Raw genomic sequence first — 85050 nt, 5'->3', positions numbered from 1 at the left:
GCTGCCACACCGAGGATTTCCCGTCGGGGGCTAGATATATGCTTCCGGAGCATATACTTTCCGGAAACCTACAGGTCAATCCGTGAAAATCCGCGATTCCGGACACACTTTTTGACCCTTAACCCGCCGGAACTACCGTAGCCTCCGTGATCAGCTACGACACCCACTACGATGCCAACGACCTCACCTGGGATTCCTCCTCCGAAGTCACCATCGACCTCTCCAACCCCACCGCCACCGACGGCGTCATCGCCATCACCGCCGCCGGCAACTACCGCCTCACCGGCGCCCTGGCCGACGGTCAAGTTGTGGTCACCGCCGGTGAAGAGGACGTCGTGCGCCTGATCCTTGACAACGCCTCCATCACCAACAAGGACGGGGCCGCCATCGACGCCGAAAGCGCCAACGAAACCATCATCTACACCGAAGCTGGCACCACCAACACCATCACCGACGGCTCCACCTACGCCGCCACCGGCACCGAAGACCCCGACGCCGCCCTCTACGCCCGCACCGACCTCACCCTCGCCGGTGAAGGCACCCTGAAGGTCACCGGCAACTACGGCGACGGTATCGCCAGCGGCGACGGCCTCACCATCGCCGACGGCACCATCGAAGTCACCGCCACCGACGACGGCATCAAGGGCAAGGACTACGTCGACATCCTGGGCGGCACCATCAACGTGACCGCCACCAGCGACGGTATCAAGTCCACCAACGACACCGACGCCGAACGCGGCTGGGTCCGCCTACTCGACGGCACCGTCACCATCAGCTCAGGCGACGACGGCTTCAAGTCAGAACGTGAACTTGAAATCGCCGGCGGTACCCTCACCATCGAAGATTCGGTCGAAGCCATCGAGGGCCAGTACCTGACCATCAGCGGCGGCACCACTAACGCCACCAGCTCCGACGACGGCATCAACGCCACTATCCCCTCCACCACCACAACTACCACCTCCGGCGGCTTTGGCGGCGGCATGGACCAGGTCGTTGACGCCTCCATCGCCATCACCGGCGGCGAACTCACCCTGAACGTTGAGGGCGACGGAATTGACTCCAACGGCACCGCAGAAATCTCAGGCGGCACCGTCATCGTCAACGGCCCCTCCACCGGCGGCAACGGCGCAACCGACGCCACGGGCGGCCTGACCGTCACCGGCGGCACCCTGATCCAGGGCGACTCCGGCGACATGTTCGAAGGTATGGAAGGCGCCTACGCCCGCTTCACCGCCAGCGTCTCAGCAGGCGATACCGTCACCGTCACCAACGCCAGCGGCGAGATCGTAGCAGAGTACAACTCCACCAAGACCATCTCAGCGGTTGTCGTTGCAGGTAGCTCCATCACCGAGGGTGAAACCTACACCATCAGCGTCAACGGCTCAGAGGCCGGTACCGCTACCGCAACCTCCGGTGCTGCTGCAGGGGGCATGGGTGGTATGGCACCCGGCGGTCGCCCCTAAGACCCCATAGACTCAACCGGACGGCCTGGCACTCGTACCCCTTTCTTCAGCCGCCGGTTGCCCCACAGCTTCCGCGTCACCACTTCTGGTCAGGTGACGCGGAAGCGTCTTTTAAGGACGGTAAGAGGAGGCAAACCACCAGACGACCCTAGTTTTTGTGTTTTTAGCAGTTTCTTACATCTCAAGTGGCGAACAGGCAGGCAAAGACTCACAAAAACATGTACCCTTAGATACAGAAAAGACTGAAAGTTTTTCTGGTACACCCCTGCCCGCAGGCGGGTGGCCAGATACGAGCGATAAAGAGGGGGTCTCGCCATGGGGCGCGGCCGTCAGAAGGCTAAAGCAACTCGGCAGGCACGGGAGATGAAGTATTTCAGCCCCGACACCGACTACACTGCACTTGAGCGAGAGCTCAGCAAGAATGCTGGCTCTCAGTCTAAGTCGTCCGGTTATCAGTACGATGACGAGGACGACTACTCGGAATACGCAGACAAGTACGCCGACGATTATCAAGAGAAGTAAGAGAATCTAGCTGGCTGTCAGCCCAGTTTTTCTCTGTTCTTGAGGGCCCGTCACCTGACCAGGTGGCGGGCTCTTTGTCTATCTGGGCCAGGTTCGCTCTGCCCTGTTCCCGGCACAGGGGCGGTGCTAGCTGGATCGCTGGGCAGGAAAGTTCTGGGTGAGGGCAAAGAGGGCGTCGGTGACGTCGGTGCGCCAGAGGTAGGTGGCGCGGGCGTCGGCCCGGCCCGGGCCCTGGTTGATGACGGCGATGGGCTTGCCCGCGCGGGCAAAATCGAGGGCGATTTTGTAGGAGCTCATCACAGCCAGGGAGGAGCCGAGCACCAGCAGGGAACGGGCCTGCTCCCCCAGTTCTTTGACGGCCTGCTTGCGGGCCGACGGCACGGGCTCACCGAAGTAGACGACGGCGGGTTTGAGTTTGGTGGAGCCGCAGGCCAGGCAGCCGACCATCTGAAAATCCTGGATGAATCGGGCGTCGATCTCGGCGTCGCCGTCGGGGTTAACCTGCAGGGTGGTGCTGGATAGGCGTTCGAGGTAGCCGGGGTTGGCGGCCTCAATGCGGGCGTCCAGGGAGGTGCGGCCCTCGTCCGCCCCGCAGTCTAGACATTCGATACGGGAGAGGTCCCCGTGCAGGGTGATAACTGTGCGGGAGCCAGCTGCGGTGTGCAGGCCGTCCACGTTTTGGGTAATGAGCCCGGTAAGGCGCCCCTGGGATTCGAGGTCTGCGAGCAGGTAGTGGGCGGTGTTGGGGCGGGCCCGGTTCATCTGCCGCCAGCCCACAAAGGAGCGGGCCCAGTAACGTTGCCGGGCCACCTCGTCGAAGCGGAACTCCTGGTAGGTCATGGGCCGGTGGTTGCGTAGGGACCCGGCGGGGCCGCGGTAGTCGGGGATCCCTGAGCCGGTGGAGATCCCGGCCCCGGTGAGCACCAATACCTGCCCCTGGTCAAGAAGCTGCCGGACGCCGTCCGCTGCTACCTGCGGGTCGGTTGGCTGGGCTGTTTCGGCGACGACCCGGTCGATGGAGCGCAGGGCGGCCGCGTGGGTGGCGGCAATCTCGGCGTGCGCGGTGATGGACGCGGACGCCCCGGCAAAGCGGGTATCGAGCGTGTTGGGTGCGGGGCGGGGCTGGGTCTGGTTCACCCTTCTAGTGTATAAAGCCGATGACCCCCTCACTTCTCTCTTCACCCCCGTGAAAATCTAGGGGATGAAGAGAGAAGCGAGGGGGTCATGCCGGGCACCTTTTACTCGGCGGTGACGGCCAGCCCGTCGACGGCGACGTCGGGGTTGACGTCCACACGCACGGTGTCGCCGTCCTTGATGGTACCGGCCAGGATTCCCTTGGCGAGGCGGTCGCCGATTTCGCGCTGCACGAGGCGGCGGAGCGGACGGGCGCCGTAGGCCGGGTCGTAGCCGGCAAGGCCCAGCCACTCGGTGGCGGCGTCGGTGACGTCCAGGGTCAGGCGGCGGTCTTCCAGTCGGCGGGCCATGGAGGCGATTTGCAGACCCACGATGGAGGCCAGGTCATCGGCTGAGAGGGGCTCGAACATGATGACCTCGTCCAGGCGGTTGAGGAATTCCGGCTTGAAGCTGGCGTTGACGGTGGTCATGACGGCGCTCTTGCGGGCTTCGTCATCGAGGTTCTGGTCAATCAGGAACTGGGAGCCCAGGTTAGAGGTCAGAATCAGGATGACGTTGCGGAAGTCCACGGTGCGGCCCTGACCGTCGGTCAGGCGGCCGTCGTCGAGCACCTGGAGCAGGATGTCGAAGACCTCAGGGTGGGCCTTTTCGACCTCGTCGAGCAGCACGACCGAGTAGGGGCGGCGGCGCACAGCTTCGGTGAGCTGGCCACCCTCTTCGTAGCCGACGTAGCCGGGAGGGGCACCGACCAGGCGGGCAACGGCGTGCTTTTCGGCGTATTCGCTCATGTCGATACGCACCAGGGCGCGTTCGTCGTCGAACTGGAACTCAGCCAGGGCCTTGGCCAGCTCGGTTTTACCGACGCCGGTGGGGCCCAGGAAGAGGAAGGAGCCGATGGGGCGGTCGGGGTCTGAGATTCCGGCGCGGGAGCGGCGCACAGCGTCAGCCACGGCGGTGACTGCCTTCTTCTGGCCGATCAGACGCTTGCCCAGTTCGTCTTCCATGTGCAGCAGCTTTTCGGATTCACCCTGGAGCATGCGCCCGGCGGGAATACCCGTCCAGGAAGAGATGACCTCGGCGATATCGTCGGCGGTGACTTCTTCAGAGACCATGGACTCTTCGGACGCGGTGTTCTCGGCCTGCTGGGCTGCAGCCAGTTCAGCTTCAAGGGCGGGAATCTCACCGTAGAGCACGCGGGAGGCCTCGGCCAGGTTTCCTTCGCGTTGGGCAACTTCTGCCTTGGAGCGCAGCTCGTCAATTTGGGTTTTGAGGTCGCCGACGCGGTTGAGCCCGGCCTTTTCAGCTTCCCAGCGGGCGTTGAGGGCGTCCAGCTCTTCCTTCTTGTCGGCCATATCTGCCCGCAGGGCTTCAAGGCGCTCGACGGAGGCGGGGTCGGTTTCGTTGGCCAGGGCCAGTTCTTCCATGGTGAGGCGGTCAACGGCGCGGCGCAGGGCGTCAATCTCTTCGGGGGCCGAGTCGATTTCCATGCGCAGGCGTGAGGCTGCCTCGTCGATCAGGTCGATGGCCTTGTCGGGCAGCTGACGCGAGGGGATGTAGCGGTTCGACAGGTTGGCGGCAGCCACCAGGGCGGAGTCTGCAATGGCAACCTTGTGGTGGGCCTCGTAGCGTTCCTTGAGGCCGCGCAGAATACCAATGGTGTCATCGACGCTGGGTTCACCCACGTAGACCTGCTGGAAGCGGCGTTCGAGGGCGGCGTCCTTTTCAATGTTTTCGCGGTATTCGTCGAGGGTGGTGGCACCGATCAGGCGCAGTTCGCCACGGGCCAGCATGGGCTTGAGCATGTTACCGGCGTCCATGGAGCCTTCGGAGGCACCGGCACCCACGACGGTGTGGATCTCGTCGATGAAGGTAACGATTTGCCCCTCGGACTTCTTGATGTCTTCCAGCACGGCCTTGAGGCGCTCTTCGAACTCGCCGCGGTACTTGGCACCGGCGACCATGGCACCCAGGTCGAGGGAAATCAGGGTCTTGCCGCGCAGGGATTCGGGCACGTCACCCGAGACCATGCGCTGGGCCAGGCCCTCAACGACGGCGGTTTTACCGACGCCAGGTTCGCCGATGAGCACGGGGTTGTTCTTGGTACGGCGGGAGAGCACCTGGATGACGCGGCGGATTTCGCTATCGCGCCCAATGACGGGGTCAAGCTTGCCTTCACGGGCAACGGCGGTCAGGTCGGTGCCGTACTGTTCTAGGGCGCCGAAGGTACCTTCGGGGTCGGGGGTGGTCACGGTGCGGTCTCCTCTCACGGTCGGAATGGTGTCTTCAATAGTCTTTTCGGTGGCCCCGGCCTGCTGCAGGGCACGGGCGGTGGCGTCGTCCCCCGCTGCGAGCGCCAGCAGCAGGATTTCGGTGGAGATGTAGGTGTCCCCGAACTGGGCTGCCTTGGCTTGGGCGGTTTGAATGGCGGTCAGGACGGCGCGGCTCGGCTGGGCCTGGGCGGCTGAGGTGCCCTGGACCTTGGGGAGTTTAGAAATCTCGGTGGAGGCTGCCAGGGAGATGGCGTCGACGTCGAGGCCTGCGGCTTTGAGGACGGCGACGGCTACGCCCTGGCGCTGGTCCATGAGGGCTTTGAGCAGGTGGGGAGTGTCGAGGGTGGGGTTGCCTGCGGTTTGGGCGTTCATATTGGCAGCCGAGAGGGCTTCTTGGCTTTTTGTCGTGAGTTGGGGGGTCATGTTTGCTCTTTCTGTGAGTAGGTTTTCTTTAATACTTGAGTGTACTCCACTCAGCTTTACCTTGAGTCTACCTCACTCAACTTAAATGCGCTACCCCCTTTAAGGTTTTTCTTAAAGCCGCCCACCGCCGTCCGCACCGGGCATGGCGGGCTTTTCCAAACACACTCGCAAAACCCCTCACCCATCAGTAAACTGAGTGCATTCACTCACCTCAAGGAGAACCATGTCCCGCACCGCCTACGCTATCCGCCACGTCGCCTTTGAAGACCTGGGTATTTTTGAAGACCTGCTTGCCGAACGCGGCTTCACTGTTGAATACCGGGACGCTGGCATTGACATTCTGAACGCCAAAGAGGTCCGGGAGGCTGATCTGCTGGTGATCCTTGGTGCTCCTATCAGCGTGAACGACACCCACGACTACCCCTTCCTCTTTGAAGAAGTAGAGCTGATTAAGGCCCGCATCGAAAACCAGAAGCCGGTGCTGGGAATCTGCCTGGGGGCCCAGCAGATTGCTGTTGCTGCCGGGGCCAAGGTTGAGCCAACCGGGTCCATTGAGCTGGGCTACTCCCCTGTTGAGCTCACCGCAGCGGGCCTGGATTCAGTCCTGGCCCCTCTGGCTAAAACCCCGGTCTTGCACTGGCATGGGGACGCTTTCACCCTGCCCGAGGGCAGCCCGGCGTTGGCCCGCACCAAGCAGTGTGAGAATCAGGCTTTCGCTATTCAGGACGCCCAGGGCCGCCCCTTTGCCCTGGGCCTGCAGTTTCATCTTGAGGTTAACCCCCGGCATATTGAGCAGTGGCTGATTGCCTACGCTGACTACATTATTGCCGCTGAGCAGGACGTCGCTGTGATCCGCCGGGAGGCTTCCCTCTACGCTGAGAAGCTGACTGCCGCCGCGTCCGCCGTCCTCACCGGCTGGCTCCAGGCCGTGAGCCTCTAAGCGCCAAGGTTCCCCACGGAAACCACATACACGCCGTCCGGCCTCTGGTAGCTGACTGGCCCGCCCGTAACAACCAGCAGAGCAGGGGGCTCCCCAAAGTCAAACCGGCTAGCGAATTTCTTGAGAGAATGCACCGCTGAATCTACTGTTTCCTGAGAACTGCCCAATTTAATCTCAGTTAGGCAGGTCCGCCCCTCATGGGTAAGAATTGCGTCTACTTCAAGACCGTCCTTATCCCTGCCATGATAGACAGGACCACCAGAAAGAGCCTGCAGGTCATGAACAATCTGAGACTCAAAGAGCTGCCCTGCATAAGGAAGATTCCTCAACAGGGTTTGTGGCTGAATGTGCAAGGCAGCCACCGCTAAGGCCGGATCAGCCAAATGACGCTTGGGAGCCTTACGCAGAGACGCCCGGGACCTAACATGCGACGACCATGCCGGTTGATCGCACGAAATAAAAATGCGTGTCAAGCTAGCCAGATACTCCCCGACTGTCTCCCTATTGATACCAGCGTCAGTTGCTATTTCAGTAATAGCCATTTCTGTCCCTACGCCGCGGGCAAGAGAGTGAAGGACCCTCATGGCTCGGGCAGGGTCACGCCGCACCCCATCAGCCACCCCCAGGTCCACATGCGCTACCGTTTGCAGGTAATCTCGATTGTTAAGCATTGCAGCAGCTAGTGGCAACTCTAGGTTCGCTGGCCAGCCTCCCCTACAGATTCTTTCGATAATTTCTTCCACCGAAAGTTTGCTCTGCAGATACGGAGCTTGCGTCTCCCCTCGTATAAATCCTTTCAGAGAAAAGGTGCCGTCTGAGTGGCCAGATTCAAAAAAACTAAAGGTTTGCATGCGTAGGCGTGCAAAGCGTCCCGCCCCAGAGTGTCGAGCCTCGTTCTCACCTGGCGCGGTAGATCCTGTGAGGATAAACTGCCCTGTTTGCCCCCTACGATCAACTTCATGGCGCACCAGATTCCATAGGGAAGGGTAAACCTGCCACTCGTCAAAGACTCGTGGAACTTCCCCGTCAAGAGCTAGATGAGGTGCCAATTCAAGCTGTAAACCTATCTGCGGATCAGTATCTACCTGCACAAAGGACTGCGCGACCTGACGTACCGTTTCGCTCTTTCCACAGCCCTTGGGGCCTTCAAGAAGCACAGCACCACTGCGGTCAAGAGCCTCAGTGAGTTGCTGGTCAACCAGACGCTCAAAATATTCCCTAGCCATCAATGAATCTCCCTCCAACACAGCAACTATCCGTCACTTTGGATATATTCTATCCAGCATTTTGGTGGCTTTCTATCCAGCAAATAATCCCGAAATTATCCGGCATATTATCGGTTCTAGCTGGCTTTCCCTCTAATCCAGGAAGTCGTACATCGACTCTTCGCGTTCGAGCTGTTCGCGGGTGGTGTCGTCGAGCCCTTGGGTGAGGGCGCGGGCCCGGCGGTAGTCGCTGATAGCCAGCAGGAGGGTGGCTATGGCGAACGAAAAAGTCAGGATTCCGCTGGTGTTCCCGAAGGCTGCTGATAGGCCGATGACGTCCGGGCCCAGGAGGGCAGCGGCGGCTGAGATATTGCGTCCGTCCAGGCGGTCGGGGGCTACCAGGCCAAAGAATCCCGCCAGAATCCAGGTTGAGGCCGCCACCAGGGCCGTTACCGACGGCAACCCGGCCTGCCTGCCTGCTTCTTGTAATTTCATTTCCCGGTAGGAGAAGAGGGCCGCCACCAGCAGGATCCCCAGCAAGGCGGGTCCGAACGAGATTGCGTAAATAGGCACCAGCTCTCCTCCAGCGCCCAAAAGAGCCCGCCCTGCCGTAATCCAGGCAGCCGACGCGCAGGCCATGGGCACCAGCAGGTAGGTGAGCAGGCGCAGGACGGTCCCGCCCCGCCGACGTAGGCGCGGGTGGGTAGTCGGAGATTCAGGGGCTGATGAGGGGTACTGTTGCTTCACCCACCTATCGTAACCAGGCGGCAGCCACCGAAGAGGGGTAGGGTGGTGTCTATGAGCAAACTTGAAGCAATTTTCTTCGACCATGACGGCACCCTCGTAGATACCGAGCCCCTGTGGGCAGAAGCCAAAACCGCCTTGACCGCCGAATTTGGGGCCACATGGACTGAACAAGATACGCTCATGGCCCTGGGCAAGCCCGCTGCGGTCACCTTTGCCCGCATGCAGGAGATTGGCGCCGATGCCCCTGCCGACGAACTCTATGAGCGACTTAAGGCCAAAATGTCGGCGCTCCTGAAGGACGCCCGGGTGGAGCTCCTGCCGGGCATTGAGGCGCTCCTGCTTCAGGTAGCCGAGGCGGGCGTCCCCGCAGGAATTGTCACGAATGCAACAACCGAGGTAGCTGCCAACACCGCCAAGCTGGCGCCGGAGGGACTCTTCAAGACCCTGGTTACCGACGAGCAGGTAACCCACGCTAAGCCAGACCCTGAACCCTATCTGACAGCCGCCCACAACCTGGGGGTCAACCCCAAGAATTGTGTGGCGGTAGAAGATTCAGCCTCAGGAGCCCAAAGCGCCATGGCAGCAGGCATGAAGGTTGTGGTAGTTCCCGGCCTGACGGAGGTGCCTGCCCACCTGGGCCATGCCCGCTATGCTCATACGGAGCTGACCCTGGCAAAAATTCGTGCCTTGGTCGAGGGTTCGAGCCCCGAGAAGTAGACAAGACCCCCGAGAAGGCCGGGCCCCAGCAACCAGGGCCCTAAAGGACGAGGCGGCCCCTCCCAGTCTGGGAGGGGCCGCCTTGCCTGTGGTTCAGTGTGGTTCAGACCGGTGAACGAAAATTAGTTCAGGTTGCCCTGGCCGTCTTCCAGGTGACCGCGCAGGAACCACTGGAAGAGTTCCAGTTCAGCGGTCTGGCCGATCAGCAGGTCTTCGGTGATGGGGTCGATGTCGCCCACCTTGGCGATGGCTGCGCGGTGGTCTTCAACGACGACGTTGTAGACCTCGTTGAGGGCACGGATGTGGGTCATGGCATCGCCGCGGTCAACGGCGTACTCAGCCCAGGTGCGCTTTTCGACCAAGTCGCCGGAGAGGCCATTGGGGGCTACGCCCATGGTGGCCATGCGCTCGGCGATAGCGTCGACGAAGCCGCGCACCAGGTCAACCTGGGGGTCGAGCATTTCGTGGACGGCGATGAAGTTGGGGCCGACGACGTTCCAGTGGGCGTGCTTGAGCACCAGGTGCAGGTCGTTCAGGGCGTGCAGGCGCATCTGCAGGATATCGGCAACGTGGTGGCCTGATTCTTCGGTGAGGCCGGGGACGGTGAATGAAGCGTACTTGCTCATGGGGAAATTTCCTTTCAGTGACTTCCAGCCAGAATGTGGGTTCTGGTGGTTTCGTTACTTCTACCTTACGGGTTCCCCAAACCACTTTCAAGCCTTATTTTGAATAAATCATAATAAGGAAAACCTGCCCTGACAGGCCAATATACCTACTATCGAGCTTATGTAAGCCTAACCTGACCGCATCTGACCAGCCCGAACACACGCCGTCCAGCCCCACACAAGCAATAGCAAACACAAGCCTTACCTAAATAAAACCCCAAAAAATTTTTTGCACAGGACGACACAGTGTCGGTAAAGTAGAGCCCAGCGAAGGGGAGTAGTTCCCACCGGCGCCCCACGGTGCCCAAGCGGTTTATCGACATACTGGCCCGCCCAGCAGTAGCTGAGGCACCCGGTAAACCACCGCCAGCCAACTGCACAAGCAGGTAGGGCAGGCGGCGAGCGAGACCTTCGGCTAAGAACGCAAAGACATTCTTAAGCCGAAGTGTACACCCAACTAGCCCCCGCTTCGGCTCCTGACCAAAGGTAAAACACCATGACAGCAGCCGCCCCTGAAGCCCCCCACTCCCCCCAGCCCAGCCGCGCCCAGATTCGGCGCTGGCGCCGCTACCTGGCCGAGGAAATCTCAGAAGCCCGTATCTACGCGGCCCTCGCCGAACGTGCCGAGGGGAAAGAAGCAGAAATCCTGCGCGAGGTAGCAGCGGCAGAACTGCGCCACCAAAACCACTGGCGAACCCTCTTGGGCGAGCATGCCTCCCCGGAGCCGCGTCCGGCCCTCTCCGCCCGCTTCCTTGAACTGCTAGCCAAGAACTTCGGGTCTGTTTTCGTTTTGGCCCTGGCCCAACGTGCCGAAGGCCGCTCACCGTACGCCGAAGACCCGGACGCCACCGAAGCCATGGCAGCAGATGAAGCAATCCACGAAGAAATCATCCGTGCCCTCTCAACCCAGGGCCGCGAAAAACTCTCAGGAAACTTCCGCGCCGCCGTCTTCGGCGCTAACGACGGCCTGGTCTCCAACGCCGCCCTCATTATGGGTATCGGGGCCTCAGGGGCCAGCACCTCAATGGTCCTGCTCTCCGGTATTGCCGGCCTGCTGGCCGGGGCCCTCTCCATGGCAGCCGGTGAGTTCGTGTCCGTCCGCTCCCAGCGGGAACTATTGGACGCCTCCCGCCCCACCCAGGTCACCCTGGACGTCGCCCACCACCTGGATATCAACCAGAACGAGCTAGAGCTCATCTACAAGGCCCGCGGTATGAGTGAAGAGGCTGCCCGCCACCGCGCCATGGAACGCTTCGGCTACTTCACCTGCGACTGCGACCCCTCCCTGTCCTACCGGGAAGAGCAGGACGGCGACGGGGCCAGCGAAGAGCACGGGGCTCTGGGCAGCGACGTGGGGGCGGCAGCTTCCTCCTTCTGCTTCTTTGCCTCTGGCGCCCTGATTCCGATTCTCCCTTACATTTTCGGGCTGGGTGGGGCCACCGCCATGGTAGTCGCTATGGTTCTGGTGGGTCTGGCCCTGATGATCACCGGTGGCGTCGTTGGTCTGCTCTCTGGTGCTTCGCCCTTCAAGCGGGGTATGCGCCAGTTGGCTATCGGCTACGGGGCCGCCCTGGCCACCTACCTGCTCGGCCTGCTCTTCAATACGGCGGTGCTCTAGGCGGCGCGAAAGGACGCTACCCAGCCAGGGGCGCGTAAGGACGCCCTTGAAGCCGACTGGCTGGGTCTGGCATGAATTGCTTGCGAGCCCTGCGAGCCAGCAAGAAGGTTAGTCGGCAAAAGGGCGTCCGCCAGCGCCCCTCCCCGGCATCCAGCGCCCCTCCCCGGCATCCAGCGGCCCTCCCCGGCATCCAGCGGCCCTCCCCGGCATCCAGCGGCCTAACAAGAGCCCGCCCAGACCGAGGTTCCCGGTTAAAAATTCAGCCCACCACAGAACCTGTGGTGGGCTGATTTTAGTGCTGCTTACTTGTTGGCGAAGATTTCGCGCATAAGCTGGGCAGCTTCTGAGGGGGTCTTGCCGACCTTGACGCCTGCGGCTTCCAGGGCTTCCTTCTTTGCCTGGGCGGTGCCGGAGGAGCCTGAGACGATAGCGCCTGCGTGGCCCATGGTCTTACCCTCGGGGGCGGTGAAGCCTGCAACGTAGCCAACAACGGGCTTGGTGACGTTGGCCTTGATGAACTCAGCAGCCCGCTCTTCGGCGTCGCCACCGATTTCACCGATCATAACGATGGCTTCGGTTTCGGGGTCAGCTTCGAAGGCTTCGAGGGCGTCGATGTGGGTGGTGCCGATGATGGGGTCACCGCCGATACCGATGGCGGTGGTGAAGCCGATGTCGCGCAGTTCGAACATCATCTGGTAGGTCAGGGTGCCGGACTTGGAGACCAGGCCGATCTTGCCCTTGCCAGTGATGTTGGCGGGGGTGATGCCGACGAGGGACTCGCCGGGGGTGATGATGCCGGGGCAGTTGGGGCCGATGATGCGGGTGATCTGCTTGCCGTTGGCGTCGACCTTGCTCTTGGCGTAGGCCCAGAATTCGGCGGTGTCGCCGACAGGTACGCCCTCGGTGATGACGACGACGAGGGGGACCTCAGCGTCGATGGCTTCGATGACGGCGTCCTTGGTGAAGGCCGGGGGGACGAAGACGATGGAGACGTCAGCGCCGGTTTCCTTGACAGCTTCAGCGACGGAGCCGTAGACGTTCAGCTCAACGTCGTTGCCGGAGGCGTCCTTGTGAGTGACGGTGGTGCCGGCCTTGCGGGCGTTGACGCCGCCGACGATTTGGGTGCCGGCTGCGAGCATGCGGGCGGTGTGCTTGGTGCCTTCACCGCCGGTGATGCCCTGAACGATGACCTTGGAGTCCTTGTTCAAAAAGATAGACATTGTATTAACCTTCTACGTTTTAATCAGCGGTGATTTAGGCGGTGTGGGCCAGTTCAGCGGCCTTGTCGGCACCGGAGTCCATGGTTTCGGCCTGGTGGACCAGGGGGTGGTTGGCTTCGGTGAGGATGCGGCGGCCTTCGTCGACGTTGTTGCCGTCGAGGCGGACGACGAGGGGCTTGGTTGCCTTGTCGCCTAGGATTTCGAGGGCCTTGACGATGCCGTTGGCGACGGCGTCGCAGGAGGTGATGCCGCCGAAGACGTTGACGAAGACGGACTTGACCTGTTCGTCGTTGAGGATGATGTCGAGGCCTGCTGCCATGACTTCTGCGGAGGCGCCGCCGCCGATGTCGAGGAAGTTGGCGGGCTTGACGTTGCCGTGGTTTTCGCCGGCGTAGGCGACGACGTCGAGGGTGGACATGACCAGGCCTGCGCCGTTACCGATGATGCCGACTTCGCCGTCGAGCTTGACGTAGTTGAGGTCGTTTTCCTTGGCCTTGGCTTCGAGGGGGTTCTCGGCTGACTTGTCAATCAGGGCCTCATGTTCGGGCTGGCGGAATTCGGCGTTGTCGTCGAGGGAGACCTTGCCGTCCAGGGCCAGGATCTTGCCGTCGCCGGTCTTGACGAGCGGGTTGACCTCAACCAGGGTGGCGTCTTCCTTCTTGTAGACCTCGCCTAGCTTGACGAGGACGGCGGCGACGTCCTCGCGCACGTCCTCAGCGAAGCCAGCGGCCTCAACGATTTCAGCGGCCTTTTCGGCGGTGATGCCGTCCATGGGGTTGACCTCGACCTTGGCCAGGGCTTCGGGGCGCTCGGCGGCCAGGGTTTCGATGTCCATGCCGCCTTCTACGGAGCACATGGCCAGGTAGGAGCGGTTGGCGCGGTCGAGCAGCATGGAGAAGTAGTATTCTTCTGCGATGTCTGCGCCCTGGGCGATCATGACGCGGTGGACGGTGTGGCCCTTGATGTCCATGCCCAGAATCTGCTGGGCGTATTCGTAGGCTTCGTCTGCGGTCTTGGCGACCTTGACGCCGCCAGCCTTACCGCGGCCGCCTACCTTAACCTGGGCCTTGACGACGGTGACGCCGCCAATCTTTTCAGCTGCTGCCTTTGCTTCTTCGGGGGTGGTAGCTACGATGCCCTGAAGCACGGGGACGCCGTGCTTCTCGAAGAGATCGCGTGCCTGGTATTCAAACAGGTCCACAGGAGTGTCCTTCTTCGTCGAAGTCATGCCGGGCCGCAGGTTGCGTCCCAGCGATTACAGTTATGAAGATTTGCTCAGCTTTCCCTGAAACGAGACAAAGCGCACAAAACTTCCTAGGTGTCACTTTAGCGCACTTGGCTTGTTTGCGGTTAACCGGTTGTGCGTTGGGTGAAACTTAGAGAAAGTATTACATTCACGCTGGGGGTGCTTGCCTTATTTGACCCTTTCGCAGGCGTCAAGGATATTGACGAGGAAGGGGGCGGTGTCGCTTGCCCGGGGGACCATGAGGTATTCGAGGTCGTCGATCCGCCAGAGCATGATGCGGGCGTCGGCGACGGTGCAGGAGAGGGCTTTGCCGGGGTTGAAGAAGTCGGGTGGGAAGTCGAAGTGGACGACTTCGTCGATGACGTCGGCGGCGGCCCTGCCGCTGAGGTTGAGGACGGTTCGGTTGACGGACACATCCAAAACGAGCCCTTCGTCGCGACCTAGGGCTGCGGTGAGGGCCCGGCCGAGTTTGACGGCGTCTACCCTAGTCACTACGAGGTAGACGCCTTCTTCGACGTAGAGGCAGGCGACGACTTGGCGGGTTCCGTAGAGCAGGTGGGTGGCGGTTGAGTCGCCGGTGACCTGGCCCCGACTGGTGGGTAGTTGGGCTCCCAGGATTTTTTCGAGACGGCGGGCGGCGGTGCTGGCCGGGTCGATTTCGAGGCGGAAGAGGGAGAGGTCTGAGATTTCTTGGAGTTGGACGCGGGTGTCGGTGACTTCGTCCATGGCCTCGGCAAACTCTTCTGCGACAGAGGGCACGCTGATGTCATGTTCCATGAGATTCCTCGGGTGGTGTTGTCGTTGTAGGCAACCGACCGGCGGTGAACTGTTTCACATAACCAGTCGGTATTTATACTAACGGTTTGATTAGCTAACCCGCATTTTTGGCGGCGCTTAGCTCCCCTCCCCCGCAGGTTATCTCAGGGGTAGCTAGTCTTTCTTGGTCAGCGGGGCGTAGCGCAGCAGGAGGCGCTTTTCTTCAGTGGCGAAGCGGACCTTCACCACGGTCTTGTCCCCTGCCCCTTCAACGGCGACAACGCGCCCGTCCCCAAAGGTCTTGTGTTCGACCGTGTCGCCGACGGCCAGGGCCGGGATTTCTTTCTTGGGCTGGACCCGGTTGACGTTACGGGCAGCTGCTGCCAGCCCGTAGGTGGGTGAGCCGTTGATGTCGCTGGTTGAGGGGCCGGACGCCCGCTCCCGGCTTGGTTCGTCAAAGCGGGAGGAGTAGGTGGAGGAACCGTAGGAACTGCCCCCGTAACTGCTGTAGGAGCTTGAGCCGGCGCGTCCGCGTCCGTACCCGCCTGAGCCGTAGCCACCTGAGCCGTACCCGCCGTAGCTACCATAGCCACCGGCGGGAGAGCCGGTGCGCTTCCATTCGATGAGCTCTTCGGGGATTTCTTCGAGGAAGGGGGAGGGCGGGTTGAACTGGCTTTGGCCCCACATGGAGCGGTTTTCGGCGCGGGTGAGATAGAGGCGTTCCATGGCGCGGGTCAGCCCGACGTAGGCTAGGCGGCGTTCCTCGCTCATTTCGGAGCTGTCGGTGAGGGCCCGCTGGTGGGGGAAGAGGCCGTGTTCCATGCCGGTCAAGAAGACTACCGGGAACTCCAGGCCCTTGGCTGTGTGCAGGGTCATGAGGGTGACAACCCCCTGGGAGCGGGCCTCGGCGACTTCGGCGGCGATCTGAGCGGCGGACGGCCCGCCCTCCTGCTCGGCCTTGGGCTTGTTGGGGATCTGGTCGGCGTCCGCCACCAGGGCGACGTGCTCTAGGAAGTCCTCCAGGGTCGAGCCGGGGTTATCCGTTTCGAACTCGCGCACGGCGTCTACTAGCTCTGAGAGGTTTTCGACGCGGGATTCGTCCTGAATGTCCTTGGATTCGCGCAGAACAGCCAGGTAGCCGGTTTGTTCCAGGACGGCTTCCAGGCAAGTCGCTGTTGATTCAGTGGCGGCGATTTGGGCGAGGTCGTCAATCAGCTGGGCAAACTCACCCATTTTTTTGACGGCGGCAGCGCCCAGGCCGGGCACCTCGCTGCCCTGCCGCAGGGCAGCCATGAAGGAGATCCCGGCGGCGCGGGCGTAATCGGCAACGACGCTCTCGGATTTGGCCCCGATACCCCGCTTGGGTTCGTTGAGGATCCGGCGTAGGTTGATGTCGTCGTCTGGGTTGGAGAGGACGCGCAGGTAGGCTAGGGCGTCCTTGATTTCCTTGCGTTCGTAGAAGCGGGTACCGCCGACGACGCGGTAGGGCAGGCCCACGCGCATGAGCATTTCTTCGAGGGTGCGGGACTGGGCGTTGGTGCGGTAGAAAATCGCCACGTCGCCGGGGGCGGTGCCGTAGTCGTCGCGGAGGCGGTCGATTTCCTGGGCGATGTAGCGGGCCTCGGCGTGCTCGGATTCTGCCACATAGCCGGTGATTTTGGCGCCGTCGCCGCTGGCTGTCCAGAGTTTCTTGGGGCGGCGGTCGGTGTTGCGTTCGATGACGGCATTGGCTGCGGACAGGATGTTCTGGGTAGACCGGTAGTTTTGTTCGAGCAGGATGGTGCGGGCGTCGGGGTAGTCTTCCTCGAAGTCTGTGATGTTGCGAATATCAGCCCCGCGGAAGGCGTAGATGGACTGGTCTGAGTCGCCCACCACCGTCAGTTCGGCAGGCGGGTAGGCGTCGGGGTAGGGGCTTGCCTCTTGTGTGCCCGGGGCGGACGCCGCCACCCCCACGAGGGCCCGCACCAGCTGGTACTGGGCGTGGTTGGTGTCCTGGTATTCGTCCACCAGGATATGGCGGAAGCGGCGACGGTAGTAGTCAGCTACCTGGGGGTGGTTCTTCAGTAGGTTGACGGTTTCGAAGATGAGGTCGTCAAAGTCAAGGGAGTTAGCGGCCCGCAGGCGCTCAGTGTAGGCCGTGTAGACCTTGGAAATGACGCCCTCCCAGGGGTCAGTGGGGCTGGTTTCAGCCGCGAACTGTTGGGCGCTGACTAGCTCATTTTTGAGGTTAGAGATCCGGTTGCCTACCACCTTGGCGGTGAACTTCTTAGTATCGAGGTTCATCTGTTTGATGATGAGGGTTAGTAGGCGCTGGGAGTCAGCTGAGTCGTAAATGGTGAAGGTTGATTTCAGGCCCAGGGCCTTGGCCTCCCTGCGGAGCACCCGCACACAGAAGGAGTGGAAGGTCGAAATCCACATGCTCTGGGCCCGGGGGCCTACGAGGGAGGTAATACGCTCCCGCATTTCAGCGGCAGCCTTATTAGTAAAGGTAATCGCCAGGATCTGCCCCTGGTGGGCCCGGCCGGTTGCGAGCAGGTAGGCGATCCGGTGGGTCAGCACCCGGGTCTTGCCGGAGCCTGCCCCAGCCACGATCAGGAGGGGGCATCCAGCGTGTTTGACGGCCTCAGCCTGAGGCTCGTTCAGCCCCGCTACCAGCTGCTCCGGATCGACCCGGGCCGGGGCGGGGGCGTCCTCAAACTCCGGCATAAACCCGCCAACCTGGTAGGCCGGGGGAATAAAGTCATCGAAGGGGGCGTATTCGTCTGCTGGGGGTGCATCGTAAAAGGGGTCAAACGGGGGTTCCTCCGCCACGGCAGGTTCAGGCCCTGCCTCGCCCTGCTTCTGCGGGGCAGGCATGAAATCGTCGTCGAACATGTCATCAAACACGGGGCACCTCTCGTCGATTAACCGTCAACTACCCATTTTATGCGAACACATTTTCGAAGCCTACTTTGGGGCTTTACGCCCTCAGAGAGAGCCTGTGTACCCTGCAGATACCCCGGCTCTCCGCTGGCCCCTACAATGGGAATCATGGGTCTTTCAAACGGTCAGAAAAAACGTCTTTATGGGAGCAACACGCAGGCTTCCGCCCCGTCTTCTCCTAGTCGGCCTGCCCCGGCCGCTGCGGGGCGTCCGGCGAGTCCGCGTATTGTCACCGATTTCAGCCGGGCTGAGCTCGCTGCTGAACCTGAGAAGGGTGGCGGCTCCCGAATTTTCCTGGGTGTTGCTTTTGTAGTGACGGCTCTTTTTATGCTCTACTACTACCTGCTTTTGTTGCCGGGGGTGTCGGCTGTGGCTGGGGCGACGGCCCCTGAGCTGATGGCGGGTTTTTCTGCCCAGCACCTTCAGGAAGTTGCTGCCGGTTTGGGTGTTGATGGGCTCCGAGAGTACCAGGTTCTGCACCGGTCTACCGGCCTAATTGTGCCCCTAATTTTTGCTTTTACCTGGTGGCACCTGATTCGGGGGGCCCAGTTTGAGCTATTGGTAGGCCGTCTCATGCTAGCCCTGCCGCTTGCTTATGCCCTGGTTTTCATTGCTGGGGGTTTCGCTCTTGATATGGCTTTAGCTGATCCTTTGAGTACGAACACCCCGGTCGCCTCTTTCTTGATGTCCGCCCGGTGGGCTCTTCTGGTTCTTTGTTTACTCCAGCTAGGTTATATGGCTGTGCGTCTTGTGCGTAGCAAGGTGGACGCCTTTGCTCGGGGTGAATTGCCCGGCCAACGATAACCCCAACCCACCCCACCGGTGGTGTAGACTGATAAGGTTGCCTCAGGCAGCGCCAGCCCTCGTAGCTCAGGGGATAGAGCACCGCTCTCCTAAAGCGGGTGTCGATGGTTCGAATCCATTCGAGGGCACACAACACACCCCTGGGATAGAGCACCAGCCTCACAGGCTCGGCTGATTCCAGGGGATTTTTATTCCCTCGCACGCTCGGAAAATCCCCTTCCATCTCCTAAAGCGGGTGTCGATGGTTCGAATCCATTCGAGGGCACAAAAAGAGAAGGTATGCCAGCACTTCGCGCATTTTGGCATACCTTCTCTTTTTGTGCTTCCTCCATGGCATATGCGGAACATGTTCCGCTGACCTTCATGTGTGTGGGCTTTGCCGTTACATTTGAAGTTTTCCGGCACATATGTTGTCGGGGTTAGGGTTGGCGGTGTTTGCGGGTGTAGAGCGTTTTGGCGGCGATGAGGCCGAGGACGATTCCGATGCCGCCGGTGATGGATACCCACATGGCTGCGTGGCCGATGAAGAGGGAGATGATGAGGCCCAGTGCGATTCCGGGGATGGCTCCTGCGACCATTCCTACTGCCATGTAGGTGAATTCTTGGTCTGAGGCGCTGGTGGGGCTTTCGAAGTGGGGGCTGTCATTTTTTTGGGGCATGGTTCTTATCCTATCGGGGCTGGGTGGGTGCCCTCAAAATGGGTAAAAAAATGCCCCCCAGCTGGTCGCCTGGGGTGCATTCACAAGCCGTGTGGCTTGTTGTGGTGATCCATACCGTGTTGTGTGTGGTAGGAATTCTTGTTTCTCGCGCTCTGCCGATAAGTGACCAGGGCAGAGGGAGTTGTTGCTCGCTAGGAGCGGTAAGTTTTAGATGCCAGCGGTGTAGTAGCCGTCGACGGGCATGAAGCCGCCGCCGTCAACTGCGGTGAGCTGGGTGCCCTGTGAGGGGTTGAGGGCTGAGATCATCTGGCCGTTGCCAACGTAGATGCCAACGTGGGCGTAGCCGTTGGTGAAGACGATGTCGCCGGGCTGGGGGTTTGAGGTGGGGGTCAGCTCGGTGGCCATGGTGTAGGTGTAGGCGGTCAGGTTGATGCCGGCCTGGGCGTAGACGTAGGAGACGAAGCCTGAGCAGTCCCATGCCTTGTAGGACTTGCCGCCCCAAACGTAGGAGCCGCCGATGCCGTCGTAGGCGGCAGCCAGAACGGCTTCGCGGGCGTTGGAGTTAGTTGCGGGTGCAACGGGGGCAACTTCAGTTGCCTGGGGGGCTACGTAGGTGGTTTCAGCTACGGGCGCAGCTTCGGTGGTCCAGGTGGTGTAGTTGGTGGACTGGGCTGCCAGGACGGGAGCGGTGTAGGCGGGTGCTGAGACTTCAGCAACTGCGAATGCGTTTGCGGGAACGACTGATGCGGCCAGAAGGGCGCCTGATGCTGCGACTACTGCTGCGTTACGTGCGGCTGAGTTTGCCATGTTAGTTTTCCTCCATTGCCTGACGAGGTGAGCTGTCGGGTTCGAGCATGAAGTTCGCTCGGCCACTTTCGTGACTTAACCCCGAGGGTTCTGTGTGAGAGAACCCGGAAGGTGGGTCCCCCGCTTCTGCCAAGATATGTTGTTTTGTTGAACCTTTGAACAGTGGCAGAACTAGGCGGTTCTGTTCGTAGGGTGCTGATCCGACCAGAGATGAGCACGGAATAGAACATTACACACCTCTGAACCGATTGTCACGTTTTGATTACAAAAATCCGGTTTTTTCAGGCGCCAGGTTAGCCTTTGTCGGCTTGAAGATAACTCGATTCCACAGCAAACTCCCCCCACCCTCCTTCACAAAACACAGCCTGACAAGGAGTTTTATTTAACTGCCACCCTGCGGCCCACCCAGTCTCGCTTTAGTCAACATTCAGGTTTTTCTGAGGATTAAATTTTAAGAGAACCGCGCCACTTAAGCCCCAGGGGGCAGGAAGACCCCCTTCGACGCCGTCCTGAGAGGCCTAAAAATACCCCAAAGGTCACGTTTTGATAACAAAAAAAGAGGCCCCAGTGGCACTGGAACCTCTTTTTGTTATCAAACCGTTATCTCTTGACGACGATAGAGTCAGCGACATCCGTATCCAGGATCAAAGCGCCCTCTTCACCGTCCGCATGTATCTTCACCGATCCATCCGGCAGGCCAACAATCGAAACTGTTGCCCCGTAGACAATGCCGGCATCGCCCAGGCTCTTGAGCAACTCAACATCAGTCTGCAAGTACTCGGGTAGGCGGCTCACGGTAAAACGGTCAGTTTCTTCAGAATCGCGGGCAGCAATAGACATGGTCACGGTACGCATATCGTTTGATTCGCTTTCACCGCCAATTTCTTCCAGGCCGGGAATAGCATTACCGTAGGGCGAAAACTTAGGATCGTTCAGCAGTTCAAGGAGTCGACGCTCAACGCGCTCACTCATTACATGCTCCCAGCGGCAGGCCTCTTCATGAATGTACTCAAGGTCCAAGCCAATAATGTCAGCAAGCAGACGCTCAGCCAGGCGGTGCTTACGCATCACCTCAACCGCTTTCTGACGGCCCTCTTCAGTCAGCTGCAGGGAACGGTCAGATGCAACAGCCAACAGGCCATGACGTTCCATTCGGGCAACGGTCTGGGACACAGTAGGGCCGGAGTGGTCAAGACGCTCAGCGATGCGGGCCCGCATCGGAGTGATACCTTCTTCTTCCAGCTCAAGGACGGTTCGCAGATACATTTCAGTGGTATCAATGAGGTCGGTCATGACTTCTCGTAACTCCCTATAGCTCTAGCCCGGTTGGCGGTAAATGCACTTGCCTTCAATTGTATGATGCCATAGCACTTTTCACGGGGCTTGCTCATTACGAGCTGAAATATTCTCCCCGTCCCTGAGAAGAACCAGCGTACCCCGCCCCTAGGGACGTCTCACTATATAAATTCTTCCCCGTAATTTAGGCCGTTCACCAGACAAAGCCCAGGGCTAGGACAGCCCCACCTGCACAATGGTTAAGGCAGGGCCCCGGCGCCCCTCATCCCTCCCATCACGCCTTCTGCGCCGGGAGCTGGCACCTGCCATTCACCTAGGAGATACAGTGACTAACTTCCCCGTCATTCCCACCGACATGCTACCTACCGATGGCCGTTTCGGTGCTGGCCCGTCCAAGGTACGCCCTGAACAGGTATCAGCTGTTCAGGCTGCGGCAACCTCCCTCATGGGCACCTCCCACCGTCAGGCCCCCGTGAAGAACCTGGTGGGTGAGATTCGTGAGGGTCTAGCCTCCTTCTACTCAGCGCCTGAGGGCTACGAGGTAGTGCTGGGCAACGGTGGCGCTACCGCCTTCTGGGACGCCGCTACCTTCGGCCTGGTTGAGAACAAGGCCCAGCATCTGACCTTCGGTGAGTTCGGCTCAAAATTCGCTTCAGCAACCAAGGCAGCCCCCTTCCTGGCTGACTCAACCGTCATCTCCTCCGAGCCTGGCACCCGCCCTGAGGCACAAGCTGAGGAAGGCGTAGACGTCTATGCCTGGCCCCACAATGAAACCTCAACCGGCGTGTTTGCCCCCGTGGCCCGCCCTGCCGGGATTGCCGACGACGCGCTCGTCCTGATCGACGCCACCAGCGCTGCCGGTGGCCTGGATGTTAACGTCGCCGAATCCGATGTCTACTACTTCTCCCCCCAGAAGAACTTCGCCTCTGACGGCGGCCTGTGGCTGGGTCTCTGGTCACCGGCAGCCGTCGAACGTGCCGAGCGCATCGCGGCCTCTGGCCGCTGGATCCCCGACTCCTTGAACCTGGTAACCGCGATCAGCAACTCCCGACTCAACCAGACCTACAACACCCCGGCCCTGGCCACCTTGATCATGCTCAATGAGCAGGTCAAGTGGATGAATGAGCAGGGCGGCCTGGCTTTCGCCGCAGCCCGTACCGCTGATTCTGCCGGCCGTGTCTACGCCTGGGCAGAAGCCAGCGAGTACGCTACCCCCTTCGTTGCCAACCCGGCGGAGCGTTCCAATGTGATTGCCACCGTTGATTTTGATGAGAGCGTCGATGCCTCCGCCGTCGCCAAGGCCCTGCGTGCCAACGGCATTGTTGACACCGAGCCCTACCGCAAGCTGGGCCGTAACCAGCTGCGTATCGCCACCTTCACCGCTATCGACCCCGAAGATGTCTCAGCCCTGCTGGCCTGCATCGACTTCGTCGTTGAGAAGATAAAGTAGGGTCTACCCCCTATAGGCCAGGACGCTGCCCCCACTCCCCTGCTGTGTGGCAGGAAGCGGGAGGCGGCGTCCTCGTTTTAATGCCGTCTAGCGCGGCTCTTGCAGATCGATAGCGGCTGTCACCGGTGGGGGCTCCTCGTCGGGGGCTGGTGCCGGGTCAGGACGGGGCCGCAGCACCAGGCGGGTGCGGGTGGTTTTGTCGTACCCCAGCTTCAAGTGCTTATATTTCATCACCCAGATGAGGCCAATGAGGGCGGCAATAAAACCGGAAGCTGAAGCAACGCCCAGGCCCCAGCGGGCACCGAAGTAGTCGTTCACAAGCCCAACGAGTGGCGACCCCACCGGGGTTCCGCCAATGAACACAGCCATATAGATGCTCATGATGCGGCCGCGCATCTCGGGTTCGGTTGTCACCTGCACGTAGGCGTTTGCGCTGGTGATGATGGTCAAGGCCATCAGACCCAGTGGGATCAGGGCAAGAGCGAAGAGCCAGAGATTGGGGGCTAGGGCCGCCAGCAAGGTTGTGATACCGAATCCGAGGCAGGAGGCGAACATGAACCGCATACGAGGGGTGTCTCGGCGAGCCGCTAGGAGGGTACCCGCAACAGAGCCGATAGCAACCACTGAGTTCAACACCCCGAATTCACCGGCGCCCTGGCCAAATTCTGTGGTGGCCATGGCCGCGATATTCATTGCGGTGTTGAGCCCGAAGGTACCGATAAGGAAGGCGGCCACCATGACAACGATGATATCGGGGCGGGTTTTGAGGTAGGTTACGCCGTCCCTCACCCGGCTCTGTGACTTGGACGATCGGGGAAGTTCACGAAGTTCCTGTGAACGGACGAGCAGCACAGAAGCGATCATCGCCAGGAAGGTAACAGTGTTGATCAGGAAGACCGGGCCCGTCCCTACCCAGACCACCATGAGACCGGCAAGGGCCGGGCCAATCATGCGGGCCACGTTGAAGGACATGGAGTTCAGGGCTACCGCGTTGGGTAAGTCGACGTCGCCGACGAGTTCGGAGACGAAGGTGGACCGGACGGGCGCGTCCAGGGCCGAGACAACTCCGAGGGCTAGGGCAAAGAGGTAGACCTGCCAGATAGTGACGTGCCCTGAGATAACCAGGGCCCCCAACCCTAGGGCCAGGGCGCCCATGCTGCCCTGGGTCCAGAGCAGGATCTTTCGGCGGTTCCCCCTGTCGGCGAGCGTCCCGGCGTAGGGGGCGAGCAGGAGGGGCGGGGCGAATTGTAGGGCTATGACGATGCCCATTTGGGTGGAGTCGTGCTGGGAGAGGTCGTTGAAGACGAGCCAGTCCTGGGCGGTGCGTTGCATCCAGGTGCCGATGTTGGAGATCAGGGCGCCGATAAACCAGATGCGGTAGTTGAAGATCCAGAGGGATCTGAAGGTTTTTGGTTTGCCGGTTACTGGTGGAGGGCCTGATCTCTGCACGGGGTTTTACTCCTGGGGTTCGGTGTCGTCCTCGGCCAGGGGTGCTTGAGGTTCTTCGTTTTCGGGGTCTTCGGGGGTGTCGAAGTCGTCGGGGTTGTTTTCGGGGTCTTCGTGGTCTTCGGGGAGGACGCGGTCGGCCCAGGGGACCCAGGCTGGGGCGAGGAGGGCGTCGTCGCCGGGCAGGAGGCCAATTTCGCAGACGGTTGCGACCTTTGATCGGGGAGCGCGTGAGAGGGTGGCGAACCAGAACCAGCCGCGGTAGCCGGGCAGGGTGCATTCGAAGAGGTGGGTGGTGAGGCGGTCTTCTTCACCGCGGATGTGGTGCACGGGGCCGATGGCGTGCTCTGGGGCGATGTCGGCGAGTCCAGCCAGGGCGACGTCCTTAGCTTCGGCGAGGACGGTGTCTACCTTGGTGGTGCGGCGACGGCGGGTGGGCACGCCCAGGGTGGGCTCGGGCTGGTTGCCTTCTGCTGTGGCGGGGCCTTCATGTACCTGATCAGTCATACTCTCTATTAAAGCAGGAGCTGAGGGTTTGTGGTGGCCTGGAGCTTGTTGGTGCTGTGTTACGGGGCAGGGTGTGAGGGTGGGATGGAGTTTGGTAGGTTGAGGGGTATGGATTCTGATTTCTCTGATGAACTGCCGTACAGTGCCAGTATTCGGGTATTGGGTTGGGTAGCTGGTGCCCTGATGGCTCTTGGTGTGGTGTCTGGACTTGTGATGCTCATAATGAAGTGGGCCAGTGGGGAGGCTCCTGAAATTTTGAGCCAGATTCCTTTGGTGTCTATGCCTCTTGCTTTTATGGCCTTGATGCTGGTGATGTTTTTGTCCTTATTGCGGCGGCGGGCCAGCTAGAGACGTGAACTTCTTCAGGCTGCATCCAGCGTGTATCCAGAGTTTGGTGAGAAATTTCAGGCAGACACTAAGGAGTACACAGCCAGCGCACAGGTAAAAGGAGCACAATTATTACTGTGAACACAAAAGCACCTGAAGCAAAACTACTTGTAGTTGATGATGAGCCTAATATCCTAGAGCTCCTGGCAACTTCCCTGCGTTTTGCAGGTTTTGAGGTTGTTACCGCCTCAAATGGCCGGGAGGCCCTGGAGAAGGCGGAGACTGAGTCCCCCGACCTGGCGGTACTCGATGTCATGCTGCCTGATATGGACGGTTTCACCGTCACCCGTAAGCTACGCAGTTCTGGCCGCCTCTTCCCCGTCCTTTTCTTGACCGCTAAGGACGACACTGAAGACAAGGTAACTGGCCTGACGGTCGGTGGCGATGACTACGTCACGAAGCCCTTCAGCCTGGATGAGGTGGTGGCCCGTATTCGCGCCGTCTTGCGCCGCACCCAGCCCCATATTGAGGAAGACTCCCGCCTGCGCGTCGATGACCTTGTACTGGATGACGACGCCCACGAGGTTTTCCGTGGCGACCGCGAGATTGACCTCTCCCCCACCGAGTTCAAGCTGCTGCGCTACCTTATGCTCAACCCCAACCGCGTCCTCTCCAAGGCCCAGATCCTGGATCACGTATGGGAGTATGACTTCAACGGCGACGCCTCCATTGTGGAGTCTTACATTTCTTACCTGCGCCGTAAGATCGATAACGATCCTGAGCTTCCTCCGCTGATTCATACCAAGCGCGGTGTCGGCTACCTGCTTCGCACCGCCAACAAGCACTAAGGAGCTAGGAGCTTGCGTTCTCGCCTCTCGGTGCAACGACTGGGTTCGCTCTCCCTGCGGACCCAGTTGGTGCTTTTAACCTCCATGTTGCTGGCCCTGGCTATTTCGGTGATGTCGCTGGTGGCGATTTCAGCGATTCGGGCCAAGATGATTGACCAGCTCGACGATGAAATTAGCGCCAGTTACAGCTACCTGGTTAATGCTGTGTACGCAGACCAGCAGCTGTCGCAAACGCAGGGAACCTTTATTCCGTATGAGGCCTACCTGTTAGATAGCGACGGTAAGACGATCCGACCGGTAGCAACCCTGGCAGACGAGAGTTCCTCCCCCGAAATTTCTGGATTGACAAGTGAAAACGTCCAGAAGCTCAATAAGGCTGCGCTAACGGTTCGTTCAGCTAGCGGCCATATTGAGTGGCGCATGATTGCCTTCCCGGTGGAGGGCACCACCATGACCCTGGTGATTGCTGCCCCTCTGACTCAAATCAATCAGACGGTGGCCCTCGTTGGTGGGCTCACCCTGCTCTTTGGTGTAGCTACCCTCCTAGCCTCGATAGCCCTGACCTGGGTGATTGTCACCCGGGCTTTTGAGCCCCTGGCGCGGGTAGAGCAGACCGCTGCCCAGATTGCGGCCGGGGACCTCTCCCAGCGTATTGAGAACTACAGCCCCTATAACGAGATTGGCCACCTGACCACCTCCTTGAACACCATGCTGTCGCATATTGAAGAGGCCTTTGACGCGCAGAAACGTTCTGAGGTGAAGATGCGCAGGTTCGTGGGCGACGCCTCCCACGAGCTTCGCACCCCCCTGGTCTCTATTCGGGGCTACTCTGAGCTGTACCGGATGGGGGGTCTTCCCACCGACGAGGCCGTCGCCATGGCGATGGACCGGATCGAGTCAGAGTCCAAGCGCATGGGCCAGCTGGTTGAGGACCTCCTGACCCTGGCCCGGTTGGACGAGCGGCGCGTCGCCGAGAACCGGGAGGTTGACCTGCTGAAGCTGGCCACCGACGCAGCCAATGACGCTTTTGCCTCTGCCCCGGATCGCTCCATTGAGGTGGTGGGTTTGGACGCTGGTACCGAGCCTCTTGCCGCCCGCGTTTGGGGCGACGAGCAGCGCCTGCGTCAGGTTCTAGCCAACCTGATGACCAATGCCCTACGCTATACCCCTGAGGGCTCCCCCATTGAGCTGGCGGTGGGCCTGCAGCCGACCTCTGAGGGCGGCTGGTCTTCCGTGGTACAGGTCCGTGACCACGGCCCCGGTATTCATGGCGAGGACGCTGAGCGCGTCTTTGAACGCTTCTACCGGGCAGATACCTCCCGTACCCGAGAAACCGGCGGCACCGGCCTGGGGCTGGCTATTGTGGCAGCTATTATCAGCCAGCATGAAGGCACGGTCCAGGTGGACGAAACCGAAGGCGGCGGCGCTACCTTCACGATTCGCCTGCCCCAGTACATGGGCCAGGCCTAGCTCCCCCCCTCCCCCTGCCCGGGTAGGCAGCCTGCTGAGCGGATGAAACCCTGTCTCCACCAGCGTCATAGGGCTGTCACAGAAGGGTGCCGCTTCACCAGTTCAGCCCAAAGGCAAGGTGGCCTCCGGGCCCCTTTTGCCCGTCATATCAAGAATCAGCCCCCGTGAAGCCTTATCCACAGGCCTACCGGGGGCTGGTCTGTGCCTGGGGCCGGGACTAGGCTCTGGAAGTATCAAGAACCGGCCAGTTCGAGACTTACTCATCCAGACATATTCCCTTTGACTGATAAGGAGAGCCACCATGGCACAGTTCGTTGTTGATTCCGATCTCATTGCAAGCAAATCCGCCCAGGCCCGGGCCCAGGTTGAAACAATCGTCGCTGAGGTCAATGCCCTCACCGTCTCCCTCCAGGACCTGCAGGGATCCTGGACGGGGTCTGCCTCCGCCAACTTCCAGGGGGTCCTCATGAACTGGCGTAATACCCAGCGTCAGGTTGAAGAATCAATCGCCCAGATCAACGAGGCCCTGTCACGAGCCGGTATCAACTACTCAGAGACCGAAATGGCCAATGCTTCAATGTTCATGGGTTAGTTGCGCGTTGCGGTGTCCTGGCGGTAGCGGAGTTTCCAGCTGCCGCCAGTTGCCGTCCACACGCTGGAGCGCAGAAGCTGGCCGCGCGGGGTATCGAGTCGGCTCACGACCAGGGCTGCGTCGGGGCCAAGGACGGTTGCGGTAAGTTCCTGGGGCTGGCCGGTAGAGGCGCAGGCCTTCTCGCGGTACTGCAGGACGGTTGCGCGTCCGGTGGTTTGGCCGGTGGGAACCACCCACTGGAGGTCGGGGTGGAGCAGGGCCCCAAGAAGTTTCTCAGATCCGTATATAGAGGGGGTAAGAAGCTGTTGCTCGCAGGCCCGCACCTCCGCGAGGATCTGGTCTGGGCTCGCCCCGAGAGCCGTGTGGGGGGATCTTGACGGCTCAGAAGCGTCCTGAGCGTCAAAGATAGAATCAAGCAGGCTACGATCGCTGGTGGCCAGTTGGCCGGGGGTAGCGTCGGTCTTGGTTCCGGACGGCCCTGCAGCCAGTTCGCCGGCAATGGCCCGGGCGGCTGAGTCGTGGGGGCCACCAAAACCGGGGCCATAGTTAGGAGCTTCGCCGTCCCGGAAGGCCTGGGCTGCCTCATTAGCCCGGCGGTCAGCAGCCTCATTGAGGGGGTGGCCGGTATGGCCCTTGACCCACTCAAAGGTATAGTTACGGCCGGTGATAGCAGCATCAAGGGCCTTCATGAGGTCGACGTTGAGCACCGGCTTGCCGTCAGACTTCTTCCACCCCTTTTTCTTCCACCCGGGCATCCACTTCGTGATGGAGTTGATAGTGTATTGGCTATCGCAAAAGATGTGGAGATGGGTACCCGGCAGGTGGGCGGTGGCTTCGAAGAGATCGAGCACGGCTTTGAGTTCGCCCATATTGTTGGTTCCGTGGTCCCAGCCGCCAGCTGCCCAGCGGTCGTCGTCAATATACCAGGCCCATCCGGCGGGGCCGGGGTTGCCCAAAGCTGATCCGTCGGCTGCTGCAATGATGGTCTCGGTCATGATCTCTCAAACTGTTGGTGGGTACCGGCGCCCTCAATTCTACGCGGTACCGCACTACGGGGAGGACTGACCTCAGGTGTAGCCGGGGCTAGAATGGATTCATGTCGTATCCTGCAGCTGATTCTGCCCAGCCGGTTGCCCCGCTCACCGTGCTGGCCCTTCCGGCCCTAGCCCTTCGCACGGGGCACGGGGTGAGCTGGTTGGCTTATGTTGGGTTGGCAGAACAGATGCGGGCAGCTGAATTTAGCAACCCGGATGACGCCCTGGCTTTTGCTGCCCAGCACACCCTCATGCGGTGCATGGCGGCAACCCTGTTGGAGGTCAAGCCAACTGCAGCATCAGATATCCCGGTAGACCGCAGCTGCCCCCTGTGTTCCAGCGGCCAGCCCCACGGCAAGCCCCGCATCAAGGGAACTAATCTGTCGATGGCCCGCTCCTTAGGCCTGGCGGTAGGGCTCTCCGCCCCCGTCGGAGTTACGGCGGGTGTAGATGTAGTGCGCCTGCGCGGTAGCTACTATGACAGCTTTGACGGGCTTTCCCTCACTCCAGCGGAGAAACAGAAGGTAGCCGCCCTAACCGGCGAGGTTGCCGACCTAGCCCGTCATCTCCTCTGGAGCGCAAAAGAAGCCGTCCTCAAGGCTACAGGCTTTGGCTTGGGCATCCCGCCCCGGTCCGTTGACGTCGCCCTAGACTACTTCCCGCAGTCAGCCCCCGCCATGGGCCATGACCTGCTCACAGCCCGCGCCCGGCTCACCCCACCGGCGTCCTCAACGGTGCAACTCCCCCAGGAATTCTGGGTGAGCTGGACAGTCTATGACGGTGACTACCTGCTGGCGGTAGCCAGTAGCAGCCCGCACGTCCTCACCCTACACACCGTACAGACCCCACTTGCCGTCAAAAGGGCCTTTGGCCGTTAGAAGCTAAGGTTCAGGGCCCGGCCGAAGGTGCCGAGCTTGGTCGCAGTTTCAGCGTGTTCACCGGCGGGGGTGGAATCTTTGACAATTCCTGCCCCAGCAAACAGGGTGGCCGAATATTCAGTGACTTCAGCGCAGCGGAGCACCAGGTACCAGCGGCCGTACCCAGAAGCGTCCATATAGCCGACAAGGCCACCAAAAAAGCCTCGCTCAAAGGGCTCTAGTTCTGAAATAAGCCCCAGCGCCCGGTCGGTGGGGGTGCCGCAGATAGCCGGGGTGGGGTGGATCGCCCGAGCCGCTTGAAGGGCGTTGATGCCCGCCCGCAGACGCCCAGTGATGGGAGAGGCCAAGTGCCACAGCTGAGGGGTGGAAATAAGGGACGGCACCGGGGGCACGGTCATGGAGGTTGTCAGCGGGGCAAGTCTCCCCTGAATGTCTTGGACGACCGTCGCGTGTTCGGCTCGATCTTTTGCAGAGCGTAAGAGAGCCTCACCGATTTGGGCGTCGTCGGTGCTTCCTGCTTCCTCCGTGCGGGCAGCTGACCCTGCGAGGGGCACGGTTCTAAAACCGGTCTCGTCAGCCTTGAGCACCAGCTCGGGGGAGGCACCCATGAGATAGCTCCCACCGGGAAGCTGGGCGCTAAAAACAGTGGCTCGGGGTTGCTGGGACCTCAGGGTCTCATACAGGGCACCGAGGTTGAGGGGCTCTTCGTAGCGAAGCTCAAGCAGGCGGGAAAGCACCACCTTATCGAGTTCGCCCCTGTTCATAAGGGCCACGGCCTCAGAGACGGCGTGACGGTAGGTGGGATTGTCCACGCCACTTGCCCTCGCTGGCTCTGGGGCCTGCCAGCTGTTGGGCTGAGGGGGCCGCTGTTCACGCACCACGGCGTCGGGGACAGCCAGGTAGGCGGGGGCGTCCGGGTCGAAGGGAATAAGCCCCATAACAGCCGAGTTTTTAGCTGCCGCCACCTCAAGCGCCCGGTCTTCAGTGACAGGGGTGAGGGTGCCTTCTGCCCGCAGCAGGGTGTCGCCGTCAGCCAGCATAAAGGGCGACGGTAGTGCGGGGTGAGAGGGCATAGTTCTTTCTTTCGAGGTTGGGGGCTTCTCTACGTTACTCCGCGCTACGGCGATAACCCAAGTTAAGGCAGTTTGTGGCGGGAAAAACGCGGTTAGCGTTGCAGCAGCATGATGGTTTCATAGTGGTTGCTGTGGGGGAACATATCCATGACCTGGCCTTGGGTAGGTTTGAGGGAGGGCATGTGGTGTAGGTCGGCTACCAGGGAAGGCAGGTTGCAGCTGGAGTAGATGACCTGTTCGATTCCGCTGTTTTCAATCCAGGTGGACAGCTCAGCGCCGAGGCCGCGGCGGGGCGGATTGACGATGAGCATATCGGGTACTTGGCCGCTACCGGTGGCGTAGGCGGGGGCATCGGCGCTGGTGAAGGTGATGCCCGTAAGGCCTCGTTCGTTGACGGTGCGCTGGGCTGAGGCGATAGCTTCTGCGCTGATTTCGATACCGGTGACGGAGCTTCCGGCAGGCATGACTTCTGCGGCGTGGAGGGCGAAGCCGCCGACACCGCAGTAGAGGTCCCAGAGGGTGGAGGGTTGGGCTTCTTGCACCCAGCTTTGACCGCGGCGGTAGAGGGCGGCGGCAATGGCTGTGTTGGTTTGGAAGAAACTTTGGGGACGCAGGTGGAGGGTGAGGTCGTTGACCTGCATGGGTAGGGTGGTTCGTTCGGTCAGGATTATTTCTTCGTCCCCTTCAACGAGGGCTACATGCTCCCGGAGCAGGTTGATGGAGACGACGGCGAGCGCGGGCAGGCGCTCTTGGAGCCAGGGCAGCTCTTGCCGGATGGCTACCAGGTGTTTTTTGGAGCGGAGGACGAAGCGGATCATCAGTTCGCCGGTTTCTGCGGCGGTGACCAGGATGTTTTTGAGTTCGCCCTTGCGGGTGGCTACCTTGTAGGGTTGCAGGTTGGCTCGGGTGATGAGGTCTGCTAGGACGGGGATAGTGGCGGCTACTGCTGGGGCGTAGAGTTGGCAGTCGGTGAGGTCTATGCCGGTGAAGTTTCGGTCGAGGATGCCGAGGGTGGGGTGTTGGGAGGTTCCTCCGACGACCAGTTTGGCTTTATTGCGGAAGCCGGTTTCTTGGCTGGGGACGGGGTCTAGCCAGGTAAGGGTATCCCAGGGGGTGAGGAGGGTGGCGGCGTCGGAGCTTTTTCCTGCCAGCTGTTGCTGGTAGGGGGTGGGGATGAGGGTGCAGGAGCGGCAGAGTCCGGCGTCGTAGTAGTGGCATTGCATAGCGTGACCAGTTTACCGTGCTGGGCTGGGTGGGGGTAGGGCTGGGGGTTTAAGAGAAACCGGCGCCTCATCTCTGAGACGCCGGTTTCAGGAAAACACAATCACTAAATAACTCTTAGCCACCTGCACCGAAGGAAAGATCGCGATGGAGAGCTTCTGCGCTCCTCTTCTCGAGCTTGGTCCAGCCGTCAGATGCGTAGGCAACGAGCAACATTGCAACCAGGGCTACGATGATTGCGTAGAGTACTAGATCGACAATGGTGAGCATATGCCTCACACCTTTCAGTTTCGCCTTTGATACTGATGAATAAAAGTAAGAGAAGACCTCTTTAGTGATTTAAAGCATACACCCTGACTTAGGTGTTGTGCAACACTTTTTCCAATTTTTTGTAAATTTTTTGAGGACAGCTGTTAAAAGCCTCCGCCCACCCGGTTGAGCCGGGTGGGCGGAGTCTTTTCCCTGGGGAGGGAGAGGCCGCTGATTACATCATGCCGCCCATGCCACCCATGTCGGGGGCACCTGCGGGAGCAGCGGGTTCAGGCTTGTCAGCGACGACGGCCTCGGTGGTCAGGAAGAGACCGGCGATGGAGGCGGCGTTCTGCAGGGCAGAGCGGGTTACCTTCACGGGGTCGTTGATGCCTGCTGCCATGAGGTCCTCGTATTCGCCGGTTGCAGCGTTCAGGCCGGTACCTGCGGGCAGGTTGCGGACCTTGTCGACAACAACGCCGGGCTCCAGGCCTGCGTTGAAGGCGATCTGCTTGAGGGGGGCGTCAATGGCGACGCGGACGATGTTGGCACCGGTTGCTTCGTCGCCGGACAGTTCCAGCTTCTCGAAGGCCTTAACACCGGCCTGGATCAGGGCTACGCCACCGCCGGGGACGATGCCCTCTTCAACGGCTGCCTTTGCGTTGCGGACGGCGTCCTCGATGCGGTGCTTGCGTTCTTTGAGTTCAACCTCGGTGGCGGCACCGGCCTTGAGAACTGCGACGCCGCCTGCCAGCTTGGCCAGGCGCTCCTGCAGCTTCTCGCGGTCGTAGTCGGAGTCGGAGTTAGCGATTTCGCCGCGGATCTGGGCTACGCGGCCCTCGATAGCGTCGGCGTCGCCGGCACCCTCGATGATGGTGGTCTCGTCCTTGGTGACAACAACCTTGCGGGCCTGGCCGAGCAGGTCGATGGTTGCGGTGTCGAGGGAGAGGCCGACCTCTTCGGTGATGACCTGGCCGCCGGTGAGGATAGCGATGTCAGCCAGCTGGGCCTTGCGGCGGTCGCCGAAGCCGGGAGCCTTAACAGCTACAGACTTGATGGAGCCGCGCATCTTGTTGAGTACCAGCAGGGCCAGGGCTTCACCCTCAACGTCCTCAGCGACGATCAGCAGGGGCTTGCCGGACTGCATGACCTTTTCGAGGACGGGGACGAGGTCCTTGACGTTAGAAATCTTGGAGCTAACGATCAGGATGTAGGGATCTTCAAGGACAGCTTCCTGGCGGTCTGCGTCGGTGACGAAGTAGCCGGAGAGGAAGCCCTTGTCGAAGCGCATACCCTCGGTCAGTTCCAGGGTCAGGCCGAAGGTGTTGGACTCTTCAACGGTAATAACGCCTTCCTTGCCGACCTTTTCCATGGCCTGGGCAATGAGCTTACCGATTTCAGCGTCACCTGCTGAGATGGAGGCGGTTGCGGCGATTTCTTCTTCGGTCTCAACTTCCTTGGCTGAGGCCAGCAGCTCGGCGGTGACGGCTTCTACAGCCTTTTCGATACCGCGCTTGAGGGAGAGGGGGTCAGCACCAGCGGCGACGTTGCGCAGGCCTTCGCGGACGAGAGCCTGGGCCAGGACGGTTGCGGTGGTGGTGCCGTCACCGGCGATGTCGTCGGTCTTCTTGGCAACTTCCTTGACCAGCTCTGCGCCGATCTTTTCGTAAGGATCTTCGAGTTCGATTTCCTTGGCGATGGAGACACCGTCGTTGGTGATGGTGGGTGCGCCCCAGGCCTTCTCCAGTACGACGTTGCGGCCGCGGGGGCCGAGGGTTACCTTTACTGCGTCTGCCAGGGTGTTCAGACCCTTTTCAAGGCCGCGGCGTGCCTCTTCATCAAAAGCAATCAGCTTTGCCATATGGCTTTCGCTCCTTCTGGAACATGGGTTGTGGGCGCGATACAGGTGCCCGCGACGGACGGCAACACCGCAGCTGGCCGCCGTCTGGGCGGGTGGGTGTGCCTCACCGTGAATCGCTTCAGGTGTTTACTCGCCAGCGCCTCTCTGCTTGATCTAGCACATGATTTAGCAGTCAGGACCTGGGAGTGCTAACTACAATCTTGGCACTTGAGGTAGGCGGGTGCAAACCTTTAAGCCCGCACTGAAATCTTAATCGCCCACAGCGCACAAATCTGCTGGCCCACGAGTAAGCCCCGCCGCACCGGGAAGGTGGGGCGGGGCCGTCCTGGGCTGGTGAGGCTTACCGGCTCCTAGCCAAGGCGGTAGGTGCCGGTGACCGGGTCCAGGATGTAGGGGCCAGTCGGGTCTACATAGTAGACTCCGGTGGCCGGGTTGTAGTTGTAACGCTGGACGGTCTCAGCAGTAGCTCCGGCGGTCGCGTCGGCTGTGGTGCTGGCTGTGGCGTCAGGGACGTACTGAATATAGGTGCCGGTAGCCGGGTCAAGCGTGTATAGGGTCTGGCCGGTCAGGGCTGCCTGCGCTTCGGTGGATTCAACGTAGGTGCCCGTTACGGGGTCAACAACGTAGAGAGTGACCGCATCTGCCCGACCTGCGGCCGGGGTCGCGGAAGGAGTCGCTACCGGGGTTGCCGACGGCGCTGCGGTCGGTTCAGCAGTCTCAGCAACGGTAGGTTCTGCGGTTGCGGTGGGGGTGGCGGACGGTGCCAGACCGGCTTCTTCTGCAAAGTCAGGGAAGTTGGCCGGATCAAAGTTGGGGCCAAGGACGACATAAATCAGGCCCTTTGTAGCCTGGTAGTCCTGGTTGATGTAGGGCAGTTTGAGCCGGTCTGCAATGTCATCGGCTTCGCTGGAGGCACCGGTTGCGTAATAAACCATGGACTCTGTGGCGTAGGCTCCGGTCCAGTTAGCGACGTTTGAGACAGTGTAACCGGCGTCTTCAAGCACGGCAGCAGCAACGGCTGCGGAGCCTGCAGCGGCACTGGAATTGTACACTTCGACGGTGACGCTGGAGGGGTTAACATCTGAGGTGGGGGAAGCCGTCGCTGACGCCGTGGCGGTTGCGTCTGCTGTTGCGCTTGCTGAGGCAGTAGTATTGGCTGGCCCGGCTGTGCGTGGGGAGAGCACATACATGGTGCCACCGATCAGCAGGGCGAGGACGCCGCACAGGATAACAGCCAAGATTCCGGTGCGGGATCCGCTGGCTTTACTTGCGGCCCGGTAGGCGCCTCGACGGGCAGTTTTTTCGTCAATGTCGTCGAATTCATCGCGGGGATGGTCGTTCACAGTTGCCTCTTTCGTGCATGGCTGCCCGGCGGGCTGCTTCAGCGGGTAACTACTCTAGGGTACACGCCCAGCCCAGCAAAGGGCAGGGGTCTTAGGCTGTGAGGTCTCGCTGGGCGCGGAGCCGGGCGGTGAGGGCGGGCTCAGCCGCGATAGCCCGGGGGTTATCAATGAGAGCGTTCAGCTGCTGGTAGTAGGCCACGGGGGTTAGGCCCAGGACCCGCCCGATGGCTTGCTCTTTACTGCCCTGGTACTTGAATCTCTTCTTCTCAAGATCCAGTATGGCTTGTTCGGTGCGGGTGAGGCCCTGGGGGGCGGACGGCGATGCGGCCGGTTGAGCGGGCTCCTTGGGATGGTTGTCGGGGTGCGCTTGCAGGTCGCTCATGTCCCTCTGTTTCAGTGCGGTGTTCGTTCTATCCTTATAGGGAGAATACCGTAACCTGCAAGGAGTAGCTGTGCCCGCCCGTCCTCTCACCGATATTATGGCCCCTGATTGGGCTGCCGCCCTGGCCCCCGTCGAACCCCAGATTCGGGCTATGGGCGATTTCCTCCGGGCAGAACACGCCGCTGGCCGCACCACCCTCCCTGCGGGCAAGGATATTTTCAAGGCCTTCACCTACCCGATGAGCGACGTGAAAGTACTGGTGATTGGGCAAGACCCCTACCCCACCCCCGGCCATGCCATGGGCCTGAGCTTCTCGGTGCAGCCCGACGTCCGCCCCCTGCCCCGTTCCCTCCACAATATTTATAAGGAGCTCCATGCAGATCTGGGTATCACTCCCCCGCCCCACGGCGATCTGAGCGCCTGGAGCCGTCAGGGCGTCATGCTGCTGAACCGGGTTCTCAGCGTGCGAGCCGGTGAAGCTGGATCCCACCGCGGGCAGGGCTGGGAGGAGATCACCACCGCAGCCATTGAGGCCCTGGCCGCCCGTGGCACCCCTCTTGTAGGCCTACTGTGGGGCGCAGACGCCCGTAAATGCAAACCCCTACTAGGTAGCTTCCCAGCGGTTGAATCAGCCCACCCCTCCCCGCTTTCAGCCTCGCGGGGCTTCTTTGGGTCCCGGCCCTTCAGCAAGGTCAATGACCTACTCGTCGCGCAGGGCGCAGAACCCATCACCTGGGATCTAGGGGAATAAGTGCCCCCGCTTATCCCTGGGGGCAACGAGCCACCGGCTTCCCCGCCGGATGTCATACCGCCCCCACAGGCCCTAAGGCCTACCGGTCCCTGACCTCAACATTTCGGGTATCGAGGCTCCGGGTTTCAGTACCGGGCTCAGGAGAAGTACGGGCCGGGGCCAGGTAATGCTGAATGACGTACTGCATGAGGTAGCTCCCCAAAACAACACTAGAAGCCATGGACAGAATAATGGCGATCGCTGAGACCATACCGGGGACGCCCGCAGCCGAGTTAGCCTCAACCGTAAAAAGGTAGAGGCCCCGGAAGACGGAGAGGCCGGGCAGCAGGAAGGTAAGGGCCGGGACGTAAAAGATGGAGGCCGGTGAGTGCAGCTTATAAGCCAGGTAGGTGCTCATCAGCCCGATAATGAGGGCCGCGAAAGCAGTATTAGCCCGTCCTGTCCCTGCTCCAAAGGCAAGGGTGTAGCTTTGGTGGACCCAGAACCCAGCGGTGGTAATCACCGCAATCCAGAACAGGGTTTTTGTACGGGCCTGGCTCGTGACGGCAAAAGCCAAAGAGGCGATCAGGAAGCCGAGATAGGCGGTGACGGGGTGGGCGCCGACGAAGCGGGTCTCGGTGATATCGAGTTCGCTCACGGAAAGGACGGAAAGCACAGCAACCGCCGAAGCGAGACCGACCACAATGCCCAGGAAGGACATACCCGTGGAAACGAACTTTCCAGCCGCCGTGAGGGGGAAGCCGTTAAGGGCATCCTGCACCGTGGAGACGAGCCGAGCCGTCGGGAGCAGCATAATCAAACCAGCCGCCACGATGTGGGGGGCATTCACGTGAAAGCCAAGGTGGGAGAAGATAGATGAATCATCAGATATATAGATGGCAGCGAATGTAACGACACCTGCACCACCTGCCATCATGAAGAAACCCGGCATCTTGAGCCTGGAAATCAGGCTATTGACGAAGTGAATCGCCAGGAAAACCAAGCCCCCCACAAGACCCGCCGATACAGAACCGCCCAGGGCAAGCACCAGGGAAAAAGCCGCCACAATATTAGCCAGCATGATAATCATGGGCGAGTAGGGCTTTTTAGCAGTGTTAATTTTGTGGAGCCGACGTTCAGCCCGGTGACGGGGAAGGCCCCCAGCGGTGATGTCGTTAATGAGCTTGTAGATGTCGTCCAGGGCCGCATAATTCTCTGACCAGGATCGCACTACTCGCATGACCGTGTGGCTGAAGCGTTCCTTGTTGGCAGAACCCTGCCCAGTTAGGTCAATAGCCCGGGTTTGATCATCCACCTCATCAATTCCTGAGACGTAATTGATAATCACAGACTGATTGGTGATATCAATTTCTACATCGTCCAGGCCGTAGGCCGCACACACGGCAACGATAGCGGAGTCAACATCAACGGTATCCGCCCCGTAATGGAACATGGTTTCAGCCAGGCGCAAGGAGAAATTAAGGACCTCACGGGCCGCCTCTTTTTCTCGGACGTAGTCGGCCCGGTTAGCTGCGACATTAAAGGGACGCTGGGCTAGGCGGGCAATACCGCGCATAGGCTGGGTCAGGGACTGGTCGCTACTCACAAAGGACTTAAGCGACGAACGGACCCTAGACGGCCTCTTAACAGCCTGCCGTGGGGCAGGAGGCATGACGACGGTACTCGGTCCCCCCACTGAAGGGTAGGCCGCCTGCTGCAGCCCGGTTTCCTCAGACGCCGACGATCCCCCACCCGCCGGGGAGGGCCTGGGCGCATCAATAACAGGTAGCTGACCCACCAGGGGCTCCGGTTCAGCACCTGGCGCGGTGGCAGGTGCGGCCCCAAAGGGGCTGGACGCCGCCTCCTCGGGCGACGAAGCCGGGGCGGGGCCGTCCTGACCCAGAGCCGGGGAGGCCGGAGTTTTCTCCAGGCGGGGCAGCAAAACTGTATCGCCAAAAGCGCTCACCGCGCCCGTCTCAGGGGCTACCGGGGCAGCATCAAACGCAGAGGCGGAAGGGTAAGCCTTTTGCTGCAAGGATGAGGAAGACTTGCTCACGTCAGGGTTTACTCCTTCCGCCTCTATCGGTGAAAGTTATGCACGGTCGCTGTGCAGAAAATTTTTAGTAGAAAGGCTGGCCAGTCTTACGGACCCACAGCTGACGCATGACCTTCTCAACGCTGCTGTTCCAGGCCTTGTATTTGACCGGTGAAAGCACCTGGTCCCAGACGCCCACGTAATCGATGACGTCCTTGGTGAAGGAGGTCTTGAAGAGGCCCAGGCCGTAGTAGTTGTGCTCCTTGTTCTTGAGCTGATCCTTGGGAGGGGTTCCGCAGAAGTCGTAGCTCTTGATACCGTATTCCTTCATCAGGTCGGTCAGGGCGGTCCACTGCACCTGGTGGGAGTCACCGTACTGCTTGCGGCGGGGCTTGGAGCCGCCGTCCTTGTAGGTGCCCTTCTCACCGTAGGCGATGACGTAGGCACCGACGGAGGGCTCGCCGTCCTCGTAGGTGAAGTAGAGACGCCCCTGGCCGGCCTTTTCGAAGGTGGTCCAGAAGTCACGGTAGTACTCGTAGGAACGCAGGTTGACGTTGGCGGTGCCCTGGCCGACGGTGTCCATGAGGGCGTACATCTTCTTCATGTTGTCGTCGGTCAGTTCAACTCGTTCTACTTCGCAGCCTTCGCGCAGGGAGCGACGCACGGCGTTGCGGCCGCGGGATGAGAGGGATTTCAGGACCTCTTCTTCGCTCATGTCAGTGGCGAGGACGGCGGTTGAGTCGTTGGGCTGGATGTTGAAGTTCTTCACCAGGCCGGTCTTCGCGAGGAAGGCGCTGGTGGCGTCGTCGGCGATGATGTCGGGTTCGATTTTGACGGCGAATACTCCGAGCTTTTCGCGCTTGATGAATTCTTCGTTGGCCTCAAGGATGGAGGGGATTTCTTCGACGGTGTTCACGCCGGGGCCCTTAATCATGTACCAGAGCTTGCCGAGGGCGGGTACAGCTTTTTCGAGTACCAGGTTGTAGCTGGCAAAGGGTACGGTTTCGCCGTTGAGGACGGTGGTGCCTTCGTAGACGAGGTAGAGGGGCTTCCAGCCGTGCTTGGCTTTGACTGAGGCGAAGGAGGCTGACTGGAGCATGTTGCCGCCGCCGGGGCTGGCGATGACGTGGGCGTCCCAGTTGGCGATTTCGGTGTCGGTGGCGAAGCGGGCTGTGAACTGTCGCAAGGTGCCTCTTTTTCTTTTCGGTGCCGGTGCGGGCGCGGGAAAGGGGGTTCAGCTTCCCAGTCTATCTATTCGTGCTGGTGCTGCGCACCCTAACAGGCCGTGAGTTTCGTCTGGTGTGGGTGGGGATTCGCTGGTGGTTTTGGTCTGAGGTGTAGCGAAGCCCCCGCTTGATGTCAGCGGGGGCTTCGATTTCAAACCGTTAGGCTGAGGTTACTCGGCGTCGTGATGAGCCTGCGGTTCACCGCGAGCGGTGAAGTAGGAGCAGGCGAATCGGGTGCGGTGAGCGGAGCGAACTCCATGACCGACCACGACGACGCTCGACTACGCCAGATTATTCGGCGTCGTGGTCGGTCTCGAGGATCTTGACCAGGGTGTCGAGTGCTTCTTCAGCGCCGTCGCCTTCTGCGCGCAGAACGACCTTGTCGCCGTGCTTGGCGCCGAGTGACATGAGGGAGAGGATGGAGGCTGCGTCCATTGCCTCGTCTGCGGGCTCGCCTTCTGCTGCGATGGTGACTTCTACGGGGAGGTCGCCTGCTGCTTCAGCGAAGATCGCTGCGGGGCGGGCGTGCAGGCCAACGCGGCTTGCGATGGTGGCGATACGTTCTGCCATGGGGTTCTCCTTACAAAAGGGGGTACGGATTTGTTATCCACTACTGAGTCTAAATCAGGGTGCGTATTTTTGGGGTGTGTTTTCCCTGTGATTTGCTGTGATTTATTCAGTATCGGTGGGTTGGGTTTTAGAGGCCGAGTTCGTCCAGGATGGGCAGGTGCTTGCGTGCTGCTTCCTTGGCTTCTGCTGATGAGATCTGGTCGAGGGCGTCGATGGCGATCTGCTGGGCCTTTTCGGGGGTGACTGACTTGAGGACGGCGGAGACGGCTGCCATGGCGCCGGCATTCATGGAGAGGGTGTCAACGCCGAGGCCGACGAGGACGACGGCCAGGGCGGGGTCGGCTGCTGCTTCACCACAGACGGAGACGTACTTCTTGACGCCGGCCTTGGCTGATGCTCGCTTGGCGCCTTCGACGGTCAGTTTGATCATCTTGAGGACGGCGGGCTGCCAGGGGTTGTTGAGGTGGGCGAGGTCGCCGAGGAGGCGGTCTGCTGCCATGGTGTACTGGGTGAGGTCGTTGGTGCCGATGGAGACGAAGTCGACTTCACCGAGGATCGCTTCAGCGTTGACGGCTGCTGCGGGGGTTTCGACCATGACGCCGCGGGTCTTGAGGCCGACCTCGTCCACCATTTCCTTGAAGCGGCGGGCTTCTGAGGTGGTTGAGATCATGGGGGCCATGACCCAGATGTCGGCGTCGGAGCCGTCGGCTGCTGCCTTGATGGCTTCGAGCTGGCGTTCGAGGACGCCGGGGACGGTCCAGTCGGTGCGGTAGCCGCGGACGCCGAGGGCGGGGTTCTCTTCTTCCTTGACGTTGAGGAAGGGCAGGGGCTTGTCGGCGCCTGCGTCGAGGGTGCGGACGACGATGTGCTGGCCGGGGAAGGCGTCGAAGACGGCCTTGTAGCTGGCGGTCTGGGTTTCTACTGAGGGCTCAGCGTCGTGGCCCAGGAAGCCAAATTCGGTGCGGAGCAGGCCGACGCCTTCGGCCTTGAGGCCGGCTGCCTTTTCTGCACTCTTGCCGTCGCCGACGTTGGCGTAGAGGGGCACGAGGGTGCCGTCTGCCATGGTGCCGGTGCCGTCGAAGTCGGGTAGTTCCTTGCGGTTGGCGTATTTTTCGGCCAGGTCGCGGTGTTCGTCGGTGACCTCGGTGTCGACGGTGCCTTCGTTGGAGTCAATGTAGACTTCGGTACCGTTTTCGATCTCGGTGACGCCCTTGGCGGCGACGATGGCGGGCAGGCCGAGGCCGCGAGCAAGAATCGCGGTGTGGGCTTGGGGGCCGCCGTCGGAGGTGATGAGGGCGATGACTTTCTTGGGGTCGAGGGTGGCGGTGTCTGCCGGGGCCAGGTCGATGGCTGCCAGGATGAAGGGCTCAGCGGAGACGGGGATGCCGGGGGCCTGCTGGCCGGTCAGCTCGGCGACGATGCGGGCGCGGACGTCGTGAATATCGGTGACGCGCTCGGCCATGTAACCGCCCAGGGCTGCCATCTGGTCGGCGAAGGCTGAGGCGGCTTCCCAGACTGCGAGTTCGGGGGCCTTGCCCTGCTTTTCGACAATCTTGATGGCGCTCTTGAGCAGGGCGCGGTCGGTTGCCATCTGGGAGGTGGACTTGAGCACGGCCTTGCCGTCGCGGCTGGCGTGTTCGGCGCGTTCGAGCAGGCCGTTCTTGACGGTTTCGGCTGCTGCCTTGATGCGTTCGGCTGCCTGCTCGGGGGTTTCGTCGGCTGAGAGCTTCAGGGATGATGAGGGAGCCTTGATGGGCTCAGGCATTTGAAGGACTTTGCCAATCACACGGCCGGCGTAGACGCCGACGCCCTTGTAAGTAGTCATTTGTGTTTTCCTTTGAAGTTTGTGGTCTTAGGCCGCTGTCTCGGTCTTCTGACCTGCGAGTGACTTGAGAACAATATACATGAGGGCACCGGCAATCATGCCTGCAATCGCCGCAACGAGGAACATGAGCGGGTTTTCTACCAGGGCGATGATCCAGACGCCGCCGTGGGGGGCGGGTGAGGCGACGCCTGCGCCCATGGAAATAGCACCGGCGACTGCTGCGCCGACGACGGATGAGGGGATGACGCGCAGGGGGTCGGCGGTAGCGAAGGGGATGGCACCTTCGGAGATGAAGGAGGCACCGAGGAGCCAGGCTGCCTTGCCGTTTTCGCGTTCGGGGGCGCTAAAGAGGCTGGGGCGGAGGGTGGTGGCCAGGGCCATGGCCAGCGGGGGCACCATGCCGGAGATGATGACAGCTGCCATGATCTGCTGGGAGGCCAGGGTACCGGCGGAGAGGCCTGCGGTGGCGAAGAGGTAGGCTGCCTTGTTGACGGGGCCGCCGAGGTCGAAGCCCATCATGGCGCCGAGGATAATGCCGAGCAGGATAGCGGAGGCGCCGGTCATGGAGTTAAGCCAGTTTTCCAGGGAGCTGGTGACCCAGGCGAGGGGGCCGCCGAGCAGGAAGAACATGAGGCCGCCAGCGAAGAGGGTTGCAACCAGCGGGGTGATGACGACAGGCATCATGGAGGCGAGCCAACGGGGTAGCTTGAGCAGGGAGAGCCAGTAGGCGCACAGACCGGCGAGCAGACCGGCGACGATACCGCCGAGGAAGCCGCCGCCGACCATGACGGCAACGGAACCGGCGATGAAGCCGGGGGCAATGCCGGGGCGCTGGGCCAGGCCGTAGGCAATGTAGGCTGCCAGGACCGGGACCATGGCTCCTAGGCCGAAGGCGCCGATGGTGTGCAGGGCGGCACCCAGGTAGAGGGAGAGGGGGGTGCCGTTCAGGTTGGTGAGGGAGGCACCTTCGAGGATAGCTGCGGGGTCTACCTCGCCCAGGTTGGGCATGGTGATGGCTTCGAGCATGAAGCCGATAGCCAGGATGATGCCGCCAGCGGCGACGAAGGGAATCATGTAGGAGACGCCGGTCATCAGGGCCTTGTAGATGCGGGTGCCCCAGGAGCCGCCTTCTTCTACGGTTTCGGCTGAGTCGGCGGCACCTGCGGTGACGCGCTTGCCGTTAGGCTTCTCAGCTTCGGCCAGGGCTTCTTCAATCATGGCCTTGGGGTCGTCGATGCCGCGCTTGACGGGGGCTTCAACGTAGGGCTTACCGGCGAAGCGTTCGCGGCCTCGGACGGGCAGGGCAACGGCGAAGACGACGGCGTCGGCTTCGTCGATTTCGGCCTGGGTGAGCTTCTCGCCACCGGAGGATCCCTGGGGTTCTACCTTGAAGTCGTAGCCCAGTTCTTCGGCGGCGTACTTGAGGCCGTCAGCTGCCATGTAGGTGTGGGCGATACCGGTGGGGCAGTTGGTGACGGCCACGATCTTCTTGCGGGCCTTTTCGGCCGGGGCCGGTTCGGACGCAGCCGGGGCAGCAGCGGGGGCTGCGGCGGCTTCGTCCTTGGGGCGCAGGCCGAGGGCTTCTTCAACCAGAACAACAACCTCGTCAGCGGTCTTGGCCTCGCGCAGGGCTGCGGTGAAGCTCTTCTTCATCAGGGAGCGGGCCATCTGGGAGAGGATCTTCAGGTGGGCTTCGCCGCCGTCAGCGGGAGCTGCAATGAAGAAGATGAGGTCGGCCGGGCCGTCCTTGGCACCGAAATCAACGGCGGGGTTGGGGCGGGCCATAGCCAGGGTGGGCTCAGTGACGGCTTCAGTGCGGCAGTGCGGAATTGCAATGCCTCCGGGGATGCCGGTGTCGGTCTTCTCTTCGCGGGCGCGGGCTGCAGCGTAGAGGGTTTCAAAGTCGGTGGCGCGGCCAGCACCTACGACGGCTCCTGCTAGGTGTTCAATGACGTCAAAGCGGGATTCGCCGAGGTTCTCATCGAGGCTGATGAGATCCGCAGTGATAAGAGCAGACATGTGCTCCTCCTCGGATTGTGTTGTGGTGGAGGGTGTGGTTCAGGGTAAATCTTTTAGAGGCTTAGCTGCCGGAGGGTAACGGCCTCGGGGGTGGTGGCTTCCAGGGTGGGTACCTGGGTGCCGGGCAGGGAGGCTGCTGCAGATCCGTGCGCGACGGCCTGCACCAGGCACTCGGGGAGGGCCTTGCCCTGTTCATGGGCAATCAGGAAGCCTGCCAGGGAGCAGTCGCCTGCGCCCACGGTAGAGCGGACCTTGACCGGTTCGTGGATGGCGTGCCAGGCGCCGTCCGCGGTGACGAGGACGGCTCCGCCGCCGCCGAGGGTGGCGAGGACCATTTCGACGCCGCGGTCTACAAGTTCCTGGGCGGTGCGGGCGGTCAGCTCGGGGCTGGCTTCGAGTTCGTCGGCCATCTCGATTTTGCCGACCAGTTCAGCGAGCTCTTCGGAGTTGGGCTTGATGAGGTTGGGCATACCGTCCAGGCCAACGAGGGCGTCGCGCAGGGCGGCGCCGGAGGTGTCGACGGCGATTCGGGGGGCCTTGTCACCCAGAGATTCGCGGATGGAGCGGCCAACGACGGCGTAGTAGTCGGTGGGGACGCCTGCGGGAAGGGAACCAGCCAGGACCAGCCAGGAGGCGTCGATGGTTTCCTTAATCATCAGGCGGGTCAGCTGCTGCTGGGCGACGTCGTTGAGGGGCTCACCGGGGGCGTTGACCTTGGTGGTGGTGCCGTCCGGTTCAACGATGGTGATGTTGGAACGGATGGGAGAGCCGATGGGCATATTGACGTAGGGCACTTCAGCTTCTTTGAGGCTGGCCAGGACGGGGTCTTCGTTGTCACCGGGAAGGACGGCTACGGTGTCGAAGCCAGAGACGGTGAGGGCACGAGCGATGTTGACGCCCTTCCCACCGGGGTCTGAGGCGGCGGCAACGGCGCGTTGGACGGCCCCGCGCTTGATTTCGTGGTTCAGTTCCACGGTGCGGTCCATGCTGGGGTTGGCGGTTAGGGTAACGATCATGCGATAAGCACCTCTACATTGGATTCTTCAAGGGCGGTGGCCAGGTCGCCTTCGGGCGCCTTGTCAGTGATAAGGGTGTCGATGTCCTCAAGACCTGCGAACCGGACCAGGGATTCCTGGTCAAACTTGGCAGAGTCACAGAGCAGCACGACGCGGCGGGCTGACTTCACGATGGCAGTTTTGACGATTGCTTCGTTCAGGCCGGGGGTGGAAAGCCCAAAGGTAGCGTCCAGCCCGTTGACACCAATAAATGCGATGTCGGGGCGGATCGTCTCAAAGTGGGCTGCGGCCCGGGTGCCAACGGCAGCCCAGGTCATTTTGCGGAGCTGACCTCCCACCATGTCCAGGATGATTCCGTCTGCTTCAGCAAGTTTCACAGCAATGTGAAGGGCGTGGGTGATGATGAGACGGTCGGCCCCGGACTTGAGGGAGAAGTCGGCAGCTGCGATACGGTCGGCGAGGATTTCGGTAGTGGTACCGGCGTCCAGGACGACGGCCCCCGCGTCCGAATCGCGCAGCAGCTCGTAAGCTCGCTGGGCGATCCGCTGCTTTTCGGGGGTATTGAGATTCTGGCGCAGGGCGATGGAGGATTCCACGGAGGTGGACTGCTCCACAGTGACTGCGCCGCCGTGGACGCGACGCAGTTTGCCGTCGGCTTCAAGCGCTGCGAGGTCGCGACGGACGGTTTCCATCGTGACCTCGTAGCGTCGGGCGAGGTCTGCGCCGTTGACTCGGCGTGCAGACGCGACGAGCTTCGCTATTTCGGCACGGCGTTCTTCAGCGAACATGTGTATATCACCTTGGTTAAAAGAGGAAGCGGGCCGGGCGACCCTATCTATAGTTGATTTTATGTGGGTTTCTGTGGGTACGTCAATGGAAACCCCTAGAATTACACCCTCATTGGTGCTGTTTTTGTGGGTTTTACAGTCAATTTGACCCAAATCAAAGCGAAAACCCAACCGATAACACAGCCTAGGCTGTTCGCCAGGACATCCAGGGCAGACGTTACACGCCCGGGAATCATCAGCTGGGTGGTTTCAATGAGGAGGGTCGCCCCTAGACCTCCCAGGGGCACCGGCCACCAGCGGGTGGGTAAGAACAGCAGGGTCAAAAGGAAACCCCCGGGCCCAAACATGCAGACGTTAGCCAGCCACTCAATCTGGTCGTAACCCAACCAGGTCGGCAACCAACCTGCGGCGTGGGCGTCCTCAATGAGGGTGAGGAAGAGCTGGCCGGAGTTGGGGTCTTCGCTGGTGGGGGTAAAGACCAGGGCTGCTACCAGGGCGCAGTAGAGACCAGTTAGCCCCCAGAGGCTAGCGCGGACAGCCGGGCGATGTAGGTAAGTAGGCCGGGCAACGGGGGCGTCTGAGGTCATGCGGGTTTGCCTACGAGCAAGGCTTCGCCGGCTTCGGTCCATGCAAGAAGGCCTGCAAGGTCGATAGCGAAGGGCTCAGCGTTGCCGATGGTGCCAAATTCCCAGCCGTGGGTGGCAGAGAGGGCGCGGCGGATCAGGGAGCCGTGGGAGACGGCGATGACGCGCTGGCCTGGGTAGTCGCGGGCAATCTGACGTAGCACCTTGATGCCGCGCAGGTAGACGGAGCGTTCACTTTCAACCCCGCTGTAGTAGGCGTCGGGCTCCTTGCGGGCTTCTGCTGAAATATCGAGTCCCTCGGCTTCGCCATAGCCGCGTTCGATGAGGTCATCGTAGGTTGTGTGGACGGTGAGGCCGTAGGCGGCGGCAATGATATCGGCGGTCTCCTTGGCCCGGGAGAGCGGGGATGAGACGACGACGTCGTACTCGTGCCCGGCGGCTCGGAGGGCTGCGGCGGTGGCGTGGGCCTGGGCGCGGCCGGTGTCGTTGAGGGGAATATCGCTGGAGCCCTGCATGAGGCGGGCCTTGTTCCAGTCGGTTTGGCCGTGACGGATCAGCATGATGGAGGACGCCCGGCGGGCAGGTGCCAGGGGCACCACCTCACCGTTATGGGGCACCGGTACTTTCTGGCCCGTGCGGGCGGTTTGCAGGCGGGAAATCAGCATACCGTGCACCACGATAATGAGGTTCTTACCCGGGTAGTCGGCTTCAACCTGGTCGAGGGCGTCTTCAACGCGGGCGAGGAAGTCCGCCAGGGGTTCGATGTCTGCGGTTTCGTTTTCTACCGTTTCCCAGAGGGCGGGGTTGTTCTGCATGCCTTCGAGGTCTTTGAAGGAACGTTCTGCGAGGCCCGGGTAGGAGCCGAGGACGGGTAGGCCCAGTTCGTCGGCGATGATACGGCCGGTTTCTGCGGCGCGGGAGAGGGGGGAGGTGACGACGCCGTGCCAGGTGAAGCCGGGGGTAGCGTCCGCTTGGGCCTTGGCGTATTCGAGGACGTTGTGGGCGGCGGCGAGCGCCTGGGCGCGGCCGGTGTCGTTGAGGGGTATGTCGCTGGAGCCCTGCAGGCGGTGTACGAGGTTCCAGTCGGTCTGTCCGTGTCGAATGAGTACGCTAGGCATGGGCTCTATTATCCCACTTTCTGTGGGTTTGCGTGGGTTTATGTGATAGATGCCCCGCCGTTGTCATGCTGCTTTAGGCCCACAATTCGAACTGCTCAAACCCGTCTGGAATGTCCATTTCATCGAGCATTGCCCCACTTGCGTTGATGAGGAGCTGCCTTAGCCCTGGAATACATTTTTCCCCTGTTCCAAGTTGCCGCGCAATGTAAACAGCTATTGCAAGAACAAAGTTGATTTTAGAGGTATCTGCGCCATCGAGTGACTCACTAAGAAGCTGTGGAGGCTTTCGTAGGGTAACACCCTGCACCGCTGATGCAAGGTTCCACACCCTACTGTGGTGGGCAGCTGCGTTTCGAAAAATAGTGAATACCCTCAGAAAACTTTCAAAAGCGGGAGCCTGTAAGCCCACTTCAAGCGCGATCTTCTTGCGCACAGAGGCATCCTTAATATTTGAATACCATTTCGAAAGGAGACCGAAGCTCATGACCTCAGTTGCGATCCATAAAGGTGGGTACTCCGAGTCATACTTCGAATAGAAGGCCCTCACAAAGGGTAAGGTCTCATTCTTCTTCAAAAGCCGCTTCAGCTCGTGAAGGTCTTGCTCGTGCTTGTTTTCTGCAACATACAGACCAGGCTGTGTCGCGTAGGCAAGGGGGTCGCCATTTGAGGGAAAATGCCTAATCATTGCGGCCCGTAGCCAGACTTCAATGATTTCAGAGAGCTTCATAATATAGCCTCGAAGTTCAGCATCGAACTCGTATAAATCAAGAATCTCTGCAGCATCGGTTCCAGGAATGAATCGGGCCTGTGCAGTATGGTTAGTTTTATCTTCGAAGAAGAACCAGGCGTAGCCCTTGAAACGGTAGTAATCGACCTGGGTTAGAAAAGCGGGAAGGACCTGGTCTTGGTCGCTTAGCCCTTGACAGGCGAGCTTGGCTCTCAGGACTTGGCTGTTCTGAGCCTGTTTCGCAAAAGGAAGTCTAGACATAAATAAACCCGTCCATTTGAGGATTCCTACTAGGATTATCTTAGTAGAGAACTAGCCTTGACGGGTCTTCTTGCCACCCATACTACAGACTTTTTACGCTAGGTGCAACCTTTCTTGAAAAGGTTTTCCTTCATTTCTCAACACTGCAGGGGCCCTGTAGCTCTACCACCCTTAAATGAGCATAGGAACTGATATGTACTGGTTTTCGGTCATACCAGCCACTCATCCCCCTCCCCATGCTCCCCTACCGGCGCGTCCTATGAGAGCATAGAACCATGTTTGAACTTCACTCAGCCCCCACCCACTTTGCCCCCGCCTGCGCCGTCTTCGACTGCGACGGCGTCCTGCTCGACTCAGAAACCCTCTGGGGCGAGATCCAGGCCGAAATGTTCAAGCACTACCGGGTAGACCTCACCCCCGAACTCGAAGCCTCCCTCGTTGGCATCTCCGCTGGCGACCTCGCCGACCGCCTCTCGGCCCTCACCCCGCTGGCGTCCGAATTCGACGGCTCCCCCGATGCCTTCCGCGACAGTGTCTACACCACCATCACCACCACCGAGTTCGATATCATCGACCGTGGCGTCACCGCCATCGACGGCGCCCTCGATGCCATCAAACTCCTCTCAGCAAAAATCCCCGTGGCGGTGGCGTCCAACTCCGGCGACAAGCTACTGACCAAAAAACTCACCCACTTCGGCTACGCCCCCTACCTGGATACCTGGGTCTCCTTCCACGACGTCGAAGAAGGCAAGCCCGCCCCCGACATCTACCTCGAAGCAACCCGCCGTCTAGGCTTCACCCCCGAGCAGGCCCTCACCGTAGAAGACTCCGTTACCGGCATGAGAGCCGCGACCGCCGCTGGCACCAACTGCCTGATTTACCAGGTAGAGCCGGACGCCGCCACCCCCGCTCCCCTGCTGACGGCAGGTATCGGGCGGTTCAGTTCCTTCACTGACCCCGTCTTCCTCGCCCAGCTTAACGCCTGGGTGGGGCACCTACCCGACCGCGACCACTAACCCCCACCACCTTCTCAAGGACGAGCAGTGACAGACCCCGAGCAGAACGAGCAGAAACGCCCCTCCCGCTACGGCCGCCGCCTCGAAGACCTCAGCGACGACGAACGCGCCTACTACCGCGAATTCCTCCCGCCCCAGGCCCCCACCGGGCAGGAAGAAACCGAGCCCCAGCGTCCCCACCCCACGCCCCCGGCCAAACGCAACCCCTGGATCTGGTTCCCCCACGGGCTGAGCATTACCGCTGGCGTCCTTGCCCTGGCCAGCTTCACGGTCGTCCCGGCCCTGCTGCAGGATGCCGACGCTGACCTGCATCGCAACTACGTCATGCTCTGCATTGAAGTTGCCTTCTTCCTCCTTGTTTTTGCGGCCCTGCTCTACGGCATCTTCTTCCTGGCCCGGTTCACCGACCATGACGACGAAGAGGACGAGCGGCTCATGCGCCCCACCGACTTCGCAGAGCGCCTCTACGCGCAAGAATCAGACCGTGCCCCAGGCCGGAAAATCCCCGACCCCGATAGCCTCTACGATTCGTCCTGGATTAGCGGCAAGAAAAACGATTAGAGAACAAAAGGGCCGGCTCCCCACGGGGAACCGGCCCTTAGCTAAATCTATTTCTTTCGTGTATTCACTGTCATACAATGAATACATGACTGTTGCAGATAGCGTCCTCACCATCCGCATTCCCTCTTCCTTAAAAGAACGTCTCAGCAAACTTGCTACTGAGTCTGACCGTTCTGTGGCGTATTGTGCCCGGAGCATCATTGAAGAGCATATCGCTGAAGCTGAACATGCCGCGCAGCTGCACGCCAAGGTCCAGGCTATCCAGAAAGGGGAAAGAGCAACCTACAGCACCGCAGAAATCCGGGCTGAGCTAGGTCTCTAAGATGGCCGCGGAACAGTGGAATCTTCGCTATGATCCAGACTTCCTCAAGGACCTCAAAAAGCTAGATAAGCCGGTAGCTCAACGAATACTGGCTACTTTAGAAAGACTTTCTGAGTCACCGGAGCCTGTTGCCCAGTGCAAGGCCCTTACCGGTAATTACTCGGGGCTTTGGCGCTATCGCATTGGGAATTACCGGGTCATCCTCCACTTCAATCAGGGCGAGTTCATCATACTGGCTCTTGAAGTTGGCCATCGTTCTAAGATTTATTTATAAAGATTTAGGGCCGGTTCCCCTACAGGAACCGGCCCTGAGCCACACCCGGTATTACCCGGGGTACATCGGTAGAAAACTGAAGCCAACTAGCTGGGCAGGTATGCATGCACAGGGTCTGCTGGTTCGGGGCTGGAGTGATGAAGCGCTCGGGTGCGAGCTAGCGAGCACGCAAGAGAGCACGGAATCAGCCGAGTTTACGAGGCTGGACGAGCCCCCGGGCAAGGAATGAGAGGGTCGCAGACGCAAGCATGTATGCCTGCCTGCCACCTGCCCTTACCAGCCTACTCACCGCCCGGGCGTCCCCATCTGCCTGCCGTCTTTAGCGGCGCATGACCTTGCGGGCCAGCATGTTGCCCACCAGCTGGATGAGCTGCACCAGAATGATAATGACGGCAACAACCGACCAGGTGATGACCTCGTTGAAGCGCTGGTAGCCGTCCACCAGGGCGACCTTACCCAGGCCGCCACCGCCGATGTAACCGGCCATCGCTGACATATCAACCACGCCGATGACCAGGAAGGTGTAGCCCAGGATCAGCGGGCCCAGGGCTTCGGGGATCATGACGGTGAAGAGGATACGCATCTTAGAAGCCCCCATGGCGCGGGCTGCCTCAATGACGCCGGGGTCAATAGAGACCATGTTCTGCTCGACGATACGGGCGATAGCGAAGGAGGCGCCGAAGACCATAGCGAAAATCGCGGCGTTGACGCCCAGGCGGGTGCCAACCACCATCTGGGTCAGCGGGCCCAGGGCCGCCAGGAGAATGATAAAGGGGATGGGGCGGACCACGTTCACGATGACATTCAGCAGAATATTCACGAAACGGTTAGCCAGAATGTTGCCCTGTCGGGTGGTGTAAAGCAGCAGGCCAAAGACCATACCGATGGCACCGGCTATCAGCATGGTGAATGACACCATGTAGAGGGTGTCACCCAGGGCAGGGATGAGCTTGTTGGAGATAAAGGTTGCGTCCATGGTTTACCGGACCTCCTGCACACGGGTAACGGTTTTTAGCTCGGCAACGACGGCGTCCAGGCTGGTGACGTCGCCGCGCAGCTCGAGGGTGAGGCTGCCGTAGGTCTTGCCCTGGAGGGTTTCCAGGCCGCCCTGCACGATATTGAAGGAGACGTTTCGGGCGCCAAGGTAGGAGAGGACCTTACCAATGCCCTGGTTGCCTTCGGTGATTTCGATGTTGATGAGGTAGCCCTTGTGGCGGGCTTTGAGTTCAGCGGCTTCTGCGCCCACGGGGAGGGATTTGACGGTGGTGCCGACGAAACGGCGGGCAACCTCAGTTTGCGGGTTGGAGAAGACGTCGTAGACGTTTCCGGTTTCAACGACTTTACCGAGTTCCATGACAGCTACCCGGTCTGCGATGGATGAGACTACGTCCATTTCGTGGGTGATCACGATGACGGTAATACCGAGTTCGGAGTTGACCTTCTTGAGGAGGTCAAGAACTTCAGCGGTGGTCTCAGGGTCTAGGGCGCTGGTGGATTCGTCGGCGAGGAGGAGGGAGGGGGAGGTAGCGAGGGCGCGGGCAATGCCGACGCGCTGTTTCTGGCCGCCGGAGAGCTGGTCGGGGTAGTTTTTGGCTTTGTCAGACAGGCCGACGAATTCGAGGAGCTCGGCGACGCGGGTGGCTCGTTTGGCCTTGTCCCAGCCTGCAACGATGAGGGGGAACTCGACGTTGCCTGCTACGGTGCGGGAGTTCATGAGGTTGAACTGCTGGAAGATCATGCCGATGTTGGTGCGGGCTTCACGGAGCTGGGATTCACGTTTGCCGGCAATTTCGAAGCCGTCGACGGTGAGGGAGCCGCTCGTGATGGTTTCGAGGCCGTTGATGAGGCGAACCAGGGTTGATTTACCTGCACCGGAGTAGCCGATGATAGCGAAGATTTCACCCTTGTTGATGGTGAGGTCTACGCCGTTGACGGCGGTGACGGTTTTCTTGCCGACCTTGAACTGTTTGGTGACGTTGGTGAGCACCACCATGGGTTGGGCGGCCGGGGTTGGCTGGACTCGCTGTTCGGTCATGTGTTCTTCTTCGGTTGGGGGTTTGCTGTGGCTACAGGCTGGTGCCGGTGGGCGCCGGTGGTGAGCCCGGCACCTTTCACGCTGTGGGGCAGGGCCTTGCGGACGCCGGTGGTCAGGTACGCGCACAGCGGCAGCCCGTGCGGGGCTAGAGCTGGCACCGGTCGGGGCCGAAGTGTCTAGCCTACCGCAGTTGGCTGCCGCTGATGGGGGTGAGTGAGCTAGCTCAAGGGTGAGCTTTCACCTAGTGTTTTAGCTGTTGCGCTTCTGCTCTTCCAGGGTGGCCAGGGTGGAGCGCAGTTCGGCGACGTCGGTGGTCACTTCAACAGCGGTGCCCTGGGTGTCTTCCTGAACGACGGCCTGAACTTCTTCAGTGTGGTAGAGCTCTACGATCTTCTTGTAGGTTTCGTTGTCTACGTTCTCAGCGGTGGAGACAAAGAGGTTAACGTAGGGGCGGGCTGACTCGTTGGCGGGGTCGTCCTGGGCCAGGGCGTCCTTGGGGTTGAGGCCGGCGTCCTTGAGGAAGTCGTTGTTGATGACGGAGCCGTCAACGGATTCGAGGGCGAGCACGGTCTGGGCTGCGTCTACGGGGGTTACCTTGACCTTGGAGCCTTCGGCGATGTCGTCGGGGGTGGGGCTGGTGGTTTCAGCCTTGAAACTGACCAGGCCGTTAGCTTCGAGCAGGAGCAGGGCGCGGGCCTGGTTGACGGTGTCGTTGGGGATCGCGATTTCAGCACCCTCGGGCAGGGCTGAGATGTCGGTGTGCTTGTTGGAGAAGAGGGCCATGGGGTAGATGACGGTGGGGCCAACAATACCCAGGGTGTCGTTTGCTTCTACGTTGTAGTTGGAGAGGTAGGCGATGTGCTGGAACCAGTTGAGGTCGATGTCGCCTGCTGCGAGGGCGGGGTTGGGCTGGGTGTAGTCGGTGAACTCAACGATTTCGATGTTGATTCCCTCAGCCTTGGCTACTTCAACGAGCTTGTCGTTGGAGGGGTCGGTGCCTACAACGCCGATCTTGACGACGTCGTCGCTGCTTGATGAGCCGCAGGCTGCAAGTCCGAATGCGAGGGGTACGAGAGCCAGAGTGGCAACAAATTTCTTCACGGCTATGAATCTTTCTGTTGGTGTGGTGTGGTGTGGTGCGGCCACAGCGTTGTCTGCACCCTGGTGCTCGGTTCCGTTGTGGTTCGAACGCGGTTTTCGCGTTACGTTCTATTAGACCACTCCCCTTGTGGCTTCCTGGCTCTGGGGCTTGTTTTGGGGGGTATCTCACGTCCGTGACGTTAACAAAAAGTAGCCCTGTAATACGGCGTCATAGTTGGGGGTTGGTGTCTTGGAGCCAGCGGGTTTGCCAGGAGGTGAGGCGGGCGCGGATTCCGACGAAGTGTTCTCGCATGAGTTGGATGGCTGCGGTTTCGTCGTGGGCGGCGATTGCTTCGTAGAGTTTGCGGTGGGCGTCCAGCAGGGTGCAGGTTTCGGTGTCATCGAGGGGGGCGACGGTGTCAAGCATACCGGCGATGGTGTTATAGACCTGCCAGAAGACGTCTAGGAGGCGGGAGAGTAGTTCGTTACCGAGGGGTTCGAAGATGGCGGCGTGGAAGTTTTGGTCGGATTCAGCCAGCCAGGAGCCGTTGTGGACGCTGGTTTCCATGGCGTCGAGGGCGGCTTTGACTTTAGCGAGTTGTTGGTCGGTCATGACGGGTAGGACGGCGGGGATTAGGCCGACTTCAAGGGCTTCGCGGACTTCGACTAGTTCGAGGGCCTCCTGTCCCCCGTGGTAGAGGGCCAGGCAGCCTCTGAAGCTGAGGGCTCGGACCATGGAGGTCAGGGCGTTGCCGCCTACGAAGGTGCCGAATCCGTGGCGTACTTCAACGATTCCGAGGGCTTCGAGTACTTTGAGGGCTTCGCGCACAGAATTGCGGCCCACGCCCAGGGCGTCGATGAGTTCTTGTTCGGTGGGTAGGGGGTCGCCCTGGCCGAGCTGGCGGTCAAAGATGAGGGAAATAATGTCGTTTTGAAGCTGGTGCTGGCGGATTTGGGCAGCACTTCTGGACGCCTGTTTGGGCAGGAAAGCGCCGAGGTTGGGGGCAGCGGGGGTGAGGTCCGCTGCGGGGTGGTTCATAGCACGCTCTTCTTTGTGGTTCGAGGGGGTGGCGTGGCTTGGAATGTGCGACACGGTGGCCTCCAAAGGAGTCGTTTTATTTGTAGGTGGTAGGGACCCGGCCCGGAGATACCGGGGGTTGGGGGCTGGGCTTGTTTTCAAGACGTCATTGTTAAGGTTTTTACTTCTCTGCACTTGACCAAGCTAGACGTCCGTCACTAGTATACAGGGTAAAGGTAGGACGTCCTACCTCATAACTGCATAGATCTATATGTCCCCCGCTCCCCACCCCGGAGCCAGCATCTTTAGGAGTGAGACACCGATGTCACAGCTCGATACCGTCAAGAATTTTGACACCTCCCGCCGCGGCTTCTTCAAAATCGCCGGAAGCATCAGCGCCGCAACCGCCTTCGCCGCAACCGTAGCCGCCTGCGGTTCCTCATCCCAGGAGACCGGTGCGTCCTCCAACGGATCAGCTGGTAGCACCACCAAGGACGGCACGATCACCGCCGCCATCGCCTACGACGTCTCCACCACCTTCGACCCCTCACAGGCCTCCGGCGCCGCCCCCTTCGCCGCCAACCTGCACATCTTCGAAGGCCTCTACGGACTCGACCCCGCCACCCGCGAACGCTACAACGCCCTGGCTACCGGCGACCCCGAGCAGGTTGACGACACCACCTACCGCGTCACCCTGCGTTCAGGTGCTAAGTTCCACGATGGTGCTGCTGTCACCGCAGCAGACGTCGTCAAGACCTTCGAACTCTACACCTCAGAAGAGTCCCTCTTCAGCCAGTTCCTCTACTTCCTGGATTCCACCACCGCAGTAGATGACACCACCGTCGAGTTCAAGCTCAACCAGCCCTTCCCCCTCTTTGCTACCCGTATCTCCCTCGTCAATATCATGCCTGCTTCTGCTGCCGACGATATCGAGGCTTTCGGTGCCCACCCCATTGGCTCTGGCCCCTACAAGTTCGTTTCTGCCACCAAGGGTGACCACATCAAGTTTGAGCGTTTCGACGACTACAACGGCCCCCGCCCTGCCCTGGCTAAGACCATGGAATGGCTGATCCTGTCTGATGACTCAGCCCGCGTCAACGCCATGAGCTCCCAGCGTGTTCAGGCCATTGAGTCCGTCCCCTACGACAACATCCCCGTCCTGGAGAACACCAACGGTGTCTCCGTGGAGTCGGTGCAGTCCTTCGGCCTGCTCTTCATGATGTTCAACTGCGAGAAGGCCCCCTTCGACAAGAAGGAAGTCCGTCAGGCCCTCTTCTACGCCATCGACATGGACAAGGTCATTTCAACCGGCCTGCTGGGTAACGCCACCGCAGCCACCTCCTTCCTGCACAAGGAGCACCCCGACTACGTCCAGGCCTCCACCGTCTACACCTACGACAAGGCTAAGGCCCAGCAGCTGCTCAAGGACGCCGGCGTTGAGAACCTCTCCATCACCCTGCGCACCACCGACCACAACTGGGTCAAGCAGTGCTCCCAGCTGATTCAGGAATCCCTGAAGGACGCAGGTATCACCGTCACCCTGGCTGACACCAAGAGCTCATCCCTCTACTCAGACTTCGTTGACACCGGTGACTTCGAGGTCGTCCTGGCCCCCGGTGACCCCTCCGTCTTCGGTAACGACCCCGACCTGTTGCTCTCCTGGTGGTACCGTGGCGCCACCTGGCCCGAGAAGCGCTTCCGCTGGTCCTCAACCCCCGAGTACGCCCAGCTCCAGGAAGCCATGGCAGCTGCAGTTGCCTCCGACTCACCGGACTGGAAGACCGTCTTCGACATTGTCGCTGACAACGTCCCCCTCTACCCCCTCTTCCACCGCAAGCTACCCACCGCTTGGTCCCCCGACACCCTGTCAGACTTCAAGCCGCTGCCTACCACCGGCCTGTCCTTCCAGAACGTCGGCACCACCAAGTAGCCAGACCCTGCCCCAGAAGGCACCTTCCCCTTTCTCCATCCACACATAGTCTTCTGGTGCAGCCCCGGCGCCCCTGTGCGGGCGCACCTACCGGTTGAATACCGGTCAATGAATCACGGCGGCCTACCCGGTGCGCAGGCCCCTTGCTACCCCGGGTAGGCCGCCGCATTCCCTCCATCCAGGACGCCCCCAACCCGGCGCCGTCCGCCCCCACCTTTGACCACCCCACCTAAGCACTGAGCAGGGAGAACCCCCGTGTCAAACTTCCTTAGACTCCTTGGCAGGCGCCTGATAGCCCTGCCAGCCATGATTTTGGGCGTGACCATCCTGGTCTTCGTCATCCTGCAATTCACCCCCGGTGACCCAGCTACCATTGCCCTGGGCGAAGGCGCCTCAGAGGAAGCCAAGGAAGCCTACCGTGATTCCCACGGCCTCAATGACCCGCTCATCGTGCAGTACTTTGCCTTCCTGGGCCGCCTGATCCGTTTCGATCTGGGTATGACCACCCCTCCGGCCCAGCCCGTCATCGACCAAATCAAGTTGGCCTTCCCCACCACCTTGCAGCTCACCTTCTTCGGTGTCCTCATTGCGGCAGTAGCCTCCCTGGTCCTCGGCGTGATTGCGGCCCTCTACCGGGACCGCTGGCCCGACCAGGTCATCCGCGTCCTCTCCATGGCCTCTATCGCCACCCCCTCCTTCTGGCTGGGTATTCTCATGATCCAGTACTTCTCCCTCAAACTGGGCTGGTTCCCCACCGGCGGCCTGGCCCCCACCGGTAGCGGTTTTGGAACCTGGCTCAACCACATGTTCCTCCCCGCCGTGGCCCTGGCTGTCCCCGTCAGCGCCTCCCTGACCCGAACCGTCCGCACCTCCATGGTCGAAGAACTCGACAAGGACTATGTGCGCACCGCCATTGGTAACGGTGTCCCCCGCCGCGAAGTCATCACCAAGAACGTACTCCGCAACGCCCTCATCACCCCGGTAACCGTCCTGGGCCTGCGTATCGGCTACCTACTCGGCGGCGCCGTCGTGATCGAAATGATCTTCTCCCTCAACGGCATGGGCAACCTCATCTTTATCGGTATCACCGGCAACGACATCAACCTGGTCCAGGGCGTCGTGCTCACCATTGCCGTCACCTTCGTGCTCGTCAACATCATCGTTGACCTGCTCTACCTACTCATCAACCCCCGAATCAGGAGCGTCTAACCATGCGTAGCGGACTCGCAGAACGCCTCTCAGCGCCCGGCATCCGATTCAAGGCCCTGCCGCTTGGCTCCAAAGTAGCCCTCAGCTTCATTGCCCTCATCGCCCTGATCGCTATCTTCGCCCCCTGGCTCGCCCCCCACGACCCGCTGGCCTCCACCGGCACCCCCATCGGGGCCCCCAACTCCGAATACCTCTTCGGCACCGACCGCCAGGGCCGCGACATCCTCTCCCGTCTCATGTACGGTGCCCGCGCCTCCCTCCAGGTTGGCCTCGGCGCTGTTGCCCTCGCCCTGATTATGGGCGGTATTCTTGGCGCTCTGGCAGCCACCAGCAGCAAGGTCGTCTCAGAAGTCATCATGCGCATCATGGATGTGCTCATGGCCTTCCCCGGCATCGCCCTGGCTGCCGTCCTGCTGGCCTCCCTCGGCAACTCCGTGGGCACCATCATCGTCGCCATCGCTATTGTCTACACCCCCCAGCTGGCCCGTGTCGTCCGCGCCCAGGTGCTCTCAGCCTGGGACGAAGACTACGTCCGTGCCGAACGAGTCATGGGCGCCCCCCGCTTCTACATCCTGCTCAAGCACGTTGTGCGTAACACCATTGCCCCCGTGCTAGTTTTCGCCACCGTCATGGTTGCCGACGCCATCATCCTGGAAGCCTCGCTGAGCTTCCTCTCCGCCGGTGTACGTCCGCCGGACCCCTCCTGGGGTAACGTCATCGCCGACGGCCGCGCCCTCGTGCTGGCAGGCGGCTGGTGGGCAACCACCTTCGCAGGTGCCATCATCCTGCTCACCGTCCTGGCCCTCAACGTACTCTCCGAAGGCATGACCGACGCTATGGTCAACCCCAAGCTGCGCCGCAAGGTCAAGATCGACGACGCCTCCGTCACGGCAGGCACCACCGCAGGTACCGTTACCGCCGTCCCTGCCGCAACCGACGGCCTGTCTGTAGCCGCCCCCTGGGACGGTGAAGGCCAGGACGTCAAGCACGCCGCCTCCCGCCCGGCAGCTGACCGCGACGCCGTCGCCGCCGCCAACCTGGCAGGCGTCCTGGCCGAGCTCAAGGACGCCGAGGCCCGCCGCACCGACCGCCTGCAGGCAGACAATTCTGCCCGCATCATCCTGGAAGTCAAGGACCTCTCCATCTACTTCCCCGAACGCTTCGGCGATACCCCCGTGGTCGACCGTGTCTCCTTCACCGTCACCGAGGGCCAGACCATGGGCCTGGTCGGCGAATCAGGTTCAGGTAAGTCCATTACCTCCCTGGCCATCATCGGCCTACTCGACAAGAAAGCCAAGATCACCGGCTCCGTCCTCTTCGAGGGCCAGGAACTGGTCGGGGCCTCAGAAGCCGACTTCCAGAAGCTGCGCGGCTCCGTGATCTCCATGGTCTACCAGGACGCCCTCAGCTCCCTGAACCCCTCCATGCTCATCAAGGACCAGATGAAGCAGCTCACCCGCCGAGGCGGCCGCAAGAGCCCCGAAGAGCTCCTGCGCCTGGTCAAGCTCGACCCCGAGCGCACCCTGGCCTCCTACCCCCACGAGCTCTCCGGCGGCCAGCGCCAGCGCGTCCTCATCGCCATGGCCCTGTCCCGCTCCCCCAAGCTGGTCATCGCCGACGAACCCACCACCGCCCTCGACGTCACCGTCCAGGCAGAAGTCATCAAGCTCCTCAACGAACTGCGGGAACAGCTGGGCTTCGCCATGATCTTCGTGTCCCACGACCTGGCCCTCGTCGCCCAGGTCGCCCACCGGATCTCCGTCATGTACGCCGGTCAGATTGTAGAAGCAGGCGCCACCAGCCAGCTCCTGGCCAACCCCATGCACGAATACACCCGAGGCCTACTCGGCTCCGTCCTCTCCATTGAGTCCGGCTCCGACCGCCTCTACCAGATCCCCGGCACCGTCCCCTCACCGTCCGACTTCGCCACCGGCGACCGCTTCGCAGAACGCTCCCTGCGGGCCGACGCCGACCCCAACCAGCGCCTGGTCTTCACCCCCGTTTCCGGCGACAGCGACCACCACTGGGCTTCCCACCTTGACACCGAAAGGGGCAACGCATGAGCACCCAGCCCGTCAACCCAACCCCGGCTGCAACCCCTGAATCAGCCAACCTGCTGAACACCACCGGCCGGGCCGCCGTCCGCCGCGTCAGCGAACCCATCGTTGAACTCAAGGACGTCCAGGTCTACCACCGGGCCCGAACCGGCAGCATCCTCAAGCCCAACATCGTCAAGGCCGTCGACGGGGTAAACCTGGCCGTCCGCCGGGGCGAAACCATCGGCCTGGTTGGCGAATCAGGCTGCGGTAAGTCCACCCTGGCCTCGGTGATCGTTGGTCTGCAAAAGCCCACCGGCGGCGACGTCCTCTTCAAGGGAAAAAGCGCCCTCAAGCGCAATGCCGCCCTCCGCAAGGACTTCGGCTCCGACGTCTCCATCGTCTTCCAGGATCCCGCCACCGCCCTCAACCCCCGTATGACCGTCCAAGACATCCTGCGCGACCCCCTGGACGTCCACGGCATCGGGGATAAGGCCGGACGCGACCGCCGCGTCCGCGAACTGCTGCACCTGGTGGGCCTACCCCAGTCAGCCGCGGACGCCCTGCCCTCCCAGATCTCCGGTGGCCAGCGCCAGCGCGTCGCTATCGCCCGCGCCCTGGCCCTGGAACCCAAGGTGATTGTGGCCGACGAACCCACCAGCGCCCTCGATGTCTCCGTCCGAGCCCAGGTCCTCAACCTGCTCTCAGACCTCAAACGCGAACTCTTCCTGGGCATGGTTTTCATCTCCCACGACATCCAGACCGTCCGCTACGTCTCAGACCGTATCTGCGTCATGTACAAGGGCAAAATCGTCGAAGAAGGCAGCGCCGAACAGGTCTTCGACACCCCCAGCCAGGACTACACCCGTAGCCTCCTAGGCGCTGCTCCCACCCTGCTCCACGTCTAGAACCAACCCACCCAACCAAGGAGAACACCATGAGCAACCCCGCCTTCTCCGGCGTCATTCCGCCCCTGCTGACCCCCCGCCACGCCGACGGCACCGTAGACCTCGCCTCCCTCGCTACCCTCATCAATCACCTCATCGACGGCGGCGTCGACGGCATCTTCGCCCTCGGCTCTTCTTCTGAGGTCCTCTACCTCACCAACGAAGAACGGGAAACTGTCCTCACCACCTGCGTTGAAGTTATTGATGGCCGGGTCCCCCTCATCGTCGGCATCAACGACATGACCACAGCCCGCGTCATCGACGAAGCCCAGCGCCTCCTGGCCATCGGTGGTGACGCCATCGTCGTCACCAGCCAGTTCTACGCCATCGACAACGCCGCCGAAGAAGAACGCCACTTCCGCGCCATCGCCGACGCCGTTGACGTCCCCGTCTTCGCCTACGACGTCCCCGTCCGAACCAAGCAGAAGCTCCCCCTGGCCCTGCTCACCAAGCTCGCCCGCGACGGCGTCATCACAGGCGTCAAAGACTCATCCGGCGACGACGTCGCCTTCCGCCAGCTCATCCTTAACACCCGCGACGTCGAAGGCTTCTCCATCTTCACCGGCCACGAAGTTGTCTGCGACGGCGCTATGCTCTCCGGTGCCGCCGGCCTCGTCCCCGGCCTGGGCAACGTCGACCCTGCCGGTTACAAGCGCCTCTACGAAGCCTCCATCGCGGGGGACTGGGAAGCAGCCCGCGCCGAACAGGACCGCCTAGCTAAGCTCTTCAACATCGTCTTCGTTGAAACCCCCAGCGTCTCCGGCGGGGCAGCTGGCCTCGGCGCCTTCAAAACCGCCCTGCAGGTCATGGGAATCCTGGAATCCAACACCATGTCCCAGCCCATGGAAACCCTCGGTGAAGCAGAAGCCGACCGTATCCGCAGCATCCTGGCAGACGTCAACCTCATCTAACCCCACCCACCTCACCCCTAGGCAACCATGACCCCCCAGATCGTCCTCGCAGCAGACCTCGGCGGCACCAAAACCGCCCTCGGCATCATCTCCCCCACCGGAGAAGTCCTGCACCGCGACAAGATTCCCACCCAGGCCCAGATCGGTGGACGGCCCCTCGCCGAAGCAACCGGCCGGGCCTTGGCCGACCTAGCTGACAACGCCCGCACCCTGGGCTACGAACCCGTCGGTATCGGAATCGGATCTGCGGGGGTCATCGGCCAGCAGGGACAGGTAATCACGGCAGCCAACCTCATCAAGGACTGGAGCGGCACCCCCCTAGCCGCCATAGTCTCCGAACACACCGGCCTGCCCACCTACGCCGTCAACGACGTCCACGCCCATGCCCTCGGTGAAGCCTGGCTAGGCGCTGCAGCCAGTGCAGAAACCACCCTCATGGTCGCCTTCGGCACCGGGGTCGGCGGCTCCTACATCAGCGGCGGCACCCAGATGCGCGGGGCCCACTCCCTGGCCGGGCACGTCGGCCATTTCTCCTCTCCCTGGGCCGTCGGAGTGCCCTGCTACTGCGGCGGTACCGGCCACGTCGAAGCTGTAGCCTCCGGCACCGGCATGGTCGATTCCTACCGGCGCCTTAGCGGGCAGGGACAGGTAGCTAACCTCTTTGACCTCGAAAAGGCCGCGGACGACGGCGACCCCGCCGCCCTCGACGCTATCGCCCTCGGCGCCCAGGCGGCAGGCACCGCCCTTGGCGACCTCGCCACCATTCTCGACCCCCACCTCATCGTCGTCTCAGGCGGTGTCGTCAACCTCGGGACCCGCTGGTGGAACACCATGACCAGTACCTTCACCCAGGCAGCCCTGGGGCAGGCAGCTGAAACCCCCATCGTCCGCGCCACCCTCGGCGGTGACGCCCCCCTGCTGGGAGCAGCCAGCCTCGTCCCCGGCTTCACCACCCAGCCCTAACCCAGGAGACCCAGCATGTTTACCCCCCAAGAACTCACCGACCTTATCTCAGGCCAGCTCATCGTATCCGCCCAGGCCTACCCGGGCGAGCCCATGCGCGACCCCCGCACCACCGCCCAGGTTGCTGCCTCCGCCGTTCTCGGTGGGGCAGCTGCAGTCCGGGTGCAGGGCCTTGCTGACGTGCAGTTCACCCGCACTGCCGTTGAGGTGCCCGTCATTGGCCTGTGGAAGGACGGCCACGACGGCATCTTCATCACCCCCACCCTGCACCATGCCCTAGCCGTGGCCCAGGCGGGGGCCCACATCGTCGCCCTCGACGGCACCCTGCGCAACCGGCCTGACGGCCTGAGCCTGGCTGAGGTTATTCGCGGGGTACATGAGGGGTCGAACGCCCTGGTCATGGCCGACTGCGATTCCCTGGAGTCAGCTCTTGCAGCGGCAGAGGCCGGAGCCGACTTCATCGGAACAACCCTGGCCGGTTACACCGGGGCACGGCCTAAGACCGAGGGCCCCGATCTTGAGCTCCTCGAAGCGATCGCCTCCCGGGACCTGGGCCGCCCCCTCATTGCCGAGGGCCGGGTCCACACCCCCGCCCAGGCTAAGGCCGCCCTGGACGCCGGGGCCCACGCCGTCGTCGTCGGAACCGCTATCACTCACCCCATTTCAATTACCGGCTGGTTCAAAGACGCAATGGACGCTTAGTAAAACATTTATTGATATAAAAATAGGGGAGGGACTGTCGTAACAACCCCTCCCCTATTGTGCTTATTTATTCACCGGGCTTTTGAAAGGTCGGAATATTTTTTTGGGCAAAACGGTAATATTCTGAATTCTTTAGTTCTGAAGCTGCCTCTTCATCAATCACGACGGTAACATCAGGGTGCATCTGCAAGATCGAACCGGGGCAGGAAGCAGTCACGGGACCTTCAGCCATACCAGCGACCGCAGCTGCCTTATTCTTACCGAAGGCAACCAGCACAATCTTGCGGGCCTCCATGATGGTGCCAATTCCCTGGGTCAGGCAGTGGACGGGCACCTGGGAGGTATCCCCGGCAAAGAAGCGGGCGTTATCTGAAACGGTCTTGGGGGCCAGGGTTTTGATGCGGGTGCGGGAGGCCAGGGATGAGCCGGGCTCGTTAAAGCCTATATGCCCATTGGCGCCTATACCAAGAATCTGCACGTCAACGCCACCTTCAGCTTTCATGGCCGCCTCATAGCGGGCACATTCAGCAGGAATGTCCTCAGCCATACCGTTGAGTACATGCACCTTTTCAGCCCTCAGGCCAACCTTCTGCACCACCTGATCTCGAATCACACTGTGATAGGACTCAGGATGTTCTGGATCCAAGCCCACATACTCATCAAGGGCAAAGGCACTGACGGCACTTACGTCCAGGCCCGCCTTAACCTTGCTGGCCAGATGGGTGTAGGTGCTCTCAGGGGAGGAACCGGTCGCAACCCCCCAGACACTGCTTTCACCCGCCCGATTATTTCGCTCAGTCACCATTTCAATCAGGGAGGCAGCGTATTCACCAATACGGTCCTCAGATTCACAAATAATAATTTCCATGCAAAAAATGCTATCAGATATGCCAGATACATCACTCATTGCACTAAACATCAAAGAAATATATTTTCAGAGGGCCCAATAATCGCCACAGCCAACCTTCAAGAGTAGTATTTTGAGTGGTAGATTATCCCGACCCAGCACCCGTTAGCCCCCAGGAGAACCCCGTGCCCGCCCCCGTCCTGATTCACTCCCTGCACGATCTCACCGGCAGCCCCACCCCTGGACCTGCCGAGAGTAACCAGGCCTGGATTCTCGTCGAGACAACCGGGGCTAGCACCGTAGGAACCGGGGACAGCTGGAAGTCACTTGCCCCCGAGGTAACCGCTCGGGGCGGCCAGGTGCGCGATGGGTCAGGCACTTTCCTCGCCCCTGCCTTTACCGATATCCACTGCCACGGAGGTGGGGGGCAGGCCTTTGAGGATGCCCCGCAGGTCACCGGTGCCCTCACCACCCACGGGCAGGCAGGAACCGGCCAGCTTGTCGCCTCCCTTGTCTCCAACCCCCTAGCTGACATGGGGCAGAGCATGAGCCAGCTCCTTCCCTTCCTCCACCGCCAGCACCCCGGCCAGGCAACCCCGGTAGGCTTTCACGCCGAAGGGCCCTTTATCTCCCCGGCCTACAAGGGGGCCCACGCCCCCAGCGCCCTGCGCACCCCCAGCCCCGACCAGCTCGAAGCCCTCTGGGAGGCCTCCGAGGGCAAGCTCCTGCAAATTACCTTGGCCCCGGAGACCGACCCCGGCCTAGCTACCCTGCGCCGTTGCGTCGAACTGGGGATCAAGGTAGCAGTGGGGCACACGGATGCCACCTATGAGCAGGCCAAGGCAGCCTTTGATGAAGGGGCCAGCCTGCTCACCCACACCTTCAACGCTATGCGCCCCCTGCACCACCGCCAGCCCGGCCCCGTGGCCGCTGCCGCTGACTCCCCCCATGTCACCCTTGAAGTAATCTGCGACGGGATTCACGTCCACGGCCCCATGGTGCGCACCGCTTTCGCCCTGGCTCCTGGCCGTATCGCCCTGGTCACCGACGCTATGGCAGCTGCCGGGTGCGCGGACGGTCCCTACCAGCTGGGCTCCCTCGCGGTAGAGGTCAAAGACTCCGTTGCCCACCTTGCAGGCACCGACACTATTGCCGGGAGCACCCTGACCCTCGCCCAGGCGGTAGAGCAGGCGGTAGCTTTTGGGATTTCCCTACCGGAGGCCGTTGCGGCCGCCAGCAGCGTCCCGGCAACTGCCCTGGGGCTAGAGAAAACCCCCAAGGGCAGGTATCTGCTCTTGGGGGCTGACGGCCGTCTACTTGATGTACTTGGCTTCTAGGCTTTCGCGGACCTTACGGCGCAGGGTCTTTCCCAGCATGGAGCGGGGAAGTTCCTCCACCTCGTAGTAGTTCTTGGGCACCTTGTAGCGGGTTAGACGCTCGTAGCAGTGCTGTTTGAGCTCTTCGGGGTCGATGGCGTGGCCCTCGGCAGGGATGATTACTGCGGTAACCTTTTCACCGCCTGAGCCATCGGGCAGGCCGACAACGGCGCAGTCCGCTACCGAGTCGTGCTGCTTGAGTACGTTTTCAACCTCGGTGGGAGAGACGTTGAAGCCACCGGTGATAATGACTTCCTTGATGCGGTCAACGATTTCGATGAAGTAGTCATGATCCAGGCGGACAATGTCGCCGGTCCTCAACCAGCCACCCTCCAGCAGGGTCTTGGAGGTATCTTCACCGCGCTTCCAGTAACCGCGCATGACCTGAGGGCCGCGTACCAGCAGTTCCCCCTCAGCCCCGTCGGGGACGTCCTCAAGGGTTTCGGGATCAACGACGCGAATATCAGTAGAGGGGAAGGGAACACCGATGGCCCCTGCCCGGCGGGTTGAATTCAGTGGGTTGCAGGAGACGAGGGGGGAGCATTCTGAGAGCCCGTAGCCCTCTACGAGCAGACCCCCGGTGGCTTCTTCCCATTCTGCGACGAGTTCGGTGGGCAGGTGCATGGCTCCGGAGACAGCGTAGCGGATGCCCTGGAGGGAGACGCCCCGGCTCTTGGCTTCATCGAGCATCCGGCGGTAGACCGGGGGTACAGCGGGCAGGATGGTGGGCTTGGTTTTCTTCATGGCCCGGAAGATGAGATCCATATCAACGGTGGGGAAGAGGACCAGGCGGGCCTTGCAGACGGCAGCGATGGTCTGCCCCAGGGTCATACCGTAGGCGTGGAAGAGGGGAAGGACGGCGTAGATGACCTCGTCGGCTCCAGGCTGGATCCACTCTTCACCCATGCGGCCGTTAGATTCAAGGTTGCGGTGGGTGAGCATGACGCCCTTGGGCAGGCCGGTGGTGCCTGAGGTGTACTGGAGCAGGGCCAAGTCGTGGGCGGTAGGACGGTGGTGGTCGGCTGCTAGCGGGCTGTTCTTCATGAACTGGCGCCAGGGGGTGGTGCCGCGGGCGGTGCCTTCGAGCTTCTCGCGGGAGGCCTTGAGCTTACCGAGGGGCAGTTTGAGAGCGTTTCGCATGACGAAGGGCATTTCTTCGATCATGTTGACCGCGTAGATGTTCTTGGGGCGGATATCGGCCGGTAGGGAGGTGATGTTGTCGGCGATCTTGTCCCAGACGATAGCGGCTTTCGCGCCATGGTCTTCGAACATGTGGCGCAGTTCGGCTGAGGTGTAGAGGGGGTTGTGTTCGACGACGACGGCGCCCAGGCGCAGGATCGCGTAGAAGGCCACGATGTGCTGGGGGCAGTTGGGCAGTACCAGGGCGACGCGGTCGCCGTGCTGGATACCGGCCTTGCGGAGGCCTTCGGCGACGCGCAGGATCTGGTCGCCCAGTTCGCCGTAGGTGGTGGTGGCGCCGAAGAACTCTAGGGCGATCTTGTGGGGAACGGTGCGGACGGCCTCTGCCATGAGATGGGAGAGGGAGGTCTCGGGCAGATCGACGTCGCGGCTGGTGCCTTCGCGGTAGTTCTTGATCCAGGGGCGGTGGGCCAGGGGGTGGTCCCCCGGGTTATTGGGTGAGTTCTCAGCTGAATGCATACACACGATTGTGCCACAGCGGGGCGAGAGCTGACATACTTAGGGGTATGGCACGACGTAGAAATGATGACATTACCGCCGAGGAGTTCCGGGCGCTGATGCGAGAGATTAATAAGCGGATGGTCATTGCTGGCCTGGTAGTGGTTGGGGTTGGCCTGGCCATTATTGGTGTGATGACCCTGGTCTACGGGGGTAAGTAGTGACTGATTGGAATTCTTTGCGCTCGGGTAAGAGTGTTTTTGAGCAGATGACGGCCGGGTTTGCCTACCGCCCTGACCAGGAGTGCGCTGACACCCACTATCGGGTGGTGGAGCTGGTGGAGGAGTACACCCGGCTCTACCGGGCCCGGGACCCGAGGAAGAGTGAGGTGTTGGCCCAGATTGTGGGGTCCTTGGGTGAGGGCTCGATGATTCGCCCTTCCGTGGCCTTTGATTATGGGGTCAATACGCATATCGGGGCGGGTTGCTTCTTTAACTTTGGCTGCGTCTTTCTGGACGTTGCCCCTATTACCTTTGGCGACGCCGTCCTGGTTGGCCCCAACGTACAGTTTTTGACGCCGACCCACCCGCTGAATCCGGTTGACCGCGAGGCCCTCTGGGAGGGTGGCCTGCCGATTACGGTAGAACGCAACGTCTGGATCGGCGGCGGGGCTATTCTCTGCCCCGGCGTGACGGTCGGGGAAAATGCCGTCATTGGGGCCGGGGCCGTTGTCACCAAGGACGTCCCAGCTAATGCGGTGGTGGTGGGAAACCCCGCCAGGGTGATCAAGTATGTCAGTGCCGATGAGCGCCCCACTGACCCCGCCCACCAGTACAGTGCCCAGGCCCTGGGCCTGGCCTAACCTACGTTTCAGCCCAAGAAAGGGGATCCGGTGACTCAACCGTCCCAGAACCGTCGTGACTTTGATGAGTGGGATTCCGTCTTCGAAGATTCAGATCCCACCCGGGTCCTTGATCCCCGCGCCAGTCAGCAGGAATATGCCCAGCCAGTACACGGCGGGGCAGGGTATGACGGGCAGGAGTTCGGCCGGGTAGAAGCAGGTCAGGACGCCCCGCTCACAGCAAGCAGGTACGGCGGGCGGGATTCCGTCCCGACCCAGGCCCCTGCCAGGCCCCAGCAGCAGGCAAGCCCACCCCATGCCTACCGCGAGGAGTCGACCCCGCCAGCCCCGCTCCCCCGGCCTGCACGCCCACAACACCAGTACGCCCGAATCCAATTTATTCCGGCCTTCGCGGGCGTCCTTGTCGCCTCAGCCCTCTACGGCGGCACCCTGCCCCTGGCGCGGGCCCTCTTTAACCTGCTGGGCCTCTCCCACTACAGTGGAATGACAGAATCAGTCCTGGCTGCAACCAGCACCAGCACCCAGGCCCAGGCCCTCCCCTGGGTGATTACGCTCAGCGTCCTGCTGCTGCTAGCCTTCGGATTCGGCGGCTACACTGCAGCCCGCATGGCCGCTGTAACCCCCAGCAAACAAGCCGTCGGCGTCATCGGCATGGCAGCCCTCGGCACCCTTCTGGCCACCCTCCTCACCTGGGCAACCGGCTCCCTCAACTCGCCCCTGACCCCCCGAGTTGCCCTCCAGCCCCTCCTCAGCCCCGACCTGGCCGTCGGCGCCTTAGTCATCTTGGCCGCCGCCGTCCTGGCCCTCATGGGGGCCCTCATCGGGGCAGCTGCAGGGACCCGCTACCACAAGGCCCTCAACCTGCCAGGTTAAGAGCACCAACCGCCCCAACTGTGACTAGGGGCTACTGTTACGCGCCTCCCATTACCCGCCCGCAGACGGCCGAAAGCTGTAAAATATTTCAGTAAGAAATATTTACCTGAGGTGCATCAGCACACCGAAGTACTCCCGTCTGCCCCTCAGGCCGATACTCCGATATACAGCACACCACAAAGTAGGGAACATGAGCGTAGTACGCGTAGGTATTGTTGATGACCACGAGGTAGTCCGCGAAGGCATGCGAGCTGTCGCAGCCGGTGCCAGCGAAATCGAACTGGTTGCAGCAGCCCCCACCGCCGCCGACCTCCTCGTCGCCCTCGGCCGTGACCTCAACGACCCCGCCAACGCCGACCTCGGCAAACTCAAGCGCGACTGCGACGTCGTCCTGCTCGACCTCTCCCTGCAAGATAAGTCCCGTCCCTCAGAAAACGTCGATATCCTCCAGAGGGCAGGTATCAAGGTCCTCCTCTTCAGCATTGGCGAAAACCCCGGCCTGATCCGCGAAGCCCTCAAGGCAGGCGCCCTCGGCCTGGTCCGCAAATCAGAACCCCTCGAACACGCCCTCGCTGAAGCAAAGAACATCGCCGAAGGCAAGGCCGTTGTCACCAAGGAACTAGCGGCAGCTATCGACGGCGACCACGAGTTCTCCCGCGCCAACCTCTCCCCCCGCGAGCAGGAAACCCTGCGCCTCTACGCCTCCGGCTTCGCCCAGGTCCAGGTGGCCCGCCGCATGGGCATTAAGCAGTCCGCAGTCAAAACCAACATCGACCGCATCCGCGAAAAGTACGCCCGCATCGGCCGCCCCGCCCCCACCAAAATCGACCTGCGCATCCGCGCCATCGAAGACGGCCTGGTTGATTCCGAAGAGACTGCCTAACCCCCAACTACCCCCAAGGACGTACCCTGTCTACCCCCACCAGCGGCGCTTCCCGGGACCTAGCCCACGCCCTGCAACCCACCAGGGCTGACCGGCTCCGCGCCTTTTCCTTCAAGTCCCTTTCCCTCACCTCCGGCCAGCAACGGCTCATGGGCCCCAGCTCCTTCGGGCTCTACTGCACCCTCGAAGTGCTCTACGCGGTCATTGCGATTTGCCTCCTCTTCCAGTCCCTCGCCAACATCTCAGAGGGCCGGGGCGGCGACTCCTTCTGGTACCTGATGCTCATCCCCCTGCTGGTGGTGCACTCAGCCCTGCTCATGTTCAACGGGATCCGCAAGGAAGTCTCCGCCAAGGTCGTGAGCTTCATGCTCTTCTTCGCCTACGGCGCCTACATCCTCTGGCCCTTCAGCGCAGGAGCCCAATACACCGCCATCCCCTGGTCCTGGCTCTTTGGCATCTACGCCATGCTCGTTGCAGTTTTCTCCGAGAGTCCCCGCAACGGCATTCTCCACAGCGTCATCTTCCCCCTGCTTCTCGTGGTCAGCTCCTACACGGCCCACCTCATCACAGGCGCCCCCCTCCAACCCACCGAGCTGGTGATCCGCGTCGCCTTCCTAGGCTTCTGCTGCGCCCTCCTAGCCGGTCTGGCCCGCTTCGCCCTCAACGCGGTACGCGAATCCGACAAAACCTACTACGAAACCCTCTCCGCCCAGCTCCTGCTCAACCGCTCCCGTGACTACGCCAAAGAACTCCAAGACTTCGACAAACTCGTTCACGACAACGTCATGGCAGCCCTCCTGGACGCCAGCCGCAACCCCGGCGAACTCCCCCAGCGCACCCGCCTGCTAGCCCGCCGAGCCATCGGCGTCCTCGAAGAAGAAACCCTCAAATCCCAGCCCCAGCGCCCCATCACCTTCCAGGCCCTCACCGAACACATCGCAGAAGGCGTCGAACCCTGGAACCAGCGCCTCCGTTTCGTCTCAGACACCAACGAAAAACACCCCCTCGCCAGCCCCGAATCCACCCTGCCCTACACGGCAGCGCGGGCCTTTACCCACGCCGTCACCGAGGCTGTCTCCAATTCAGCCCGCCACTCCGGCACCCGAACCACCCAGATCTCCGTCCGCACCGAAATGCGCCGCCCCTACAACTCCACCCGAGCCGACGAAGTGCGCCCCTACATCCTGTGCACCGTCTCAGATAAGGGGCAGGGCTTCTCCATGAACGACCTAGACTTCCGCCGTCTCGGGGTGCGAGTCTCTATGATCCGCTCCATGGAAGAGGCAGGCGGCCTCGTCACCATCACCTCGGCCCCCGAAAAGGGCACTACCGTCGTTGTCCAGTGGCCCCACGAGGAACCCAATGCTGGCTAAGTACTACAAATCGAACCTGCTCCTCACCATCTTGAGTGTGGCCATCCTCCTCATCGTGGGGTCCTTCTTCTTCTGGTACGAGTACTGCACCGTCTCCCGGGCACCGCACTGGGGTATCATCCTCGGCAACTATGCCTTAGCCGCCCTGCTGACCTTCATGCCCACCAAACGGCTAGCCCTGCCCGACCTGCTTATGCCGATCTTAATGATCCTGGCCCTCAACAGTGTCGACACCACCCTGGGGGCCATCAGCCACTCCATTACCTTCTCGAATCTCTCCTGGCCCCTCATGGCCTACACCCTCCTGGCGGTAGGCCTGGTGCTCCGCCGCCACACCTTCTACGGCTGGCTCTTCTTCGCCGGTTTCATGCTGCTGGTGCTGAGCTGGCACAACGACTACTTCAATCCCCGCATCTCCCTGGCCACCGAGTTCGCTATCCCCTTCCTCCTCATGCTGGTTGGCATGATCGTCCCCAAGCAGATTGAGCAGGCGGTATCGAAGACCCGCCAGGCCCGAGGCATGCGTATTATTGCCGACGCCGGCCGCGCAGAAGAAACCGATATGGGCGCTATCGCCACCCAGCGCGTACAGGAAGTGCGGTCACTGACCGAAGATATGCTGCACCGTATCGCCTACAACGAGTCCCCGGTGACCCAGTCTGAGATGGATGAATTCCGCTTCACCGAAGCCCAGCTCCGTGATACGATTCGCGGCCGCTATATCGTCAACAAGGAGATCTTGGATGCGGCCTGGCTTGCCCGTCAGCGCGGCGTCAAGGTTGATATTTTGGACGAACGCGGTTCAGCTCTTCCGGCTAAGGTCGCTGCCGCCCTGACCCAGTGCGCTGTAGACCTCTTCGACAACGCCACCGGCGGTACCATCACCGTCCGTGCCTTTCCCGCCGACGACCAGACGGCCGTCATGCTCGTCCACGACGGTAATTCGGAGGACGAAGAGCCCAGTGCAATTGAAATCTCCCAGAACGGAATGATCGACCGTTTCTAGGTCAAACTGTCCATTACATGGTCTAACCAGACTAAATAGCGGCAGAAGGTTTCAAATTTTTAGGGTAGAATTTAAAGGCTATTGTTGAGCAATACCTTGGGTCGGGGGACCCAGGTCTCGGCGACGTTGGGGGACTGAGCCGAGATTGTACGGTACTCGACAAGAGCAGAAGGTAACCACTAGAGCCTGAATTTTCCGGTTTGTTCCGGTGGCTCAGATCTCTCAGGGGGAGATGATCTGAGGATCGATCCAGGCCCAGTAACCTTTGCTTGGTGGATTTTCTGCTGTACTTCGCGGTGCAGAAGGAACTCCACATCAAGCACAAAACCCTCCCTGCCAGCCGTTTCCGGCGGCAGGGAGGGTTTTTATTGTCCTCGTGTAGGTTTCTCTAGAGGTCGAGGAGCAGGGCGGGTTCTTCCAGGATGGCAGCTACGTCGGCAAGGAATTTTGCCGAGAGATCACCGTCCAGGACGCGGTGGTCGAAGGAGCCGCCGAGGGTTGTGACCCAGCGGGGCACGACCTCACCGTCAACAACCCAGGGCTTCTGTTTGATGGTGCCAAAAGCGATGATTGCAGCTTCGCCGGGGTTGATGATGGGGGTTCCGGTGTCGATACCCAGGGAGCCGATGTTGGTGATAGTCATGGTGCCATTTTGCATTTCAGCCGGCTGGGTTTTGCCTTCTCGGGCCCGGGTGGTGAGGTCGTTGAGGGCAAGAGCAAGCTCCCGCAGGCTCATGTCGTGGGCTTCTTTGATGTTGGGCACCATGAGTCCTCGCGGGGTGGCCGCAGCAATGCCCAAGTTCATGAAGTGCTTGACCTGGATTTCGGTGTCGGTCCAGGTGGCATTGACCTGGGGGGTGCGGGCCGCTGCCCAGATAACGGCTTTGGCCAGTACCAGCAGCGGGGTCACCTTAATCCCCTCGAAGCGGGGGGATTTCTTGAGGCGCTGTACGAATTCCATGGTACGGGTGGCATCGACGTCCACGAAGATGGAGACGTGCGGGGCCTTGAAGGCTGATTCAACCATGGCCTTGGCGGTGGCCTTGCGGACGCTACGCACCTTGATGCGTTCGATGCGGTCGCCCCCGTGGCCGCTGGGGATCCAGAAGTGCTCGGGGTCGGTGGTGTCGGTGACGCTGGCTTTCTCGGTGAGGGAGAGGTGGGCGGCGTAGTTGAGCAGGTCCTGCTTGGTGACCTGGCCGTTGTCGCCGGTGGGGGTGACGTTGGCAAGGTCGATACCCATGTCCTGGGCGGCCTTTCGCACCGGTGGCTTGGCAAGGGCCTGGCGGCGGGGCACCTCGGGGAATGAGGTGGGGCTGGTGGCCTGGTTCCGGCGCAGCAGGGCCCCGGCTCCCCCGCCGATCAGCTTGCCGGCACGGGCAGGCAGGGCTGAGATGAGGTGGCTGAGCCCTTCATGGGAGGACGGTTGCAGCCCGCCGTCTGAGGCGGGAGCAGGGCTGCTAGGCTCAGGACGGGCCGGGGCAGCTGGCTTTTTCCGGGCCCGGCGTTTCACGGGGTCAGATTTGGGGCCAGAGCCTACCAGGGCGGTGCCGCCGCCCTCGCTAGCTGCCGGGGTAGGGGTAGCCGGGGCGGGGGCGTCCTGCCTGCTCGGGGAGGCGGGGACGGGGCTGGCGTCGCCACCTGAAATGGCGATAATGGGGGTGCCTACCTCGACAGTTTCCCCCTCGGCCACGAGGAGCTGCTCAACGGTGCCTGCGTAGGGTGAAGGTAGCTCAACCACAGACTTGGCTGTTTCAATTTCAACAAGCACGGTATTGATCTCAACAGAATCGCCAGCGGCGACCTTCCAGCTGAGGATCTCAGCCTCAGTGAGGCCTTCGCCCACGTCAGGGAGGTTAAAAAGCTGGGACATGCTAGTTCCTTTCGGGCTGGGGCTAGTAGGCCAGGGAGCGGTCGAGGGCTTCTAGGAGGCGGTCGATGCCAGGGACATAGTCTTCTTCAACGCGGGAGACCGGGTAGGGCAGGTGGTAGCCGCCAACCCGAATCACGGGGGCTTCCAGGTGGTAGAAGCAGCGTTCGGTAATCGCTGCGGCAATGTCTGACCCAATACCGCCGAAGGTGGGGGCCTCGTGGGCCACGATCAGGCGTCCGGTTTTCTGCACTGACTCTTCAATGGTGGGCATATCCAGGGGGGAGAGGGAGCGCAGGTCGATGACTTCGATAGAGTGGCCATCTTCTTCAGCAGCCTGGGCCGCAGCCAGGGCGACAGGCACCAGGGGGCCGTAGGTGGCAATGGTAGCGTCGGCGCCCTCCCGGACCACCTGGGCGGTGAAGGGGTCAAAGTCGGTATCAGAGAAATCAACCTCCCCCTTCATCCAGTAGCGGCGCTTGGGTTCAAAGTAAATCACAGGGTCCGGGTGGGCGATCGCCTTCCGCAGCATCCAGTAGGCGTCGTGCGGGTTAGAAGGGCTGACCACGCGCAGGCCCGGGGTGTGGGTGAAGAGGGCCTCGGGGGACTCGGAGTGGTGCTCAACCGAGCCGATCATGCCGCCGTAGGGGATCCGCACGGTCACGGGCACCGTGTATTGGCCCTCGGTGCGGCCGTGCATTTTGGCCAGCTGGCTGGTGATCTGGTTGAAGCCGGGGAAGACGAAGCCGTCAAACTGGATTTCGGGCACCGGGTAGTAGCCGCGCAGGGCCATACCGATGGAGGTTCCGATAATTCCGGACTCGCCCAGGGGGGCGTCCATGACGCGGGTGGGGCCAAAGGTCTTCTGCAGGCCCTCAGTAACGCGGTAGACACCGCCCAGCTTGCCGATGTCTTCGCCCAGGGTGACGACCTTGCGGTTGGCGGTCATCTCATCGTGCATGGCTCGGGTGATGGCCTTAGCCAGGGTCAGGGTTTCAGTGCTCATGGTTAGGCCTCCTCGAATCCGTCGTTGTAGGCGCGGTAAAAGGCGCGGTCGTCTTCAACCTGCTGGTGGGGTTCTGCGTAGGCGCGGTCCAGGTAGGTTTCAAAATCGTCGGGCTCACCTGCCAGGACGGCTGAGCGTACCCGGGTTGCCAGGGCGGCGGCGTCCTGCCCCACCTGCTCGAAGAAGGCGTCGTCGGCGTAACCGGCCTGGCGCAGGTGGGTTTCTAGGCGGATCATGGGGTCCAGGGGCTCGTAGGTGCCCTGGTGGTCTTCAGGACGGTACTTGGTGGGGTCATCGGCGGTGGTGTGGGGGCCCAGGCGGTAGGTTTCAGCCTCAATCAGCACCGGCCCCTCCCCTGCCCGGATCTTCTGCATGGCGTAGCGGGTGGCCGCGTAGACCGCCAGCACGTCGTTCCCGTCAACCCGCAGGCCCTCAAAACCGTAGCCTGCGGCCCGGGTTGCCAGGGGCACGCGGGACTGGGTTTCAAAGGGAACCGAAATAGCCCACCGGTTGTTCTGAATGAAGAAGAGGACGGGGGCGTTGTAGCTGGCAGCAAAAACCATGGACTCGTGGACGTCGCCCTCGGTGGAGGAGCCGTCCCCAAAGTAGACCGCCACAGCCGGCTTCTCAGCGTCCTGGGTGGGATCGGTTGCCTGGCCCTGCCCAATCTGGGCCTCACCCGTTTCAGCCTCAATTTCTGCATCCAGGTTCAGGCCCATGGCGTAGCCGGTGGCGTGTAGCACCTGGGCGGCCAGTACCAGGGTGTAGGAATGCACATTGTGCTTCTTGGCATCCCACCCCAAGGTACCTGAGCCCCTGAAGAGGGGGGTGATTTCTTCGGCGGTAATGCCGCGTTCGAGCAGGACGCCGTGGTCCCGGTAGGAGGGGAAAATGTAGTCGTTAGCGGCCAGGGCCCGGGAGGACGCCACCTGGGCGGCCTCCTGCCCCTTCGAAGGCACCCAGAGGGCCAGCTGCCCCTGACGCTGCAGGGAGGTCATTTCATCGTCGAAACGACGGGTCAGCGCCATGGTGCGGTACATGCTCACAAGGTCCTCGCCGGTGAGTTCCTCTGCAAAGCCTGACAGGGTGGCGTGAGGGGTAATCTCGCCAGCTTCATTCATGAGCTGAATCAGCTCTGGCACGCCCCAGGGGTTGTCGGGGCTATTCGTCTGTGACATGGGGTTCTCCCTCATTCTCGCTGGCGTACTCGTATAACCCTACGCCTGTAGGCCGGGCAGAGCGACACCATTTTTAGAATTTAGACGGATTTTTTGCAAATATGTGATGAATCTTGGGTACAAAGAGGGTGGGAGCTTGCAAACGCTCCCACCCCAGGAGCTACCAAGGCTAGATGTGTTCCTTAGGTGCCTGCGTCCTGTACTCAAACTGCTCAGCCAGGGCCAGGAGTCGGGTATTAGCCTCGTCCTCACCGATACTGACGCGCACACCCTCGCCGGCGAAGGCGCGGACAGACAGGGCCTTGGATTCGGCCAGGGCGGCAAAGGCGGTAGCGTGTTCACCCAAAGGAAGCCAGACGAAGTTGGCGCGGGTTTCAGGGACCCAGTAGCCCAGGTCGGTGAGTCCGGTGACAACGCGCTCACGCTCAGCGACCAGGTGGTTGACCCGGCTCATCACCTCGTCCTTGTGCTCGATGGAGGCGATCGCTGCCTGTTCGGCCAGGGCGGTGACGGCGAAGGGGACGGCACCGACGCGCAGGTGGGCGGTGACGTCGGGGTGGCTGATGGAGTAGCCGACGCGCAGGCCTGCCAGGCCCTGGGCCTTGGAGAAGGTACGCAGGATGGCGACATTGGGGTAGTCGGGGTAGATGTCCAGGCCGTTGACGGGAGGTTCTTGCCCCTCAGGGATGTCGGAGGCGGCACAGAACTCGAAGTAGGCTTCGTCGATTACTACAAGGACGTCGCTGGGCACTTTGGCCAAAAAGTCGCGCACCTGGGACTCGGTGACGGCCGGGCCGGTGGGGTTGTTGGGGGTGCAGATGAGGATGACGCGGGTCTGGTCGGTGACAGCTGCAGCCATGGCGTCGAGGTCGTGGGCCCCGTTGGGTAGGTTGGGCACCTGGACGCTCTTGGCCCCGGCCAGGCCGACGCAGATGGGGTAGGCCTCAAAGGATCGCCAGGCGTAGATGACTTCATCCTGGACGCCGTCGGCGTGGGTGCCTGCAAAGGTGGCCAGGAGCTGGTTGAGGGCACCGAGGCTACCGGCGCCGGTGACGATGTCTTCAGGGTCGATACCCAAGTCAGCCCCGAGCTTGGTACGCAGGGCTGTGCTGGTGGGGTCGGGGTAGCGGTGGACGGTATCGAAGCCAGCCAGAACCTGAGCTACTGACGCAACCGGCCCAAAGGGGTTTTCGTTGGAGGAGAGCTTGTACTGGGTGAGGCCCTCCACGGGAGCCGGGGGTTTACCGGCTGCGTATTTGGGGAGCTGGGAGAATACCGGGCGGGGGGTGAGCCCGGATCGCTGTGAAGTAGTCATGCCGTCCATTCTAGTGGCACACACCACATATGTTTAGGGTGGTGGGTACCACTTTTTTGGTTGAACGTGCAGGCTCCTAGGTGGTGGGCACCGGCCCTTTTCTGGTAAAGTTTTCTTCGTTCACCTGCCACAGGCAGGTTCGAGCAGGCCTCCATAGCTCAGGGGTAGAGCATTTCCCTCGTAAAGAAAAGGTCGTCGGTTCAAATCCGACTGGGGGCTCCACCTACAGTAAAATCTCCCGACCGGTTTCCCGGTCGGGAGATTTTTCTCTTCTGGGGGCTAGTCCTCACTGATGTGGTTTTCAGCCCCGTAGCCGATCAGGTAAGCCCAAATCCAGGCCGTGACGGGTGCCAGGAAAACCACTGCGAACCAGGTTGTGTCACCTGCAAAGAGCCAGCGGTAGAAGATCCACAGGGCGGTAGACGGCACCATAAGGAGGGCGAACAGGACTAAAAATCCGCGTGAAAAGCCGCCGGTAGCCGTCCTGCGTTCATCAAAACCAAAGTAATTTTTCACGGCACCAGTCTAGCTGCCCCACAGGCCGTAGGTCTTGGCCAGGGATGAGACCTTGCGGGCGCGGGCCAGGCGGGGCAGGTAGGAGCCGTCCTGGGGGACGGATTCGCCCTCTGACTTCTGAAGCAGTTCCCGGGCCCATTTGATTTCGTCAGCGGAGGGGGCCAGGCCGAGGTTGATGGTTTCGGTCTGGGCGGGGTCGAGGGTGAGCTTGCCGGTCATGCCGTGGCTGGTGGTGATAGCGCAATCCTGGAGGAGGTCACCGCCGTATTTGCCGATGGAGGGGCCGTCAATGGGGCCTGCTAGGCCGCCGACGCGGGAGGCCAGCACCAGCTGGGAGCGGGCAAAGGCCAGGGCGATACGGTCGTCGGAGACGCCGGTGTCACGGCGGTAGTCGCCCACGCCAAAGGCCAGGCGGAAGGTGCCGGGGGCCTTGGCAATTCGCACGACGTTGACCATACCCAGGGCCGTCTCAATCAGGGCAATGACGGGGGTACCGGCAGGCAACATCATGGCGGTGCGGGTGACGTGGTCGGGGTGCTCGGTCATGGCCAGCATGACGCCCTTGAGGCCGCTGACCTTATTGAGGGCCTCAAGGTCCTTGGCCCAGTGCTCGGATTCGATCCCGTTGATGCGGACCCAGGCAGATGCCCCGCTGTTCAGCATCTCCACAACGTGCTCGCGGGCGGCGTCCTTCTTCTCTTCGGGGCAGCCGTCCTCGATGTCGATAATGACTGAGTCGGCTTCAGATTCGAGGGCATCTGCGATCGTTTCTTCGCTGGCTGCGGCGGAGACGAGGAGCCAGGAGCGGGAGAGGCGGGCGGGCAGGGAGGCTGCGCGTTCGTTGCGGTGGAAGCTAATCACGGGGTCGTCCTTGAGGTTGGGCGTTTGACCCTTAGATTCTACCGGGGGCCGGGGGCTTGGGGGACGGTTCGTCCCATAGGACAAAACTGCCCTGTGCGCCCTGCCTGCGGTGCCCTGCCTGCGCTGCCCGCTTTAGCCCAGGAGCCTGCCGTCGGCCATGGTGAGGGTGGCGGTGGTGACTTCGGTGTGTCCCAGGTCGTGGGTGATCATGAGGGTGGCAGTGTTGAACTCGGCGGTGACGGTGGCCAGCAACTCGACGATGGCGGCGGAGCGTTCGGCGTCCAGGGCGCTGGTGGGTTCATCAGCCAGGAGCAGGGCCGGGTTCATCATGAGGGCCCGGGCGATATTGACGCGCTGGCGTTGCCCGCCGGAGAGCTGGTGGACCCGCCGCCCGGCAGCAGCTCCCAGCCCCACCAGGTCGAGCAGGTCCAGGGCCCGTTTCCGGGCCTCGTTCAAGCTCTGCCCCCGGGCCCCGCCAATGCGGGCAACCAGTTCTAGCTGCTCGGCGGCAGTGAGGGAGGCAAGCAGGTTGGGCTGCTGGAAGATGATACCGATGTCGGTGCGGCGCAGGTGGGCAAGCTGGGCGTCGGTAAACCCGGTCGTATCTACCCCCTGGATCAGGCGCTGACCGGCGGTGGGGGTTACCAGGCCGGCAGCTACCGACAGCAGGGAGGACTTGCCCGACCCCGACGCCCCGGTCAGGGCCACGAAGTCCCCCCGGTTCAGGGTCAGGTCAACGGAGTCCAGGGCTCGCATGGTCACGGGGTTGCCTGCGGCGTCCACCCCGTCGGGGTAGTCCAGGGTGATTCCCCGCAGTTCCAGGGCGGCAGACGTGGGGCGGATGCCGTCGGTGAGGGGGTGGCTCATCAGGTCAGTCATGGCAGTTTCACTCTTTCAGGCAGGAGGTCACAGGGGCTAGGTTAGTTGCCGCCGAGGGCGATCATGGGGTCGACGGTGGCGACCCGGCGTAGGGCCACCAGGGCCCCCACCATGCCCAGGGCCCAGATGCCTAGGGCGGGGCCGGCTACGGTTAGGGCCGTCAGCTGGAAGGGCAGCACACCAGCGGCGAGCGCACCCAGCCCCAGGCCCACCAGGGCCCCCACCCCGGCACCGACGGCCAGGACGGTGGCGGCCTGGGCGAGGGCGTCCTTGGTCAGGAACTGGCGGGAGGCCCCCAGGGCCCGCATGACGGCGATATCGCGGGTGCGTTGGATCGTCCAGACGGTCAGGAAGGAGATGATGACGAGGGCTGAGATTCCGTAGAGGAAGCCCTGCATGGTCATGAGGGAGCCGTTTTCGGACTTGTAGGAGGGCAGGGCGGCAAAGGACTGGCGGACGGTGAGGGCCTGGGTGCCGGTAGCTTCAGCGGACGCGGCGTAGTCGCCTTCCCCACTCACAGCCAGGACGGTGCCCACCAGGGCCTCAGCGCCTTCGGTGGCCCGCTGGTGGGTGAGGGCCTGCCAGGTGGAGGTTGTCGTCCAGCCAGCGACCGTGTGGGAGTAGTAGGAGTCCTGGGCGATTCCTGCGACCGTCACGTCGGTTCCGGAGAAGGTGACGGTGTCACCGACGGCTGCCCCGATGTCCTGGGCCAGGCTTTCAGGGAGCACGACCTGCCCGTCGGTTGCCTCGGTGCCTTCCACCAGGGGGGCCACCTTCTGGGGCAGGTCACTCCCGGCCGGGGTGGCCACCAGGGTCATAGACGAAGCCCCCCGGGCCTCAATCTTGCCCGTTGCAAAACCCAGCGGCTGGGCCGAAACCCCACTGGCAGTCCATTTATCCACCAGGCCCGCCGTCACACTCGAATCAGTGAAGGAGGCAGCATCACCAGGGTTAGCCGGAGCAAACACCAGCCGGTCTGCCCACAGCTTGGTCAGAAGATCAGTATTCTGATTCCCCAGGCCCCCGGTCAAGCCGGTCAACATCACCAGCAGCAGGGTAATCAGGGAAACAGTTGCCCCCATCAGGGCAAACCGCCCCTTCGCGAAGAGAATGTCACGCCAACCAACAAACACAGGCCATCACCTTTCACACGAGAATGTCTATACCCCCTATTCAACCCCCCGCCACCCCCACCCCACATCGGGGTAAGGGTTGAACCTAGAATCAACCATTTGGTTGATACCCACCCAACCCCCACCTCACCGGCCCCTCCCCCACCCCACGGTAAAGTGAGAAACTATGACGACCGCGCCTAGCCCCCACCCGGACACCACCTCCCACCAAACCCTTCTCGTCCTCAAAACCCTGCGCGTCAGCCTGCACGTCATGTTCGCCTTCCTCCTCTGCCTGGGGGCCACCCTCGCCCTCATCGGCAGCGCCTACCAACCCAGGCACACCGCCCTCGGAATCCTCTCCCTCCTCCTCGGCACCGTCTACCTGGCAGGCACCGTCTACGAAAACCGGCAGGGACTACCAGCCACCTACACCGCCCTCATCCCCCGCCCCGGCACCCCCGCCACCTACCAAACACCACCCCGCTTCACCCCCACCCACCTCTGGCTCACCACCATCACCACCCTCTGGCTAGGGCTCATGTGCCTCGACAGTTCCTTCACCTGGGTCGTCTTCCCCATCATGTTCCTCTACCTCCACCTCCTCACACCCCCAGCAGGAGTCACCGCCACCCTCGTCCTCTGCGCCCTCTCCATCGCCCTCCCCCTCATCGGCCCTGCCGGCTTCGGCTGGAACCACCTCCACACCCACGGAATCGCCCCCGGCTACCTCATCGGCCCCACCCTCGGCGCCCTCCTCTCCATCGTCATCTCCTACACCTACCGCGCCCTCAGCACCGACGCCAACCACAACTACCGCCTCGCCCAACAACTCCGCGCCGTCCAAGCCGAACTCGCCCAGCAACAATACACCGCCGGAAAAACCGCCGAACGAGAACGCCTCGCCCGCGAAATCCACGACACCCTCGCCCAAGGCCTCTCCTCCATCGTCCTCGTCTCCCGTGCCGCCGCCACCGCCCTCACCCACCACAACCACAACCTCGCCGCCCAACAGATCCACATCATCCAAGAATCAGCCGCCGCCAACCTCGCCGAAGCCCGCCGCTTCATCAAAGACCTCTCCTCCCCCGCCCTCGACACCTCCCTCACCTCAGCCCTCACCGAACTCACCCAAGCCACTGAAGCCACCCAACAAGCCACAGGCACCTCCCTCACCTGCACCTTCGTCCTCGAAGGCAACGAGGCCGAAGCCAACGCCCTCCCCGAACCCCTCGCCAGCACCCTCCTCCGGGTGGCGCAGGGGGCGCTCGCCAACGTGGTCGCCCACGCCGGGGCCAGCCGGGTGGCCCTGACCCTGACCCTCTGGCCCTCGGAGGTCACCCTCGACGTCTTTGATAACGGGCGCGGGTTTGACCCCGCCCTGCTTGAGAGGCTGGGGACGGGCCCGGCGGCCCTGACCGAGTCGGGTACAGGTTTTGGTTTGCCCTCGCTCGACGCGCGGTTAGCCCAGCTGGGCGGTAGCCTAGAGATTGAATCGGCGGCAGGGTCTGGGACTGTCTTGACCGCCCGCCTGCCCCTACCCGATACGACTGGAGTTTCAGCATGACCGTGCACGCTATGCTCGTTGATGACCACCCCGTAGTGCGGGCAGGCCTACGCGCCATGTTCGCCGGGTTTGAAGACATTGAGGTGGTTGCAGAAGCCTCGGACGGCGCTGAGGCCGTCGCCTTGGCCGGGCAGCTGGAGCAGGAGGGCAGGCGGCCCGACGTGGTGGTCATGGATATTCAGATGAAGCCTGTGGGCGGGGTTGAGGCAACCCGGCAGTTGAAAGCCCAGGGGGGCCCGCCCGTCCTGATTCTGACGACCTTTGATACGCAAGGCGACATTGTGGCAGCCGTTGAGGCCGGGGCCCTGGGCTACCTGCTTAAGGACGCCCCGCCGGAGCAGGTGCAGGCGGCAGTGCTTGCGACCGCCCAGGGCCAGCGTACCCTCTCACCCGAGCTCACCCTAGCCCTCATGGAACGCATGCAGCGCCCGGCGGTCAACCTTTCAGCCCGGGAGCTGGAGCTCGTGAACCTTCTGGCTACCGGGGCCACCAATAAGGAGCTGGCAGAAAAGCTCTTTATCTCTCAGGCCACGGTCAAGACCCACCTGGTGCACATTTACACCAAGCTGGGGGTAGATAACCGGACGGCCGCCATCGCCGCCGCCCGGGCCGAGGGGCTGCTCTAGCCGGCCCCGGCTTTCCCAGGGATGGACGGTGGCCGGGGCTGGACGGCCGGGTTCAGGTTAGCCGGGTTTAGGCTGGCGGGGTTTAGGCTGCCTGTTTCTTCCAGGAGGATGAGAAGTAGCGGTCCTTGAAACGCTGGACCGGGATTTCAACCACCAGGTACATCAGGACGCCCGCCCCGATACCGATGGTTGCCAAGATGGCCACCTGTGCCACCAGGGGCAGGGAGTGCAGGGAGGGCTCTAGGGCCTTAAAGAGGACGTCGTGAACCAGGTAGATGGAGTAGCTTGAGAGGCCCACTAGCTGGAGGGGACGCCAGGCCAGGGCCCGGTGAATAGCGGCCCCCAGGGGCTGGCGAGAGGCCACCAGGCCCCACAGAATCACGGCTGAGGTGGCCCAGGCCTGCAGGGAGTAACGGATAGTGTCGCGAAAGGTGTCGTCGCGGATCACCAGGGTCAGCAGGTAGACCATTAGGGCCCCCACAAACACCCAGTTACGGCCCAGCAAGGGTACCGTCCGCCCCTCGTGGAGGGTAGCGGTAGGCCGGTAATGACGGCCGGTGACCTCGCGCCCCAGTACCATCTCGTCCGCCGCATAGCGGTGGTACCACAGGGCAGTCAGCATACCGATAGCAATAGCCTCAACGCGGGTGTCCGTGCCGAAATAGATGCGGTCGTCGCTGGCCCCACCCAGGCTCAGGGCCACCCGGGAAATAAAGGAGTAGACCACCACGGTAGCAGCCAGCAAGGTAGCGTACCGGCGGTAGGTTTCAAGTTTGACCAGCACCAGCCAGATCAGGGCAAAGACCAGGTAGAACTGCTCCTCAATGGAGAGCGACCACATCACATGGGTACCCGGGAGCACCGTAATCTGCGAGTCAAGGTAGCGCAGGTTGAAGAAGAAAAAGACCTGCCCCAAAAAGTCGAGGGGGTCCACGGCCCCACCGGCGGCCTTATAGATCAAGGTGGGTATAACAATTGCCAGAATCAGCGGCGGGGCAATCTTGAGCAGGCGGCGGATATAGAAGCCAGCCAAATCTACCCCACCGGTCTTGTCCCTCTCCCGCAGCAGCAGGTAGGTGATGATGAAGCCAGAAATCGTAAAGAAGATGGTGACACCAGAACCACCGGGCACAAAACTCAGCCCGGCATGGGAAAAGACCACCAGAAGCACCGCGAAAGCACGCATGGCGTCAATGTGGGCATAACGGTTCATGGGTATGGGCCTCCCCCAGGCTAAGAATGAGTGTGTAGCGTGCCCTCAAGG

79 protein-coding genes, 2 tRNA genes and 1 riboswitch are annotated in these 85050 nt (G+C 61.6%); of the genes, 35 read left to right on the top strand and 46 right to left on the bottom strand.

Going from position 1 to position 85050, the window contains the following annotated elements; all coding sequences use genetic code 11:
* The first annotated feature begins 146 nt into the window (after positions 1 to 146).
* Together L7A15_RS06570 and L7A15_RS06565 are read left to right on the top strand one after the other, a co-directional pair.
* The gene (locus L7A15_RS06570) at positions 147 to 1463 is read left to right on the top strand and encodes a carbohydrate-binding domain-containing protein (protein ID WP_237208680.1); all 1317 of its coding nucleotides are present in this window, start codon (positions 147 to 149) and stop codon (positions 1461 to 1463) included.
* A gap of 315 nt (positions 1464 to 1778) precedes the next feature.
* Complete coding sequence (locus L7A15_RS06565; RefSeq protein ID WP_237185107.1) at positions 1779 to 1985, top strand: DUF3073 domain-containing protein; 207 nt, start codon at positions 1779 to 1781, stop codon at positions 1983 to 1985.
* A gap of 126 nt (positions 1986 to 2111) precedes the next feature.
* Here L7A15_RS06565 and L7A15_RS06560 read toward each other — a convergent pair whose 3' ends face one another.
* Positions 2112 to 3053 (bottom strand): Sir2 family NAD-dependent protein deacetylase, encoded by a 942-nt coding sequence (locus tag L7A15_RS06560; RefSeq protein ID WP_237208705.1) that lies wholly within the window; start codon positions 3051 to 3053, stop codon positions 2112 to 2114.
* A 170-nt stretch (positions 3054 to 3223) separates the two neighbouring features.
* A complete protein-coding gene (gene clpB, locus L7A15_RS06555; RefSeq protein ID WP_237208679.1) occupies positions 3224 to 5812 on the bottom strand; it encodes an ATP-dependent chaperone ClpB in 2589 nt (862 codons plus the stop codon).
* 223 nt (positions 5813 to 6035) lie between these two features.
* Here clpB and L7A15_RS06550 point away from each other — a divergent pair, with 223 nt between their 5' ends.
* Positions 6036 to 6752, top strand: coding sequence for a glutamine amidotransferase (locus L7A15_RS06550; RefSeq protein WP_237208678.1), 717 nt, complete (start codon positions 6036 to 6038; stop codon positions 6750 to 6752).
* On the opposite strand, the gene L7A15_RS06545 is transcribed toward L7A15_RS06550, so the two are convergent.
* Positions 6749 to 7978, bottom strand: a complete 1230-nt coding sequence (locus L7A15_RS06545; RefSeq protein ID WP_237208677.1) for an ATP-binding protein — start codon at positions 7976 to 7978, stop codon at positions 6749 to 6751. The two genes, L7A15_RS06550 and L7A15_RS06545, sit on opposite strands and share 4 nt — an antisense overlap.
* Before the next feature lie 132 nt (positions 7979 to 8110).
* A complete protein-coding gene (locus tag L7A15_RS06540; protein WP_237188863.1) occupies positions 8111 to 8704 on the bottom strand; it encodes a hypothetical protein in 594 nt (197 codons plus the stop codon).
* A 51-nt stretch (positions 8705 to 8755) separates the two neighbouring features.
* Here L7A15_RS06540 and L7A15_RS06535 point away from each other — a divergent pair, with 51 nt between their 5' ends.
* Complete coding sequence (locus tag L7A15_RS06535; protein ID WP_237188862.1) at positions 8756 to 9421, top strand: HAD family hydrolase; 666 nt, start codon at positions 8756 to 8758, stop codon at positions 9419 to 9421.
* A gap of 122 nt (positions 9422 to 9543) precedes the next feature.
* Here L7A15_RS06535 and L7A15_RS06530 read toward each other — a convergent pair whose 3' ends face one another.
* Positions 9544 to 10047 (bottom strand): Dps family protein, encoded by a 504-nt coding sequence (locus tag L7A15_RS06530; RefSeq protein WP_237188861.1) that lies wholly within the window; start codon positions 10045 to 10047, stop codon positions 9544 to 9546.
* Positions 10048 to 10582: 535 nt separating this feature from the next.
* Here L7A15_RS06530 and L7A15_RS06525 point away from each other — a divergent pair.
* Positions 10583 to 11704, top strand: coding sequence for a VIT1/CCC1 transporter family protein (locus tag L7A15_RS06525; RefSeq protein WP_237208676.1), 1122 nt, complete (start codon positions 10583 to 10585; stop codon positions 11702 to 11704).
* A gap of 302 nt (positions 11705 to 12006) precedes the next feature.
* Here the strand turns inward: L7A15_RS06525 and sucD are convergent, their stop codons facing one another.
* The 4 genes from sucD to pcrA all read right to left on the bottom strand — a co-directional run bounded on the left by sucD (position 12007) and on the right by pcrA (position 17782).
* The gene (gene sucD, locus L7A15_RS06520) at positions 12007 to 12924 is read right to left on the bottom strand and encodes a succinate--CoA ligase subunit alpha (protein ID WP_237188855.1); all 918 of its coding nucleotides are present in this window, start codon (positions 12922 to 12924) and stop codon (positions 12007 to 12009) included.
* A gap of 34 nt (positions 12925 to 12958) precedes the next feature.
* Positions 12959 to 14125, bottom strand: coding sequence for an ADP-forming succinate--CoA ligase subunit beta (gene sucC / locus L7A15_RS06515; protein ID WP_237208675.1), 1167 nt, complete (start codon positions 14123 to 14125; stop codon positions 12959 to 12961).
* Between the two features lie 213 nt (positions 14126 to 14338).
* Positions 14339 to 14947, bottom strand: coding sequence for a sarcosine oxidase subunit gamma family protein (locus tag L7A15_RS06510; RefSeq protein ID WP_237208674.1), 609 nt, complete (start codon positions 14945 to 14947; stop codon positions 14339 to 14341).
* 153 nt (positions 14948 to 15100) lie between these two features.
* Positions 15101 to 17782: a DNA helicase PcrA gene (pcrA, locus tag L7A15_RS06505; protein WP_423817292.1), complete on the bottom strand. Its 2682-nt coding sequence runs from the start codon at positions 17780 to 17782 to the stop codon at positions 15101 to 15103.
* 174 nt (positions 17783 to 17956) lie between these two features.
* On the opposite strand from pcrA, the gene L7A15_RS06500 reads away from it, so the two are divergent.
* Both L7A15_RS06500 and L7A15_RS06495 read left to right on the top strand, forming a co-directional pair.
* Positions 17957 to 18652, top strand: a complete 696-nt coding sequence (locus L7A15_RS06500) for a hypothetical protein (RefSeq protein WP_237208673.1) — start codon at positions 17957 to 17959, stop codon at positions 18650 to 18652.
* A 55-nt stretch (positions 18653 to 18707) separates the two neighbouring features.
* Positions 18708 to 18780 (top strand) — tRNA-Arg (locus L7A15_RS06495).
* Positions 18781 to 19071: 291 nt separating this feature from the next.
* Here the strand turns inward: L7A15_RS06495 and L7A15_RS06490 are convergent.
* The 3 genes from L7A15_RS06490 to L7A15_RS06480 form a co-directional block, all read right to left on the bottom strand.
* Complete coding sequence (locus tag L7A15_RS06490; RefSeq protein ID WP_237208672.1) at positions 19072 to 19311, bottom strand: hypothetical protein; 240 nt, start codon at positions 19309 to 19311, stop codon at positions 19072 to 19074.
* Positions 19312 to 19518: 207 nt separating this feature from the next.
* Entirely contained in the window at positions 19519 to 20118 is a 600-nt protein-coding gene (locus L7A15_RS06485; RefSeq protein ID WP_237200085.1) for a C40 family peptidase, read from the bottom strand.
* A 5-nt stretch (positions 20119 to 20123) separates the two neighbouring features.
* Positions 20124 to 20266: riboswitch (cyclic di-AMP (ydaO/yuaA leader) on the bottom strand.
* A gap of 452 nt (positions 20267 to 20718) precedes the next feature.
* Positions 20719 to 21411, bottom strand: coding sequence for a metal-dependent transcriptional regulator (locus tag L7A15_RS06480; protein ID WP_237200084.1), 693 nt, complete (start codon positions 21409 to 21411; stop codon positions 20719 to 20721).
* Positions 21412 to 21769: 358 nt separating this feature from the next.
* On the opposite strand from L7A15_RS06480, the gene serC reads away from it, so the two are divergent.
* The gene (gene serC / locus L7A15_RS06475; protein ID WP_237208703.1) at positions 21770 to 22864 is read left to right on the top strand and encodes a phosphoserine transaminase; all 1095 of its coding nucleotides are present in this window, start codon (positions 21770 to 21772) and stop codon (positions 22862 to 22864) included.
* Positions 22865 to 22951: 87 nt separating this feature from the next.
* Here the strand turns inward: serC and L7A15_RS06470 are convergent, their stop codons facing one another.
* Positions 22952 to 24313 (bottom strand): MFS transporter, encoded by a 1362-nt coding sequence (locus tag L7A15_RS06470; RefSeq protein WP_237208671.1) that lies wholly within the window; start codon positions 24311 to 24313, stop codon positions 22952 to 22954.
* Positions 24314 to 24319: 6 nt separating this feature from the next.
* Positions 24320 to 24817 carry a DUF3027 domain-containing protein gene (locus tag L7A15_RS06465; RefSeq protein ID WP_237208670.1) on the bottom strand — a complete coding sequence of 166 codons (498 nt, stop codon included), beginning with the start codon at positions 24815 to 24817 and terminating at the stop codon, positions 24320 to 24322.
* Between the two features lie 108 nt (positions 24818 to 24925).
* Between L7A15_RS06465 and L7A15_RS06460 the strand changes: the two genes are divergently transcribed.
* The 4 genes from L7A15_RS06460 to L7A15_RS06445 all read left to right on the top strand — a co-directional run bounded on the left by L7A15_RS06460 (position 24926) and on the right by L7A15_RS06445 (position 28054).
* Positions 24926 to 25165: a hypothetical protein gene (locus L7A15_RS06460; RefSeq protein ID WP_237188846.1), complete on the top strand. Its 240-nt coding sequence runs from the start codon at positions 24926 to 24928 to the stop codon at positions 25163 to 25165.
* Positions 25166 to 25281: 116 nt separating this feature from the next.
* Entirely contained in the window at positions 25282 to 25992 is a 711-nt protein-coding gene (locus tag L7A15_RS06455; RefSeq protein ID WP_237188845.1) for a response regulator transcription factor, read from the top strand.
* An 84-nt stretch (positions 25993 to 26076) separates the two neighbouring features.
* Entirely contained in the window at positions 26077 to 27462 is a 1386-nt protein-coding gene (locus L7A15_RS06450) for a sensor histidine kinase (RefSeq protein WP_237188857.1), read from the top strand.
* A gap of 301 nt (positions 27463 to 27763) precedes the next feature.
* Positions 27764 to 28054: a WXG100 family type VII secretion target gene (locus tag L7A15_RS06445; RefSeq protein ID WP_237188844.1), complete on the top strand. Its 291-nt coding sequence runs from the start codon at positions 27764 to 27766 to the stop codon at positions 28052 to 28054.
* Here L7A15_RS06445 and L7A15_RS06440 read toward each other — a convergent pair.
* Entirely contained in the window at positions 28051 to 29049 is a 999-nt protein-coding gene (locus L7A15_RS06440) for a ribonuclease HI family protein (protein WP_237200081.1), read from the bottom strand. The genes L7A15_RS06445 and L7A15_RS06440 overlap by 4 nt on opposite strands.
* Before the next feature lie 101 nt (positions 29050 to 29150).
* Here L7A15_RS06440 and L7A15_RS06435 point away from each other — a divergent pair, with 101 nt between their 5' ends.
* The gene (locus L7A15_RS06435) at positions 29151 to 29966 is read left to right on the top strand and encodes a 4'-phosphopantetheinyl transferase superfamily protein (protein ID WP_237208669.1); all 816 of its coding nucleotides are present in this window, start codon (positions 29151 to 29153) and stop codon (positions 29964 to 29966) included.
* Here L7A15_RS06435 and L7A15_RS06430 read toward each other — a convergent pair.
* The 6 genes from L7A15_RS06430 to L7A15_RS06405 form a co-directional block, all read right to left on the bottom strand.
* On the bottom strand, positions 29963 to 31039 hold the full coding sequence (locus tag L7A15_RS06430) for an isochorismate synthase (protein ID WP_237188841.1): 1077 nt from the start codon (positions 31037 to 31039) through the stop codon (positions 29963 to 29965). The genes L7A15_RS06435 and L7A15_RS06430 overlap by 4 nt on opposite strands.
* 92 nt (positions 31040 to 31131) lie before the next feature.
* Positions 31132 to 32262: a 23S rRNA (uracil(747)-C(5))-methyltransferase RlmC gene (rlmC, locus tag L7A15_RS06425; protein WP_237208668.1), complete on the bottom strand. Its 1131-nt coding sequence runs from the start codon at positions 32260 to 32262 to the stop codon at positions 31132 to 31134.
* A gap of 115 nt (positions 32263 to 32377) precedes the next feature.
* Positions 32378 to 32530, bottom strand: coding sequence for a hypothetical protein (locus L7A15_RS06420; protein WP_237188839.1), 153 nt, complete (start codon positions 32528 to 32530; stop codon positions 32378 to 32380).
* 214 nt (positions 32531 to 32744) lie between these two features.
* Entirely contained in the window at positions 32745 to 34370 is a 1626-nt protein-coding gene (gene groL / locus L7A15_RS06415) for a chaperonin GroEL (RefSeq protein WP_237188838.1), read from the bottom strand.
* 350 nt (positions 34371 to 34720) lie between these two features.
* Positions 34721 to 35713, bottom strand: a complete 993-nt coding sequence (locus tag L7A15_RS06410; RefSeq protein ID WP_237208667.1) for a LytR C-terminal domain-containing protein — start codon at positions 35711 to 35713, stop codon at positions 34721 to 34723.
* Between the two features lie 91 nt (positions 35714 to 35804).
* Complete coding sequence (locus tag L7A15_RS06405) at positions 35805 to 36095, bottom strand: DUF3263 domain-containing protein (protein WP_237188836.1); 291 nt, start codon at positions 36093 to 36095, stop codon at positions 35805 to 35807.
* A 70-nt stretch (positions 36096 to 36165) separates the two neighbouring features.
* Between L7A15_RS06405 and L7A15_RS06400 the strand changes: the two genes are divergently transcribed.
* On the top strand, positions 36166 to 36846 hold the full coding sequence (locus tag L7A15_RS06400) for a uracil-DNA glycosylase (protein WP_272878644.1): 681 nt from the start codon (positions 36166 to 36168) through the stop codon (positions 36844 to 36846).
* Between the two features lie 79 nt (positions 36847 to 36925).
* Here L7A15_RS06400 and L7A15_RS06395 read toward each other — a convergent pair whose 3' ends face one another.
* The 10 genes from L7A15_RS06395 to L7A15_RS06350 all read right to left on the bottom strand — a co-directional run bounded on the left by L7A15_RS06395 (position 36926) and on the right by L7A15_RS06350 (position 48994).
* Positions 36926 to 38881, bottom strand: coding sequence for a threonine/serine ThrE exporter family protein (locus tag L7A15_RS06395; protein ID WP_237208666.1), 1956 nt, complete (start codon positions 38879 to 38881; stop codon positions 36926 to 36928).
* A 64-nt stretch (positions 38882 to 38945) separates the two neighbouring features.
* On the bottom strand, positions 38946 to 40046 hold the full coding sequence (locus L7A15_RS06390) for a lipid II:glycine glycyltransferase FemX (RefSeq protein WP_237208665.1): 1101 nt from the start codon (positions 40044 to 40046) through the stop codon (positions 38946 to 38948).
* Positions 40047 to 40377: 331 nt separating this feature from the next.
* Positions 40378 to 40656 (bottom strand): HPr family phosphocarrier protein, encoded by a 279-nt coding sequence (locus L7A15_RS06385; RefSeq protein ID WP_068169273.1) that lies wholly within the window; start codon positions 40654 to 40656, stop codon positions 40378 to 40380.
* A 127-nt stretch (positions 40657 to 40783) separates the two neighbouring features.
* The gene (gene ptsP, locus L7A15_RS06380) at positions 40784 to 42481 is read right to left on the bottom strand and encodes a phosphoenolpyruvate--protein phosphotransferase (RefSeq protein ID WP_237201927.1); all 1698 of its coding nucleotides are present in this window, start codon (positions 42479 to 42481) and stop codon (positions 40784 to 40786) included.
* 27 nt (positions 42482 to 42508) lie between these two features.
* Positions 42509 to 44500, bottom strand: a complete 1992-nt coding sequence (locus L7A15_RS06375) for a PTS fructose transporter subunit IIABC (protein WP_237208664.1) — start codon at positions 44498 to 44500, stop codon at positions 42509 to 42511.
* A gap of 53 nt (positions 44501 to 44553) precedes the next feature.
* A complete protein-coding gene (locus tag L7A15_RS06370; RefSeq protein ID WP_237208663.1) occupies positions 44554 to 45516 on the bottom strand; it encodes a 1-phosphofructokinase family hexose kinase in 963 nt (320 codons plus the stop codon).
* Positions 45513 to 46304, bottom strand: coding sequence for a DeoR/GlpR family DNA-binding transcription regulator (locus L7A15_RS06365; protein WP_237208662.1), 792 nt, complete (start codon positions 46302 to 46304; stop codon positions 45513 to 45515). Before L7A15_RS06365 ends, L7A15_RS06370 begins: the two co-directional genes overlap by 4 nt.
* 101 nt (positions 46305 to 46405) lie before the next feature.
* The gene (locus tag L7A15_RS06360; RefSeq protein WP_237188828.1) at positions 46406 to 46891 is read right to left on the bottom strand and encodes a VanZ family protein; all 486 of its coding nucleotides are present in this window, start codon (positions 46889 to 46891) and stop codon (positions 46406 to 46408) included.
* Positions 46888 to 48006, bottom strand: a complete 1119-nt coding sequence (locus L7A15_RS06355) for a histidine phosphatase family protein (RefSeq protein ID WP_237208661.1) — start codon at positions 48004 to 48006, stop codon at positions 46888 to 46890. Before L7A15_RS06355 ends, L7A15_RS06360 begins: the two co-directional genes overlap by 4 nt.
* Before the next feature lie 73 nt (positions 48007 to 48079).
* Positions 48080 to 48994 (bottom strand): Abi family protein, encoded by a 915-nt coding sequence (locus tag L7A15_RS06350; protein WP_237188826.1) that lies wholly within the window; start codon positions 48992 to 48994, stop codon positions 48080 to 48082.
* Between the two features lie 275 nt (positions 48995 to 49269).
* Between L7A15_RS06350 and L7A15_RS06345 the strand changes: the two genes are divergently transcribed.
* The 4 genes from L7A15_RS06345 (at position 49270) to L7A15_RS06330 (ending at position 51167) form a co-directional block, all read left to right on the top strand.
* Positions 49270 to 50010, top strand: a complete 741-nt coding sequence (locus L7A15_RS06345) for an HAD family hydrolase (RefSeq protein ID WP_237208660.1) — start codon at positions 49270 to 49272, stop codon at positions 50008 to 50010.
* A 27-nt stretch (positions 50011 to 50037) separates the two neighbouring features.
* Entirely contained in the window at positions 50038 to 50571 is a 534-nt protein-coding gene (locus L7A15_RS06340; protein WP_237201935.1) for a hypothetical protein, read from the top strand.
* An 85-nt stretch (positions 50572 to 50656) separates the two neighbouring features.
* Positions 50657 to 50893 (top strand): type II toxin-antitoxin system RelB family antitoxin, encoded by a 237-nt coding sequence (gene relB, locus L7A15_RS06335; protein WP_237188943.1) that lies wholly within the window; start codon positions 50657 to 50659, stop codon positions 50891 to 50893.
* 1 nt (position 50894) lies between these two features.
* Complete coding sequence (locus L7A15_RS06330) at positions 50895 to 51167, top strand: type II toxin-antitoxin system RelE family toxin (protein WP_237188944.1); 273 nt, start codon at positions 50895 to 50897, stop codon at positions 51165 to 51167.
* A gap of 319 nt (positions 51168 to 51486) precedes the next feature.
* Here L7A15_RS06330 and L7A15_RS06325 read toward each other — a convergent pair whose 3' ends face one another.
* From L7A15_RS06325 to L7A15_RS06310, 4 genes are all read right to left on the bottom strand, one after another.
* The gene (locus tag L7A15_RS06325) at positions 51487 to 52143 is read right to left on the bottom strand and encodes a methionine ABC transporter permease (RefSeq protein ID WP_237208659.1); all 657 of its coding nucleotides are present in this window, start codon (positions 52141 to 52143) and stop codon (positions 51487 to 51489) included.
* A 3-nt stretch (positions 52144 to 52146) separates the two neighbouring features.
* The gene (locus tag L7A15_RS06320; RefSeq protein ID WP_237188946.1) at positions 52147 to 53202 is read right to left on the bottom strand and encodes a methionine ABC transporter ATP-binding protein; all 1056 of its coding nucleotides are present in this window, start codon (positions 53200 to 53202) and stop codon (positions 52147 to 52149) included.
* Positions 53203 to 53451: 249 nt separating this feature from the next.
* Complete coding sequence (locus tag L7A15_RS06315) at positions 53452 to 54303, bottom strand: MetQ/NlpA family ABC transporter substrate-binding protein (protein ID WP_237208658.1); 852 nt, start codon at positions 54301 to 54303, stop codon at positions 53452 to 53454.
* Between the two features lie 208 nt (positions 54304 to 54511).
* Positions 54512 to 55321 (bottom strand): FadR/GntR family transcriptional regulator, encoded by an 810-nt coding sequence (locus L7A15_RS06310; protein WP_237208657.1) that lies wholly within the window; start codon positions 55319 to 55321, stop codon positions 54512 to 54514.
* Between the two features lie 301 nt (positions 55322 to 55622).
* Between L7A15_RS06310 and L7A15_RS06305 the strand changes: the two genes are divergently transcribed.
* From L7A15_RS06305 to L7A15_RS06275, 7 genes are all read left to right on the top strand, one after another.
* Positions 55623 to 57230: an ABC transporter substrate-binding protein gene (locus L7A15_RS06305; RefSeq protein ID WP_237212372.1), complete on the top strand. Its 1608-nt coding sequence runs from the start codon at positions 55623 to 55625 to the stop codon at positions 57228 to 57230.
* 255 nt (positions 57231 to 57485) lie between these two features.
* The gene (locus L7A15_RS06300; RefSeq protein WP_237212371.1) at positions 57486 to 58439 is read left to right on the top strand and encodes an ABC transporter permease; all 954 of its coding nucleotides are present in this window, start codon (positions 57486 to 57488) and stop codon (positions 58437 to 58439) included.
* Between the two features lie 2 nt (positions 58440 to 58441).
* Positions 58442 to 60502, top strand: coding sequence for a dipeptide/oligopeptide/nickel ABC transporter permease/ATP-binding protein (locus L7A15_RS06295; protein WP_237212370.1), 2061 nt, complete (start codon positions 58442 to 58444; stop codon positions 60500 to 60502).
* On the top strand, positions 60499 to 61383 hold the full coding sequence (locus L7A15_RS06290) for an ATP-binding cassette domain-containing protein (RefSeq protein ID WP_237208654.1): 885 nt from the start codon (positions 60499 to 60501) through the stop codon (positions 61381 to 61383). The genes L7A15_RS06295 and L7A15_RS06290 overlap by 4 nt, the downstream gene beginning before the upstream one ends.
* 29 nt (positions 61384 to 61412) lie before the next feature.
* Positions 61413 to 62333, top strand: coding sequence for a dihydrodipicolinate synthase family protein (locus tag L7A15_RS06285; protein ID WP_237208653.1), 921 nt, complete (start codon positions 61413 to 61415; stop codon positions 62331 to 62333).
* A gap of 27 nt (positions 62334 to 62360) precedes the next feature.
* On the top strand, positions 62361 to 63296 hold the full coding sequence (locus tag L7A15_RS06280; RefSeq protein WP_237201944.1) for an ROK family protein: 936 nt from the start codon (positions 62361 to 62363) through the stop codon (positions 63294 to 63296).
* 15 nt (positions 63297 to 63311) lie between these two features.
* Positions 63312 to 63998: an N-acetylmannosamine-6-phosphate 2-epimerase gene (locus L7A15_RS06275; protein ID WP_237201945.1), complete on the top strand. Its 687-nt coding sequence runs from the start codon at positions 63312 to 63314 to the stop codon at positions 63996 to 63998.
* Positions 63999 to 64065: 67 nt separating this feature from the next.
* Here the strand turns inward: L7A15_RS06275 and nagB are convergent, their stop codons facing one another.
* A complete protein-coding gene (nagB, locus tag L7A15_RS06270) occupies positions 64066 to 64866 on the bottom strand; it encodes a glucosamine-6-phosphate deaminase (RefSeq protein ID WP_237208652.1) in 801 nt (266 codons plus the stop codon).
* A gap of 116 nt (positions 64867 to 64982) precedes the next feature.
* Here nagB and L7A15_RS06265 point away from each other — a divergent pair, with 116 nt between their 5' ends.
* Complete coding sequence (locus L7A15_RS06265) at positions 64983 to 66182, top strand: N-acetylglucosamine-6-phosphate deacetylase (protein WP_237208651.1); 1200 nt, start codon at positions 64983 to 64985, stop codon at positions 66180 to 66182.
* Here L7A15_RS06265 and L7A15_RS06260 read toward each other — a convergent pair.
* On the bottom strand, positions 66159 to 67880 hold the full coding sequence (locus L7A15_RS06260) for a long-chain-fatty-acid--CoA ligase (RefSeq protein WP_237208650.1): 1722 nt from the start codon (positions 67878 to 67880) through the stop codon (positions 66159 to 66161). The two genes, L7A15_RS06265 and L7A15_RS06260, sit on opposite strands and share 24 nt — an antisense overlap.
* Positions 67881 to 67927: 47 nt before the next feature.
* Here L7A15_RS06260 and L7A15_RS06255 point away from each other — a divergent pair, with 47 nt between their 5' ends.
* The 6 genes from L7A15_RS06255 to L7A15_RS06230 all read left to right on the top strand — a co-directional run bounded on the left by L7A15_RS06255 (position 67928) and on the right by L7A15_RS06230 (position 72856).
* On the top strand, positions 67928 to 68080 hold the full coding sequence (locus L7A15_RS06255) for a hypothetical protein (protein WP_237208649.1): 153 nt from the start codon (positions 67928 to 67930) through the stop codon (positions 68078 to 68080).
* Positions 68080 to 68721, top strand: a complete 642-nt coding sequence (locus L7A15_RS06250; RefSeq protein WP_336603518.1) for a sugar O-acetyltransferase — start codon at positions 68080 to 68082, stop codon at positions 68719 to 68721. Before L7A15_RS06255 ends, L7A15_RS06250 begins: the two co-directional genes overlap by 1 nt.
* Before the next feature lie 30 nt (positions 68722 to 68751).
* Positions 68752 to 69594, top strand: a complete 843-nt coding sequence (locus tag L7A15_RS06245) for a hypothetical protein (RefSeq protein WP_237208648.1) — start codon at positions 68752 to 68754, stop codon at positions 69592 to 69594.
* 190 nt (positions 69595 to 69784) lie between these two features.
* Positions 69785 to 70477, top strand: coding sequence for a response regulator transcription factor (locus L7A15_RS06240; RefSeq protein ID WP_237188961.1), 693 nt, complete (start codon positions 69785 to 69787; stop codon positions 70475 to 70477).
* Between the two features lie 149 nt (positions 70478 to 70626).
* Entirely contained in the window at positions 70627 to 71850 is a 1224-nt protein-coding gene (locus L7A15_RS06235; RefSeq protein ID WP_237188962.1) for a sensor histidine kinase, read from the top strand.
* Entirely contained in the window at positions 71840 to 72856 is a 1017-nt protein-coding gene (locus L7A15_RS06230) for a hypothetical protein (RefSeq protein ID WP_237208647.1), read from the top strand. Before L7A15_RS06235 ends, L7A15_RS06230 begins: the two co-directional genes overlap by 11 nt.
* Before the next feature lie 388 nt (positions 72857 to 73244).
* On the opposite strand, the gene L7A15_RS06225 is transcribed toward L7A15_RS06230, so the two are convergent.
* The 4 genes from L7A15_RS06225 to L7A15_RS06210 form a co-directional block, all read right to left on the bottom strand.
* Complete coding sequence (locus L7A15_RS06225; RefSeq protein ID WP_237208646.1) at positions 73245 to 74729, bottom strand: dihydrolipoamide acetyltransferase family protein; 1485 nt, start codon at positions 74727 to 74729, stop codon at positions 73245 to 73247.
* Between the two features lie 22 nt (positions 74730 to 74751).
* A complete protein-coding gene (locus L7A15_RS06220; protein ID WP_237208645.1) occupies positions 74752 to 75732 on the bottom strand; it encodes an alpha-ketoacid dehydrogenase subunit beta in 981 nt (326 codons plus the stop codon).
* A gap of 2 nt (positions 75733 to 75734) precedes the next feature.
* Positions 75735 to 76910 (bottom strand): thiamine pyrophosphate-dependent enzyme, encoded by a 1176-nt coding sequence (locus tag L7A15_RS06215; RefSeq protein ID WP_237208644.1) that lies wholly within the window; start codon positions 76908 to 76910, stop codon positions 75735 to 75737.
* A 169-nt stretch (positions 76911 to 77079) separates the two neighbouring features.
* Complete coding sequence (locus L7A15_RS06210; RefSeq protein ID WP_237208643.1) at positions 77080 to 78225, bottom strand: histidinol-phosphate transaminase; 1146 nt, start codon at positions 78223 to 78225, stop codon at positions 77080 to 77082.
* Positions 78226 to 78372: 147 nt separating this feature from the next.
* Between L7A15_RS06210 and L7A15_RS06205 the strand changes: the two genes are divergently transcribed.
* Positions 78373 to 78447 (top strand) — tRNA-Thr (locus L7A15_RS06205).
* Positions 78448 to 78504: 57 nt separating this feature from the next.
* Here the strand turns inward: L7A15_RS06205 and L7A15_RS06200 are convergent.
* The 4 genes from L7A15_RS06200 to L7A15_RS06185 all read right to left on the bottom strand — a co-directional run bounded on the left by L7A15_RS06200 (position 78505) and on the right by L7A15_RS06185 (position 81614).
* Positions 78505 to 78741: a hypothetical protein gene (locus tag L7A15_RS06200; protein ID WP_237188968.1), complete on the bottom strand. Its 237-nt coding sequence runs from the start codon at positions 78739 to 78741 to the stop codon at positions 78505 to 78507.
* A gap of 9 nt (positions 78742 to 78750) precedes the next feature.
* A complete protein-coding gene (locus tag L7A15_RS06195) occupies positions 78751 to 79602 on the bottom strand; it encodes an HpcH/HpaI aldolase/citrate lyase family protein (RefSeq protein WP_423816736.1) in 852 nt (283 codons plus the stop codon).
* 132 nt (positions 79603 to 79734) lie between these two features.
* Complete coding sequence (locus tag L7A15_RS06190; protein ID WP_237208642.1) at positions 79735 to 80481, bottom strand: ABC transporter ATP-binding protein; 747 nt, start codon at positions 80479 to 80481, stop codon at positions 79735 to 79737.
* Positions 80482 to 80522: 41 nt separating this feature from the next.
* Entirely contained in the window at positions 80523 to 81614 is a 1092-nt protein-coding gene (locus tag L7A15_RS06185; protein WP_237208641.1) for an ABC transporter permease, read from the bottom strand.
* Positions 81615 to 81780: 166 nt separating this feature from the next.
* On the opposite strand from L7A15_RS06185, the gene L7A15_RS06180 reads away from it, so the two are divergent.
* The gene (locus L7A15_RS06180; RefSeq protein WP_237212369.1) at positions 81781 to 83160 is read left to right on the top strand and encodes a sensor histidine kinase; all 1380 of its coding nucleotides are present in this window, start codon (positions 81781 to 81783) and stop codon (positions 83158 to 83160) included.
* Positions 83157 to 83786, top strand: a complete 630-nt coding sequence (locus L7A15_RS06175; RefSeq protein ID WP_237212368.1) for a response regulator — start codon at positions 83157 to 83159, stop codon at positions 83784 to 83786. The genes L7A15_RS06180 and L7A15_RS06175 overlap by 4 nt, the downstream gene beginning before the upstream one ends.
* A gap of 82 nt (positions 83787 to 83868) precedes the next feature.
* Here the strand turns inward: L7A15_RS06175 and L7A15_RS06170 are convergent, their stop codons facing one another.
* Positions 83869 to 84999, bottom strand: coding sequence for an acyltransferase family protein (locus L7A15_RS06170; RefSeq protein ID WP_237208582.1), 1131 nt, complete (start codon positions 84997 to 84999; stop codon positions 83869 to 83871).
* Positions 85000 to 85050 lie beyond the last annotated feature (51 nt).

It is taken from the genome of Rothia nasimurium (genome assembly GCF_928391935.1).
Classification (GTDB): Bacteria; Actinomycetota; Actinomycetes; order Actinomycetales; family Micrococcaceae; genus Rothia; species Rothia nasimurium_D.
This window is presented reverse-complemented; position numbering and strand designations above follow the sequence as displayed.

Bases quoted from the DNA above. Each gene is read 5' to 3' on its own strand.
- L7A15_RS06215 (WP_237208644.1), bottom strand. From the start codon at position 76,910: ATGTCACAGACGAATAGCCCCGACAACCCCTGGGGCGTGCCAGAGCTG.
- L7A15_RS06450 (WP_237188857.1), top strand. From the start codon at position 26,077: ATGTTGCTGGCCCTGGCTATTTCGGTGATGTCGCTGGTGGCGATTTCA.
- L7A15_RS06405 (WP_237188836.1), bottom strand. From the start codon at position 36,095: ATGAGCGACCTGCAAGCGCACCCCGACAACCATCCCAAGGAGCCCGCT.
- L7A15_RS06255 (WP_237208649.1), top strand. From the start codon at position 67,928: ATGGCACGACGTAGAAATGATGACATTACCGCCGAGGAGTTCCGGGCG.
- L7A15_RS06375 (WP_237208664.1), bottom strand. From the start codon at position 44,500: ATGTCTGCTCTTATCACTGCGGATCTCATCAGCCTCGATGAGAACCTC.
- L7A15_RS06465 (WP_237208670.1), bottom strand. From the start codon at position 24,817: ATGACTGATCAGGTACATGAAGGCCCCGCCACAGCAGAAGGCAACCAG.
- L7A15_RS06355 (WP_237208661.1), bottom strand. From the start codon at position 48,006: ATGCCTAGCGTACTCATTCGACACGGACAGACCGACTGGAACCTCGTA.
- sucD (WP_237188855.1), bottom strand. From the start codon at position 12,924: ATGTCTATCTTTTTGAACAAGGACTCCAAGGTCATCGTTCAGGGCATC.
- L7A15_RS06490 (WP_237208672.1), bottom strand. From the start codon at position 19,311: ATGCCCCAAAAAAATGACAGCCCCCACTTCGAAAGCCCCACCAGCGCC.
- L7A15_RS06435 (WP_237208669.1), top strand. From the start codon at position 29,151: ATGTCGTATCCTGCAGCTGATTCTGCCCAGCCGGTTGCCCCGCTCACC.
- L7A15_RS06290 (WP_237208654.1), top strand. From the start codon at position 60,499: ATGAGCACCCAGCCCGTCAACCCAACCCCGGCTGCAACCCCTGAATCA.
- L7A15_RS06535 (WP_237188862.1), top strand. From the start codon at position 8,756: ATGAGCAAACTTGAAGCAATTTTCTTCGACCATGACGGCACCCTCGTA.
- L7A15_RS06320 (WP_237188946.1), bottom strand. From the start codon at position 53,202: ATGACCGAACAGCGAGTCCAGCCAACCCCGGCCGCCCAACCCATGGTG.
- L7A15_RS06240 (WP_237188961.1), top strand. From the start codon at position 69,785: ATGAGCGTAGTACGCGTAGGTATTGTTGATGACCACGAGGTAGTCCGC.
- L7A15_RS06220 (WP_237208645.1), bottom strand. From the start codon at position 75,732: ATGAGCACTGAAACCCTGACCCTGGCTAAGGCCATCACCCGAGCCATG.
- serC (WP_237208703.1), top strand. From the start codon at position 21,770: ATGCTACCTACCGATGGCCGTTTCGGTGCTGGCCCGTCCAAGGTACGC.
- L7A15_RS06175 (WP_237212368.1), top strand. From the start codon at position 83,157: ATGACCGTGCACGCTATGCTCGTTGATGACCACCCCGTAGTGCGGGCA.
- L7A15_RS06345 (WP_237208660.1), top strand. From the start codon at position 49,270: ATGTTTGAACTTCACTCAGCCCCCACCCACTTTGCCCCCGCCTGCGCC.
- L7A15_RS06365 (WP_237208662.1), bottom strand. From the start codon at position 46,304: ATGTTCGCTGAAGAACGCCGTGCCGAAATAGCGAAGCTCGTCGCGTCT.
- L7A15_RS06230 (WP_237208647.1), top strand. From the start codon at position 71,840: ATGCTGGCTAAGTACTACAAATCGAACCTGCTCCTCACCATCTTGAGT.
- L7A15_RS06225 (WP_237208646.1), bottom strand. From the start codon at position 74,729: ATGTCCCAGCTTTTTAACCTCCCTGACGTGGGCGAAGGCCTCACTGAG.
- L7A15_RS06180 (WP_237212369.1), top strand. From the start codon at position 81,781: ATGACGACCGCGCCTAGCCCCCACCCGGACACCACCTCCCACCAAACC.
- L7A15_RS06510 (WP_237208674.1), bottom strand. From the start codon at position 14,947: ATGGAACATGACATCAGCGTGCCCTCTGTCGCAGAAGAGTTTGCCGAG.
- L7A15_RS06325 (WP_237208659.1), bottom strand. From the start codon at position 52,143: ATGGACGCAACCTTTATCTCCAACAAGCTCATCCCTGCCCTGGGTGAC.
- L7A15_RS06275 (WP_237201945.1), top strand. From the start codon at position 63,312: ATGTTTACCCCCCAAGAACTCACCGACCTTATCTCAGGCCAGCTCATC.
- L7A15_RS06260 (WP_237208650.1), bottom strand. From the start codon at position 67,880: ATGCATTCAGCTGAGAACTCACCCAATAACCCGGGGGACCACCCCCTG.
- L7A15_RS06530 (WP_237188861.1), bottom strand. From the start codon at position 10,047: ATGAGCAAGTACGCTTCATTCACCGTCCCCGGCCTCACCGAAGAATCA.
- groL (WP_237188838.1), bottom strand. From the start codon at position 34,370: ATGGCAAAGCTGATTGCTTTTGATGAAGAGGCACGCCGCGGCCTTGAA.
- L7A15_RS06485 (WP_237200085.1), bottom strand. From the start codon at position 20,118: ATGGCAAACTCAGCCGCACGTAACGCAGCAGTAGTCGCAGCATCAGGC.
- L7A15_RS06370 (WP_237208663.1), bottom strand. From the start codon at position 45,516: ATGATCGTTACCCTAACCGCCAACCCCAGCATGGACCGCACCGTGGAA.
- clpB (WP_237208679.1), bottom strand. From the start codon at position 5,812: ATGACCCCCCAACTCACGACAAAAAGCCAAGAAGCCCTCTCGGCTGCC.
- L7A15_RS06460 (WP_237188846.1), top strand. From the start codon at position 24,926: ATGGATTCTGATTTCTCTGATGAACTGCCGTACAGTGCCAGTATTCGG.
- L7A15_RS06385 (WP_068169273.1), bottom strand. From the start codon at position 40,656: ATGGCAGAACGTATCGCCACCATCGCAAGCCGCGTTGGCCTGCACGCC.
- L7A15_RS06430 (WP_237188841.1), bottom strand. From the start codon at position 31,039: ATGCCCTCTCACCCCGCACTACCGTCGCCCTTTATGCTGGCTGACGGC.
- nagB (WP_237208652.1), bottom strand. From the start codon at position 64,866: ATGGAAATTATTATTTGTGAATCTGAGGACCGTATTGGTGAATACGCT.
- L7A15_RS06545 (WP_237208677.1), bottom strand. From the start codon at position 7,978: ATGGCTAGGGAATATTTTGAGCGTCTGGTTGACCAGCAACTCACTGAG.
- L7A15_RS06350 (WP_237188826.1), bottom strand. From the start codon at position 48,994: ATGTCTAGACTTCCTTTTGCGAAACAGGCTCAGAACAGCCAAGTCCTG.
- L7A15_RS06295 (WP_237212370.1), top strand. From the start codon at position 58,442: ATGCGTAGCGGACTCGCAGAACGCCTCTCAGCGCCCGGCATCCGATTC.
- L7A15_RS06440 (WP_237200081.1), bottom strand. From the start codon at position 29,049: ATGACCGAGACCATCATTGCAGCAGCCGACGGATCAGCTTTGGGCAAC.
- L7A15_RS06190 (WP_237208642.1), bottom strand. From the start codon at position 80,481: ATGACTGACCTGATGAGCCACCCCCTCACCGACGGCATCCGCCCCACG.
- pcrA (WP_423817292.1), bottom strand. From the start codon at position 17,782: ATGCCTGCCCCGCAGAAGCAGGGCGAGGCAGGGCCTGAACCTGCCGTG.
- L7A15_RS06280 (WP_237201944.1), top strand. From the start codon at position 62,361: ATGACCCCCCAGATCGTCCTCGCAGCAGACCTCGGCGGCACCAAAACC.
- L7A15_RS06500 (WP_237208673.1), top strand. From the start codon at position 17,957: ATGGGTCTTTCAAACGGTCAGAAAAAACGTCTTTATGGGAGCAACACG.
- L7A15_RS06420 (WP_237188839.1), bottom strand. From the start codon at position 32,530: ATGCTCACCATTGTCGATCTAGTACTCTACGCAATCATCGTAGCCCTG.
- L7A15_RS06305 (WP_237212372.1), top strand. From the start codon at position 55,623: ATGTCACAGCTCGATACCGTCAAGAATTTTGACACCTCCCGCCGCGGC.
- L7A15_RS06330 (WP_237188944.1), top strand. From the start codon at position 50,895: ATGGCCGCGGAACAGTGGAATCTTCGCTATGATCCAGACTTCCTCAAG.
- L7A15_RS06445 (WP_237188844.1), top strand. From the start codon at position 27,764: ATGGCACAGTTCGTTGTTGATTCCGATCTCATTGCAAGCAAATCCGCC.
- L7A15_RS06565 (WP_237185107.1), top strand. From the start codon at position 1,779: ATGGGGCGCGGCCGTCAGAAGGCTAAAGCAACTCGGCAGGCACGGGAG.
- L7A15_RS06310 (WP_237208657.1), bottom strand. From the start codon at position 55,321: ATGAACCACCCCGCAGCGGACCTCACCCCCGCTGCCCCCAACCTCGGC.
- rlmC (WP_237208668.1), bottom strand. From the start codon at position 32,262: ATGCAATGCCACTACTACGACGCCGGACTCTGCCGCTCCTGCACCCTC.
- L7A15_RS06480 (WP_237200084.1), bottom strand. From the start codon at position 21,411: ATGACCGACCTCATTGATACCACTGAAATGTATCTGCGAACCGTCCTT.
- L7A15_RS06550 (WP_237208678.1), top strand. From the start codon at position 6,036: ATGTCCCGCACCGCCTACGCTATCCGCCACGTCGCCTTTGAAGACCTG.
- L7A15_RS06210 (WP_237208643.1), bottom strand. From the start codon at position 78,225: ATGACTACTTCACAGCGATCCGGGCTCACCCCCCGCCCGGTATTCTCC.
- relB (WP_237188943.1), top strand. From the start codon at position 50,657: ATGACTGTTGCAGATAGCGTCCTCACCATCCGCATTCCCTCTTCCTTA.
- L7A15_RS06525 (WP_237208676.1), top strand. From the start codon at position 10,583: ATGACAGCAGCCGCCCCTGAAGCCCCCCACTCCCCCCAGCCCAGCCGC.
- ptsP (WP_237201927.1), bottom strand. From the start codon at position 42,481: ATGACTACTTACAAGGGCGTCGGCGTCTACGCCGGCCGTGTGATTGGC.
- L7A15_RS06170 (WP_237208582.1), bottom strand. From the start codon at position 84,999: ATGAACCGTTATGCCCACATTGACGCCATGCGTGCTTTCGCGGTGCTT.
- L7A15_RS06360 (WP_237188828.1), bottom strand. From the start codon at position 46,891: ATGACCTCAGACGCCCCCGTTGCCCGGCCTACTTACCTACATCGCCCG.
- L7A15_RS06285 (WP_237208653.1), top strand. From the start codon at position 61,413: ATGAGCAACCCCGCCTTCTCCGGCGTCATTCCGCCCCTGCTGACCCCC.
- L7A15_RS06235 (WP_237188962.1), top strand. From the start codon at position 70,627: ATGGGCCCCAGCTCCTTCGGGCTCTACTGCACCCTCGAAGTGCTCTAC.